Source organism: Natrarchaeobius oligotrophus (assembly GCF_003841465.1).
Taxonomy (GTDB): Archaea; Halobacteriota; Halobacteria; order Halobacteriales; family Natrialbaceae; genus Natrarchaeobius; species Natrarchaeobius oligotrophus.
Map to the genome: position 1 here is coordinate 54,147 of NZ_REFZ01000001.1, position 111,364 is coordinate 165,510.

Below are 111,364 nucleotides of genomic sequence, written 5' to 3' on the forward strand. Positions count from 1 at the left end.
GATTCCGGCCGAGGGCGAGCAGCTCCGGGTTCGAATCGATCCCCCCGAGTCGCGAGAGCTGACGTTCACGCCGGAGGTCGTCGCCGTCGAGGAGAACAGACGGCTGGCCTGGCTCGGCCGGCTGGCGGTTCCGTTCGCCCTCGACGGCTACCACGAGTTCCACCTCGTGCCGATCGACGACGGCGAGCGAACCAGACTGCTCCACCGGGAGACGTTCCGTGGCGCGCTGGTCTCACTGCTAGTCGACGAAGAGCGGATCGAGCGCGGGTTCGAGGCGATGAACCGGGCCGTCAAAGCGCGCGCCGAGCGGCGAATCGAAGCGCCGGAGTGAGCGGTATCGCGCCGTCGCTACCCGCCGACCGCAATCGACTCGACGCCCCCCGGCGCTCGCAACCGATCGACCGGTGACCGTCACACGAGCGGACGAATCTCCTCGAGCGAGTCGATCTCGTACGTCGGTTCCGGATCGGTCGGCGGCTCGGACTCGAGGCGGTGATCCCGGCGGACGAACGCGGCGTCGACCCCCGCCGCGTCGGCGGCAATCACGTCGACGGGACTGTCCCCGACGTACAGCGGGTTCGTCGCGCCGAGGTCGTCGATCGCGCGCTCGAGGTAGTACGGTTCGGGCTTCTTGCGTGCGATCCCCTCGAGCGACGGCTCGCGCCCGTACCAGACGTCGAACTCCGCGAGATCGCACTGCTCGAGGACGTTCGCGATCGTCTCGTGCTGGTTGTTGCTCACGACCCCCGTCGGAACCTCGAGCTCCTCGAGGATCGCAATGTCCTCGTACGGTCGCTTCCGGCCGGCAACGAGTTCCTCGAACTGGGCCGTCACTGCCGCGCGCTCGCGCGCTTCCCAGAGGGCTTCGGCGTCGACGCCGTGGTCCCGGGCGATTCGCCGGACGGAGTCGACGTCCGGACCGAGAAGCGTCCGAACCTGTTCGGCGGGCGGCTCCGCGACGCCGACCTCGCGGAAGGCATCGGTGATCGCCTCGAGTAGCACCTCGCGATCCGTCAGCGTCGTCAGCACGCCGTCGTTGTCGAAGACGACCGCGTCGTAGGTCGCACTCATTCGCGCTCGTCTCCGTCTCCGAACTCGAGCGATTTCGCCGTTTCGATCGACGGCGGAGAATCGGCATCCGATCGGGGACGGGGGCGACGCGCAATCGACAGAGACCCGGCCACCGCGCAATCCCAGCGCGGACGCCGGGCTGTCCATCGAACCCGGATGCGGAGGTTCAAGTACCGACGGGCGGCCAGAGCACGCGATGGACGACGATCCGTCCGGTCGCCGCTCGAGCACAGTCAGCCGGAGTTCGCCGCGGGGTGACGCCGATGGGCCATAGAGCGCTCGTCGCCTACCGGCGACCCGATCACCTCTACGACCTGCGCTACAGCCACTGGGGCGGCGAGAATCTCGCGCTCGCGACGGCGATCACCGCCGCCGACCCGCTCGCAGACGGCGCGGTCGATCCCGGCCTGCTGGCGGACTCGGTCTCGCGGGATCGGATTCTGACGGACTTTCTCGATCCGTGCGTTCACGAGGCGCTGTATCTCGTCCGGCCGCCAGCCGAGTACGCAGTGACCGCCTATCGCGTCTGCTGGCTGGAGTGGGGGGACGGCCGCGACGGTGGTCGCGGCGCGATCGTCGAGTGCCGTCCGGACGACGATCGAGACGTCGAAACGTGGTTTCGGGCGATCAAGACCACCCTCGGCGACGCGATCGAGATGGGCGTCCTCTCTCGACGGGCGGCCCGGGCCTACCTCGAGTCGCGGATCTGTGAGGACGGCGACGGGATCGTCTACACGTACGGCGACGCCTCCGGACGCGGATCGGCGTCCGCGCCGCGGCCGGACGCGTGGCTCGGGGACGACGACAGGTGAAATCCCCCTCGCCGAATCGCGCCGAACGAGCGGTCTCGTTCGACCTCAGGGGAACGGATCGCCGTCACTCGCTCCAACGCGCGTCCGCGAGCGTCCGCTGGACGACGTCGTTGCCGACCGCCTCAGCGAGCGTCTCGAAGCCGACGCGCTCGCTCCGATCGGTCGCGTTCGCGACCAGTCGCGAGACGATGAACTCCGGCGTCGATCGGCCGACGGTGTCGAACCGCGGCTGGTAGTCGACGAGCAACTCCAGGTCCGGGTTCAACCCCTCCGCGAAGATGCCGTCGACGCGCGCCTCCGGCGGCAGCGGCTCGAGGTCGTCCGCCAGGTGGGTGACGAACACCCCGAGCGCGTCGCGGTCGACCGAGAGGGTGACGAGTCCGTGCAGCAGGTCGGCCGCACTTCCCGGCTCCGTGATCGCCTCGAACTCGTCGACGAGCATCAGCGTCCGGCCGCCCGACGACAGCGGCGGCACGATCGACCGGAGCGTCGACTCGAGAACGCCGGCGTTGAAACTCGCGTGCCGGCGATGGAACACGAGCGAGTCGACCGGTGTCACCGCCGCGCGCTCGGCGGGCACCGGAAGCCCCATCGACGCGAGCAACACCACCTGACAGAGCGTCTCGAGCAGCGTCGTCTTGCCGCCGCTGTTGGCCCCGGTCAGCACGGCGACTCGCTCGTCGCCCGGGATCTCTACCTCGAGTCCTCCGTCGTCGGCCTCCACCTCGCTCGAGCCGTCGGCGGCCAGTTCGTGATCGCCGAGGGCGTACGTGATCGCCTGAACGGACTCGCTCTCGCGGGCGACGAGCGTGAGGTTCCGCGCGCCGACGACCGAGACGACCGCCGAATCGCCCTCGACGAACGTCGGGCGGGTGCAGTCGTACGACAGCGCAAACCGCGCGAGCGAGAGGTGTAACGCGGCGGCGTCGACCGCCTCGACGGCCCGATCGACGGTATCGCTCGACTCCTCGAGCGTCTCCTCGAGGTCGCGCGCGACCGTCTCTTCGCGTTCGTCGACCGCGGCCGTCAGATCGCTCCGCAGTCCCCGAAGGGTCCCGCCGACGAAGTCGGTCGCGTCCGCGGCGTCGGTCGGCATCGCGTCACGAACCTGATCGACCGTCACGGCCGTCTCCGAGAGCAGGCGATCCTCGAACGCCTCGCGGAACTGCCCGACGTCGCGAACGCCGTCGGAACGCAACTCCTCGATCAGCTCGAGGGCGTTCGCGTCCATGTCCTCGACGGCACCCAGGGCGTCCCGCAGCCGATCGAGTTCGTCGTCCGCCCCCTCGCGGACGCGGCCTCGGCCGTCGTCGAGGGCCGCGAGCGCCGTCGCCGCCCGCTCGAGTCGATCCCGCTCGAGGTCGGCGATCGCCGCGAACGGGCCGGTATCGACGCCGGCGTCGAGGAGTGCGATCGCGGTCTCGACGGCGGCGTGTTCGCTCTCGTCGCGCTCGTCGTAGCGGTCGTAGGCCTCGAGAACCGTCGTCCGATCGGGCTCGGAGAGGTCGCTCCAGGCGTCACGGGCGGCGAGAACGTCGTCGAGGCGATCTTCCATCGCCTCGCGCTCGGTGAGCGGCGTCAGGACGCGAATTCGGTCGGCCGCGCGCCGCGTCACCGCGTGCTCGACCGCCAGATCGAGCAGTTCCTTGTAGGCGGCCCGCGCGTCGCTCGTCGCGAGCGTCTCCATCCCGCCGTCGCCGGTCGCCCGCCGCAGAATCCGGGTCGCCCGGCCGCGCGGGAGTCCGGCGTCCGAAAGCGTCCGGACGTCGCCGCTCTCGATCGCCCGGATCGCTCGCTCCCGTCCCAGCTCCTCGACCAGCGCCTCCCGCGTCTTCGGGCCGACTCCCCAGTACTCCTCGAGTCGCATACCGTACGGTACGAGTCAACACTCTTGAACGCTGTGTCATCGCCACCGATCCGGCGCGTCGACGGCGTCGTCTCGTGGACGCCGCCACCGCGGCCGCCGGTCGGAGCCGGTATCGGCGCGGTCCGTGCTGGTATGCACGATCGTGGATAACGATCAACCTTCCTGACGGAGTTGAGAGCACAAACACGGGGATTTTTATCGACCGGGGGCCCTACGGACGACCATGACTGATGGGCGGGGCGAGACTCCCCGGCGAACAGGAATGACCGAAAAGTGCGGCGTCGTCGGCGTCTCACTGGCCGGTCGGGACGCGGCACGACCGTTGTACTACGCGCTCTACGCACTCCAGCACCGCGGCCAGGAGTCCGCGGGCATCGTCACCCACGACGGCTTCCAGCAACACGCCCACGTCGAGATGGGGCTCGTGGGCGAAATCTTCGACGAAGGTGATCTCGACGTGCTCAACGGCTCCGCCGGAATCGGCCACGTCCGCTATCCGACCGCCGGATCGGTCGACTCGAGCTGCGCCCAGCCGTTTTCCGTCTCGTTCAAGAGCGGATCGCTCGGCCTCAGCCACAACGGCAACCTCGTCAACGCAGACGAGATCCGCGACGAACTCGCAGCCGTGGGTCACGCCTTCACCAGCGACGGGGACACGGAAGTCATCGCCCACGACCTCGCGCGAAACCTCCTCGAGGAGGACCTCGTCCGCGCGGTCAAGCACACGATGACGCGGATCCACGGCTCGTACGCGCTGACGATCAGCCACGACGAGACCGTCCTCGGCGTCCGCGATCCCCAGGGAAATCGGCCGCTCTGTATCGGAACACTCGAGGACGGCTACATCCTCGCCTCGGAGTCGTCGGCGATCGACACGCTCGACGGCGAACTCGTCCGCGACGTCAGACCCGGCGAACTGGTCGTCCTCCGGAAAGACGGCCAGGGGTTCGACTCCTACCAGCTGATCGACCGCGAGCACACGGCACACTGCTTTTTCGAGCACGTCTACTTCGCCCGGCCCGACAGCGTGATCGACGGAACGCTCGTATACGAGGCCCGCAGGAACCTCGGCCGGAAGCTCTGGGCCGAAAGCGGCGTCGAAACCGACGTCGTGATGCCGGTCCCCGACTCCGGACGGGCGTTCGCCTCCGGCTACGCCGACGCGGCGACCGAGACGACCGCCGACGGCGAAACGCGGCCGGAGGCGGACGACGGCGTCGAGTTCGCGGAGGGGTTGATGAAAAACCGATACGTCGGTCGGACGTTCATCATGCCCACGCAGGACGAACGCGAGCGCGCGGTCCGGCTGAAGCTCAACCCGATCAAATCGACCGTCGAGGGGAAAACCGTCACCCTCATCGACGACTCGATCGTCCGGGGGACGACTTCGACACAGCTCGTCCAGCTGCTCAAAGACTGCGGCGCGACGGAGGTCCACATGCGAATCGGCGCACCGGAGATCGTCGCCCCCTGTTACATGGGGATCGACATGGCCACCCGCGAGGAGTTGATCGCCTCCGACAAGACCGTCGACGAGATTCGGGACGCCATCGACGCAGATAGCCTCGCATACCTCTCGACCGACTCCGTCGCCGACGTTCTCGGGAAAGAGCGCATCGACCTCTGTCTCGGCTGCGTCACCGGCCAGTATCCGTACGACATCGAGGGGGAAGAAAGCGACCGCGACGTCACCCGTCCCGACCTCGACGGTCGACAGTTGTACGCCGACGACTGAGACGGACCGCCTTCCGTCAGTTCCGGTGAGACCGCGGATGTCCGGCTGTCCCGGCGGAACGTCCGGACAGCAACCCGCACGATCGGCAGCTGTCCGACATCGAACGATCTGATCGTGTGGACGGCCGACGAGCCCGACGGCCCGATCCTCGGATCGTCTCGAGAGTCGGTGCCCTCGCGTCGCCGTCCCGGCCGTCCGACGCGACGTCATTTCGTGACCGGTTCGGATGCACGAAGTTAAGTAACAGGCACACTCAGGAGTAGTCATGAGTCTGGGACAGCGTGTCTCGAGCGACCACCAGCTCGCTCGACTCCTCCAGATCGGCGTCGTCCTCGAGGAGGTCGTCGAGTCACGCGCCGCCCACCACCTCGAGTCCCTTCCCGAGGACGAGCGGGAAGCCGTCGACGACGAGGTCAGAGCGTTGCTCGTCGAGGCGGCCGAGGAGTCGGCCGACCACCGCGAGCGACTGGAGGCGCTGATCGACGATCTCGACGCCGAGACCGTCGCCTACGAGGAGATCAACGCGTTAGTCGACGCACAGTACGGCCCCCCGGAGGACACCGACGGCGTCCTCTACGATCAGCTGTGTAACGAAGAGACCGCCTACAAATTCTACGACGATCTGATCGACGCGATCGAGGCCTCCGACGTCGAGTTCGCGCTCGAGCGCGATCGACTGCTCGAGACCCTGTACGACATCCGCGAGGAGGAAAAGGAGGGTGTCGAGGAGGTCACCGAAATCATGGAGGAACGGGCATGACCGGAGCACGGACGATCGAGCCCGACAGTCCCGGAGGATCCCGATGAATACGGCAGACCAGTATCTGAAGGCGATCTACCTCGCCCAGCGAATGGAGGAGGGGCCCGCGTCGACGGGAACGCTCGCGGAGCTTCTCGAGGTGAGCCCGGCGAGCGTCAACGAGATGATCGGAAAACTCGAGGGCCGGGGGCTCGTCGAACACGAGAAGTACAAAGGTGCGAGCCTCACCGACGAAGGTCTCGAGCGAGCCCACGACGCCCTCCAAACTTACTGCATCATCGAGCGGTTTCTCGCCAACGTCCTCGAGGTCGAGGAGTTTCGCGACGAGGCCCGAACCCTCGAGAGCGTCATCGACGACACGGTCGCAGACCGCCTGGATACCATCATCGACCGACCCGCCGAGTGTCCGGACTGCTTCGATCCCGAGCGCGATTGCTGCGAACGACTCGAGGTCTGCGGGCCGGCGAACTGAGGCGGTCCGTCGGAACGACTTACAACAGTTCGTCCGGAATCGCGTCGAGACGCCGGCATCCGGACGACGACGGGCGACGACTCCAGCGGTCGCCGCGGGCGTGGTCGCGGGCCGTCGGGCGTGGCGGGTTCTACTCCGCGAACGCGTCGGGAGACCAACGCGGAGAGACCGCGCTAGGGTGGCGGTCGATTCGGTGGGTGATCGCCGAACCGGACGTATCGACGGCCGACGAGCGCTGCGGCGAGTAACGCGGCGACGACGGCGACGCTCAGTTCGATCGGCAGCGTCCACGCGTCGCCGCGCCAGTCCGCTTCGAAGACCTCGGCGTAGTACTCGCCGGCCGCGTCGCCGTGGAGGACGATCAGCACCTCGCGGTTGTTCTCGAACGCGTTGTCGTTCCAGTTCGCGCTCCCGACGACGGCGACTTCCCGGTCGATCACCACGCCCTTCGCGTGGATCTTCTCGAACCGGTCGGTGTCGTCGACCAGCTTCGCCTCGAGCGGGAGCCCCTCGGCGGCCGCGGCGGCCTCGAGTTCGGCGGCGAGCGCCGCGTTGTCGTCCTCGTGGTACCAGGTCGAATCGAGCAGGATCCGAACGTCGACGCCGCGTCGGGCCGCTGCGACGCTCTCTTCGAGAACTCCGACGTCCGCGTCGACGCTGGCTTGCTTGACGAGAATCTCGTTTTCTGCCCGAGCGAGGAGATCCTCGAGTCGACGGTCCGCGTTGTCGGGCGCGACCAGCAGTTCGGCGGCGTCGACCGAAACCGTCCGGGGCGCGTGGTTCGTCTCGAACTCGGCTTCTCGCGGCCGGTCGGGTCCACCCTCGTCGACGAACGTCGCGTTCTCGCGAAACGCCGCGGACGGTTGCGTATCCCACCCCTCGAAGTCGGCACGGAAGACCGTCGCGAGTTCGGCCGCGAGCGCGGTGTCGTCGATCCGCACGCCCCATCCCCTGCTCGATTCGCCGCCGGTCCCCGAGGGTTTCCAGTTTTCGCTCGTCACCACGATGCGGTCGTCGGCGACGGCGTACTTCGCGTGGTGAAACCGGTAGCGCGCCCCCTCGCCGCCGATGGCGCGAACGTCGACGCCACCCGACTCGAGGGTCTCGAGTACGGGCTCGGTCGATTCGGAGGTGCCGCCGACGGGGCCGGATTCGAACAGCACCGCGACGTCGACGCCGCGATCGGCCGCCTCGACGAGCGCCGCGGCGACGGCGTCGGACGTGACGGTGTATCCCGCGAGCAGGAGGCGATCGTCCGCGCGCTCGATCGTCTCGAGGGGAATCTCGGGCGAGTCGGGCAGGACGAACGCCGTCGCGTCCCCGACGCCGGATCGGGTCGGCGGAAAGCACGTCCCGTCGCGGGGAACCCACGCGCCTCGGTCGCCCCCCGGTTCGTCGTCGGTTCGGTGCCATCGTTCGGCGACCGGCGCGCGATCGTAGGCGACGGCGTCGACGGTCCGACTGCCGTTTCTGAGCGAGAGTTCGTCTCCGTCGACGGCGAGCCGGACCGTTCCGTCGAGTTCGAGGACGGGATGGTCGGTTAGATCGGCGGCGACGTCGGGATCGGCGCTGACCGCGATGCGGCCGGAGACCGTTTCGTTCGGAAGCGCCGCGGTCGTGTGACCGTCGGTGATCGTCCAGTTCTCGAGGCTCGTCCCGTCCGGAACCGCGACGACGACGTACTCGCCGACGTTTCCGTGCGTCGTGGGGTTCGGATAGAGTTCGACGATTCGGGGCGATTCGCGTTCGTCCCCCGCGTTCCTCCCGTCGTCGGGGACGCAATCGGGTCCCGTAACGACGTCTCGGCTCGAGGATTGGTGATCGCTCGAGAACTGCTGTTCGACGCCGTCCCTCGGGTCGGAGTCGGGTCCGGAGGCCGCGGTGGCCCCCGCTCCGGCGACCAGGAGCGAAACCGCGAGCGCGACGACGAGTGCGATTCGGCCGGTGGCCATCGCTCCGTCTGGTCGCCCCACAGTACTTAAACGAACGGACCGCCGGAGCAGGGTCGAGGCCGTGGATCGCACGTCCCCTGCGTCGGCCGTGTTGCTGGCGTCGTCGAGTCGGCCGGGAGTTCGCGACGTCAGGTCAGCCCCTCGACCGCCGTCGATGACGGTCGATCGTCGCGACGTAGATTCCCGCGAGGACGACCAGACCGCCGACGACGGTGACGGCGTCGGGAACCTCGGCCAGCAGGACGAGCGCGAGGACGGTCGCGCCGACGGGTTCGCCGAGCCAGGAGACGCTGACGACGACCGACTCGAGGTGTTTCAGGACCCAGTTGACGACGGTGTGACCGAAGACGCCGGGACCGACGGCCATGGCGAGAAAGAGCAGCCACTCGCGGGCGGGGTAGGCGACGTACGCGTGGCCCTGCGCGCCGACGAGGACGAACAGCGACGCCGTACACGCGGCGTAGACGACGGTCACGTACGGAAACAGCGAAACGCGCTGACGAATCGAGCGGCCGGCGAGGACGTAGCCGGCGACGGTGACGGCTCCGAGCACGGCGAGTGCGTTGCCGTACGTCGTCGCGTCGGAAATCGGTGCCTGACCGGCGTCGCCCAGCGACATCGCGGCGGCGCCGGCGATCGCGATCGCGATGCCGACGACGGTCGCACGCGAGACGCGCTCCCCGAGGACGAGCGCGGCGCCGATCGCGACGAAGATCGGCTGGGTCTGGACCAGCGTGACGCTCGCGGCGACGCTCGTGTGATTCAAACTCTCGAACCACGCCGCGAAGTGGGCGGCCAGCGCGACGCCGGCGACGATCGCGAAGCCGAGATCGGTTCGCGAGAGGTGAGTGAACTCCTCCCGGTAGCGAAATAGAGCGATCGGAGCGACGATCGCGGTGGTGAACAGCACGCGGTAGAAGGCCGCGACGGAACTGGGAGCGTGGCTAAACCGAACGAGCACGGCGCTGGTGCTCGCGGCGAAGATGGCGAAGGCGAGCGCGACGTACGGAGTCGGAACCTCGAGATCCCACGCGTTCACGCCGTGGTCAACTCACTCGGGGGAGGAAACGCTTTCCGAACCGGTCGATCGGACGGACTCCTGTGAGTCGTCGCTGGCGGGACCGCGATCCGTCCGCGATCCCGCCGGTACATCGTCGCAATAGCCGTCTCACTCGTCGGGGAGCCGGTTCCCGCGGTAGATCGCGGCGACCTCGCGGTCGACGTCCTCGAGCGAGACGACGTCCTCTTCGGTTAGCTCCTCGGCTTCCCACTCGTCGAGGTAGGCGACGGCGTCGTCCCGATCCGCGAACGGACGGGGGTTGAGCCCCATCACCTCGCCGGTGACGGCGTCTTCGTCCGTAACGACCACGAAGTGCGCCTCGAACGCGTCGACGAGCGCTTCGGTTTCGAAGTCGGTCACCCAGGCGGCGGCGACCGGCGCATCCGTGGGCGGGACGGCGTAGTACGCGAACAGACAGCCCGGCGTGTCGAACGCCGCGCCCGTTCCGTCGTCGTGTGCGAGCTGGCACTGCCACTGCGGATAGTCGGCCGGCGTCATGTTACAGACGGGGCAGTGCTGGTCGTCCGTGAACTCGATCGGCTCGTCGCCGGGGTGTTCGAGCGACGTGGCGTACTGGTGTTCGCCGTCGTTTCCGTCGCCGGCGTGATCGTCGCCGCCGTCTTCACTCTCGGCACCCCCGTTTCCGAGACACCCCGCGACACCGACGCCGGTTCCCGCCGCGAGCGCGCCGAGAAACCTCCGCCGCGCGAACGGCTCCCGCTCGAGCCTGGTCATACGGGACGATACCGGTCCGACGACCAAAACGCCCGTGGTTCGGTCGTCGAACGGACCCGAACCCCCAGTCGTGGAACGCCCTCGACGCGGCGGCTCTCGGCCCGATCCGAATCACTCGAGGGCCGCCTTCGTCGCCCGGTGGCGCTCTCGGAACGTGACCTCGAAGCCGATTCGAGAGAACGGCGCGCTCGCGGGAGCCAGCGGTCCGAGCGGAAGGTCGTACTCGACGTGGTCGCGCAGAATCGTCCGGTCGCCGTCGGCGTAGAAGAGGTGCGTGTGCACCCAGCGATCGAACGGGCCGTGGATCATCTCGTCGCGAAAGTAAGCGCGTCCGTCCTCGCGCACGCGATCGGTGATCTCGGAGGTCCAGTACTGGCGCGGTCCGAGACCGAACGGTCGGGTCGACAGCGACAGTTCCGATCCGGTTTCGAGGACGTCCGGGTCCGTTCGCCCGTCGGGCCCTATCACCGATTCGACGCGAAGCCCCAGCCAGTCGGGCGTCAGCGTCTCGAGTCCGGAGACCCGAGAGTGAAACTGCCAGAGCTCCTCGAGCGGCGCGTCGACTGTCGTTCGGCGGTCGTACGACGGCATACGAGTTCGGACGACGGCCAGCGTGAAAATCCCGGCGTCCGCGTCCGTTTCGGGTCGGACGCCGAGGCGAGCGACGGAAGCGGGCGGACGAAGGTTACTTCAGCCGTTCCTGGAGGAACGACGGGTGTGCTGCGGTGACGCCGTCGATCTCGAGCAGTTCCTCGGAGATGAACTCGCCGAGGGCGTCCCCGTCGACCGCGCGAGCTTCGGCCATCAGCATGTGGTCGCCGCTGGAGCTGTACAGCGCCTCGATCTCCTCGAGTTCCTTCAACGCCTTCGTCGCTTCGACGTACCGTTCGCTCGCGACGTCGAGACCGACGAGCGCGATGGTCTGACTCGAGAGCTTCTTCGGATCGACGTCGGCCGAGTAGCCGACGATGACGCCGTCCTCCTCGAGCTGTTTGATGTACTTTCTGACCGTCGGCTTCGAGACGTTCGCCCGATCCGCGATCTCGGCGTACGAGGCCTGTGCGTCCTCTTCGAGAACCTCGAGAATGCGATCTTCCGTCGCCTGGGTACTCATGCGTGTTCGTTTTGCTCCGACGGGAAAATATCTTTTGTATACGAAAAGCTCGGAATCGTCACTCGAAACGACGTCTCGATCGGCGGACTTATTCGCCGGGTCGTCCCAGTTTCGGTGGAGATGGTCGATCCAAACCACGTCAGCGGCGCGGTCTGGTTTCTCTGTGGCGTTGCGATTCTCGGTCTGGGGTACCTGATCGGCGTTCGTGGCCGGGCCGACCTCCACGCGGAGTACGACGAGTCGGTCGACGAGGCGTACGCCTCCCGCTGGATCGGCGCGACTGCGCTGTTGATGGGCGTTCTGGTGATCGCGTACGCGATTCGCGAGATGGTGTACGGATTTCACCCGTACGCCCTCGGCGCGCTAGTCGTCACCCTGCTCGTCCTGAGCTACGTGACGAAGCTGTTCGCTCGCGGCGTCGGCTACCGGGGGTAGCACGCAGCCTGCGACCGATCGACGTACGAGCAGTCCGGCGATCGCGATCTCGAGCGGTACCGCTGCCCGACGGTCGCGGTCGTCGTCCGGAGTCGGCCGTTCGTTGCCGAACGATTCAGTCAAATATATATCATTACTCGGCCGTTACTCGTCAGTATGCCCCCACGCGCCGCCCGACGGTTCACCCTCCCCCTTCTCGTCGTCGCCATCGCCCTGCTCGTCGCCGGCTGCGTCGCGCTTCCCGGCGACGACGTCTCGAGCGACGACCTCGAGGATCGGTTCGAAACCGACGCGCCGCCGAGCGAGATTGCGGCGACGCTCGAGGTTCGCGAGGAGATAAACGGAGAATCGATCCAGCGCGAGGAGGCCGTCTGGCTCCGCGACGACGGCGCGAGTCGGATCGAGACGTCGGACGGAGCGGTCGTCGTCACCGACGGCGAGACCCGGTGGCAGTACGATCCCGAAACCGACGCCGTCCGAACGATCGAACTCGCGTCCGATCGACCGTCGTTTCTCGAGGGGCTGTACGCCCAGCAACGGCAGTACCTCGCCGACGATCGCTACGCCGTGACGGAACTCGAGGAAACGGCCCTCGACGGGCGGGACGTCTACCGGCTCGCGTTCGATCCGCCGGCAAACGAGACGGTCGACCGGTCGCTCGACGTCCTCGTCGGAGACACCGAGTACGTCGTTCCGCTCGAGACCACCGACCGAGAGGTCGACGATCGCGGAGTCGATCGCGTCGAGGTGTGGCTCGACCGGGAGACGCTGTTTCCGATCCGCCACGCCGTCGTCGGCGACGACCTCGAACTGGAGACCACGTACCGAAACCTCTCGGTCGAACCGGATCTCGACGACGAGCTGTTCGAGATCGATTCGGCCGTCGACGAGCACGCGGGGAACGAAAGCAGTGGCGGCGACGCCGGTGACGGAGGCGTCGGTGAGGACGCCCAGCAGGAGGGGGAGGGCGACGAAACGGGTACCGACGACGAATCCGGCGGTGAAGACGACCACGAGACCGAAGCGATCGTCCTCCCGACGATCGAACGCCACGAGACGGTCGACTCGGCGGCCGAACTCGTTCCGTTCGCGGTCGCAGAACCCGATCCTGACTCGCTCCCCGACGGCGTCGAACCTGACGGAATCAGCAGTTACGAGTTCCCAGACGAGAACCGGTCGCAGGTCTCGCTGTTCTACCGGAGCGACGAGGGGACGGTGTCGGTGACGACGAGCGACGGTTCGCGCGAGTTCGCGACCGACGGCGAACCCGTCGACGTCGGGGACGCCACCGGAACGATCGCGGAGACCGACGAGGGAACGGAACTCGAGTGGTCGTGCGACGGCCTGTACTACTCGATCTTCGTCGGCGATTCGTTCGCGGACGAAACGGCGATCGAGATCGCAGAGGGGCTCGTCGACGGCTGTCCGTAGGGCGATGCCGGCGCGAGAACGCGTCTAGTCCCGTTCGCTCTCCGAATCGTCGGACGCCTTCGCATCGTCTCCGGCGTCCGCGCCGGCATCTTCAGCGCCCTCCTCGTCCGCGTCGGGGCCTTCCGCCCCGTCGCCGTCGCCGGCTCGATCGGACGGCTCCGCGTCGTCGGGTTCGACGCGCAGGTGCGAAGCGTCCTCCGCCGGCTCCTCTTCCGGCTCGATCGCGTCGGTCTGTGCGGGCTGGGCCTGTTCGGGGTCGGGTCCCGTCGCCTCGCTCGCCTCGTCGGCGGTCGCCGTCTCGGAGACGTCGATCGAGACGGCGTCGTCGTCGGTGTTCCGCCGGGGATCCTGTGCGTCGTCGTCCTCCATTCCGGGTTTCGACCGCGGCTCCGACTCCTCCGTCGCCTCGGTGAACTCGGTTCGCGGCGCGCCCTCCGCGTTTGCTGACTCGTGGCGGTCTGACCGTTGTGCCGACGAGCGACTCGAGCGCCGTCGTCGCCGGCCGTACTCGATCAGCGCGCCGCCGGCGATGGCGGTTGGAATCGCCCGCCACCGTCCGCGAACCAGCGATCGGATCGCCGACAGGATCAACGCGCCGCCGACCGCGAGCGCCACCGTTCCGTCCGCCAGTTTCTCCGTCACCGTCTCCGGCGACAGCGACGCGTCGAACTCGTCAGTCGATTCGCTCTCCTCGAACGGAGACGCCGATCGGTCGTCGTACTCGTAGTGGTCTGTCATGGGATGTCCTCGAGCGATCGCACTCGGTGTCGATACGGCGGCCGGACTGTTGAAGCTTCGACCGGCACGTGAACACCCGGTCGCGTCGTTCGGTGACCGTCCGGTCGCTCGGCGACCATCGAACCCCGTCGGACGAATTGCGCTCCGTCGGATCCGGTGTAGCCGCGACGGTTCGCGCTGTCCCGATAGATCGGTCCGGCAATCCCCCTCAGTAGACCGCGTGCAACAGCAGGTAGACGACGATTCCGAGCGAGAACGAGACCAGCCACAGGGCGGCCGCGATCCGGCCGAGGCGAGCGTGGTTCGTCCGGGGCAGTTCGTCGACGGAGTAGGCCGCCGCGAGCAACAGCGCGTAGTAGAGCACGGGGATACAGACGACCGCGAGGAGAACGTGAACGACGAGCACCGGGATGTAGACGAACTGATACACCGGATCCGGGCCGGGAAACGGCTGCGGGCCGCCGGTCGCGACGAGCCGATAGAGGTACAACACGAGAAAGGTGGCGAACAGCCCGAACGACGCGAGCATCGCGATTCGGTGGCGACCGACGGCTCCGCGACGGATCGCCCGCCAGCCGACCGCGATGGTTCCGATCGCCGTCGCGCTGATGACGACGTTGACGTGCGGGATCAGCGCCAGCACCCACTCCGGGGCGGCCGGCACCGTCGACGGCGGAATTCGTCCGCCCGCGGCGGCGAACACCACCGCGAGCGAGACGACGCTCAGGACGGCGGCGAGCGGTCGAACGCGCTCTCGGGGAACGAACTCCATGGTACGTGGTTCGCTCGAGGCCGGAAAGCGGTTACTGTCCGCGACGGTGCCGTCGCTAGGGGAACGTGAGTACCGTCGAGAGCGGGAAACAGCGCCGTCGCTCCGGACTGTGGTTTCCGAAGGATTATGCGTGGGTGATGTCCACGAAGGGAAATCACCTGCATCGTGTGTTCGCGGACGGTGCCGCGTATGCGATGCGTGGGACCGGATTCGAACCGGCGGACCCCTACGGGACAGCGCCCTCAACGCTGCGCCGTTGGCCTGGCTTGGCTACCCACGCCCGCTCTGGCTTTCTGCACTCGAACGTACCCAGCGCGGTTATAAAAGCCCTTTCCTTTGTGCTTGCGCCTGCGCCGAGGTCACACGCAACCGATCGAGCGGAGATTTGAAATGCGACAGTTGCCAAAAGATACCATGGCCAAGTATTCGACGGGTTCGTCCACCGGCGGCGGCGGGACGAACTGTGAACTCTGCGGTGCCGAGAGTGATTCGCTCAGACGCGCCACCGTCGCCGGTGCGGAACTCGAGGTCTGTCCCGACTGTGCGCCCCACGACGACGCACAGAAGCGGAGTCGGGATCGACGCGACTCGTCCGGCACCTCGACGAGCGACGACGAGCCCAGCCGCAAGAAGAAAGCCGCACAGAACGTGGCGAAGGCGAACCCCGTCTGGGACGGCGACTCCGAACACTGGGAGCGAGAGGGGACCAACTACGACGACGATCCGCTGCCGTACCTCGTCACAAACTACGGAGAGGCTCTCGTCGAGGCTCGCCAGGAAGCCGGCCTCCAGCGCGAGGAGCTGGCCGACGAACTCGGCGCTCGGGAGCAGGATCTCCTCGCGATCGAGCAGGGACGGGCGACGCAGGCGGGCGTCGGCGGCGGCCTGATCGACGCGCTCGAGGAGCGCCTCGACGTCTCGCTCTCGGAGTAGCCGTCCGAACGGCGAGCAGACTTTTAGCACCTGGCGACGGAGTGAGACCGATGAGTGGGCAACTGGCGGCGGCGGAACCGTACGCCACGCGATTCGAAAGCGAAGTGACGGCGATCGACGGGCGGCGCGTCTGGCTCGAGCGGAGTTACTTCTACGGCGAGAGCGGCGGCCAGCCCGCCGACCGCGGCACCGTCGGCGACGTCGACGTCGAGGACGTCCAGCTCGTCGACGGCGAGCCGGTTCACGTGCTGGCCGAGGAGCCCTCGTTCAAAAGCGGTCACCGTGTTCTCTGTTCGGTCGACTGGTCGTTCCGGATGTACTGCATGCGAGCCCACACCGCGAGTCACGTTCTCTACGGAGCGGCCCGGCGGCTACTCGACGACCTCGGATACGGGGGATTCGACATCGGCGAGTCGAAGGTCCGCGTCGACCTCGAGACGTCGACCGCGGTCGACGACGAGGTGCTGATCGAGCTGAACGAGCTGGTGAACCGCTCCGTCTGGGAGTCGCGTCCCGTCTCCTGGGACGACGTTCCGGTCGCCGAAGCGCGCGAGCGCGACGAGATCGCCTTCAACGACGCCACCGAAGACGCCGCGTTCGAGAGCGGACGGGTCCGGATCGTGACGGTCGGTGCCGAAGACGACGGCGACAGCGCAACGACGATTCGTCGGTTCGCGGACGGCGGCACCGTGAGTACCCCCTGGGACGTCGCGGCCTGTGGCGGGACGCACGTTCGAAACACCCGGGAGATCGGCCCGGTGACGGTTCTCGGGCGGTCGAACCCCGGCGAGGGATCGACCCGGATCGAGCTCGCGGTGGGTCCGCAAGCGATCGATCGTCGGACGGCCGAAAAGCGCGCCGTCTTCGACGCGAAGCGAACGCTCGGAGCCCCGATCGAAGACGTCCCGGGGGAACTCGAGCGCCTCGCCGCCGACCGCGACGACCTCGAGGATCGACTTCGGGCGAGCGAGCGCGCGCTCGTCGACGCACAGCTCGCGAGCGCCGATTCGTTCGACAGGGGCGGAACGCGGTGGCTGGTGGCGACGGTCGACGACGTCGATACCGAGGTGATCGGCGACGCGGTCGGCGGTCGCCTCACCGACGCCGGGGACGATCGAGGTTCGAACTCGTCCGCCGACGTCGTCGTCGCGGTCGGCGGCGACGAGTCGACGTTCGCAGTCGTGGGCTCGGCGGGCTCGCCGCCGGCGACGGACGTCCTCGACGAACTGACGTCCGCGTTCGGCGGCGGCGGCGGCGGATCGGACCGGTTGGCTCGAGGCGGTGGCTTCGACGCCGAGCCGGCGGAACTGCGGGCGGCGCTCGAGTGAGGCCCACTCGGGCGGCGCTCGCCGGCCGCTTCACACGGCGCTCGTGTCCTCGAGCCTGAAAAATGGAGTCGGGAGTGAAACAGGCATGACCCCGACGACAGTCACCGGTAGCGTTCGGAAATTACTAAGTCTTTCCGTCGGTCGTCACCGATCGTCGACGTCCGACGCGTTCGCCCGTCGGAACAGCGCCTGTACGTTCTCCGGCTGGAAGTCGGCGGAGTCGACGTCCCCTTCGGTCTCGAGCGTCCGGGTGAGGTAGGTCACGCTGTTTATCAGCCCGAGGTGGGAGAACGCCTGCGGGAAGTTTCCGAGCAGCTGGCCGGTTTCGGGATCGACTTTCTCCGTGTAGAGGCCGAGCGGGCTCGCGTACTCGAGGACGTTCTCGAAGTACTCGCGGGCTCGCTCGACGCGGTTCGAGAGGACGAGCGCGTCGACCAGCCAGAACGAACAGAGCAGAAACGCCTTCTGCTCGTCGCGGCGGACGTCGGTGTCGACGAACCGAACGACGAGCCCGTCGTCGGTCGTCAGCCGGTCGATGACCGCGTCGATCGTCGACTGCACCCGGTCGTCGTCCGGCGGGAGGAACTCGTAAATCGGGAGCAACAGCGCGGTCGCATCGAGCGCGTCGTCGCCGTCGAAGTACTGGACGAAGCAGTCGGCGGACTCGCTGTAGCCGCGCGTTTCGATCGCGTCCCGGACCGCCGACCGGCTCTCCTTCCAGCGCGCGAGCGGCGCGCGGAGGTCGCCGGTTTCCGCGAGTTCGATCCCTCGATCGAGCGCGACCCAGCACAGCAGCTTGGAGTAGAGGAAGTGGCGATGTTCTCCTCGAAACTCCCAGATGCCGGCGTCACGTTCGTCCCAGTGATCGCAGACGTAGTCGACGATGGCACAGATCGACTGCCAGGTCTCGTCGTCCACGTCGACGTCCTCGCCGAACCGGATCGTCTCGTAGATCGCCTGAACGATCGTGCCGTAGACGTCCAGTTGCTTCTGCGTCGCAGCGCCGTTGCCGATTCTGACCGGACCGGTGCCGCGGTATCCTTCGAGGTGATCGAGAACGCGCTCGGTGATCTCGTCGCCGGCGTCGCCGTGGAGGCCGTACAGCGGCGTGATCTGCTCGGGATCGGTTTTGGCGACGTCGACGAACCAGTCGAAGTACTCCCGGCCCTCGCGCTCGTGGCCCGTGCTGTGAAGCGCCTGGACGGTGAACTTCGCATCGCGGATCCAGTTGTACCGGTAGTCCCAGGTTCGGTCCGAGCCGATCGCCTCGGGCATGGACGTGGTCGCGGCCGCCGGAATCGCCCCGGTGTCGTGGTGGATCAGCAGCTTCAGGACGAGCTCCGACCGGACGACCATCTCGTGCCAGCGTTCGGGAATCGACTCCGGACACTCCCTGCGACCACCCACCCACTCCCGCCAGTACCGTTTCGTCTCGTCGAGGACGCGGTCGTGATCGACCGACGGCGGCGTCGGATCGCCGTAGCTCGCGCGAATCCACCGTTGCTCGCCGGCCTCGATCGGAGCCGTCGCGGTGACGGTGGAGTCGGTTCGGTCGATCGAGAACTCGCAGTCGCCCGAAAGCACCAGCAGGTCGTCGATTCCGTCGGTTCGCTCGTCGTCCCGGCGGGCGAGGATTCCCTCGTCGGTTCGCTCGAACGTCGGCCGGATCCGGGCGTAATCGAACCGCGGCTCGAACGCGACGTCCAGTTCGACGCGACCCCTGTCGCACTCGAGTTTGCGATAGATCGCTCGCTGGAAGCGGCCGGCCTCGTCGTCGGGGGTCATCGGCATCAGATCGGTCACCGTCGCCTGGCCGCGAGCGGTCTCGAAGGTGGTCTCGAGGACGTTCGTGCGATCGACGTACCGGTGGCTCGACTCGTGGTCGGCCGCGGGCGAGACGGCGAAGCGACCGCCGCGGTTTGCGTCGAGGATCGCGGCGAAAACGCTCGGCGACTCGAGGTGGGGGAAACAACACCAGTCGATCGATCCCTGTCGGCTGACGAGCGCACAGCGGTCGTCGTTGCCGATGATGCCGTAGTCGCTGAGTGGCGGGTAGTCCATGCGTGTGAATCGACGGTCGAGCGATCCGCAACTGTCGATGGACCGGACGGTTCGTGCGGAACGGACAAGAAGCGTCGGCCGGCAGCGGCCGGGCGTCGCAGAGCGACTCGCGAACGCGACGATAGCACGCGGGTGTTTTATTGTGCTCGTCGGGGTGGGAACCCGCATGTCACCAGGTCCGAGACGGTTCTCCCGGCGGGAGTTCGCTTCCGTCGGCGTCGGCCTCCTCGCAGGTATCGCGAGCGCGCGACCGTCGACCGCGACCGGCGGGCAACGAACGGTCGAGGGCGTCGGCTCGAGCGACCAGGGCGACGCGTTCGAAGACCGCCCGTACGCGGACGTCTACGACGACACCATCGACGACGTGGTGCTCGTCACGGTGGGGGGAATCGACGACGCGCCCGGCGGGATCGGATCGGGGTTCGTCGTCGACGACTACGTCGTCACCAACGACCACGTGGTCGGCGACGCGGATCGCGTGGAGTGTCAGTTCAGGGACGAACAGTGGCGCACCGGGACGGTCGTGGGCACGGACGCCCACAGCGACCTCGCGGCGATCGAAATCGAGGACCTCCCCGAGATGGCGTCCGGTCTCTCGTTCGCGCGGGCGGAGCCGGAGATCGGCCAGGAGGTGCTCGCGCTCGGTAATCCCCTCGGACTCGACGCCTCGCTCAGCCAGGGGATCGTCAGCGGCACCGATCGATCGCTGCCGAGCCCGACCGGGTTCTCGATTCCCGCGGCGATTCAGACCGACGCGCCGGTCAATCCGGGAAACAGCGGCGGACCGCTGGTCACGCTCGAGGGCGAGGTCCTCGGCATCGTCTTCGCCGGGGCCGGTCAGACGATCGGCTTCGCCATCTCCGCGCTGCTCGCCGACCGCGTCGTTCCGGCGCTGATCGAAGACGGCGAGTACGACCACTCGTACGTCGGGGTGAGCGTCGATCCGGTCGGACCGCTGATCGCGGCGGCGAACGACCTCGAGGAGGCTCGCGGCGTCCTGATCACCGAGATCGTCCCCGGCTCGCCGGCCGACGGCGTCCTCGAGCCGGCGACGGCGACGACGACGATCGACGGGACGGACGTCGAGACCGGGGGCGACGTGCTCGTCGCCATCGACGGCCACGACATTCCCAACCAGGATCTGCTCTCGTCGACGCTCGCGCTCGAGACCTCCCCCGGCGAGACGATCGACGTCGACGTGATCCGCGACGGCGAGCGCGGAACGGTCGAACTGACGCTCGACGAACGGCCGGCCGTCGACGCCCCCTGAGCGGCGACGCGACCTCCGTCCGTGGATCGAGCGGTTCGAACCGTCCGCCCGCTCGCTTCGTCTCACCCCTCGTCAGTTTCCTCGGGCTCGAGTCAGTCCTCGTCGGTCTCTTCGGGCTCGAGGTCCGTCCCGTCCTGCCGGGGTGCGTTCTGGGTGCCGAGATCACCGTCGCCGTCGTCGACCTCGTCCGGATCGCGATCGACCCGCTCGAGTTCGTCCTCGATCTCGGCTTCACGTTCCGCCTCGCGCTCGTTTTCTCTGTCGCGGTCGTCTTCGGCCATAACGGGCGAAGTTCGCGCTCGAGGGGCTTGGCCGGCGGGCCGTCGAGTGCAACGTCGCGAGCGGCCGAGGGATTACTGGCACGTATGTTTCGTCCGCGCGCCGGCCGGACACGAAAGACAGATAAAAGACGCCGGGCTGTGAATAGACAGATATGGACGTTCCGTACGACCTCACCTCGTACGTGCGGGTGTTGAAAATGGCAACGACACCCACCACCGAGGAGTTCCTCCAGGTGTCGAAGATCGCCGGTGCAGGCATCCTGCTCGTCGGGTTCATCGGATTCATCATCGGCGGGATCATGCTGTTACTGACCGGTGGTTTCTGATGGGTATCTTCGCCGTCAAGACGACCGCCAGCCAGGAACAGACAGTCGCCGACATGATCATCAACCGCGAGGAGCCCGAGATCCACGCCGCGCTCGCGCCCGACTCGCTGACGTCGTACGTGATGGTCGAAGCCGAGGGGGACGCCGCCATCGAGCGCGTGCTCGAGGACATCCCCCACGCCCGCAGCATCGTTCCCGGCGAGTCAGACATCTCGGAGGTCGAACACTTCCTCTCGCCGAAGCCGGACGTCGAGGGCATCGCGGAGGGCGACATCGTCGAGCTCATCGCCGGACCGTTCAAAGGGGAGAAGGCCCAGGTCCAGCGCATCGACGAGGGCAAAGACCAGGTGACCGTCGAACTGTACGAGGCGACGGTTCCGATTCCGGTGACGGTGCGGGGCGACCAGATTCGCGTGCTTGACAGCGACGAGCGGTAATCGCGATCCGCGGACGGGCGCGTCGGCGACTACTTCGTCAACTCGTTTGCGATCAATTCCATGTCGGCGACCGACTCGATCTCCTCGATCAGTTCTTCGCGCTCGCGGACGTCCTCCGAATCAGCGCCGTAAGCGCGGACGTACTCCGCGCGGCTGTGTTCGTTGAACGCGTGGCGAATCGCCAGATATCCGTCGGGAACGATCGTCCCGCAGACTTTGCACTCGGGACGTTCGTGCTCGGTCGCCTGATGGATGACGGCCGATTCGACGTCTTCGAACACGGAGCCGCAGCCGTCGATTCCACATTCCCAGGCCATTTGTTGGTGGAATCGACCGGCCGACCTCTTGGTCTTTTCGCAGTACAGCAGAATTATTGACACGATTCGACCGTCGAGCTCGCGTCCGGTCCGCCCGCTAACTCGAGCCGGACAGTCCGGGAACGGCTCCGACCGACGAATCAGAATGCATAACTCGACCGTCTCGAAAGACGGTGTCGTGAGCGACGGAGGAGTCTCCCGGGTCGACTGTCACGTGAAGGTCCTCGACGACTCGGTCGTCGACAGGGCCCGGAGCGCAGGGTTCGACGCGATCGTCTACGCGCCCCACTTCACCCGGCTCCCGGACGTCCGTCGACGGGCCGAAGCCTACTCGAGCGACGAGCTGCTGGTCGTGCCGGCGCGAGAGGTGTTTACCGGCCCCTGGCACGATCGCAAGCACGTCCTCGCGCTCGGTCTCGAGGAGCCGGTTCCCGATTTCATCACGCTCGAGGCGGCGATGGCCGAGTTCGAGCGCCAGGACGCGGCCGTGCTCGTCCCCCATCCCGAGTTCGCGAGCGTGAGCCTCTCGGCGGACGACGTCCGGCAGTACGCCGAGTCGATCGACGCCCTCGAGATCTTCAACCCGAAACACCTCCCGTCGCACAACCGTCGAGCGCGCGAACTCGCGGACGAACTCGAGGTACCGCCGTTTGCCTCGTCGTACGCCCACCTCCCGCGGACCGTCGGCATCTCCCACACCGAGTTCGACGCCGACGTCGAAACCGAGGCCGACCTCCTCGAGGCGCTCAAAAACGGCGCTTCGCGGCGAGTCGTCCACCGGAACGGCCTCGAGCGCGCGATGACGACGGCGCTCGAACTGGCTCACCTCGGATACGAAAACACCTGGAAGAAAGCGGACCGACTCTTTCTGTCGGGTACCGAGCCGACCCACCCCCGACACATCGCCTACGACGGACGATTCGACGACGTCTCCGTCTACTGACGCGGGTTCTCGCTCCGTCGCCGACCCGCTACCGCTGGCCGCCGTCGAGCGGATCGTCGCTGTCCCGATCGAGACGCGAGAGCGTCCGCGACACCCGGTCCCAGTGAGTTCCGCGCCAGAAGTGCTGTCGGCAGTCCCGGCACCGATACACCTCGGTTTCGGCGGGATCCGGCGCGTACTCGGGCGTCGGTTCCGCGCCGTCGACGCCCTCGAGCCGACCGTTGCACCGCCCGCAGAACCGGGGACGGTCGGCGAGCGAGAGGTCGACGCCCGCGTCCGAAAGCTCCGCGAGCTGATCGACGGTCTCGCGGGACTCGAGCAGGATCGCGTCGGTGGCGCGGGTGGCGCGGGCGGCGAGGGCGACGTCGCGCGTGACGAGCGTTCGGCTTTCCGCGCGGGCGACCGCCAGCAGGTCGTCGTCGGCCTCGAGTCCACGGTCGCCGGCGTAGGCCGCGTCGTGGTTGCACATTCGCAGGTACGAGACGATCCCACCGCACATGAGGTCGACGAGCAGTCGCATCGATCTCCGTTACCGGCGGCGATCAGTGCAGGAACGCCCGGAGTTCGGTCAGTTCCCAGGTGTTGATCACGTCGTCGGCCTCGGCCCAGCCGCGGCGGGCCGTGTGAACGCCCCAGCGGACGTACTCGAGCGTCGACGGCTGGTGGGCGTCCGTGTTGACGGCGATCGGCGCGCCTTCCTCGAGTGCGGCCTGAACGGCGCTCCCCCAGAGGTCGAGTCGTCTCGGGTTGCTGTTTACCTCGAGTGCGGTGTCGTGTTCGGCCGCCGCTCGTCCGAGCGCCGACGCGTCGAACTCGAGGCCGGATCGTTCGTTCAGCAGTCGACCGCTCGGGTGGCCGAGGACGTCGACCGCCGGGTTCTCGATCGCACGGATCAGACGATCGGTGGCGGTTTCGGCGTCCTGATCGAGCGCGCTGTGCGTCGAGGCGACGATCACGTCGAGCGCGTCGATCACCTCGTCTCCCAGGTCGATCTCGCCTTCGGCGTCGACGTTGGCCTCGATGCCGGCGAACACGTCGATCCCGCTGGCCGCGTCGACCTCGCGGATCGCCTCGACCTGCTCCAGAATCTCGGTGTCCGAAAGTCCCATCCCGCCGACGATGCCGGGACCCTCGGCGTGGTCGGCGATCCCGAAGTAGTCGTATCCCCGGTCTTCGGCCGCCTCGACCATGGCCTCGATCGACGCGTTTCCGTCCGACCACTCGGTGTGACTGTGGAGGTCGCCCCGGACGTCCTCGCGCTCGAGCAGGTCGGGTAACTCGCCGGCTTCGGCGGCGGCGATCTCGCCGCGGTCCTCCCGGAGTTCCGGCGGGATCCACGACAGTCCGAGCGCATCGTACATGCTGGCTTCGGTGTCACCGGCGACTCGCTCGCCGACGCGCCGTCCGCCGTCGCCTGCGTCCTCGTCGGACCCCGAGGCACGCTGGGTCTCGCTTACGTCGAACGCGCCGTACTCGTTGAGCTTCATGTCGCGGTCGATGGCGTAGTTCCGCAGGCGGACGTTGTGGTCTTTGCTTCCAGTGAAGTACTGCAGGGCGGAGCCGAACTCGGCCGGTTGGACCACCCGAAGGTCGACGCGAATCTCGCCGACCCGAACGCTCGCTTTCTCCGGTCCCGACTCGATCTCGCCGTCGACGGAGTCCCACGCGACGAACGAGGAGACGACCGCTTCGGGATCGGCGGCGGCGACGAGGACGTCGACGTCCCCGATCGTGGCCCGAAAGCGCCGGATCGAACCAGCCACTTCACAGCGGTCGACGGCCTCGAGGGAGGCGAGAAACGCCAGGACGTCGTCGGCGAGCGGACGGGCTTCTCCGAGCAACTGCCGCTGGCCCACCTGTCGCGCGAACTCGACGTTGTCGAGGATGTTCTCCTCGGTTTTCGGGCCGAATCCCTTGATCTCCTGGATCTCGCCGGTTTCGGCCGCACGTTCGAGGTCGTCGAGCGTCCGGACGTCGAGTTCGCGGTAGAGCGTGCCGGCCGTCTTGGGGCCGACGCCTTCGACGCGGGTGATGTCCGCGATGTCGATCGGGAGGTCGGCGCGCAGTTCCGCCAGTTCTTCGATCTCGCCGGTTTCGACGTACTCGACGATCTTCGAGGAGATGGCGTCCCCGACGCCGTCGATCTCCTCGAGCACCTCGCGGTCGCCCTCGGCGACGCGGTCCGCGATCGGGGACGGGTGCGCGCGGATGTTGTCGGCCGCCCGGCGGTACGCCCGGGGTTTGTACTCGACGTCGTCGGCCTCGAGCAGGTCCGCGAACTCCTCGAAGCGAGCGGCGATCTCGGCGTTCGTCGCCATCAGCGACCCCTCCGCGTACTCGCGTCGTCGGCGCGGCCGAGCGCCTTCTTGAGAAACGACATCCAGCGCTTCGTGTCTGCGGCCTGCTGGGCCTGCTGTTCGCGCTCGAGGTCGGTCGGTCCGAGACCCTCCAGGGCGTTGAGCGCGCGATCGATCCCGATGATGCTCCGTGCGAGCTCTTCGCCCTCCTCGCGCGTGATCTCGCCCGTTTCGATTCGCTCGAGGCGATCGGTGCGCTCGCGGCGCAGGTTCCGTTTCGCCCGCTCGACGCGGTCGCGCTCGCCGGCCGGAACGGTCTCGCGGCGCTTGATCTCGAAGACGAACGTCCGGAGGTCGATCTCCTCGTCCTGGACGGTGATCGTCTCCGGGATGTCCGCGCCGACGGTGGCCCCCTCGCGTTCGACGCGCTCGAGCAGCTGTTTGCGCTCGTACTCTTGCACGTCTCCCCGTTCGGGACTGTCGGGCAAAAATGTAGTCACGATCGGACGATCGTCGATCGGTTCGCCGGACCGAGTTCGAGCGTGTCGCCGATCGGGAGAATCATCGAAACGAGTACTATCAACGCGTCTTCCGGTTCGTTGAAGCATTATATGGATCGCCATGGCCGATACTGGCAGATGACCGATCCGACCGCCGTCGTCCTCGCCGCCGGGGAGGGAAAACGACTCCGTCCGCTCACTCGCCATCGGCCCAAGCCCATGCTCTCGGCCGGCACGTGCCCGATCGTGGAGCACGCACTCGACGCCGTCATCGACGCCGGAATCACGTCGATCGTCGTCGTCGTGGGCTACAAGCGAACCGACGTTCAGTCGCATCTCGGCCCGACCTACCGCGACGTCCCGCTGACCTACGCCGTCCAGGAGAAACAGTTGGGGACGGGACACGCCGTGTTGGCCGCGCAGTCCCACGTCGACGGGCCGTTTCTCGTGGTCAACGGCGACCAGGTCATCGACCACCGGATCGTCCGCGACGTCCTCGAGGCGCACGCCTCGAGCGACGCCGTCGCGACGCTCGGATTGCTTCGCAGAGCCGACGTGAGCGACTACGGGGGCGTCCTGGTCGACGACGGGACCGTTACCGAGATCGTCGAGGGGCCCCGGGACGACCGCGACTACCGACTCAACGCCGGCGTGTACGCGTTCGAGACGGACGTTTTCGATGCGATCCGCCGGGCGAGGCCGCGGGCGGGTGAACAGCTGATCGTCGACGCGATCGAGCTCCTGATCGACGAGCGCGACGGGGTTCGCGGCGTCGAATCCGACGGATTCTGGGCGGATGCGACCTATCCCTGGGATCTCCTCGACGTGGCCGAGACGATCGTCGAGAACGGCGGACGAACGGATCGACCGGGAGACGAGCCGTCGATCTCGGTCCACGACTCCGCGGTGGTCAGGCCGCCGATCGTCGCGGCGACCGACTGCGAGGTCGGTCCGAACGCGGTCGTCGGACCGAACGTCACGCTCGGGACGAACGCGACGATCGGCTCGAACGCCGTCGTCGAGCGCTGCGTCGTCGATACGGACGTCCGCGTCGGCGCGAACGCGACGTTGATCGACTGCGTGATCGGGCGGGGCGTTCGAATCGGAGCCGGCACGGTCGTCCCCGGCGGGCCGGGCGACGTTCGGGTCGACGATCGAATCCACGAGGATCGACGGCTCGGCGCGCTCTTCGGCGACCGCGTCGAGGACCGCGGCGGAGTGCGGTACGTTCCGGGTGCGATCGTCGACGCGGACGCCGTCGTGCGTGCGGGCTCGGTCGTCAGCGGACGGAACACGTACGTACGGACGGTGGGTCGCTGATGTGCGGGATCATCGGGTACGCCAGTCCGGACGCCGAACCGGCCGGGGACGTGCTGCTCGACGGTCTCGAGCGCCTCGAGTACCGGGGCTACGACTCGGCCGGGCTGGCGGTCGCGAACTCGACGATCGAGGTGTACAAACGCGCCGGCGAACTGGCCTCGCTCGAGTCGACCCTCGACGGGACGGACCTCGTCGGCTCGGTCGGCATCGGTCACACGCGCTGGAGCACGCACGGGCCGCCGACCGACGAGAACGCACACCCCCACACCGACTGCGAAGGACGGGTGGCGGTGGTCCACAACGGAATCGTCACGAACGCCGAAGCGCTTCGCGCAGAACTCGTCGAAGCCGGCCACGTCTTCGAGAGCGACACCGACACCGAGGTCGTTCCCCACCTGCTCGAGGAGTTCCTCGATCGGGACCTGAGTCCGGAGGAAGCGTTCGAATGCACGCTCGAGCGGATCGAGGGCAGTTACGCGATCGCGGCGGTCGTCGCGGGCGCGGACGCCATCTACGCGACGCGGCGACACTCCCCGCTGGTGCTCGGCCTCGACGGAGAGACGACCTACCTCGCGAGCGACGTCCCCGCGTTCCTCGAACAGACCGACCGGGTGATCTACCTCGAGGACGAGCAGATCGTCCGGCTCGCACCGTCCGAGCTCGTCGTCAGGGACGGCGAGGGATCGGTCGTCGAACCGCCCGTCGAGACGATCGACTGGGACCCGGAGGACGTCGGCAAGAGCGGCTACGACCACTTCATGCTGAAGGAGATCTACGAGCAACCCCAGGCCGTCCGTCAGGCCACCCGAGGACGGGTGTCGGAGTTGGATGGCACGATCGAACTCACCGCGTTCCCGACGGCGATGCGAAACGAACTCGATCGCGTCCAGTTCGTCGGCTGCGGGACGTCGTACTACGCGACCCGGTACGGCGCGGCGCTGCTTCGCGAGCGCGGCGTTCCGGCGCAGGCGTTCGTCGCGAGCGAGTACGGGACGGAGCGGGTGCCGACGGAGGACGGGACCGTCGTCGTCGGGGTCACCCAGAGCGGCGAGACCGCCGACACGCTCGCCGCGCTCAGGGACGCAAACGGCGCAGGCGCGACGACGCTCGCGGTGACGAACGTCGTCGGTAGCTCCGCGGCTCGCGAGTGTGACGCCGCCGTCTACGTCCGCGCGGGGCCGGAGATCAGCGTCGCCGCCACGAAATCGTTCGCCAGCCAGCAGGTGACGCTCGCGACGATCGCGAGCGCGCTCGCGGACGGAACGGACCGGCCGTTTCTCGAGTCGATCCGGGATCTCCCCGCGCAGGTCCAGCGCGTGCTCGATCGCTCGAACGCGCGGGACGTCGCCGAGGAGCTCGTCGGCGCGGACGCCTACTTCTTCATCGGCCGCGGATACCAGCATCCGGTCGCCCTCGAGGGCGCGTTGAAGATGAAAGAGATCACCTACGAGCACGCCGAGGGGTTCCCCGCCGGCGAGTTGAAACACGGCCCGCTCGCGCTGGTGACCGATCGAACGCCGGTCGTCGCGCTGGTGACCGGCGGCGACGATCTCGTCGAGAAAACCCTCAGCAACGTCAGGGAGGTCGAAGCCAGGGGCGCGCCGGTCGTCGCCGTCACCGACGACCCCGACGGCGTCGACGGCGTCGCGGACCACGTCCTCGAGGTGCCGGAAACGCACCGATACCTGGTACCCGTCCTGACTAACGTCCAGCTCCAGTTGCTCGCGTACTGGACGGCGAACCTGCTCGATCGCCCGATCGACAAACCGCGAAATCTCGCGAAGAGCGTCACCGTCGAGTGATCGGATTTCGGACTCGAGGAAAACCGAGCGGCGATCGCGCTCTCGGCGGCCGGACGCTCCCCTCGTGGAGAGAACCCCAAACCCCTTAGCGACGCCGCACATACCCCCGGCCAATGGCCAAGTGCGACGCGTGTGGGAAAGACGAAAGCATGCCGTACAACTGCCGGCACTGCGGCGGGACCTACTGTGCCGAGCACCGGCTGCCGGAGAACCACGGCTGCTCGGGACTGAAGGACTGGGACGACCCGAACGGCGTCTTCGACAGCGGTTTCGACGACAGCGTCCAGACCGGCGGACGGTCCTCTTCCGGCGGATTGCTCGCGAAGCTCCCGATCGACACGGGGCCGGGCGGGCCGCTCGCGTACTTCCGCGGGAATATGACGTACACGATTTTGCTCATCATCTGGGTGACGTGGGCCGCCCAGATTCTCGCCTTGCTCGTCGGCGGCGGGGCGCTCCACCGATCGCTGTTCGTCCTGACGCCACAGAATCCGGAGTACGTCTGGACGTGGTTCACCTCGATCTTCGCTCACGCGCCGCCGCCGAATCTGTTTCACATCGTCTTCAACAGCATCGTGATATTCTTCTTCGGCCCGCTCGTCGAGCGCTACGTCGGGTCGAAGAAGTTCGCGATCCTCTTCGTCGTCAGCGGCGTGCTCGCCGGGCTCAGTCAGATCGGGATCCAGATCGCCCAGGGGTACGCGGCGATTCCCGGCATCGGTGGCGTCCTCGGCGCCAGCGGGGCCGCGCTCGCGATCATGGGCGTCATCACCGTGTTGAACCCGAGCCTCAAGGTCTACCTCTATTTCATCCTCCCCGTCCCGATCTGGCTGCTCACCGCGGGGACGGCCGTCATCAGCATCTTCTTCGTCGGCACCGGCGGCGGCGGAAACATCGCACACATGGCCCACCTCGTCGGTCTGGTGATCGGACTGGCCTACGGCGAGTACGTCAAACGGACGCAGAACGTGCGCGCCCCGAATCAGTTCCAGCTCGGCGGCGGTCCAGGCGGTCCCGGTGGCCCAGGCGGTCCGGGCGGTCCCGGCCGTCGTCGGTTCTAGGCCCCCTCGAGCGTCCATCGGTGCGACGGTCGGTCGATTCGCGTTTCTGCGCAACTCGAGCGCGCTCGGCGATGAACTGACCCGGGAGCGGACGGACTCGTTCGATTTTTCGGTGGAAGCGCTCTCGAGGAGCGCCGACGCGATCCGTCGACGGTTTCGAGGAGCGGTGACGCGAACTCCGAAGGGGTTTCTCGAGGCGATGCGGATGACTTCCACCTATACTTCTACTCTCGAAGTAATTTACTTCGATGTTCGAAGTAATGGGGAATCGGGCTCCCCGACCGTTCACGGAGACGCGACGGCTCAGTCGGATCGACCGCACTCGAGGTCGCCGCCGTCGAACGACCGTCGATTCCGGGCTCGACCGCCTCGACACCACACGACTGATTTTCGTCGCCCACCAATCGGCGCACGACCGATGACCCCGCCCCCACCGCCCCGCCCCGACCTCGCGCCCGACGCCGATCTCGAGCGCGAGGAGATGGAGACGATGCAGCGCGAGATCGCCGCCGCCGCGACGTTCGAAGACGACTTCTCGTTCGATCCCGACTCGCTCTCGAATCCGCTCGAGGCGTCCACGAGCGGAGCCGAACCGCCGGTCGTCGCGGGCGTCGACCAGTCGTTTCTCGTCGACGCCGAACCGGAGCGCGCACTGAGCGCCGTCGTCGCGATGCGGGCCGGCGAAGTCGTCGAGCGCGTCCACGCCGTGACGCCGCTGGAGATTCCCTACGTTCCCGGATTGCTCGCCTTCCGCGAGGGCGGGCCGATCCTCGCGGCGCTCGCCGAGCTGTCGGTCGAGCCCGACCTGCTGTTGTTCGACGGCAGCGGGCGCATCCACTTTCGTCAGGCGGGCATCGCCACGCACGTGGGGGTCGTCCGCGACGTCCCCTCGATCGGCGTCGCGAAGAGCCTGCTCTGTGGCCGGCCGCTCGAGGACACGGAGAATCTGCCGGTCGGAACTCGCGTTCCGATCGAGGCGAACGGCCGGGTCGACGCGCCCGCGGGGACGCTACTCGGCTACGCGGTCCAGACGCGTCAGTACGACTCGCCGGATCGCTCGATCAACCCGCTGTACGTCAGCCCCGGCCACCGCGTCGGTCCGGAGACGGCCGCCGACGCGGCCCTCTCGCTCGCGGCCGCCTACAAGCTGCCGGAGCCGGTTCGGCTGGCGGACGCCTACGCCGACGAGGCGAAGCGAGAGGTCGACTCGTGACAGGCGGCTCCCGATCCGTCCGCGAGATGGTCGCCGGCGTCTCCCTCGGTTCGACGAAACCGCCACGATCGTGACGCCGGTCGACAGGATGGAAACACTTAGGACGCTTCTTCAGATGATTGCAGGTGATGACCGCCCGAAAGATCGTTCTCGTCTGGTGTCTGCTCGCGGTCGTCGTCCTCCTCGCAGGCTGTAGCCTCGTCGGACCACCCTCCGCCGACGAGCCCCGCGAGAGTACCCAGCCGGGGGCGGAGGTCGATACCGATCCCGACCCGAACGACCCGGAGCCCGATCCGGCGGCGCTGTTCGAGGCGGCGTTCGTCCACGGCGACGACCTGATCGACGTCAGCGGCGTCAGGACGACGGAGATCTCGGACGGGGACGAAACGGCGACGGAGGTCGTCTCGGTCGCAGAGCGTCCGTACGTCGAGTACCGGAGCGAGATCCTCGAGTCGACGCGCACGGACCGCGACGGAGACGTCTACGTTTCGAACGCGACGTCGTCGTGGTGGTACGATCCGTCCGCGAACGCGGCTCGCTACTACCAGAGCGACGAGCCGTTCGAGAGCGACGACGTCCGGGCGGCGCGGGCCGAGCAGGCCGAACGCCAGCTCGCGCTCTACGACCTCGAGTACCGCGGCACGGAGACGGTCGCGGACCGCGAGACGCACGTCCTCGCCGTCGAGGCGAAAGACGAGGCGGTCGAGGACGGCATCTCGATCCTCGTCGGCGACACGGAGTTCGTCTACGCGCTCGAGACCGTCGATCCGACGGAGGAAGTCGTCGTCCTCGAACAGCGGCTGTGGATCGACGCGGAGTACGACTACCCCCTCAAGGAGGAGCTGCGATTCGAAGGGGAGGACGGCGAGCGCCACACGATGGTCGAGCGCTTCGACGAGGTGACGTTCAACGACGACCTCCCGGACGACGAGTTCGACTACGAGCCGCCGGAGAACGCGACGATCTCGGAGATCGAGTGAACGGTGACGGCGGTTCGTCTCCCGTTAGCTGGTCGGAACGGGTGAGTCCCGATCGGCCTCGAGTGCCAGCCCGCTCTCGAGCGTCCGGACGGGGTAGGGAATGTCGATTCCCTCCTCGTCGAAGCGCTCTTTGACGGCGGTGACGTACTCGCCTTTGATCCGGACGAAGTCGGCTCGCGAGGGATCTTCGATCCAGAACCGCGACTGGAGGCCGACGTCCGAGTCGCCGAGTTCGGTGAGCCGGACCGACGGCTCGGGATCGTCCGCGATGTCGGGGTGGCGCTCGGCCTCCTCGGCGATGATCTCGGTCGCCCGGTCGATGTCGTCGCCGTAGCCGATGCCGAAGACGAACTTCAGTCGGAGCCGGTCTGCGTCGACGGGGTTTTTGAGGACGTTCTCGGTTAGCTGCGAGTTCGGAACGGTCAGCAACTCGTTGTCGAACGTCCGAACGCGGGTCACCCGGAGGCTGATGTCCTCGACGACGCCCGCGTGGTCGTCCCACTCGATCCAGTCGCCGATCTTGAACGGGCCGTCGATGTAGATGAACACGCCGGCGACGAAGTTTCGGATGACGTTCTGCATCGCCAGCCCGACCGCGAGCGCCCCCGCGGCGGCGATGCCGGCCATCGAGACGAGGAAGTTGCCGAAGTCGGCGGCCCCGAACGCCACCGCGACGGCGACGAAGATCACGCCGAACTTCGCGACCTTCAACAGCGGCCTGCGGGCGTGGCGATCGAGGTCGCGGTGGTCGAACGCTCGGGTCAACAGCGGGATGACGAGCAGCCGGCCGATCAGGTAGACCACCGCGAACGCGACGACGAACAGGATCGCCCGCTCGAGCGCCGCGGCGGCGGCCGCGCTCCCCACGACTCCCTCGGCGAGGTCGGCGACGACGCCGCCGGTTTCCGGATCGGCGGCCTGCGCGATCGCAGGGCCGGCAGTCATCGATACAGGACGGCCGTGTGTCCGCGCGTATCCACGAGGTCGGCGTTCACTCGCTCGGCGAGATCGGCCGCCTTCTCCTCGGTCGGATCGCCCGCGCGGGCGGCGCGCAGGAACTTCACTTTCACGAGGTCCCTGTCCGAGAGCTGATCGTCGAGTTCGTCGACGACCGATTCGATGCCGCTCTTGCCGACCCAGACGGTGACGTCGAGGTCGTGTGCGCGTCGCTTGCGTTCCTGTCGGTCCATAGCCGCGAGTAAGGAAGCCTGGTGGTTTGAATCTTCGCGAAACGGAACGCGCGACCCTCGCGCGGACAGTGTCGAAGGCGACGGCCGAGTCACTCCTCGTACGGATACCTCGCGTGTGCGCCGCAGTCGCAGGTCACGACGACGTGACCGTCCTGGAGCCTGACGCGGGCGTTTGCGCCCGGTCGGAGGTACGCGTCACAGGAGTCGCAGGTGAAGCGCCGGAACGATCGCGGCAGGGACAGCCGATTTCGTTCGGCGATGCGACGCGCCAGGCGAACGTAGTACCGCGCGCGCTCGTCGTCGCCGTCCGCCGCCGCCGCTCGAGCCAGTTCCTCGAGGCGATCGATCCGTTCGGCGGCGACGTCCATACCAGGGATTTCGCCGGTCGACGTATTGATGTTGCGTTCTCTCCGGAACCGGTGCGTACATCCGTCTCACTCGCGACCCACGACGTGCATGAGCGAGGAGTTCACCGTCGAGGTTCCCGTCCAGTTTCGCGACCTCGACCCGCTGAATCACGTCAACCACGCCACGTACGCGAGCTACCTCGAGACGGCCCGCCTCGAGTACACCGAGTCGGTGCTCGAGGTTCCGCTCGACGAGCTTTCGTTCGTCGTCGCGAACCTCGAGATCGACTACCGACGGCCGCTCACCCTCGACGACGAGCCGGCCGTCGCGCTTTGGGTGTCGGAACTCGGGGAGTCGAGCTGTACGATGAGCTACGAGATTCGAGCCGACGGCGACGTCGCCGCGACGGCGGAGACAACCATGGTTCACCTGGATCGGGAGGCGAATCGTCCGACGCCGATACCCGAGGCCGTCCGCGAGCGGATTCGCGAGTACGAAGGACTCGATTCGCCGGAGTAGCGCAGGCGCGTCTCGAGGCGACGGAGTGGCAGGGTTTCGCCTCGAGGGCGGTCGAGACGACAGCGTACAGTTCCCGGGACGACAGCGTGTGGCTCGCGGAAGAACGCGTGCGGTTCGCGGGACAACGGGATCGGACGTCTTTCCTCGATTCGTCACTCGCCGCGGCGGTCGCCTTCCGCACCGCCGGGGAGTCGGCTGCCGGTCAGCCGAACGACGCCGAAGACGTGCGTCTCGTCGGCGACCGCCGCCGACCGCTCCCGGAGCCGTCGGTGGGCGGCGTCGATCTTCGCGTCGAGACGCAGGTGAGGCGCGTTCTCGTATCGGAGTTTCGTCGTGGGCGGCGTCGAGAGGACCACGATCGCCCGAAAGACGGCGTTGACCGGCGGCGCGTACCACGCGTCGCTTCGCGCGGCGTTCGCGAGCACGACGTGGCCGCCGGGACCGACCGCGTCGCACCAGTCGTCGACCGCGCCCGCCGGATCCTCGAGCATACCGACGACGAACGTCGCGAGGATCGCGTCGATCCCGTCCGTCGCGTCCGGGACTGCCACCCCGTTTTCGTCCGCCGCTCCGTCGCCGTCCGCCGACGCTCCGTCGAGCCCGATCGGCGGCCGCGTCGCGTCGCCGCGGACGACGTGGACGTTGTCGTAGGCGGCGGTCGCCTCGCGCGCCCGCTCGAGCACCGGCCCCGTGAAGTCGACCCCGACGACGGTTCCGTCGGAGCCGACGCGCTCGCGGAGATACGGGAGGTTCGCCCCGGTTCCACAGCCCATCTCGACGACGGTGTCGCCGGGCTCGAGCCGGCAGGCGGCCGCCGCCCGCCGCCGCAGGCGCGCAACGCCGGGGGTTCGACGAGCGATCACGTCGTAGAGGCCCGCCCAGCGGCCGTAGAACTCCCGGGCGTCCTCCGTCGACATCGACCGCAGCGTCTCGAGTTTCGACGTTCGATCCATCGTCGTCTCAGAGCAGCGTCCTGACGTCGTCCGCGACCGATTCCGCGTCCGTGCCGAGGACGTAGATCAGCGGTTCGATCCCCATCCCGCCGGTCTGGTAGAGCACCGTCGCCTCGGGCACCTCGTCGACGGCCGCGCCGACGCTCGAGACGACGTCGTCCGACTCGTCGAACTCGGCGGTCGTGTGTCCCATCTCGGTGAGTCGATCCAGTAACGTGGGACTGTAGGCGATGTTGACCGCCGCCGAGACGTCCGCGTCGTGTCGTCGCGCCGCGAGCAGGATCGTCGCGACGTGCTCCGAGACGCCGAACTCCGGATCGGCCGGCACCGTCGCTTTCCCCTTGACGTCGAAGATCCGACCCGGAACGCCGGCGACGTCGTCGACGTCCTCGGCGTCGGGCGTGCAGGCCACCAGGTTCGAGCCCACCGCCGGGATCAGCGCCGTGAAGCCGCTTGCGTTCTCGAGGATTCGCAGTCCGCGCCGGAGCGACGAGAGCACGCGCTCGCTCGTTCGAAGGTCGCTTTCGGGATCGTGTACGCGAAAGCTCGAGCCGTGATCCGCGAGTTCGGGGACCCCCTCCTCGTGGAGCTGTGCGAGCAGGTCGCCGCCGGTCTCGAGTTCGCGGATCAAGATCTCGATTTCGATCAGTGCGCGAACGGGCGTGACGTCGCCTGCGGCCAGTCCGTCCGCGAGCTCTGCGACCAACGTCTCGATGCGTTCGTCGCCCGCGATGCGATCGTTGACGGTCACGTCGCCGTGTGCGTACTTCGAGACGGCGCTCTGGCTGATTCCGAGGACGTCGGCGACTTCGCTCTGCGTGAGACCTCGCTCGCGAAGCTCCGCTGCGAGCATCGATCTGACGGTCGGCAGGAACTCATCGACGACGATCTCTTCGACGAATTGCATTCGTTATCCGGACGTACGGACTCGCGCCGGATAACTGTGCGCCCCCGGCCGGATACAGTGGTGACGTCGACCGTCTCATCCCGACTGCCGTCGGTCGGTTCCGGAGCGACCGCGAGCCGTCCAGCGGTCGATCGGAATAACGGCACGCCAGACCGTCTCGTACGGATTACTGTCCCGATGTACCGGTGCACCCGCCGCCCGGGTCGCAGGTGCGCCGGAACTGACGTACGGTAAACCGTCTCAGGCCGCCGGCTCGAGGTCGGCTCGCTCGGCTTCGGCCTGGACCAGGTACGCGCGGTCGTCGGCGTAGTCGGCGACGATCTCGAGGGCATCCCGGGTCCCGATCTGGTTGAGCGCCCAGGCGGCGCTGGCGCGGACTCGATCCTCGTCGTCGGTCTCGAGCAGGTCGGCGAGGGGGTCGATGGCGCGGGTGTCCCCGATCAGCCCGAGCGCTCGAGCGGCCCAGCTTCGGACGTCGGGATTGTTCTCGGCGAGCTGGTTGGCGATCGGCTGGACGGCCTCCTCCGCGCCGAGTTCTCCGAGCGCCCTGAACGCCGGCTTCTGGAGGTCGGGATTGGAATCGACGTAATCGAGCAGCGTGTCGACGACCTCCTCGTCGGCGATCCCGATCTTGCCCAGGACGGCCATCGCGTCGGTGTCCCGGCGGCCGGCCTGCTGGAGCATCGGATCGATCGCCTCCTCGGGCCCCATCCGCGTGAGCGCCTCGAGGCAGTGTTCCTCCATGAAGTCAGAATCGAGGCTCTCGTAGGCCAGCAGGATCATCTCGACGTTGCCGCGCTTTTCGTGGACCTTGAGCGCGTGCCACTCGGGCGGGAAGTCCTTGACGTGGTCGAGAACGTCGTAGAACCCCTCGCGTCGGAGCTGCTCGCGCACCTCGAGGTCGGTCCAGGCGGTCGCGTCGTCGACGTCTCCCTCGAGGTCGTCACAGCGCTCGAGCAGCGCCGCGATCGTCTCCGCGTCGTCGTCGGGATCGAGGGCTGCGTCCTCGACCGTCGCGGTGACCGCCTCGAGGGCCTCGGAGAGTCGTTCGGGGACGTTGCCCTCCTCGTCCGCCTTCTCGCCGAGTTCCGCGCCGCTTGCGGGCTCGAGGTCGTCGGCGGTCGAGACGTCGCTTCCGAGCAGGTCGTTTACGTCCGCGAGGAAGGAGTCGACCGCGTCGATCAGCTCCTCGTCGCCCTCGACGGTCCAGCGCGTTCCCGTGATCGTGCCCTCGACGCCGTCGATCTCTCCGACGACGTCCTCGGCGTACGGACCCCGTTGGTCTTCGAGGTCCGACTCGAGGTCCGAGAGGTCGTCCTCGAGTTCGTCGTAGGTCTCCTGAAGCTGCTCTTCCGGCGTCGGCTCGTCGTCTTCGTCCTCGTCGTCGTCCGTCTCCGGCGGATCCGGGATTTCGATGTCCTCGAGGTCCGCGCGGACGTCTTCGAGGTCGGCCTCGACGACGTCGAGGTCGTCCTCGGTTTCGGCCGCCTCGAGGTCGTCGGACCGGGACTCGACGTCGCCACGCACCGACTCGAGCCGGTCGCGGATCGACTCGAGATCGACCGACGCCGACCCCTCGGCATCGTCGCCGTCCGGCTCGTCACCGTTTGCGCCGTCTTCGCTCATGCTCTCACCCTCGCTGTGCGACGATGGCGACGCGTGACAGTGTCCATACGCTACGGTCGTGTCAGGATCGCCCTAAGCGTTTCCATGCACGTCCGTTTGCGCCGGCGCCGGCTCCTCGCGCCAGTAGAACCAGGGGCTGAGCGTCATGTAGGCCATTCCGAGTATCAGGAGTGCGAAGGGAAACGAGCGGTTGGCGAACTCGGGGACGAGCACCGCGAGGACGTGGACGACGCCCATGATCCCGGCGTCGCGGGCGAGCAGATCGGGGTACTCGATCCGCGAGACCATCAGGTAACAGAACGCGCCCGTGATCGCGAGCACGAGCCACGGGCCGGCGACGTCCGCGAGGATCGCCGCGCCGAGGATCGTCGCCGCGAGCGTCGTCTGGACGCCCTCGGTGTAGCTGCCGGTGACGTCGTAGGCCGTGTACATCCCGAGTCGCGTGACGGCCGTAGCGACGAACAGCGCACAGACCGCGACGACGAGGAGCAACTCGCTCGTCATCGCCTCGAAGCCGATTCCCAGACCGTCGGTGACGACGACGAACGCGAGGACGGCGGGGGCAACGGCGAACGAGGAGACGTCGGCGAGCGAGTCGAGGTAGGGACCGGCGTCGGTGCCGCCGTACCGGCGGGCGAGGATGCCGTCCAGCCCGTCGGCGACGGCGGCGAGCAGGATGAGTCGAGCCGCGAGGTCGATGTCGACGAACGCGACGACGCACGCGACGAACCCCAGGGCGGCGTTGGCGATCGTCACCGCGTCGGCGACCCCGAGCCGGCCGACGAACCGCGGGAGCATGTTCGCGGATTCGGCGGGCGGGTACCTTACGTGTTTTCGTTTCGCCACGACTCGGCGATCCCCCGGCCGTTTCCGAGCGATCGAGAACGAACCGGGGGGGTTATATTTCGACTACCCCAACTCGGCCCATGCACCGGCGCGTCTACCTCGCGGCCGTCGCCACCGCCGCCTCGAGCGGTCTGGCGGGGTGTACGTCCCTCCTCAGCGTCCTCGACGGCGAACCGTGTGGCGGCGACGACTGCGACATCGGCATGACGCGCACCGAGTTCGCCCCCGTCGAGTACGAGGCCAGCGTCGGCGACACCGTCGTCTGGAAGAACACGAGCGACGCGGACCACACCGTGACGGCTCTCGACGACGGCATCCCCGAGGAAGCCGAGTACTTCGCCACCGGCGACTACGAGGATCAGGCGACCGCCGTCGACGCCTGGCACGAGTACCGCGGCGGTCGCCTCGGCACCCGCGAGACGTTCGAACACACCTTCGAGGTCGCGGGGACCTACGACTACATCTGCGAACCCCACATTCGAGCCGGCATGGTCGGTACCGTCATCGTCACCGAGTGACGGCCGGCGTCGCCACCGAGCTACCCGGTACGCGTTTTCGGTTGATACATCGTATTCGACGGACTGAATTCTCGTTTTTCTCGACTGACGGTCCCTCGAGTGTACCACACCTCGACGTCGGATCGGCGTCGAGATCACGCGGTCGGCGCGTCCGTTCCGTCGCCAACCGGGATATCCGTGATTACCGACCGATGTCAGTTCGCGAGTGCTGCGTGTGGCTCACCCGTCTTTTCACGGCTGCTGGGCCGAAATATTCGGCCGAGACGGACAGACAGACTTTTCACCACCGGATGCTACCACCTAGTTGTATGAGCGACTTCGAGCAGTTCAGCCAGGTCGGTGAGGCCGACGTGACCCGCGCGATCGGACAGGAGTGGACCGAGGAGTTCATGGACTTCTCGGACTCGGACGTGATCGTCGTCGGCGGCGGCCCCTCGGGGCTGACGGCCGCGAAAGAACTCGCCGAACGCGGCGTGAAGGTGATGGTCGTCGAGAAGAACAACTACCTCGGCGGCGGCTTCTGGCTCGGTGGCTTCCTGATGAACAAGGTCACCGTGCGCGACCCGGCACAGCAGGTCCTCGAGGAACTGGACGTCTCCTACAAGCAGTCCCAGGACAGCGAAGGGCTGTACGTGGCCAACGGCCCGGAGGCCTGTTCCGGGCTCATCAAGGCCGCCTGCGACGCCGGCGCGAAGATGCAGAACATGACCGAGTTCACCGACATCGTCATCCGCGAGGACCACAGGGTCTCGGGGATCGTCATGAACTGGACGCCGGTCCACGCGCTCCCGCGTGAGATCACCTGCGTCGACCCGATCGCCGTCGAGGCCGACCTCGTCATCGACGCCACCGGCCACGACGCGATGGCGATCACCAAACTCGACGAGCGCGGCGTCCTCGACGCACCGGGCATTCAGGACGCAAAAGAGCGCGGGAAGGTCATGGACCAGACAGACGACGACACCTACGGCGCACCCGGTCACGACTCGCCCGGCCACGACTCCATGTGGGTCGGCAAGAGCGAGGACGCCGTCGTCGAGCACACCGGCCTCGTCCACGACGGCCTGATCGCCACCGGAATGGCGACCGCCACGACCTACGGCCTGCCGCGGATGGGCCCGACCTTCGGTGCCATGCTCGTCTCGGGCAAACGCGCCGCCCAGGTCGCCCTCGACGAACTCGAGGTCGACGCCGAGCCGGTCGAACTCACCTCCCGGGCCGCCCCGGCCGACGACTGAGACGGTCTGTTGTACCGGTTTGCCGGCGGGACCCCAGACGGACGCGGCCGCAACGGCATCGGCCGACGACGGTCCGTCCGACGCCGGCTCGAGCGAGTTCTCGCCATCCGAACCAGGGGGTCGAAATAGACCGATAGTGACATTTCGGTTCGACGGTAACGAGCGGTCGATGCAGACACATCGGACGAACGACCGATTCCGCTCGCCGTTTGTGGAGGTGAGCGGGATCGAATGATCCCCGCCGAGATCGACGTCGACAGAACCCTTCCCTCCGGTGGGGCGGTCAAACACGCCCTCGAGTCGTACGCCGAAGCCGCCGTCGGAACGGACGCCGAGATCACGCGCTTTCACCGGGTGTTCTACCCCGTCTTCCGCCTCGAGTACGAGTACGAGCGATCGGGACGACTCCCGTGGGGCGACGGAACCGCCCGCAGCGTGACCCTGCTCGACGGCCTGTGGGCCGACAACCACGCGGCGCTCCAGCAGTATCGAGCGGGGGCGGACGACCTCGAGACGGTGTCGCTCCGGGCGTACGACTTCGGTCGCGATCGGTCCGGGCCCGGTCGGTCCGTCCTGTTCGACTTCCAGGTGCCGACCCAGCGCGCGAAGCGGCTGCTTCCCGAGCGACTGGGCGAGATCGCGGAGTCCCGAGCGTTCGACGATCCGCCGTCGATCGCGTCGTCGTTTTCCGAGCGACTGGCCGAGACGTTCGACCTCCCGGCGGACCTCGAGCCGGACTCGTTCGGCGGCGTCGTCGACGTGACGCGGCTCTATCTTCCGTTTTGGGTCTGTGAGGTGTACCGGCCGGACGACCGCGACCTCATCGGCGTCGTTCGAGACGTCGAAGACGCACGCGGCGACGGCGAATCAGCCCACGACTGGCTCTCGGCGTTCCTGCGCGAGGACAAGGGTCGACTCTCGCGGTTCGCCCACACGGCGACCGGACGAGCCGCCCCCTCCGAACCGGTCCGGGACGGGGCCGGATCGAGCGACGGGAATGACGCGAGCGGCGACGGATCGACGGACTCGCCGGACGGTTCCGCGGACGGTCCGGCTGATTCGTCCGACCGCGTCGGGGACGGCCGGTCCGTTCCGAACCCGGACCAGGGGTCCCGATCCAGCGAGCCGGTTCAGCCCGACGGTGCCGAGCTCGAGGCGCGGACGCTCGTCGATCCGAGCCCGGACCGGTGTTTCGGCGACGTCGGCGGCATGGTCGAACTCGAGCGGACCCTCCGGCGGACGATCGTCGATCCCGTCCGCCGGCCGGAGGCGTTCCGGGAGTACGGACTCAATCCGGTCTCCGGCGTCCTCCTGTACGGCCCGCCGGGGTGTGGAAAGACCTACGTCGCGGGGGCGCTCGCCGGCGAACTCGACCGTTCCTTTCTCGAGGTGACGCCCGCGGACCTCTCGAGTAAGTACATGGGCAAACCCGCCGAGAACGTCCGGGACGTCTTCTCGATCGCGGAGGCGAACGCTCCCTGTCTGCTCTTTCTGGACGAGATCGACGCGATCGCGAGCGCCAGGGAGGACCGGTCGAGCACGAGCGAACGCGGCATGGTCAACCAGTTGCTGACCGAACTCGAGGACGTCTCCGAGGAGGTGCTCGTCCTCGCGGCGACGAACTTGCTCGAGGACGTCGACGACGCGATCGTTCGGACGGGCCGGTTCGACGAACGGATCGAGGTGCCGCCGCCGGATCCGCCCGCGCGCCGGGAGATCCTCGAGATCCACCTCCAGGGGCGGCCGGTGTGTGCGGACGTCGACCTCGAGCGCGTCGTCGAGCGGACGGCCGGCTACGCCGCCAGCGACCTCGAGTACGTCGCGACCGACGCGGCCCGTCGAGCGCTCGGCGACGGCGCGGAGATCGATACCGAGCACCTGCTGGCTTCGGTCTCCGAGACGGACTCGAGCGTGCCGGACTGGGCCGGCTCGGCCCTCGGAACCGCCAAGACGATCACCCAGCCCGACGGCGTCGAGTTGAGCGCGCGGTCGCTGATGACGCCGTCCGTCGACCGCGGGTTCGACGACGTCGGCGGGATGGACGGGCTGAAAGATCGGCTCCGGGAGAGGGTGATCGATCCGCTCGAGAACGCACAGCGGTACGCCGAGTACGGACTCGGCGTGACGACCGGCGTCGTGCTGTACGGTCCACCGGGGTGTGGAAAGACCTACGTCGCGGGGGCGCTCACCGGCGAACTCGACTGTTCCTTTCTCGAGGTGACGCCCGCGGATCTGACCAGCAAGTGGATGGGAAAGCCGGCTCAGAACGTCTCGGACCTGTTCGAGATCGCACGAGCGAACGCGCCGTGTCTGGTCTTCCTGGACGAGATCGACGGGATCGCGGGCTCGCGCGGCGAAAGAGAAGGGGCCAGCCAGCGCCAGATGGTCAACCAGCTGTTGACCGAACTCGACGGGCTGACGGACGAGGACGTCGTCGTGGTCGCGGCGACCAACCTGCTCGAGGACGTCGACGACGCGATCCTCCGATCCGGCCGATTCGACGAGCGAATCGAGGTGCCGCCGCCCGACGCCGCCGCACGACGCGAGATACTCGAGGTTCACCTTCGAGACCGGCCGGTCGCCGACGGGCTCCCGTGGGAGGCGGTCGTCGAGTACACCGACGGCTACGCGGCGAGCGACCTCGCGTTGCTCGCGGACAACGCCGCCCGCGCGGCGATGCGAGCCGGCGACCGCGTTCGCGAGCGCCACCTCCTCGAGGCGGTCTCCGAGACGGGGTCGAGCATCGACGGCTGAGACGGTCTGCTGGAACGATCCCTGCCGGTCCGTCTGAGGGCGCGGAAGACGCCGATTCGCGACGGGCTCGAGCATCGGTGGCCGCGACGCCAGGCGGGCGCACCGACCGAACGCCCGTCCGGACCGCCGGCCAACCGCAAAGGTTTCACCCGGTGGTACGACTAGGGAATACATGGTCGATCGAGTCGTTCTCTATCGGGCCCCCTCGGCCGTCGCCGACGTCGGCGAACTCGCGGACTGGCTGAGGCGGCGAATCGACGCAGACGTCGTCGTCCGCGACCGATTTCTCGAGGTCCACCGGAGCGACGACCTCCCCGAACGGTTCGCGCAGGCGCGCGTGACGTCGCCGTACGACCGCGACACGGGAAATACGATGCTCGGAACGATCCGCTACGAGGAGCGCGCGCTCGAGGATCCCGCGCGGGAGGGCGGCGTCCTCTACGACGGCGTGGTCGTCCAGCGGGCGCTCAACGCCGCGTTGCCGGCGGACGAACGCGGTCTCGAGACGCTGCACGTCGCCGTCCTGGACCGGGCGATCGGAACGTGGGGGGACCACGACGGCCGCTGGCACAAGCGGGTGAACGTTCTGGGCCAGCCGGCAATCGTCTCGGTTCCCGGCCTCTACGAGGCGCCCGCGAAACCCGAGTCGTACTACGAAGAAAAGCAACGCCACGCGCTGCTCTCGGGGGATACGCCGCCGCGGGAAGTCCTCGAGAACCAGGTCGAAGGCGAGTTCCTCGTCGAGGACGATCCGCGGACCACCGACGCGCTGAAGGGGTACGCGCTCCAGCCCTACCACTACCTCGAGACGGGCGAGGGGTTCTGCGATCGGGAGGGGTGTCGGCTGTTCAACGCGCACTACCACGAAGCGCTGATCGAAGCGCAGCTTCGCGATCCCTCCTTCTGCGAGCGACACGCCCGACTGTACGAGCCGTCGGCCGAATCAGGAGCGGCGAATGACGCGGAGTGACCGCGTTTTCGTTCGTGCGTACAACGCAATACTGTTATCCGAAAGCGGCGAACAGTCGATCGAACCTCGATGACTGGCTCCGTTTCGGACGGCTGCGATAGACCCCTCGTCGGTCGCAGAGCGGTGCTCGCGGCGACGACAGGGCTGACGGTCGGGACGAGCGGGTGCGTCCGTCGCGTCCGCAGCATCGTCAACCGGGACGGGATCGATCAGCTCTCGCTGACGATCACCACCGTTCCGGCCGACGGCGACAGGGAGAGCATTTTGCTCGCACGAGCCGTCCGAGCCGCGTTCGAAGACGCCGGAATGGACGTACGCATCGAGATGCGTTCTCAGGAGGAGTTCTTCCGATCGGTCCTCATCAACCACGACTTCGACGTCTACGTCGGCCAGCATCCCGGCGGCGTCGATCCGGACTACCTCTACGAGGCGCTCCACTCGCGCTACGTCGACGAGGCGGGCTGGCAGAACCCGTTCGGCTTCTCGAACCTGGCGTTCGACGACGTTCTCGAGGCCCAACGTGCGGCCGACGGGGACGACCGCGAGGAGGCGGTTGCAGACACTCTCGAGGCGCTGGCGGCCGAACAACCGTTCGTTCCGATCTGCGTCCCCGACGAGTACCGCCTCGCCAGGACCGACCGGTTCGACGGCTGGGACGACGCCTCGCTCGCGACCCGGACGGCTCTCCTCGGGCTCGAGCCGGTCGGAGACGACGCCGACGATCGGACGCTTCGCGTCGTCCACACCGACGCCCGCCCGGCCGAGAACCTCAATCCGCTGATGGTCGAGTACCGCGACCAGGGCGGGATCGCCGACCTCGTCTACGACTCGCTTGCGACGGAGACCGACGACGGTGACGTGACGCCCTGGCTCGCGACCGACTGGGAGTGGGACGACGGAACGATGACGGTCGATCTTCGCGAGGACTGTCAGTTCCACGACGGCGAGACGCTCACGGCCGAGGACGCGGCGTTCACCTATCGGTTTCTCGCGGACACGACGCTCGGCGGCGACGTCGCGGCGCCGTCGCCGCGCTATCGCGGCCGCGTCGCGTCGGTCGAGTCGGTCGACGACCTCGACGAGCACCGTCTCGAGCTGTCGTTCGAAACGGGAGCGCCGGCGGCGGAGCGAGCGCTGACGGTGCCGGTGTTACCGAAACACGTCTGGGAGGAGCGATCGGAGGTTCCGTCCGTTCCGGGCGTCCGCGTGGCCGGCGGAACGACGGAGGCGCTGGTGACCGACAACGTTCCGCCGATCGGGAGCGGCCCCTTCCGGTTTACCGAGTGGCAAGAACGCGACTACGTCGCATTCGAGCGCTTCGACGACCACTTCACGCTCGAGGACGGCGTCGACCGTCCCGAGCCGACCGTCGCCGCGCTTCGGGTGAGCATCGATCCGCGAAGCACGTCGGCCATCGAGCGCGTCGCCGACAACGACGCCGACGTTACGACGCTCCCACTCGAGAGCTACGTGGTCGACGACGTACTCGAGTCCTCGAGAGAGGACGTTCGGGTGCTCGAGACGCCGTCGTGGTCGTTCTATCACCTGGGATTCAACGCCCGGAAAGCGCCGTTCGGCAATCCGCGATTTCGGCGCGTCGTCGGCCGCCTCCTCGACAAGGAGTGGCTGGTCGAGGACGTCTTCGACGGACACGCCCGCCCCGTCGCGACGCCGGTGACGCCGGAGTGGGTCCCCGACGCGCTCGAGTGGAACGGCGAGGACCCCGCGGTGCCGTTTCTCGGCGAAGGCGGTCGACTGAACGAAACTGCCGTGAGAGATGCGTTCGAAGACGCGGGCTTTCGACACGACGGCGATCGACTCCGGGTGAGTCGCTGATGCTGGTCCGCGTGCTCACCCAGTTGCTCGTCGTCATCACGCTGTTGACGATCGTTTCGACCGCGGCGTTCGTCGGCCGGTACCGGCTGCGCGATACCCGCCTCGAGTGGCGGCGACGACTCCGGGCTGTGGCTCCGATAACCGTCCTGCTGGCGGTCGTCCTCCTGTTCAACAGCGTCGCCAGACAGGTCGTCCCGGAGCTTTCGTGGATACTCGACTGGAACCTCACCTGGGCGATCTACGATCTCGAGGGCCAGTTCATCGTCTGGCTGCAGTCACAGGCGACGCCGACGCTGACGGCGTACTTCTCGTTCATTTACATCTACGGCTACATCTTCTTGCTCGTCTTTCCCGTCGTCGCTTACTTCGCGCTCTCGAACACGAGACCGCTCAGGGAGCTGCTGGCGGCGTACACGCTGAACTACGCGCTCGGACTGGTGCTGTACGTCTTCATCGTCGCGTACGGCCCGCGAAACGTGATGCCCGAACTGGTCGAGGCGCTGCTGTACGATACGTATCCGCAGTATCAACACCTCACCCGGCAGGTCAACCGCAACACGAACGTCCTGCCGTCGCTTCACACCTCGCTCGCGGCGACCGTCACGTTCATGGCCTACCGGACGCGGGGCGTCTACCCCGGCTGGTTCCTGCTCGCTACCGTCCTCGGGATTTCGGTCGCCATCTCGACGATGTATCTCGGGATCCACTGGGCGATCGACGTACTCGCCGGGATCGCCCTCGCGTACGTCAGCGTCACGGCCGCGGCACGACTCGTCGGCCGGTGGTCGGCGTCGACGTGGCTCCGAAATCGCGTCTCGTCGATCCGAAAACGGTGAGCCGGGACGGGGGCGATGAGTACACGTTGAGAGCGCGATCACGTGGTGTCCCCATACGCAACCGCTCGCTCTCCAACCCGTTACAGTCCAGCTCTCTCACGGTCTCCTCGTCCCGTCTCGGTGGCGGCTCTCGAGCGGATCGACTCGACTGCCGTGAGCGACGCCGAGAACGCTCGTCGCATTCCACAACGCGACCAGAAGGGTACGAGGGCAGGAGCGCCCCTTCACCAGCGGACGATCGGAATGGTGGGTGACGAGGAAGTCGTCTCGTCCGGGCGGTCGCGCTGGCAACGACGATGTGCCCACTTCCCCGTCGTTCGTACGTTCACGTCCACTAACATAAATTTGTTGGATAGTTAAAATGATCGGTCGCGGTCGCCACTCGAGGGCGACCGAGAGAGACGCGATGAGTTGACGACACCGACCGACGACGGTCCTCGGCCAGCGAACTGTCGCCCGCGGCTGTCGAATCCGTTCCGTCCACGGAGGGATGGTACATCGTGTCGGCGGTGAGAACACAACGCGTCGACTCACTTTTTCGAAGGGTTCTGGCCGCAATATTTATTTTATTCTTTCTCGTTTGTTGGGTCGAATGGAAAGTAAATCGGGGAATATGGGGGTCGAACGAGCGACGTTCGCACAAACGCTGGACACGCTCAAGCGTGAGGGGAGTAATCTCTTGCTCGTCGGGAGCGGGACTGCGGACGCCCACACCGCGGCCTGTCACCGCCTGTGTGGCGAGTCCGCCGGCGCGTCACGATACAGGGTCGTCGTCACCGAGGACGCGAGTCAACGCGCCCACAACGACTGTCCAGCGAGCGAACCGACGGTGACGATCGAGTTTCCGGTCGACGACCGAACGACCGAAGGGGAGACGTCGGGCGACGAACGGACGTCGCTCGGTCGACTCGGACTCGAGATCATCGAGACGATCGACGAGTTCGACACGGACGCGGGCGGCCTCGAGCCGTCCGAACTGCGCGTGTGCGTCGATTCACTCGTGTCGCTGCTGCAGAACTACGACACCGAGGAGGTGTTCCGACTGTTACACGTCACGACCTCGCGGATCGATCAGAGCCGCGGGATGGGCCACTACCACCTGGCGGTGTCGCGCGACCACGAGGCCGTCTCGCTGCTCGAGCCGATGTTCGATGCGGTCGTCGAACTCCGGACCCGCGACGGCGTCCACGAACAGCAGTGGCACCTCCGGGATCGCGACGCGAAGACCGACTGGGTTCACCTGTAGCCGGCGCTGTCGGCGGGGAGCGAGCGTTTCCCTCGAAACGTCGAGCCCGAACCGAGGGCGTGAATCGATCGCGGTCGGCCGCCCGAGTCCCGGTCGACTCGACGCCGGGTTGTGCGAACGGCACCCGACGTTCTCCCCCGACGCGGGCGTCGTGACTGGCCATCCAAGCGCTTTTATCGCTTCCCTTCCCTCTGGACGGTGTGCGAATCGAGAACAGCTTCATCCCCGTTCGCGGCGTCGGAGAGGCCACCGAACGGCGGCTCTGGACGGAGGGTATCACTCACTGGGACGAGTTCGACGGGAGCGTCGTCGGCGACACCCTGGCCGATCGGATCGAGCGGTTCATCGAGGAGGGCAGAACCCACCTCGAGCGCGGCGACGTCTCCGTCTTCGCGGAACGACTGCCCGCCGCCAGTCGGTGGCGACTGTACGAGAACGTTCGCGACGACGCGTGTTTCCTCGACATCGAGACGACCGGCCTCGACGCGACGCGAAACGACGTCACGACGGTCACGCTCCACCGCGGCGGCGAGACGAAGACGTTCGTCAACGGCGACGACCTCACGGTCGAGCGCCTCGAGACGGAACTCGAGCGATCGGCGCTTCTGGTCACGTTCAACGGCCGACGGTTCGACGTTCCCTTCCTCGAGACCTGCTACGACCTCGACGTGACGGTTCCGCACCTCGACCTCATGTATCCCTGCAAGAAACTCGGTCTCGGCGGCGGGCTGAAGGCGATCGAACGCGAGCTGGGAATCGATCGCGGACTGCCCGATCTGAGCGGTCGGGACGCCGTCCGCCTCTGGCACCAGTACGAACGCGGCGACGACGATGCACTGGAGACGCTGATCGAGTACAATCGGGCGGACACGACGAACATGGAGCCGCTTCTCGAAACCGTAACTGAGCAGTTGCACGAGCAGGTGTTCGAGGCCGCCTGTCCCGATCGCTGAACGTCCCGGTCTGGAATCAGTGAACTCGACTGACGTTCGACAGCGACCGGCGATCGAAGGTCGGTACGGCCGTCGACCCGAACGGCAATCATACGGTGGTGCATCACACTCTCTTCGACATGAGCGACTACGACTACGAGGTACGCATCGACGTGCGACTTCGCGACGTCGACTTCATGGGTCACGTGAACAACGCCGTCTACGCGACGTATCTCGAGCAGGCGCGAGAAGCGTACTTCACCGACGTTCTCGACGTTTCGCTCGTCGACGTCGGAACCGTCCTCGTCAACCTCGAGATCGAGTACGCCAGACCGATCGAATCGGACGCGACCGTCACGGTCGCACTCGGCGTTGCGGAACTCGGAACCTCGAGCGTGCCGATCGAGTACGAGATCCGTGCGGACGGCGAACGGGCGGCCACCGCCCGGACGGTACAGGTGGTCGTCGACGACGAAACTGGAGAGTCGCGTCCGCTGCCGTCGGAGTGGCACTCTCGAATCGAAACACGGCGGTGATCGGTCCGCCGGTTCGACGAGCGGTCAGCCGTGATCCGGTAACTCTCGGATCTCGACGTCGCCGTCGCTCGAGACGACGACCAGATACCCACAGTAGGGAAACTCGACGTGACCGGTCGTTCGCGCCGTCCCGTTCGCTCGGGGCGCAAACAGCGAATCCAGTGCCTCGGGATTGATCGTTTCGTAGAGTGCGTCGTACTTCGGCGGTTCGATGTCGATCGGATCGACGCCTTCCCGTTCTGCGATCGCAGCGATGATCTCGAAGCTGAGTGACTGGTCCGAATCCGCCTGCGAACGATCGACTGAGAGTAGCATTAGCCGGACTCTTTCCGTTCCAGGATATAAATCCTCTGGCCTCAATCTGTGCTTGTAGTACAGGTGTGGCCCCCAGGCCACACAACTGTACATTAGTAGAATAGTTATGCTTCCAGAACGGTTTAATATTAGTACAGTCCCGCCATCCGAAACGGTTTTGAAAGAAACGTTCACTCGAGGGTACCTAAATTTGGACCGCCACAGCGATTTCACGCGAGTCACGCCGTCGGTTCGGAGCGATCGAACCCCGCGAGCCGGCCGCAAGCGAAGACCGGCGTCCGCACCGATTCGATCGGCTCGTTTTTCATGCGGGCCGCCGTAGTGACGATATGGCCGACACCGACGAGGAACTCGCCGAAGCCATTCGGGAGCTCGCACGAACGATCGACGAGCTCTCCCACGAACTCGAGTCGCCCCGGCGTCGTCCACCGCTTCGTCCGCCGACGCCGCGCGAACTGCTTTCGTTCACCGACGAGGTGGCGATTCCCGCGCTACTCGCCATGCTGAACTCGAGCGTGCGCGCGCTCGAGGCGTTTCAACGCGGTATCGAGATCGTCAGAACCGAGCGGGAGGTGAGAGATCGAACGTCCGACGCCGTCACCGTCTCGAGCGATCGGGCGAACGAACTCCGCCGGACGACGCTCTCGCGTCTGGACACCGTCCTGTCAGAACTGCAGCGCGCGACGTCCGAGGGGACGCTCCCCGCGGACGATCGGGCGCGATCGTTGCTCACCGACGCCCGCGAGCTTCGCGACGAGGTCGACGAACGGCTCACAGACGCGACCGACGAACTCGAAACGCGGGAGTCGTCGACGGGTGCAGTCGAGATCGACGTCGAGAGCGGACGCCCGGACGACGACGGCTCGAACGTCGACGTCGACGCCGAACTCGAGACGCTGAAGGATCGGTACGGACCCGACGATCCGGACGTCGCGGCCGACGAGTCCGACGGCGGCGACGCCGACGAAACCGCTACCGACGACGGAACCGGAGACGACGGCGGCGACGGAACCGGGACCGAGGAACCGTAGGCCGGCGCTAGATCGGCTCGAATCGGTACCCGTCCCAGTCCTGGCTCTCGGGCTCGCGGATGCCGGCACCGGGCTCGCGGAGCTCGTCGACGTGAACCGGCCGCACGGCCTCACCGGTTTCGATCTCGTCGGTGGTGACCTGCCCGATCGCACGAACCGTCTCGTCGCCGTCGCTCGAGCCGGCCTCACCGAGGTCGAACTCGACGATCGCGAGGGTGTTCGGCTCGCGGACTCCTGGCGGCGTTGCGGTGCTCTCCGTCCAGGTGATGACTTCGGCGGTGTGCTCGCTCAGGTCGATCGTCTCGACGGGTTCGGTTCCGCCCGGACCGCGCGGGTGTCCGGGGTAGCTGATCGATCCGTCCTCGTACCGGTAGGCTTCCATCGTCATCGTGCTGCCTCCATGATGGTCGTAATGACGCAGTTTCCGAAGCCGCCGACGTTACAGCAGAGCCCGACCTCCGCATCGACCTGTCGCGGCCCCGCTTCGCCGACGAGCTGTTCGTAGATCTCGACGCCCTGTGCGACGCCGCTGGCTCCGAGCGGATGTCCCTTCGATTTGAGCCCGCCGGAGGTGTTGATTGGGAACTCGCCGTCCCTGTCGGTCTTCCCGTCCTCGACGAGTTCCCAGGCCTCGCCCTGCTCGGCGAAGCCCAGTCCCTCCATCTGGAGGAACTCGAGAATCGTGAACATGTCGTGCAGTTCCGCGACGTCGACGTCCGAGGGCCCGTAACCGCTCATCTCGTAGGCCCCCTCGCCGCTCTCGACGACGCCACCCATGATCGTCGGATCGTCGCGCTCGTGGACGACGTGGGTGTCCGTCGCCCCGTCGATGCCCGCGATTACGACGTACTCGTCGGCGTACTCCCGCGCGACCGATTCCGGACAGAACAGAAGCGCCGCCGAACCGTCCGTGATCGGACAGAAGTCGTACAGTCGCAACGGATCGGCGACGATCGGCGACTCGAGGACCGTCTCGAGGTCGACTTCCTTCCGGAACTGGGCGTTGGGATTGTCGACGCCGTTTCTGTGGTTTTTGACGGCGACCTTGGCGAGACTCTCCCGGGGCGCGTCGAAGCGCTCGAGGTAGTGTCGCGCCGTCAGCCCGGCGAACGACGGCAACGTCACGCCGTGTTTGTACTCGGCGGGATGAGTCAGCGACGCGATGACGTCGGTCGCTTCGCCGGTCGTCCGGTGGGTCATCTTCTCGCCGCCGACCAGCAGCGTCAGCTCGCTCGCCCCGCTGGCGATCGACTGCCAGGCGGCGTAGATTCCCGCGCCGCCGCTGGAACTCGTCTGGTCGACGCGCTGTGTGTAGGCGGGCATCGCGTCGAGGTCGTGGACCAGCGCGTTCACGACGCCGGTTTGCCCTTCGAACTCGCCGCTCGCCATGTTCGAGACGTACAGGTGGTCGAGCTCGTCCGCATCGACGCCCGCATCCTCGAGACACGCGATTCCGGCCTCCGCGAGGAGCTCCCGGATCCAGCCCTCGCGTTGCCCGAACTGGGTCATCGACGCACCGATGATTGCAACACGTTCCATATCCTACGGGACTCGAGTCTACGATTTATATGGTTGGGTCTCAGCGGTGCGAGTCGACGTCCCATCGTTCGGGCTCCGCCGAACGATCTATATATCTGTCCACTATGTGAAAACTATGGGGGTAATTGCACAACTCGTTCTCTCGGAGAATCCGATCCTGTTCGAACGGACGTTCGAGCTCGAACCGGAGGTCGAGTTCCTCCTCGAGGACTACCACTACGTTGGAACGGAATCCGGCACCGTTTACTACGTCTTCTTCTGGTGGATGACGGGGGTATCAGAGACCGACTGTCAGGCTGCCCTGTCGGTGGATCCGACGATCGAGACTGCCCGATCGGTGACGTCGATCGACGACCGTCACCTGTATCGAATCGTCACGAAACCGTTCCCGCCGGAACAGCCGCTCGTCTTCCCGACCTGTCGGGAACTCGACGTCACGATCCTCGAAGCGAGACGGACCGCAGACGGACTCTACCTCGAGGCACGGTTTCCGTCGCGCGCCGTACTCCGAGAGTTCGAGACCGTCGGCCAGGAGATCACCCGAACCGTCGACGTCAACAGGATCTACGCGGAGGGCCATTCGCCAGCGGTTCGGTCCGATCCGCTGACCGAGAAACAGCGAGACGCGCTGTCGCTTGCGGTCTCGGAAGGCTACTTCGACGTACCCAGGCGAACGAACCTCACCGAACTAGCGGAGACCGTCGGCATCTCCCGACAGGCGTTCACGCGACGGCTCAACCGAGGCCTGCGGAACCTCCTCGAGGTGACGCTGGTGACGACGGAGTCCTAAGGCCCCGACAACGACGCCGGGATGGCCATCGAAAAAACGACGGGGGCTGTGCATATGCACCTGCACAGTTCACGGGCGTCTAGCTGGTACCCGTATTCAACAGGGACAGACAGTGGCGAATCCGTTCGACCTAGACGACCTTCTGATCGTACTGGCCGACGAACATCGACGCGAACTCCTGGCGCGTCTGGACGAACGGGAGACGTGGACCGTCGACGAACTGGCGCGAGCGCTCGCCGCGGCCGACGACGAAACGGGCCCGGTCTCGGATCACTCGGAATCGAGCGAGCGGGTCGAAATTCAGCTTCGCCACCAGCACCTTCCGAAGTTGCACGCCGCCGGACTTCTCGAGTACGACCGGCGAAGCGATACCGTCGTGAGACGGGAGCCGAGCGCGGAGCTTCGGCGGGTCATCGACGTCGTGGCGGACCTCCACGGATCGTTCGGCGACGAGACCGAAGAAGACTGATTCACTACGCGGAGTCTGCCGTCGTCGCCTCGGGAAGTTCGCTCGCGCGCGAGCGCGCCTGCGAGATGACGGCCGGTCGAGCTTCGAAGGAGACGAGAACGTCCTCGTCGCCGTAGGTCACGTCGTCGACGTTGGCGTTGTCGTGGATCCACGACACCAGGCTCATCGTTTCGTCGGTCATCGGGAGCATCAACCGTTCTCGCTCCCACTCCGGGAGCTCGCGGTCGATCCGCTCGAGCAACGCGTCGACGTTCGTTCCCTCTCGCGCGCTGACCGTGACCGGATCCGGTGCGAGCGACGAGAGGGCTTCGCGCTTTTCGGCGAGCTCGTCGTCGTCGACGCTGTCGATTTTGTTCAACACCGTGACGATCGGCGCTTCGTTGCGCTCGTAGAGGGTGTCGTGACAGGTGACCAGTTTCTCGTGGATCTCGTCGACGTCTTCGCTGACGTCGACGACGAGCAAGACGAGGTCTGCCCGGTAGACCGAATCCAGCGTCGATTTGAACGACTCGACGAGCCAGTGTGGGAGGTCGCTGATGAACCCGACGGTGTCTGTCACCAGCACGTCCCGCGGTTCGATGTTCGCACGCCTGGTCGTCGTCCCCAGCGTCGTAAACAGCCTGTCTTCGGACTCGGCGGTGGCCTCGAGATCTGGGTGGCGGTCGTCGTTCTCGTCGACGTCCAGATCGTCCGCGAGCCGCCGAAGCAGGGTCGACTTGCCCGCGTTCGTGTATCCCGCGAGCGCGACCAGATCGAACCCCGAGTCGCGCCGGCGCTCGCGGCGGTGTTCTTCCGTCTGCTCGATCTGCTCGAGTTCGTCCGTGATCCGGCTGATCTGGGCTTTGATGTCCCGTTCGCGACTCTCGTCGTACTCGCCAAGCCCCATGAATCCCGGGTGTTCGTCGCGTTTCGCGAGGCTCGTTTTCGCCTCCGCTCGCGGCAGTTCGTACCTGAGTTCGGCGAGTTCGACCTGTAACTGTGCCTTCCTGGTCTGGGCGCGCTGACCGAAGATCTCGAGGATCAGGGTAAACCGGTCGATCACCTCGACGCCCTCGGGAAGAAGCTGTCCGAGGTTGTACGTCTGGTAGGGGCCGAGTCGGTTGTCGAAGACGACGGTCGTCGCGTCGGTTTCCTCGACGAGCCCCGCGAGTTCCTCGGCTTTCCCCTCGCCGAACTGGAGCGCGGGATCGGCTCGTCGCGATTGCGTTACCTCGCCGACGACGGTGTACCCCGCCGCGGCGGCGAGGTCGCAAATTTCGCTCGTATCGGGCGTTCCGGAGTCGACGCGCTTTGCGATGATCGCTTTCATAGTGGTATCTGAACGTGACTCGAGCGCGTACGACCGCGACGCGTCGGCGAGCGACGGCGTCCATCGGCACGCGGCGGCGCGGCTGCTCGTCGCAGGTGTCCTCGATGGCGTTCTTCGAAGGCCAGCGCCCGGCGCCCCCGGGGCGAACCGTACCCGAACACGCTAGTGATGCCGGTCGAACACCTCCATTGTTTGGCCCGAAGTCATAGCCAACGGTACGCGTCGAATCGTCTTGAATCCCGTGCTCGGCACGACCGCTCCCCGCGGGTTACCGGGTTCGCAGGTCGTCTTTGTCCTTGACGATCTGCGTCTCCGCCTCCCCGCTCGAGTGTTCGTTGACGACCTCGTAGAAGTCATTTTGCATCCCCGCGGGAAACGTGACGGCGCCGATCCACGAGCCGTCGGGCTGCCACTCCTCGCGCTCTAGATCGCCGAACTGACGGATTTTCGCCTGCGCGCTTCCCGCGTACTCGGCGGGGACCTGGACGGCGATGGTCACCTCCTCGAATCGAATCGGGATGACGGGACGGAGCGCGTCGAGCGCGTCGTCGACCTGCGTCTGGACCGGCTCCATCGGGTCGACCGTGAAACCGGCCTCCTCGAGCGCGTTGTCGATTCGCTCGGGCGGGTGCGGGGCGTTGTCCATCTGCGGGTTGACGGCGTTGCGCGCGATCGTATCGATCAGCTGTTTGCGCTTTTGGGCTTGCATTTCGCGGCGCTGCTCGGCCGTGATCTGGATCTCTCCCTCTTTGATCACCGCCGGAATGATCTCGAGCGGATCGGTCGTCTCGAAGACCTTCTCGAGATCGTTCTCCGCCGGTCGATCGCCGCGCGAGGCGTCCTCGAAGACGTCCTCCGCGGCGATAACCTCCTCGAGGTCGCCGTCGAACTCGTCACGTTTGATCGAGAGCGCCGCGTCCGGGTCGACCAACACTTCGAAACGCGCCCCGTGTGACTCGAGCCGCGCCGTCACCGCCTCGTCGAGCGAGATCATACCCGGGAGTACCTGCGGCCGGGTAAAAGAGCTTTTGCCGTTGGTGCCCGACGGCGAGCGGCCGCGTTCGACCGCGGTGCCACCGCCGAAATCACGTGGCCTCGACGGGCCCGGACTCGATTACGTTGCTACTCGTCTTCGGCGGCTTCCTCGCCGTCGTCGAGGAGGTCATTTTCCTCGAGGTGACCGGCGATGCGATCCTGGTCGAACTGTTCGAACGACTCCGTCTCGGCGTCGACGGTCGCGAGTCCGACCTCGCTCGGGAGCAACGAACCGTCGTTGACCGACGCGAGCGCGTCGAGCGCGAGCGCGATGCCGCCGTCGAGGTCGGCTTCCGGCTCGTAGTTCTCTTCGAGGTAGTCCTGTAACTCACCTCTGTCGGCGCCGACGGCGAGGGCTTTCCACTCGTAGGGCGTCCCCGACGGGTCGGTTTCGAACAGCCGCGGCTCGCCGTTGTCGATGCCGCCGACGATGAGCGCGACGCCGAACGGTCGCGCACCGCCGACCTGGGTGTACTGCTGGATGTGGTCGGTGACGTTCTTGGTCAGCGTCTCGACGCCGATCGGCTCGCCGTAGCGCAGCTGGTTCACCTGCGACTGTCGGCGCGCGAAGTCGATCAGCTGGCGGGCGTCGGCGACGTGGCCGGCGCTGGCGATGCCGATGTGGTCGTCGGCCTTGTGAATCTTCTCGACGCTCGAGTCCTCGAGCAGCGGCGAGGGAACGCGTTTGTCGACGGCGAGAACGACGCCGTCGGCCGTTCGAACTCCGATACTTGCCGTGCCGCGTTTGACCGCCTCGCGGGCGTACTCGACCTGGTACAGTCGGCCGTCCGGCGAGAAGATCGTGATGCCTCGGTCGTACGCCTGCTGTTGGGCTTGTCCCTGCATAGTATCACGCTAAATCGTAATCGAGGTCTGTCGCACCCGCGAACGCCTCCTCGAGTCGCACGTCTGCAGATCCATCGCGTACGACGGCGACTCGCTCTTCGTTCCCGAACACGACGTTTCTCTCTTCCGTGACTTGCCCACGGCGTCCTAAATAGTTTTCTTCAGCGGCACGGATCGTGCCACTGATACCGCGGACCCAAATTCCCACGGAAGCGCCGTCGATCTCGTCGATACAGGCGATCGCTGCGCGTGCGCGATCCGTTTCTCCGTGGCGGACCCGGACGATCGCCTCGCCGGTCCCGTCGTCGAACGCGAACCTCACGACCGACAGGTCGGCGCGGGCGCTTCCCGGATCGCCCAGCAGATTCTGGCCGGCGTACCAGCACTCCCGTTGGAACGATCGCCTGTCGATCGAGCCGTCACCCCACGTCTCGAGTTCGACTGCGAGATAGCGCCACCGCGGTCGGAGGTGTTTCGGGAGGTGTTTCATTCGTCGGACGCGTCCTCGACGTCGGCGGTCGGCGTCCGCTCTGCGACGAGGACGCCGACCTGATCGTGGATTCGCTCGACCGCAGTCAGCGAGAAGCCGGCGTCGGTGAACGCGTCCGCCAGCAGACCGACGGTCGCCGGATCGTCGACGTCGGGCGAGTAGAAGGGCGCGTCCGGATCGGGCTCGTCGAAGAACATCACGTCACCGAGGACGAACGTTCGCGGCCCGAGGTCCGCGATGACGGCGATCGCCTCGCGTTTCGCCTCGTCGGAGAGGTGGTGCATCGCGAAGTTCGAGGTGACGACGTCCACGTCGCCGTCGTACTCGGGCTCCCGGAACGTCCCGTAGCCGAACTCCACGTTCTCGAGTCCCGCGTCGGCCGCCTTCGATCGGGCTTCGTCCATCATCCCCTCGCTGATGTCCCGGCCGATCACGCGTCCGGCGTCGGGTGCGAGCGCGAGCGCGATCGCTCCGGTTCCGGTTCCGATGTCGACGACGACGTCGTCGGGTTCGGGCGAGGCGTGTTCGACGACCAGCTCCGCGCTGCGGTGGTGCTCTTCGGTCTTTTCGTCGTCGTAGTCGGGGGCGTGATCGTCGAACCGATCCGCGTGTTCGTCAACGGTTTTCTTCATACCTGCCACGTTCGACCCCCGGCTCAATGAACGAATCGGACTGGACGCACCGGTTACGCTCCGCCAACATTCCCCACTCTTCCAGCCCCGCCTCGACGAACGACGCCGAGAGACCGATCGTCTCGCCGAGCGCGACGAGCTCCCGCGGCGCTCGCAACTCGAGGTGCGAACGCGGCGTTGCACTCACCACGTAGGGCGCGTCGTAGTAGTCGACGATCTCCTCGAGTTTGCCGAGGTCCTGGATGGCTCTGACCCGACGGCCGCCGTGATCGCGCAGGACCGACCCGAGGTCGAACTCGAGGCGGACGCCGTTGTCGATGGCGGCCTTCGCGACGACGTGGTTGACGTCGCCCTCGCGAGCCATCGGGCCCGCGAGCACGTCCACCTTGTCGTTCTCGACGGCGAACCGGTTGAGCGCGGTCGTTCCGCCCTCGACGGCGACGATCGTCTCGTCGGTCCGAAAGTTCCCGACGGCTCCGCTCGCCTGCTGGGGGTTTTCCGCGCGAATCTCCACGCCCGAAACCACGTCGATGCCGTACTCCTCGCCGATCCGATCGGCGTCGTACGACGCCCGCGCGCTCGAGTGGTTCCGGACGACCACGCCCTCGTAGCCGTAGTCGGCCGCCGTCTTCGCGAACCTGGCGACCGTGCTCTCTCCGTCGGGGTGGGCGTGGACGGCCTCGTACATACTCGAGTCCTCTCGCGGCGGTAACTTGGGGTTTGCGTCACGCGACGAAACGACGCCGAGTATCGCTACGGATCGACGGCGGTGCAGCCGGGAGTGCGTCTCGAGCGTTGCGATCGACTCGGGAAAGGCAGTCATTTCGAACCCAACTGCGATCGAACCCGGCGGGTGGGCGAGCGGGCCGATGACTGGACGGTCCGGCGTACCGATGTGTCGGGCGATCGCAGTGACCGTTCGGAGTGTACCGTAACTGACGGACACCGACCCGCTCGACGTGGAGTGACGCGAAACCCCACGGAACGAATGGAAGGCGTTCGACGACATTTTGCCGACGAACACCGAGACGGACGGCACGACGCCGTCGTCGCGGTCGACTGCAGCGCAAAAGGGTGTGGGGTCGTTAGTTCAGGATGGACTGTGCGACCGTCGCGAGCTGGCCGTTGTCGGCCTCGCGGAGGCGATCGTCGCCGATTTTCAGACGCAGGCGCGGACGGCCGACGTCGATCGGGACCTTCTCGGTGTCGATCAGGCCCATGTCCTCGAGCTTGGTCTTCGTCCGCGAGAACGTCGCCTTCGAGGCGATTCCGACGTCTTCGCCCCACTTGCTGATGTCGTACAGCAGCGCCTCGTTTTTCGCCGCGACCAGCAGCGAGATCGTGACTTCGTCGAGGCCGTCGCCGTCGCCGCGGGCGGTCTCGAGCGAGTTGAGAATCGCCGTGAAGTCGTCTTCCGCACCGGGACTGATCTCCTCCGAGAGGGTCTCACGAACGTCCGTGATCGGCGGCGTCCGGAGGTTGTACGAGCTGGCGTCCTCCCACCGTCCGGTGTAGGCGGCGTAGGTGTCCTCGACGAAACTTTCGTCGTCGGTGACGAGCCCGCCGACGCGATCGCCGGCGTGAACGACGGCGATGACGCGATCGTCGGTGATCAAAAGCGAGTTTTCGGGAGCCTCGTCGATCGTCCGGAGCGAGAGCGCGCCGTCCGAGATGAGGTCCGCGGCGTTCGAGGCGACGATGAAGTCGTCCATCACGTCTTTCAGCGTTCGCTCGTCGGCGAGCATGTTGACCGTCGGCAGCGAGCCGTCGAAGCCGATCGCGACGGAGACGAACTCCTCGATCGCGTCCCGCGACGGGTTGATCATGTAGACGTCACCGCTGGTTTCCTCGAGAACCGACTCGAGGATATCGTCAATCTGATGATTGAGTAAATTCGAGGTCATGCCTATACACAAGTAAACGAACCCATCTCACTTAATTTTGCTGGCCGTTTTCACAGCAGAACTTCTCGTCCGACGAGTAAGCGGTAATTTTTGTCCCAAAAGCTGTTGTTTCGTCGAAATTTATCCCACGCGATAGATGTGTTCGCCGGGTGTGCATCTTCACCACACATAAGTACAGTGCGATGACAGACAGACGATTGACAATAATTATATATTCGTGTTATTGTATTACAGTATCGTATGGGTGTCAGTTCCGATCGATTGCAGTGGGAGGTACTCGAACCTTCGTATGACCGTTGGGAATCGCCATCGGACATCGACCGCTGGGTTGGACGACGAACGATGCGCGCGAAACGAGTGAGTACGTACGGCGGTCCGTAGGCTCAGCCGTCGAACGCAGTGCTGAGATCTTTCGACCAGTAGACGTCGCCGTTGTAGATGACGGACGCCTCCGTTTCCTCGAGCAGCCACGCGAGTTCCGGACGCGAGAGGATGAAGTTCGATTCCCGCCCACAGAGGTACGCGAACTCGTTACGATCGGTGTGTGGGAAGTAGTACGAACCGGTAACTCGCGTCGAGTAACAGTCGAACGTGACGAGATACCGGTCGGCGGGACGGGTGGACGGATCGTCGTCCTCGAGTCGGTCGATCGTGATCGTCGTCGGCAGTCGGTGTTCGCCCTGCGTTAGCGAGTGAGTGCCGTCGCCGACGACGGCGTAGTCTTTGCCCATCATAATTCGTCTGCGCGCGAGACGCATCGCCCGCTCGATGCTGAATCCGTGTACGAGGAGCTTTGCGAACGTCGAGCCGACTTTGATCGCGTGGTCGTTCAACACTTTGGTGAACGTCACCGCGCCGGCGACGCTGCCCTTTTCGACGAGGGTCTGGCCCTCGTAGAACGAGCCGCAGGCGTTGAGAAAGAACGTCTGTACGTTGCACCGATCGAGAGACGACGCGGAGAGGAACCCGTCGGAACAGCGGAGTCCGTCGGTTTCGCAGTGGCCGATGTAGTGGACGAAGTCGTGTTCGGCTTCGAAGACGCGCGCGAGGTCGGCCGTTCCGAGCGACTCCTCGACGGTGACCCGTATCGGGAGTTCCTCCGAACGCTGGCGATAAATCTCGGCGACGCTGTCGTGTTCGCCGCTCATTTCGGGATCGTTCAACACTACGTAGATCGACGTCGCGTCGTTGACCCGTCCGACGTAATCGAGTCGATTGCGGTACGCTTCGGGAGCGGACTTGAAAACGTCGATCGGCACGCCCTCCGCGAGCCAGCCGTGAACGCGACCGTGTCTGAGTTCGGGTTTGACGATGTCGACCGACGCGACCTGGCCCGTACTCGATCGCCGGCTGTCGGCTACGCGGTTGCGGTCGCCCCGGTAGAAGTCGGCCAGCGAGCGTTCGACCAGTTCCCTGCCGTCGAGTGCGGACGTCCGGGGCGTGTAGATCAGGCTCAACCGATCGAGCAGGAACGGAAGCGTCTCGATGCAGTCGTACTCCGGCGTAACGTACGTCGAGAGGTGCCACTCCGGCAGTCGGTGTTCGATCGCCGCGTACGGCACGTCGAGGTAGGTCTCGAGTCGTCGCTGCGGATTTGTCTCGTACAGCGCCTCGGCGTCGAGGTCGAGCGCCTCGAGCAGGTGGGTCGACGAGAGGGTCGTTCCGTGCGGGCCCGCGTTGCGGACCAGACAGTCCAGAAAGAACGTCTTTCTGAGCAGCCGTTCGACGTCGGACTCGAGTCCCGGCATCGGATCGAACGTCGTTTGTACGCCCCGATCCGGCAAGACGAGTCTGGCTCGGTTCGGGTCGCGGTCGACGCCGGCCTCCTCGAGCGTTCGAACGGTGGCTTGGAGGTAGTACGCGAGCGGCGCGGTCACGTACAGCGTCTCGAGATTTCCCGGGACGAGCAGTTCGATCCCGGAATCGGATGCGTCGGCTCGAACCTGGTCGGGAATCTCGAGGTCGTCGCCCGACTCGAGCAGCGGCGGGTGGCCACGGAGAGTCGGGTACGTCCTGTCCGAACTCGACGTCTTGTGCGACGACGACAGGTGCGTGATCGCGGCCGCGACGTCCGCGGACGAGTCGGGGACGGTGATCACGCCGGCCGGCAGCTCGTGGCGGCTCCGAAACCCGACGACGACGCGGATCCGCTCGGGAAAGGAGACGACGACCGACTCGTAGCCTTCGGATCGTTCGATGGTCGCCGTTCCGGAAAACCGCAGATAGGTCTTGATGTCGGTGTCGACGTCGACGACGTACGTCCCCGGTGCGAGCGAGAGGGTTCCTCGGCGCGGGTCGAGTTCGTACTGTTCGTCGGACTCGAGCGAAAACGCGTAGACGACGGCGTGTGGAAATCGCAGTTCGCTCGCGGAGAGGGTGATCGTCTCGTCGACCGGACGAGGGAAGTCGGAGCCGGTTCCGACGACGCCGACGTCGTCACCGCGAACGACCAGTTCCACGTTGTCTCCGTCAGCGACGCGGAGTCCGTGCGCCCCTACCTCCCACTCTATCATTCGGTATACCGAATGTCTCCCGGAGCAGTTAGTTGTATCGGAATGTCACCTTCGGTCCGAGGCTGTATCGAATCGACCCGAACGCTAAAAATAATGGGCACTGGCTGTTACGATTGCTTTTTCGACTGAATATTCCACACTGAATGACTCTCAGCCAGATCTGTGATTGTTTCGGACCAGTTCTTAACCCGGTATATTTATATACGTTCTTCGGCTGGATCAACCGCTATTCAACGATCGTAGAAATTCATCGACTTCTGATATATCTCCATTTTATAATCTCATTATCGGTAAATTTATCGGCTCAATTGCCGGTATATGGTGGCCATCGAACGATTCGCTTGGTGATACTTATTCGATGAGTCTCGTCGAGCACACAGCTCGGCGATTCGCCCATCCCTTCGACCGCCGTGCGTCCGTCGTCATCGGCACCCGGTCGCACCCTCGAGCGCCTCGTCTCGAAGCCTGGTCCCTTCCTCGCTGTTGACGGTTAGCTCCGGCACCGACGTCGGATCGTTGTTCTCGTCGATGGCGACGTAGACGAAGTACGATTCGGTCGTCTTCTCGCGCTCTCTCGTCCGCAGATCCTCGCGCTCGGTGACCAGCCGAACGCGGACGCTCGAGGTGCCGGCGTCGTAGACGTACGCCGTGATGTAGGCGGTGTCGCCGACGGGTATCGGTCGCTCGAAGTTCATGCGGTCGACGCGGACGGTCACGCAGGTTTCCCCCGCGAATCGCATCGCCGACATCGCACCGACTTCGTCCATCCACTTCATGACGTTTCCGCCGTGGGCCACCTCCAGCATGTTCGCGTGATTGGGCTGGACCATCTCGCGGTTCTCGACTAGCGTCTCGATGAGCGCCGTCATCGGTCGTTCTTTCGGAACGAGCGTGATGAGTGTATCGCCGCTCGTCTCGGCCGTCACCTGGCTCGGACCGGAAGACGACGGCGGTCACCGGCGAGTTCGATACTGGTAAAAGTCGCGGCCGACTGTTTCCTCCAATGAGCGATGCAGGCGACGCCGACGTGCCGACACCACCGGAGACGCCGGAGCGCGAACAGGGGTCGGTTCAGGTCCTCGGGACGGCACACGTCTCCCAGGCCAGCGTCGACGACGTCCACGAAGCCGTCGACCGGGAACAGCCCGACGTCGTCGCCGTCGAGCTCGACGAGGGACGCTACCGCCAGATGCAGGGCGGGGCTCCCGACGACGTCGAGGCCGAGGACCTCCTCTCGGGTAACACCGTCTTCCAGTTTCTGGCCTACTGGATGCTCTCGTACGTCCAGTCGCGCCTCGGCGAAAAGTTCGACATCGAACCGGGTGCCGACATGCGGGCCGGAATCGAGGCTGCCGAACGAAACGGCAGCGGCGTCGCGCTCGTCGACCGCGACATTCAGGTGACGATCCAGCGATTCTGGCGTCGGCTATCGTTTTCGGAGAAGGTGAAGATGGTCGGCGGTCTCGCGCTCGGAATCACCGATCCTCGCACGATCGGACTCGCGATCGGCCTCGTCGTGACGACGCTCGTCGCGACCGTATTCTCCCTCTTTCTCGCACCCGTGTTCGGACTCGGTGGGACGTTCCAGCTCGGAATCACCGCGGCGGCGACCTATCAGTACGTCGGCGCGGTCGGAATCGGCGTCCTCGTCGGCGCCTTCCTCGGGTTGCTCTTTCTCCCCTCGCTCGAGTCCGCCGAGAGCTACACCGGCGGGTTGTTCAACGGATTCACGATACGCGTGCTTGCGGGCGTTGGGATCGGCGTCGCGGGCTGTCTCGCCCTCGTTGCGACCGGAACGTTCGCCGGCCCGCTCTCGGCGGGACGGTTCGAGACCGCCGGCGTCTACACGACCCGGGGAACCGTCGGCCTCCTGGTCGGATTGGGCGTCGGCGCGGTCGTCGGCGTCGTCCTCGGCGTCGTGCTCGACGCGCTGAGCGGCGACGTCGACGAGGTCGAAGAGATCGACATCGAAGAGATGACCGACGGCGACGTCGTCGCGGCCATGATGGAGGAGTTCCGCCAGTTCAGTCCGCGGGGTGCGAACGCCCTGATCGACGAACGGGACGCGTACATCGCCCACAACCTCCACGAACTGCGCGAGCAGGGGTACGACGTACTCGCGGTCGTCGGCGCGGGACACAAAGCCGGCATCGAACGGTACCTCGAGAATCCGGGCGAGCTTCCGGCGATGGAGTCGCTGACCGGCACCGCCTCGAGTCGGCGCTTCTCGCCGTTGAAGATCTTCGGCTACCTGGTTATGCTCGGCTTCCTCGGCTTTTTCTTCCTGTTGATCATGGCGGGCGTTCGAAACACCTTCCTGTTACAGCTCTTTGCGGCCTGGTTTCTGTTCAACGGCGTCTTCGCGTTCACGCTCGCCCGGCTGGCGGGCGCGCGCTGGTCGAGTGCGGGCGTCGGCGGCGCGGTAGCCTGGCTCACCAGCATCAACCCGCTGCTCGCTCCCGGTTGGTTCGTCGGCTACGTCGAACTCAAGTACCGGCCGGTGAACGTCCGGGATATCCAGACGCTCAACGAGATCGTCGGCGACACGACGCGGCCGGTCGAGGAGGCGATCGGGGACATGTTCGACGTGCCGCTGTTTCGGCTCATCATGATCGTCGCCCTCACGAACGTCGGCAGCATGATCGGAACGTTCCTCTTTCCGTTCGTCGTTCTGCCGTGGCTGGCACCGGAAATCGGCGGTGTCGACGCCCTGATGGGTGAACTCCTCCAGGGTGCCGAAAACAGCCTCGAGCTGATCCGCGAGGTGATCTCGTGAGCGTTCGCACCGGCCGTCGGTCGGAGCCGGAACTGCGCTTCAGCGACGTGGAACTGCGCGATCTCGCGATCGCCTGGATCGTCCTGAGCGTCGCGTTCGCGCTGTTGCTCGCCCCGATCCACCGCGGACTGGCGGACGTCGGAACGTTCGTCACGATGATCGCCCTGAGCTTCGTGACCGTCGGCGTCGCCTTCCTGTTGCACGAACTGGCCCACAAGGTTGTCGCCATCGAGTACGGACAGATCGCCGAGTTCCGCGCGGACTACCAGATGCTCTTTCTGGCGATCATGAGCGCGCTCGTCGGCTTTCTCTTTGCCGCGCCGGGAGCCGTCTACCACCGCGGCCGAATTACGGTGCGCGAGAACGGACATATCGCGCTCGCGGGCCCACTGACGAACCTCCTGCTCGCGCTGTTGTTTTTCCCGCTGTTGCTCTTCAGCGGGCAGTCCGGACTGGTTGGTTTCCTCGGCACGATCGGTCACATGGGCGTGTTGATTAACCTCTTTCTGGCCGCGTTCAACATGATCCCGTTCGGACCGCTCGACGGACGGACGGTCCTCGAGTGGAGCAAACCCGTATTCGGGGCCGCCTTCGGACTGAGCATCCTCCTGCTCGGTGGCTTTATCTGGGCGTTCGGTATCTGGCCCTGGTGACGGCTCTCGCCGGCGGACCGGTGGCCTTTTGCTCACCCCACGCGGTCGTTCGCACATGAGCGACTCACCGGACGACGCGACGGACGGGGCCGATCGGCTCACCTACGCCGACACCGGCGTCGACATCGAGGCCAGCGAGGACGCGACCGCCGCCTTACTCGAGGCGTTCGGCAGCGATCTCCGGACGGAGTACGCCGGTTTGCTCGACGTCGGCGACCGGTATCTCGCGCTCGCGACGGACGGCGTCGGAACCAAGCTGCTCGTCGCCGAAGCCGTCGACGACTTCTCGACGATCGGCATCGACTGCATCGCGATGAACGCGAACGATCTCGTCGCTGCGGGCGTCGACCCCATCGGCTTCGTCGACTACCTCGCGATCGACGAACCCGACGAGCGGCTGACGAACGAGATCGGCGAAGGACTCGCGATCGGGCTCGAGCAGGCCGACCTGACGATGCTCGGGGGCGAGACGGCGGTGATGCCCGAGGTCGTAAACGGGTTCGATCTGGCAGGAACCTGCGTCGGACTCGCCGGGAAAGACGAGATCTTCGCGGGCACAGCCCGGGTAGGCGACGCACTCGTCGGCTTTCCCTCCAACGGCATCCACTCGAACGGGTTGACGCTCGCCCGCGAGGCGGCCACGCGCGAACACGAGTACGACGACGAGTTCCCGCTCGATCCCGAGCGAACGATCGGCGAGGAACTGCTCCGGCCGACGCGGATCTACGCGGATCTGCTCGAGCCGATGCGCGACCACGGCGTCCGGGCGGCGGCACACGTCACCGGCGGCGGCTGGACGAACCTGCTCCGGATGGGCGAGTTCGAGTACGTCGTCGAGAATCCGCTGCCGGCCCAGCCGATCTTCGAATTCGTCCAGCAAACGGGCAACGTCACCGACGAAGAGATGCACCGGACGTTCAACATGGGCACCGGCTTCGTCGTCGCGCTCTCCGAGGAGCGGGCGGCCGGCCTCGTCGCCGAAACCGACGGCCAGATCATCGGTCGCGTCGAGGAGGGATCCTCGGTCGAGATACGCGGCCTCTCGATCCGGTGAACCGGTGCGACCGGATGGACCGTCGATCGCTCGTATCCGGGCTCACCGGTCGGATTCGCCCTCGTTCGTCGTCTCCGGCTCCGCGGCTGCACGGATCGCGTCGTACTCGTCGTCGCTGTAGGCGATGAACCGTACCTCCTCGAGCGACTCCGGCTCGTAACGATCGATCTCCTCGCCGATGATCGCGGCCCCCTCGGCGAGGTCGAACCCGGCGACGCCGCAGCCGAGCGCCGGAATTACGAGTGACGAACAGCCGCGGTCGTCGGCCGCCTCGAGGGCGTTGCGGGTCGCGTCTCGGATGCTCTCGGCCGTAGCGTTCCCGTCGCCGTAGTGTGGCATCGCTGCGGCGTGGACGACGTAGTCGGCGTCGAGGTCGTAGGCGTCGGTCACTGCGGCCTCGCCCAGCTCGATCGGTCCGCCCTCGGTGGCCTCCTCGTTGATCGCTTCACCCGCTTCCCGTCGGAGCGCACCGGCGACGCCCGATCCCATCCGAAGGCTCGTGCCGGCGGCGTTGACGAGCGCGTCGGCGGACTGTGCGGCGATGTCGCCCTGAACGACGTCGAACTCCATGAGTTACGGTACGATGGCCGCCGGTTTGAAAGTAACCTCGCCGGTGCACCGTCGTCGGATTTTGCCGGGACTTGCCGATTCGTAGAAACTTAGGCCCACCAAAACCTTTTTAGATTTAGGCCCGCCTAACACCTCGTAATGGACGCACCCGTTCGCAGGCAAGAATCGGACACCGACGAAGAACGCGAGGAGCCGGCATCGATCGTGACCAGCCACGAGACGAGCCCCGGAAAGCTCGTGTTCACCGAACGCGACAACACCGACGGCTGGATCGCGACCGACGTCGCGGTCGACCTCGAGCCCTGAGCCGGACCGTCACACCGAGGTACCGGTCCGACCGCGATACGTTCGGGTTGCGTCGGCACTGACAGCGGACCGGACGAGTCCGTCGAGTCGAAATCGCCCGGTTTCGATCCGGACGACTCGCCGACTCCGATCCCGAATCCGTTTTGATGCTCGAGTCCGCGTCTCGACCATGGATCGATCGCGACCCGCGCTGGCGAAGGGATGTCTCGTGGCGGCGGGGTTCTTCCTCGGCACCGGCGTCGTCACCGGTCTGGTTCCGACGCCGCTGTTCGACCGGATGGTGTCTCGTTCCCTCCTCGATTACGCGTTCCTCTCGCTCACGTCGGTGCTCGCGGGCGTCTACGTCGTCCAGCGCTCGTCGCTCGCCGAGTGTTCGGGCGATCGCTGCGCGTACGGCGGCGGCGTCGCCGGATTTTTCGCCGTCGCCTGTCCCCACTGTAACGCGATTCTGGTGTCGCTGTTCAGCGCGACGTGGCTCGCGACGTACGTCGATCCGATCCGACCGGTAGTCGGTCTCGTCGCCGTCGCGCTGTTCGTCGGCGTAATTGCCAGTCGCCGGTCATCGTAATCGTCCACAGTCAGCGCGCCGCCGTCTTCAGCCAGCGCTTGCTGAGCCGTCTCCGGTCACGTCTGCGCGCTCGTTCACGATATCCGACGATCGAGCGCCGGTCAAAAAAGCGGTGTCCGTCGCGGCGTCGCAGTCGGGTTACTTCGTGGCCTTTTCGAGCACGAGCGTGTCGTCCTCGAGGTAGTGTTCGAAGTGGTGTGCGTCCTCCTCGAGGGTGACGAGAATCTCCCGAAGGATCTCGGCGGTCGCGTAGTCACCGAGGTTGTCGGCGAGTTCGATGCTGTCGCGCATCGACTCGATGATGTCGCCGTACATCTCGAGGTCGTGTTCGAACATCGTCCGGACGTCGTAGACGTCCTCTCCCTCGAACTCGACGGTTGCGCGTCGCTCCTGGTTCGTCGGTCCCGACACCGGAACGCCGCCGAGGGCCTGCGCGCGCTCTGCGATGACGTCTGCACCCTCCTCGACGTGTTCGTACGCCTCCTCGAGGAACTCGTGCAGGGGGAGGAACTCGGCACCTTCGACGACCCAGTGGTGCTTTTTGAGCTGGTGGTACAGCACGTACGAGTTCGCGAGCTCCGTGTTCAGCGCGTCGACGATCTGTTCTGCCTTCTCCTGGTCGAGTCGAAGTTCGTTCTCCTCGACGACGTCGGCCGATTGACGGACGGTCTTCTGGGTGCTCATCGTACGACAACAGTACAGTCGCATTCCACTTAAAGCTTCGGCCTACACAAAAGGATGTTTGCGGATTAGAAACTATTATTGCTGGTAAGCGAACTTCCAACGATCGGTCGGCGACGACCGCCCGGGGGCTCGCCACGAACGATCGGACGGATCCGAGAACCGCACTCGTCTCTCGCTACCGGCTTGCGCGGGTGTCAGGTGCCGTCCGTAGAGTGCGTCCATCAGAACTCGAACGAGTCGGACGCGACCACCGTCCTCGTCTCGCCGGCGACCGCGATCACCTGAACTCGACCGGACGCGCCGGCGTCGTACTCGAGAGTGGCCATCTCTCCGACGCTCGAGAGTTCGGCGTTCCGATCGTTGTCGTGGTCGTACACCTCGACGCGATCCGCGTTGCCCATCGCCGTCACCATCACGGCCACCTCGCGGGCCTCGGGATCGACGTCGATCGAGACGCCGGCCTGCGCTTCCTGACCGGGCTCGTCACGATCGCCGAAGAGGTTCTCGTACTCGAACTCGTCGATCGGGACGGCGGCGGTCGCCACCACTGCGTCGCCTTCGGGCACGCGGGAGACGTCGTCGAGTTCGTCGCCGAACTCCGTCTCGAAGTACTCCTCGACGTTCTCGACTTCGTCCGCCTCGGCGACCGCCGCGAGCGACGCGGCGTCTCCCTCGAGTGACCACGAGAGGCCGGCGACCTCGTCCCGCTCGGCGCGTTCCATCCACGAGAACGTGGCGTCGCCGAGGTGCTCGAACAGCAGCTCGAGTCGGTCGTCGGTCGCGGTCCGGCGATCGACTCCGTCCAGACCCGCGTCCAGAACGTCGCCGAGCGTCGGGCCGCCGCCCGTCGCCACGATCACCGTCTCGGACGAAACCGCGATCGACGGTTCCTCGCCCGCGTACACGTCGTAACCGTCGACGACGTCGTCCGGCTCCCGGTCCGCGAGTCGGTCGGGATCGCACTCGCCGGCGATCACCTGCGCGCCCTCGGCCGGTTCGGGACCGAACGCGAGGACGGACTCGAGCGCTGGATCGCCGTCGGTGAGTTCGTCGATCACGCTCGCCGCCGGCTCGCGCGGCCTCAACGGAATCTCCTCGAGGGTGTCCGCCCGGAGAGCGGACTCGTGCTGGCGGACGTCCGCCAGATCGGCGTACTCGACGAACAGCGGCGTCGCCGTCGCGGCGGGAGTCCACACCTCGAGCGGCGAGGTGGAGGGCTCCGCCGGCGACCCGTCCGACCCGCCGCCGGACTCGTCGTCGGAGCCGCCGTCGGTCGGTTCGGCGCCGTCGCCGAGACAGCCGGCGATCGACGCGCCGAGTGCCGCCCCCGCCCCGGCGAGGAGTCGTCGTCGTAAAAGACCAGTCATGATTCCGATGATTCGCCGGTTGTTATATAGCGGTGTCGGTACGGACGGATCCTGGCGGCGAGCGTGCAAGCCCACCGTCTACGGTCCGTCGCCGCGTTCGATGCGTATGACCCCCGACGTCGGAGCCGCCGTCTCGTCAGGGAAGACGGTCGTGGCCGGCATTCAGGAGAAGAACGTCCCGTTCATGGCCGCGAGCATCGCGTACCAGGCGTTCATCTCGCTCATTCCCCTGCTGGTGCTCGTGTTCTTTTTCGTCACGATCGTAGGCGACGAACAGTTCGCCGCGGAGGTCACCGCCGCGACCGAGGGGTTCCTCCCCCAGAGCGGACAGGTGATGGTCGAGAACGCGATCGAGGATTCGCCCGCGACGGCCGGCTCGACGCTCATCGGGCTCGTCGTCGTCGCGTGGGGTGCGCTGAAGCTGTTCCGAGGGCTCGACACCGCGTTCTCGGAGATCTACGACTCGAGCGGTGAGAACTCGTTTCTCGAGCAGCTTCGCGACGCCGCGATCGTCCTCGGCGGGATCGCCTTCGCGCTGGCGGCCGCCGGACTCGCGAGCGTCGCGTTCGCCCTGTTTCCCGACGTCCCGCTGATCGGCCTGGTGAACCCGATCGTCCTCGTCGTCGGCCTCACGCTCGCGTTCTACCCGATGTACTACTTCTTTCCCGACGTCGACGTCACCGCTCGGGAGGTCCTGCCGGGCGTCGTCGTCGCGGCGGTCGGCTGGACGGTCCTCCAGTCGCTCTTTCAGGTCTACGTCGCTGTCGCCGCCGGCTCGGAGGCGGCCGGTCCCGTCGGAGCGATCCTGCTGTTGTTGACGTGGCTGTACTTCGGCGGATTGATCCTGCTGGTGGGCGCGGTCGTCAACGCGACGAGGTCGGATCGACTCGCGGTCTCGGACGCGTCCCGACAATCGAAAGCCGGCGGCGACCGGTCGCCGTACGTCGACGGGGACCGCCTCGATCGAGAACGACTCGTGGATCGAATTTCGACCCTCGAGCGCGAGCGCGATCAGCTTCGAAACGACCGCGAGGCCCAGCGCCAGCGGCGATACCGGCTCGAGGACCGCGTCGACGCGCTCGAGGAGACGGTTCGGGAACTCGAAGCGACCAACGAGGGGCTTCGACGGACCGTGGAGGCTCGGCGGCGACCTCGCTGGAAGCGGACGGTCGACGCCACGCTGTCGCGCGTTCAGCGACTCCGAATCGGGCGGATCACGCGCGAGCAGTGACGGAGTGTGATCGGACGGCGGGGGTCCAGCCGAGAGCGGGAGTTCTTTGTCGATCGCTCGTCCACCACCGCTCGTGTCCCACCCCGTCCGAGCGGTCCGACGACGAGTTCGCGACCGGCACGGAGCGGTCGTCGACGGAGTCGGCGCCTGTGCGGACCGCGTGGCTGCCACCTGGACCGGCGACCGAACCGCAGACGGCGTCGCCGTCTCCGACCCGCTTCGCGAAAGCCTCGAGCGGGACGGACTGCTCGAGCGATTTCCGGACGTGCTCGCGGATCTCGTCGAGGCCGCCGGGTGTCGTCTTCGGGCGCGTCCCGTCCCCGCGCCGCCGTACGTCGTCGTGACCAGCCGCGGTCCGATGCTGCGAGCGACGATCGATCCCGGCCGGCTCGTGGTTCGATTCGATGTCTTCGAGGTCGCCCGCGGCGACGGGACGGTTCCGACTGCCACCTACCGACGGCGGAACGACGTTCGGGTCGTGGTCTCGCTCGAGTGAGCCCCGAACGTTCTTTCGTGTTCGGGTGAAAACGGTCGAATCGATGCACGCTCGCGCGACGGCTTTCGCGAATCAGGCCCGTGAACGCTACGAATTCGAACCGCAGATCGAGGAGTTTCCCGAGGGGACGAAGACGGCGGCGGCCGCCGCCGAGGCGGTCGGTTGCGACGTCGGCCAGATCGCCAGTTCGCTCGTCTTCGACGTCGACGGCTCGCTCGTCGTCTCGGTGACCAGCGGCGCGAACCGGGTCGACGAGCGCGCACTCGCCGAGCGCTTCGACGCCGACGCCGTCGAGATGGCCGGTCCGGAGCGGATCAAGACCGAACTCGGCTGGTCGATCGGCGGCGTTCCGCCGTTCTGTCACGACCGATCCGTCCCCGTCCTCGTCGACGAGTCGCTGCTCGAGCACGACACCGTCTGGGCTGCGGCGGGAACGCCAGAGGCGGTGTTTCCGATCGATCCGGAAACGCTGGTGACGTTCGCGGACGGCGAGCCGGCGTCGATCGCCGACTGATCCTCGGACCGACCGCTGTCCGTTCGTTTCGGACCGACCGGTTTCGACCAGCGGTTGCCCCGGGACACAGGAGACCGGACGGGACGACGGCACGGGGCGTGTGACACTCGAGCGGCGCGACGCGCATCCAGATTTTACCATCGGCGGTGACGACGTTACCTCTCGTTATTAACATCGTCAGATTCATTACTAAACAATCGCAACGAGAGAACGGTGACTACTCATGACTGACAGACAGGGACTGACGTCCCGCCGATCGCTGCTCGCGACGACCGGCTCGCTCACTGCACTCGGTATCGCCGGCTGCGTCGGCGACGACAACGGTGACGGCGGTGACGACGACGATCACGATCACGGAGACGATCACGACGACGACCACGACCACGACGACGATCACGATCACGACGACGATCACGATCACGACGACGATCACGATCACGACGACGACCACGACCACGATCACGGCGACGTTCACGACGAGATTGGAATCGCCGAATTCGAGGTACTCGACCGCGATCACGACGAGGAGGTGCTGGTCTACATCCACGGCGACCACTGGCACGGCGATCCGCTCGAGGTCCCCCACGGCGACAACCTCTCGCTCGGCGCGTTCGTCGAGGACGAAGACGGCGACGAGGTCGAACTCGGCGACGACGGCTACGAGCTGTACGCCGAGGCGGCCGACGGCGTGAGCGTCGACGGCCACGGCGACCACGTCCACGTCCACGGCGAAGAGGAGGGCTTCACCGAGATCACCTTCCAGCTGCTCGACGACGGCGACGTCGCCTACGAGTCGCCGGAGCTCGAGGTCGCGGTCGACGACCACGACGACCACGATCACGGCCACGATCACGGCGAGGTCGAGGAGCTGAAGATCCTGGACCGGGCCGAGGACCCCCACGAGCAGGTCGCGGAGTTCCACGACGACCACTGGGACGGCGAACTCCCGCACGTGCACGTCGACGACAACGTCTCGCTGGGCGCGGAGTTCTACGACGACCACGGCGACGAGATCCCCATCGGCTCGAGCGAGGAGTACGAACTCGGCGTCCGCGTCGCCGACGACGCCGAGGAGGGCGTCGTCGAGATCGACGAGAACGACGACTTCCACGGCGACCACGTCCACATCCACGGCGTCGAAGAAGGCGAGACGGAGGTCGTCTTCATGCTCTGGCACGACGACCACGCAGACTGGGAGAGCGATCCGATCGCGATCGAGGTCGAAGACCACTAACCCGCGCGAGCTCGCTGGCCGAGCGGCCGGCGGTTTGCAACAGCACGGACGGAATCGCCATCTCGCCGTTACTTCTTCCACCAGAGCCTGCCGTTACTAGCGCCGCGAGGTGAAGCCACTATGAGTTAATAAACTATGGCCCCCACATAATAATACTTTTATTCGTCGACCCGTACTGTCTCGTATGAACCTCTCACGCCGTTCGATGCTGAAAGTCGGTGGCGCGTCGCTCGTCGGAAGCGCGGCCGCCGGCTGTTTGAGCGAGCCCGGCGGAGACGCCGGGAACGGCGACGCGACGCCGGAAGGATACGCCGCATTTTTCACGCTCTGGGACTGGGCGGAACAGATCACCGGCGACGCGATGTCGTTCGAAAACCCGATCGAGGCGGGCGAGATGGGCCACGGTTGGGAGCCGCCGGCCGACATCCAGCGTGACATCGCCGGAACGGACGTCTTCGTCTACCTCGACACCGCCGAGTTCTCGTGGGCCCAGGACGTCGCCTCCGATCTCGAGAGCGACACGGACGTCGCGCTGATCGACGGGATGGCCGGCCTCGAGGGCGACCTGCTCCCCATCGACCGGGGGGTGGACGACGACCGCGAGCCCGACGACGACCACGAGTTCGACCTCGACGACCTCTCGATCGCGGCGTTCGACGTGTACGACCGCCAGCGCGGCACCGAGGTCGCGTACTGGCACGGCGACCACTGGCACGGCAGCCTCCCGGACGTTCCACTCGACGGCTCCGCCGCCGTCGAGGGCGTCTTCGAAGACGGCGAGGGACGCGTCCTCCCGCTCGGCGAGAACGAACAGTTTCAGCTCGACGCCACGTTTCCCGACCTGGCGGAGGGCGACGTCGTCGAGATCGAGTCCCGCGGCGACCACGTCGTCTTCCACGGTCTGCGGGTCGACACGGATCGAGTCGTCTTCGAACTCGTCTCGGACGGCGAGGTCGTCTGGGACACCGGCGAAGACAACATGACGATCGAAGTCGTCGAGGAGATCGACGAGGACGACGCTCCGGACTTCTACGATCCGCACGTCTGGGTCGATCCCGTTCTCGCACAGGAGGTCGTCGAAACGATCGCCGACGGTCTCGCACGGATCGATCCGGACAACGCCGAGACCTACGAGGAGAACGCAGCCGCCTACGCGGATCGTCTGGCGGCGGTCGACGACCAGCTCGAAGAACTCGCCGCCGAGGCCGACCGCGACGTGGCCGTCCTCGCGGGCCACGACTCGTTCCAGTACATCGAACACCGGTACGGATTCGAGCTTCACACGCCGGTCGGTATCTCGCCGGACGCCGCCGAGACCGAGTCCGACATCGCCGAGACGATCGAGATCGTCGAGGAACACGACATCGAGACCATTCTCTACGACCCGTTCGAGACGCCGAACCCCGACGAGGTTCCGCAGATGGTCGAGCTACTGCTCGAGAACACGGACGCCACCGATTACGCGCCGCTCAGTCCGGCCGAGGGAACGACCAGCGAGTGGAACGAGCGGGGCTGGGGCTGGATCGAACAGATGGAAGAGCTGAATATTCCGTCGCTGCGAAACGCCCTGGGAGCAGCGCAATGATCCCGTCGAACCGGAAGCGGCTGCGAGATCGCCGACGTCCGTTCCTCCGCCATCGTGGCTCCGGCGAATCGCCGGCGATCGCCCCTCGAGTCGGCGAACGCCTTCGAAACGGATCGACGATCGGAGGCGGACCGCGAGTCGAGGCGACGCCTCGAGCCGACACAACGCGATCGCCTCGAGCCTTCCCACGCCGAGCGCTTCGAACCGAAGTGGAAGAACTAAGCCCGCCGGGGTCCCAAACTGGAGTGAGTTCACAGTGACCGCCGTCGTCGACGTCCGAAACGTATCGTTTTCCTACGGAGAGCAACCGGCACTCGAGGACGTCTCGCTGACCGTCGAGTCGGGGGACTTCCTCGGGCTGATCGGCCCGAACGGATCGGGGAAGACGACGCTGTTGCACGTCATGCTCGGACTGACTCGCCCGGACGCCGGCTCGGTCGAACTGTTCGGCCAGCCGGTCGACGCCTTCGACCAGGGTGAACGGATCGGCTACGTCTCCCAGAAGGCGACCAGTCAGGATAGCACGATGCCGGTCACCGTCCGCGAGTGCGTCAGGATGGGCCGGTTCGCTCACGTCGGTCACTCGCGGCTCGACGACGAGGACCGCGAAATCGCCGAGGACGCCCTCGAGACGGTGGGGATCTCGGACCTCGCCGATCGACGCATCAACCAACTCTCGGGCGGCCAGCGTCAGCGGGCGTACATCGCACGCGCGCTCGCCTCCGAGGCCGACCTCCTTGCGCTCGACGAGCCGACCGTCGGCGTCGACGCCGAATCGCGGGACGCGTTCTACCGGCTGCTCGATTCGCTCAACGAGTCGGGCATCACCATCATCCTCATCGAACACGACATCGGCGTCGTCACCGACCGCGCCAACCGCATCGCCTGCATCAACACGAAGCTGTACCACCACGGCGACACCGACTCGTTCGTCGAGAGCGACGCCCTGAGCGAAGCCTACGGCACGACCGGGACCGTCGTCCACCACCACCACTGATGAGTCGGTCAGACGAACGCGCCGCGGAGTCGACCGCCGTCGCCGAGAGTGCGCGGTATCGACGCGAATCGGTCGACCTTCGGCGAACGCTCGAGGTGGTCGGCGTCTCGCTCGTCGGCGTCCTCGGCGCGCTGATGATCGGGTTCGTCGCCCTCGACTGGATCCGCCACTATCCCTACGCGGGAACGGTTCCGGGCCTCGAGACGCTGTACGCCGTTACGCAAATCGATCCGGCGGCCGGCGTCCTCTTCGAGCAGGTGCTGATCGCCGGCATGTGGGTCGATCACTTCCTCGGGACGAACGTCTTCCAGCACGCGTTCATGTGGCGGTCGATCGCCACCGGCGTTCTCGTCGGCATCGTCGCGCCGCTGGTCGGAACGTACCTCGTCCACCGGCAGATGGCGCTGATCGGGGAGACGCTCGCACACACCGCGTTCGCCGGGGTCGCGATCGGCCTGCTCGTCACCGCCGTGATCGGGTTCGACGGCTCGCTGTTGTTCGTCGCCCTGGTCGTGAGCATCCTCGGCGCGCTCGCGGTACAGTGGCTATCCGAGCGGACGAGCACGTTCGGCGACGTGCCGATCGCGATCATGCTCGCCGGGAGTTTCGCGGTCGGCACGCTGCTGATCAGCTGGGGGCGCGGGTTCATGTCGGTCGCGATCGACATCGAAGGGTTCCTGTTCGGGAGCCTCGCCGTCGTCACCGCCGACGGCGCGCGGATGATGGCCGTTCTCAGCGTCGCGGTCGTCGCGATCGTCGCCTACACGTACAAACAGCTGCTGTTCATCACGTTCGACGAGCAGGCGGCTCGCGTCGCACAGCTCAACGTCTCGGGGTACAACACCCTGCTCGTCGTCATGACAGCCGTCGTGGTCGTCGGCGCGATGCAGGTCCTTGGCGTGATCCTCGTCGCCGGCATGCTCGTGATCCCCGTCGCTGCCGCCTCGCAGGTCGCGAGGAGCTTTCGCGAGACGCTGTACCTCTCGATCCTGATCGGCCAGGCGTCGATCCTCGGCGGCTTCGCGTTCGCGATCGGGCTGAGCCTCCCCTCGGGCGGATCGATCATCGTCGTCGCCATCCTGTTCTACCTGCTCTCGATCGCCCTCTCGATCCTCTCCGATCGCTCGAGCGCCGCCATCTCGATGCACTGAGCGCGGGATTCGAGGACGAACGTCGCCGGTCAACGTCGTCCCCGACCGTCAGGAACGTGGGACGGGTTTAACCCGTTTCAGGGTGACGTGCGCAACGATGGGACGGGTAACCGATCTCTTCGAACCCGAGACCGTCGGCGTGATCGGGGCGACCGACCGCGAGGGAGCGGTCGGTCGGGCTATCCTCGAGAACCTGCGCGAGGAGTTCGCCGGCGAACTGGTCGCGATCAATCCCTCGCGCGACGAGGTGCTCGGGCTCGAGTGTCACACAGACGTGGCGAGCGCGCCGCCGGTCGACCTCGCGGTCGTCGTCGTTCCGCCGTCGGCCGTCCTCGAGACGGTCCGCGAACTCGGCGAAGCGGGGACGGAACACGTCGTCGTCGTGACGGCGGGCTTTTCCGAGACGGGGAGCGAAGGCGCGCGACGGGAGCGGGAGCTTCGCGACGTCGCCGCGGCGTACGACCTCAACGTCGTCGGCCCGAACAGCCTCGGCGTCATGTCGACGGACGCCGGCCTGAACGCCACGTTCGGACCCGAGAGCGCGCTCGAGGGATCGATCTCGTTTATGAGCCAGTCCGGGGCGTTCATCACCGCCGTCCTCGACTGGGCGAACGAACAGGGGATCGGCTTCCAGGACGTCGTCTCCCTGGGGAACAAGACCGTCCTCGACGAGACCGACTTCGTCCGCGCCTGGGGCGACGATCCCGACACCGACGTCGTGATCGGCTACCTCGAGGACATCGAAAACGGCGACGAGTTCGTCGAGGTGGCCCGCGAGGTGACCGAGGAGACGCCGATCGTCCTCGTCAAGTCCGGCCGCACTGACGCGGGCGCGAAGGCGGCCTCCTCCCACACCGGCGCGATCGCCGGCAGCGAGCGCGCCTACGAGGCGGGCCTCGAGCAGGCCGGCGTCGTCCGAGCCACCTCGGTCCAGGAGCTGTTCGACTACGCCAGGGCGCTCTCGGGCGGCACCGAACCGGCGTCGGACGGCGTCGCCGTGGTGACCAACGCCGGCGGACCCGGCGTTCTGACGACCGACGCCATCGGCGACTCGACGCTCCGGATGGCGCAGTTCGACGACGGGACGATCGAGGCGCTGACCGACGCGATGCCCGCGGAGGCCAACGTCTACAATCCGATCGACGCCATCGGTGACGCGGACGTCGACCGGTTCGGCCGGGCGCTCGAGATCGCCCTCGCCGACCCCGACGTCGGCAGCGCGGTCGTCGTCAGCGCGCCGACGGCGGTCCTCGAGTACGACACGCTGGCCGAAACCGTCATCGAGAAACGCGAGGAGTTCGAGAAACCCGTCGTCACCTGCCTGATGGGTGGACGGCGGGCCCGCGCGGCCGAGGAGGTGCTACGGGAGTTCGCCATTCCCAACTACTTCGACCCCTCGCGAGCGGTCGCGGGACTCGACGCGCTCGCGCGCTATCGCGACGTTCGCGCCCGAACGGTCGACGATCCCGAGCGGTTCGACGTCGACCGCGACCGCGCTCGGGCGATCCTCTCGCGAGCGGACCGCCGGGACGACAACCGCCTGGGGGTCGAATCGATGGACCTGCTCGAGGCGTACGGCATTCCGACTCCAGCCGGCGAGGTCGTCGGCGACCCCGACCGGGCCCGCGAGGTCGCCCGCTCGATCGACGGCGACGTCGTCGTAAAGATCGTCAGCCCGGATATCTCGCACAAATCCGACATCGGCGGGGTTCGGGTCGGCGTCGGCGACGCCGACGTCTACGACGCCTACGAGGACGTCGTTTCCCGAGCGCGCAACTACCAGCCCGACGCGACCATCCTGGGCGTTCAGATCCAGGAGATGGTGAACCTCGAGGCGGCGACCGAGACGATCGTCGGAATGAACCGCGACCCGCAGTTCGGACCGCTGTTGCTGTTCGGTCTGGGCGGCATTTTCGTCGAGATCCTCGAGGATACTGCCGTTCGCGTCGCGCCGATCGGCGAGGGCGACGCCCGCGAGATGACCGACGAGATTCGGGCTGCACCGCTGTTGCGCGGCGCTCGCGGCCGTGAGCCCGCCGACGTCGATGCGGTCGTCGAGACGATCCAGCGACTCTCCCAGCTGGTGATCGACTTCCCCGCGATCCTCGAACTCGACGTCAACCCGCTCGTAGCCGGCCCCGAGGGCGTACAGGCGATCGACCTCAGACTCACCGTCGACACCGACGAGCTATGACAGACACTCACCCAGACACCGACACGGCGGAGACGAACGCAACCGACGATCGCACCCGGATCGAGACGGACGCCACCGCAACCGACGGCGGCGAGACGAGCCCGATACTCGTCGCGTCGCTCGAGGAGAGCACCGGCAAGACGGCGATCACCCTCGCACTGGCCGAACTCACCCGGGACGACGGCGACGACGTCGGCTACATGAAGCCGAAGGGAACGCGCCTCGAGAGTAACGTCGGCAAGACGCTCGACGAGGATCCGCTGCTGGCGCGCGAACTGCTCGACATCGAGGCCGAGTTACACGACCTCGAGCCCGTCGTTTACTCGCCGACGTTCATCGAACAGGCGATCCGCGGCCGGGAAGACCCCGCGGAACTCCGCGAGCGAGTGACGGAGGCGTACGGGACGCTAGCGAGCGATCGCGACCGCATGTTCGTCGAGGGTGGCGGCCGCTACGACGTCGGGGCAGTCGTCGAACTGACGGACCCTGACGTCGCGGCCGCGCTCGAGGCCAGGGTGATCCTCGTCGCGCCGTTCGCGATCCCCGCGGACGTCGACGACGTGCTCGTGGCCGCCGACGCCTTCGGCGATCGGCTCGCCGGCGTCGTCTTCAACGACGTTCCCGACGCCGCCTACGACCAGCTCGAAACCGACGTCGTCCCCTTCCTCGAGGGACGCGGCGTGGACGTCTACGGCGTGATCCCTCGCGAGCGAACGCTCTCGGGCGTGACCGTCGCCCAACTCGCGGCCGAACTGGGCGCGTCCCTGCTCGTCGAGGAGGGAACCGACGCCTACGTCGAACGGTTCTCGGTCGGCGCGATGGGGGCGGACAGCGCCCTGCGTCACTTCCGACGGACGAAAGACGCCGCGGTCATCACCGGCGGCGATCGAGCCGAGATCCACACCGCGGCGCTCGAGGCACCCGGCGTCCGCTGTCTCATCCTCACCGGCGGCCACCGGCCGTCGGGAGCGATCCTCGGTCAGGCTGCCGACGCCGGCGTCCCCATCCTCTCGGTTCGAACGGACACCTACGCCACCGTCGAACGCGCGGAGGACGTCGTTCGAAGCGGTCGCACGCGGGACGAGGAAACCGTCGATCGGATGCGTGAACTGCTGTCCGATCACGCCGACGTCGAATCGATACTCGAACCGTAGGGCGACCGTCGCTCGCCTGCCCCGACAGCGGTTCGCGATTCCGATCGAGCGTCGCGTCGGCCGGTCCGTTCGACCGCGGCCAGGACGGGACTTTCTCCCTGAAAACAATTAAGAGCCAGCCACACATGGGCCCTGACATGGACGACACTCCACAGGAGATCACCTCACTCGTCGGCCGCGAGGTCTACTCGAACAACGGCGTCTTCGTCGGCGAAGTCGAAGATCTGCAGCTGAATCTCAACGGGGAGGCAGTCACCGGACTGGCACTCGGTAACCTCAACGGCGAACTGTTCGCGGAGGAAGCTCGCACCGAACAGGGCGTCATCGTCCCCTACCGCTGGGTTCGCGCCGTCGGCGACGTCGTCCTGGTCAACGACGTCGTCGAACGGGTGCGTGATCCCGACGAAGAACACGACGAAGTGCTCGCGTGAGCCGTTAGCTCCCGTTCGATCCTTCCGAACCGTCGACGCCCATCGCGTCGAACAGCGTCCGCTTGACCGCTTCTTCGGTCAGTTCGAGGAGCGTATCCCGCGTATCCTCCGAGATCTCGATCCCGGTGAAGATCCCGAGCGGAATCTCGGCGCTGGCCTGCGTCGAGTGGCCCGCCGTCTCACCCATCTCGCCGTAGGCATCGTCTAACACCTTGCCGATGTTGATCCGGATGTCCTTCGAGCGGCCGGCGAGAAAGATCGTCTCCTCGGCGATGCCGAACACCGCGGTCGTGGTGACCCCCTCGAGGTTCAGCAGGTGGCTCGCGGCCTGGGTCAGCGCCTCGCGGTCGCGGACCAGTCCGGCGTTCGAGACGAGGTGGCTCCCCTGGACGTCCCGGTTGGTGATCGCCTCCGCGAGGACGTCGAGGGTTTCGGGGGACATCGACGGCGATTCGACCTGCTCGAGGGTGTCGTGGTTCGCGAACGGATAGAGGTAGGCGGCGGCGGTGAGGTCGGCGGGGGTGGTGTCGCGTTTGAAATCGAGCGTCTCCGCGCGGATGCCGTACAGCAACGCGGTGGCGACCTCCTCGGAGACGTTCATGTCGAACTCCTGGATGTACTTCGTCATGATCGTCGACGTCGAGGACATGTTCGGCCTGATGTCGACGAACTCGGGTTCGTAGTCGGCGTCGGGTTCGTGGTGGTCGATCACCGCGTCGACGGGCATGTCCATCTCGGTCGACGTCGCGTGATCGACGAGCGCGACGGTGTCGTAGACGGCGTGATCGTCGATCTCGTCCCACTGGATCAGGTCGATGCCGAGCAGGTTGACGAACGCGCGATTCTCCTGGTGACCGACGTCGCCGAGATAGATGATGTCCGACTCGACGCCGAGGTGGTCCGCGATCGCCTGCAGCGCGGCCGCGCTGGCGATCGAGTCCGGATCCGGGCTGTCCTGAGTGACGATCGCCAGCCGCGACGAGGTCTCCTCGAGCAGCTGGGCGAGCTTGCCGGCGTTGTACTCGAGTTCGCCGGACTCGAGCGCGCGCAGCGCGGACTCGGCGATCACCGACGACGGGTTGATGACGATGTCGGCGCCGAACTCCTCGAGTTCGTCCCCGGAGACCGGATCGCTCGCCCGCGCGACGACGAACTGATCGTCGTTTCGTTCCCGGATGTGCTCGACGGCGCGCTTGTTCGATTCGACGTCGGACGCGAGGATCAACACGACGTCGCGGTCGGCCACCAGTTCGGCGGCGTTCGGCTCGCGGATGTCGGCGGTCCGCGCGTCGAGATCCTGATCGCGAAGCGATTCGACGCGGCTCTCGTCCCGGTCGACGATCAGGACGTCCTTTCCTTGCTCGACGAGTTCCTCCGCGACCGCGTACCCCACGCTTCCGCACCCGAGAATCGCGTAGTTGGATATCGACGAGATCGTAACCCCCGTACTCATTAATCGTGTTCTCGGACCGGCCACACTTAACGCTCCCGAAGATTGGTACGTTCCGAAAATGTCGGTCGAAACCAGCGAACGACTCGAGATCTCGAGCGCGCGTGGCGCTGTCTCACACGCCGGCACCCAAGGGAAACGTATTTCACCGCCCGTCGAAAATTTCGACGTGAGGGCCGGTAGCTCAGTTAGGCAGAGCGTCTGACTCTTAATCAGACGGTCGCGTGTTCAAATCGCGCCCGGCCCGTGCAACGAACCGCCGAGTGGCAACGAGGCGGTGAGTGAACCGGCAGGCACGATTTGAACGCAGGGAGGTCGCGCGCAACGGAGTGAGCACGTCCGACCGTGTGTTCAAATCGCGCCCGGCCCGCTTTTGCGACGAACACTTTCGTGAGGAGCAAAGCGGCCAGAGCGATTTGAAGTAGACCAGAAAGGCGCAGCGAAGCGAGCATTTCTGTGCGTAGTTCACAATCGCGCCCGGCCCGTTTCGTACGGACTGTTGGAAGCCGTTAGCGGTGCACCTCCGGCCGACCTGCGGTTGCACCGGAAACCGTTACGACAGACCGCATCAGTTCGTCGTGGAACGCGGTGGTACTATTGAAATCGTCGTGGACCGTCTCCTATGACCCTCGAGGACGACCGTCGAGATCGCTCACACGCAGCGGGCGGCCATCGCGATAGTCCGCTCGACGAGGGCGACCAGGAGATCGGAGCCGAAGTCGCGGACGATCCCGAGACGCTCCTCACCGCCCTTCCGCACTACTACCGGGGCGAAGTAGCCCAGGTGAACAGCGCCCAGGACCGGATCGATCGAACGACGAACTGGGCGATCACCGTGATGGCTGCGCTTCTTTCCGTCGTGTTCTCGAGTCCGGAGATGCCCGCCTACTTGCTTCTGGTCGGCGTGTTCGTCCTCGGCATCTTCCTGTGGTACGAGGTCAGGCGGTACCGGTTTTACGATCTGTACCGGGCGCGCGTTCGGTTTTTCCAGGAGAACGTTTTCGCGAACGCGCTGGAGCCGGTGGGCGTCGAACATCCGCGGTGGCGCGAGGAGCTGAGCGACGACCTCCGGTTTCCGACGTTCAAGGTGAGTTCGTGGGAGGCGTTATCCCGACGAATTCGACGAATTTACGCGCTCCTGTTTGCAGTGCTGGGAATCGCCTGGATCGCCAAGGTGACGCTGTTCACTCCCGAGACGCAGTGGACGGAGGCGGCGGAACTGCCGGGCGTCCACGGTCTAGTTATCGCGACCGCGCTCGGTGCGTTCTATCTCGGTCTGTTCGCCGTCGCCGTCTGGCCTCACGATCGACGGGCGAAAGGGGAAATATACGGCGAGGAACCGGGTGACTGGAAAGAGGAGTAACGCGACTGATTCGCGCACACCGGCTCGATGGTGAGCCGCGGCCACCGTCGGATCACGACTCGTCGAGTTCCAACGCTCGAGTACGGTGTCGGTCCGATCGCGGGCCGAACGGCTCCGCTCACGACGGATCCGTTCGATCGGAGAGACGCCAGAGCGCACGATACAGCGCGTAGAGTTCGCAGTCGAACCGGTCGGCGAGCGAGCGACAGCGCTCGAGGTAGGTCTCGTAGTCGGCCGGCGTCGGCGGGTCGGGGTAGGGGTCGGCGAGTTCGCCGGCGTCCCGAAGCGCCGCCCACTCGCGCGGACCGACCGCGAGGTAGACGTCGGGATCCGCGAAGGTGAGAAACGCGGAGGCGACGGGAACGTCGACGGCCTCGAGCCGGGTCAGCGCATCCAGCGCCGCTCGAGCGTCGGTCGCCTCGAGTGCGTCGCCGATCGCGTCTCTGACGTCGTCGAAGTCGTTGGTCCGGAACGCTTCTTCGGCCTCCCGGCGCTTTTCGTCGGGGTAGTCGCCGAGAAAGCGGCGGTAGTACCACCTGACGATCCAGGCCGCGTCCCGCCGGCCGAACTCGCCCGACTCGAGGGCGGCGGGCAGCGTTTCGATCCCTTCCTGTTCGACGAGGAACAGCGGTTCTCGCTCCCGGTACTCTCGAGCGGTTGATTCGACGAGCGAACGCGAAAGTTCCATCGACGGCAATTCCACGCGACCGACCGTCAACCTTCCCACGGGACCGACGTCCGTCGCGTCGTCGACCCCCGCCGTCGAGATGCGACGGTCCTCGTCGTACCCGGCCGCTTCGTTCACCGCCGACTGACCGTCCCGTCGTCGAGGGAGTGTGTCAGTAAGACTCATGCACACGGGCGTCGTGGGTACGTCCGACGCGGTTCGACCGCCGAGGGTCACGAGTATGTCAGGAGAGCAACGCGAGCCGGTCAAGACGATCTGTCCGTACTGTGGCGTCGGGTGTGGAATCCAGGTCCAACAGGGCGAGGAGCCGGGCGACGTTCAGTTCAGACCGTGGGGAGACGCTCCGGTCAACGAGGGACGGATCTGTATCAAAGGTGGCGCGGCGACGGAGGTCGTCGATCACGAAGATCGGCTGACCGACCCCCTCATCAGGGAGGGCGGCGAGTTCCGCGAGGCGAGCTGGGAGGAGTGTTACGAGTACGTCGTCGACGAACTCGAGCGCATCCGCGAGGAGTACGGTCCGGACGCGATGGGCTTTTTCGGGTCGTCGAAGACGATGAACGAGGAGAACTACCTGCTGCAGAAGATCGCCCGGCGCTACGGAACGAACAACGTCGACAACTGCACGCGGATGTGTCACGCCTCGACGGTCTGGGCGCTGCGGACCAGCCTCGGTGCGGGTGCGATGACCAACAGCATGCGCGACCTCCGCGAGGAGGCGGACGTGTTCTGGATCCAGGGGGCGAACCCGGGCGAGCAACACCCGATCGCCAACAGCCAGTACTTCCGACAGGCGGTACTCGAGGGCGCGACGGTCGTCCAGGTCGATCCCCACGCGAACAAGACGACCCGATCGTTCGAGATCGACGACACCGACCGCCACCAGCACCTCCAGTTGAATCCCGGAACCGACATCCCGGTTTTGAACGCCGTCATCAAGACGATCCTCGAGAAACACGAAGACGAAGCGGGATGGATCGACGAGGCGTTCGTCGAGGAGCGAACCGAGGGCTTCGAACACCTGAAAGAGACGCTCGAGGACTTCGACAAGGAAGCGGCTGCCGAGGAGTGTGGCCTCTCGCTCGAGGAGATCGAACGCGCCGCCGAGACCTACGCGTCGGCGGACAACGCGGCGATTTTCACCGGCATGGGGATGAGCCAGCACCGCTGTGGCGTCGACAACGTCCAGAACGAGATCAACCTGGCGCTGATTACGGGCAACGTCGGTCGGCCGGGCACGGGCGTCAACCCGCTTCGCGGTCAGAACAACGTTCAGGGCACCTGTGACGTCGGCGCGATGCCGAACGTGTTACCTGGCTACCAGCCGGTCGACGACGACGAGGCCCGCGAGTCGGTCGAGGAGGTCTGGGGTTTCGATGTCCCGTCCGAGCCGGGACTGACCAACGTCGAGATCTCACACGAGTTCGGCAACTCCGTCCGGGGGCTGTACGTCGTGGGCGAGAATCCGGTCATGTCCGAACCCGACGCGAACCGCGTGGCAGAGCGGATTGGTGAACTCGAGTTTCTGGTGGTCCAGGACATCTTCATGACCGAAACGGCGGAGTACGCCGACGTGATCCTTCCGGCGACGACCTGGGCCGAACGCGGCGGCACCGTGACCAACACCGACCGGCGCGTCCAGCGGATGCGCGGCGTCGAGACGGTCCACGAGAACACGAAACACGACCTCGAGATCCTCTCGGCGGTCGGCAGCCGACTGTTCGACGACGACGGGTTCGCCTTCGACGATCCCGAGGAGGCCTTCGAGGAACTGCGGGAGGTGTGTCCGATCTACCACGGGATGACCTACGACGCGCTGGGCGAAGAGGGTCTGCACTGGCCGTGTTACGAACCCGGCGACGAGGGCGATCCCTACCTCTACGCCGAGACGTTCGACACCGACAGCGGACTCGCCCACATCGAGGGCGTCACGCACACGCCGCCGGCGGAGACGCCCGACGACGAGTACCCGCTGATCCTGACGACCGCCCGCCTCGAGGAACACTACAACACGGGGACGATGAGCAGGCGGTCGCCGACGCTCAACCGGCAGACGCCCGAGAACTTCGTCGACGTCCACCCCGCCGACGCGGAGCGGTACGGAATCGAAGACGGCGACGGGGTCACACTCACCTCTCGACGCGGCGAGATCGACGTCGTCGCGCAGGTAACCGACGCGACCAAAGAGGGCGTGGTCTGGACGACGCCGCACTTCGCCGCCGCGTCCGCGAACCGACTCACCAACGACGTCCTCGACGACCGGGCGAAGATTCCCGAGTACAAGGCCGCAGCGGCTGAAATCGAGGTCGCGCTCGAGACCGACGGAACGAAAGCGAAGTCGGCGACGGACGACGACTGATCCGGCGTCGCGAGCTCGGGGCCGGGATCGGTTCCGGGTTTTCTCGCGTCGTCTAGTCGAGAACAAGAGCTATCGACTTCGAATCCGAACGCTCGAACGTGAGTCGTCCCTCCTGGACGTCGATCTCGATCGGATCGGTCGTCGGCTTCGTCAACGTCGCCGTCGTGATCGCGCTCTACGCCAGCGGCGGCTATCCTGCACTCGAGTCCCCGACGGCCGTCGCCGCGCTCGTCGCGACGGGGTTCGTCCTCGGCTTCGTCGCGGCGTTCGTCTCCGCGTTCACGCGGCTGGTGACGCCGCTCGTCGGTCTGCTCGCCGTTCTCGTCGGGACCGCGTACGCGGAGGTGACGACGCCTCGTCCCGAGTGGAGCCAACTCGAGGGGTACGTGATTGTCGACGGACCGACGTACGTCTCGAGTTACGCGAACGCGTGGTACGTCTGGTTCTCGGTGCTTTTGATCGTCGGCGTCTTCGAGTTCGCGATCCGACGAGGGTACGGCGTCGGTGATCGGCGACTGCGGAACCTCCCGCAGTTACCGCTTTCCGGCCCGGCGCTCGTCGCGATCGTTCTCGGCGTCGCGTCGATCGTCGCCGCAGGGACCACCCTGTTGGTACTCCGTGCGGGAATCCGTCCGCCGGTCGCGTCCGTCGGCGTCTTCGTCGTCACCATCGCGGTCGCCGCCGTTCCGCTCGCGGCGGTGCTCACCAGAGGAATCGTCTCGCCGGTCGTCCTGTTCGCGCTCGTCCCGTACTTTCTGGTCGTCGAGGTGTTCGCCGCTACCGACAGCCCCGTCCACATTCTCCTGTTCGGTCCGTACGCGATCGTCCTCGCGATCGCCTGGGTGCTCGAGGGGGCGGCGCGGTCGAGGGTTCGGGGCTGGGACGGCGGTCGGTTCGCCGTCGGCGACGGAACGTAACGACGTGAGCACCTCATCCGGCAGAGTCCGACACCCTAAAGCGATCGGACTCTGTGGTTCGAGTATGGAGTACCACGAGGCGGCGGACTTCCTCTTCAATCTTCGGCGGTTCCGTCCAAAACCGGGGACGGAGTCGACCGCGCGGCTGCTCGCCCACCTCGAGGACCCCCACGACTCGATCGACTGCGTCCAGATCGCCGGCTCCAACGGGAAGGGGAGCACGGCCAGGATGGTCGAGCGGGCCCTCCGCGAGGACGGACTGTCGGTCGGACTCTACACTTCTCCACACCTGGAGGATCTGCGCGAACGCGTCCGCGTCGACGGCCGGAAGATTCCCCGGTCGGCCGTCCGCGAGTACGTCGAGGCCGTCCGCGAGTACGTGATCGAACGAGGTGCGGGCAGCGAGTCGCCCACCTTCTTCGAGACGATGACGGCGCTGGCGCTGTGGCACTTCGGCCGCGAGGACGTCGACGTCGCCGTCCTCGAGGTCGGGATCGGCGGCCGGTACGACGCGACGAGCGTCGTCGATCCGATCGCGAGCGCGGTCACGAGCGTCACCCTCGAGCACACGGGAATCATCGGCGACACGGAGGAGGCGATCGCCCGCGACAAAGCCCACGTCGCTCCCTCGGACGCGCCGCTGGTCACCGGCGTGACGGGATCGGCCCTCGAGGCGGTGTGCGAGGTCGCGGGCGAGGTCGTCACCGTCGGCACCGACGACGAGTCCGACGTCCGGGTCGACTACCGGGGTCGGACGAACCACACGGAGGCGGGGGTCTCGATTCGCGCCGACGGGTGGACTGTCGAGACGAACGTTCCGCTTCCCGGCAGACACCAGGCCGAAAACGCGGGGATCGCGGCCGTCCTCGCCCGACAGGTCGCCGACGTCTCCGAGCCGGCGCTCGAGCGCGGGCTCCGAAGCGCCCACTGGCCGGGCCGGTTCGAGGTCGTCGACACCGATCCGTTGATCGTCCTCGACGGAGCGCACAACCCCGGTGCCTGCGAGACGCTCGCTGAAACGCTCGAAACGTACGCCTACGACGACCTGCACGTCGTCTTCGGCGCGATGCACGACAAAGATCACCGCGAGATGGCCGCGGCGTTGCCGACGCCGGAGACGGTGATCGCGGCCGAACCGCCGCTCGACCGCGCCGAAGACCGGGACGTGCTCGCGCGGGTGTTCGAGGAGGCCGGCGCGACGGACGTTCGCACGAACGCCGACGTCTGCGACGCCCTCGAGATCGCGCTCACGGGGGCCGACGGCGACGACTGCGTGCTCGTCACCGGCTCGCTGTTTGCCGTCGCGGAGGCGCGCTCGCGCTGGACGAGCGCGGGGATTCCCAAGCGAATCCGCGACCTCGAGGACGCCCGCAACGCGCTCGCGGGTGCGGACGTCGACGAACGGGAAATTCGTCGGACCGACGCCGACGCGGTCCACCGGGTCGTGAAGACGAATCTGCGGGCTCGACAGGCCCGTCGGCTGCAGCGCGAACTGTTGCGTCTGGGTGGCGAGTGCTCGCTTTCGACGCGTACGCGGGACGACGAACGAATCGACGCCGTTCTCATGGGAACGCTCGCGCAGTTGCGTCGACTGACCGAGGCGCTCGAGGATCCGTCGTCCGACCGCGGGGACGGACTCCACGACGTCGCACGGGAGCTTCGCGCCGCGATCGAGATCGACGACGGGGGCCACTCGACGCGGTTCCCGTGGCGCGATCGAACGGCGGTGATGGGTATTCTCAACGTCACGCCCGACAGCTTCCACGACGGCGGCGCGTACGACGCCGTACCGGACGCCGTCGCCCGGGCCGAGGAGATGATCGAGGCGGGCGCGGACGTGATCGACGTCGGCGGCGAGTCGACCCGGCCCGGCGCCGATCCCGTCCCGATCGCCGAAGAGATCGACCGCGTCGTCCCTGTGATCGAACGACTCGAGGGGGCAGACGCCCTGCTCTCGGTCGACACCCGCAAAGCCGCGGTCGCCGACGCCGCCCTCGAGGCCGGCGCGGACGTCGTCAACGACGTCTCGGGGCTCGAGGATCCCGAGATGCGATTCGTCGTCGCGGACCACGACGCGGGGCTGATCCTGATGCACAGCATCGACGCGCCGGTCGTGCCGGATCGCGAGGTGAGCTACGACGACGTCGTCGAGGACGTCATCGATCAGCTCACGGAGCGGGTGTTGCTGGCCGAGAAGGCGGGTCTCGATCGGGAGCAGATCGTCGTCGATCCCGGCATCGGCTTCGGAAAGTCCGCTCGCGAGAACTTCGAACTGCTCGGTCGCGTCGACGAGTTTCGCGCGCTCGGTTGTCCGGTTCTCGTCGGCCACTCGCACAAGTCGATGTTCGGCCACGTGGGCTGTCGTGCGGACGAGCGCCTCGAGGCGACGGTCGCCGCCAGCGCGATCGCCGCCGACCGCGGGGCGGATATCGTCCGCGTCCACGACGTCCCCGAAAACGTCGCCGCCGTCCGGACGGCGCTCGCGGCTCGCGATCCGGACCGGTACGGCTGGGAGTCCTGACAGTTCTCGCGCGGTCACCTCGAATCGGTCGTCGTCGATTCGTACTGACTGCTGTCCGGTGGTTCCGGCGCGGCAGCGAGCCATCCGGCGGTCGCTCCGGTACATCGCGACAGCAGACCGCATCAGGCGGTGAACGGCGCAGTCGCTCGAGTACGAAATCGTTCGGTACGAAGTATGAGTGTGGAGGGCCACGGTTGCCCGGCGTTCCGACCGGGGGAATCCCGGTTGCCTTCTCCACCCCGCGACCCGTCGAGCGACAGGTGTCCGGCGGTCCACTGCTCGCTTCCGCGCCTGATGGGCTGTCGCCGGTTAACCACGATGGGTCGTCCCTGCGGACGGCCACCGTGGACCGCTGCCCCCGACGGACGAGGCTTCCACGTTGGCTCCCGGGGCCCCGGTCGGTCTGACCGGACGCCCGCGGCGTTCGGTCCCCGCTGATGACCATAGCGCGGGTTGTGAGCAGGGCCAAACTGCCCGACCTATCCGATCTATCGTAGACGGTTGGAACTTAAGGACCTTTCGTCTCCGCAAGACGCTTTCGGGTGAGAATCGGACGACGACTCGAGGGTCCGTCACCGATTCGCGTTCACCGGGCCCTTGAAGCGCCTGCCGTTCGCCCCGTCACCCTTGCACGGGCGATCGTCCGACAATTCCGGCCGCCGGGGCGGGTCGCGGACGTACCGGGAGGGAAAGCGACGATCCGTCTCACTCGAGGTCGCCGTGTTCTGCCTCGCCCGATTCGCCGCGCTCTTTCGCCGACAGCGGCACGGCGAGGACGACGAGCGTAACGTAGAAGACTGCGACTGCGGTGACGACGACGATTCCGCTCACGCCGGGTAATCCGGCGCTCTCGAGGAACGGTTCGTCGGGATTGAACGCCCAGACGTGAAACACCCAGCCGACCAGGACGCCGGTCATCAGCGGCAGATAGACCCGCCTGAGACGATGGCTGAACGCGCCGCGATAGCCGATCTTCGGCGACGGATCGCGGTAATCCTCGCTGAGGTCCGCCCGCCAAGTGTCGTGCTCGATACCCTCGGAGGGATCGAGCGCGTTCGCAAAGAGATTTTCCTGAAGGACCCGAACGCGCGATCGCCAGATGTCGTAATCGCGAAATCGGCGCGCTTCGATGAACAGGAAGACGGTCCCCATGATCGCGCCGGCGAGGATAACGGCGTGTGAGACTTCCCCCGAAAACGCGTAGGCGACGATCGCCGCCATCACCGTGACGGCCCAGTTGGTCGTCGTATCGAGACGGCTGCGCCACTCGACCGTTCGTTCCATCTCGCCTCTGTAGAGGTGTGCCGCGACGGAGCCGAGGCCGGTGCTCTGATCGACCATCTCCCGGCCGATCTCGCGTTCTTCGGGGGCCTCCGGATCGAACTCCGATTCCTCGCCCATACTCGTTCGTAGGGCGAGTACACGTATTTTCCTTGGCACCGTCAGAAAAACGCGACTGTCTACCCATCGAACCAGCGGCGGCGGGCGACGATCGTCACCGATCGTCAACACACATCAGTCCACACCCGATCACTCCGTTCGTCACTCGTGATCGTCGATACACGCATCACTCCGTTTGCCCCTCGTCTCCGAACCGTTCTCGGAACCGATCGAGCTGGTGATCGGTCCCCGCGACGAGCAACCGATCGTCCCCTCGAAAGGCCGTTCCGTCGACGTCGGTTTCCAGTTCCCCTCGGCGCTCGAGTGCGACGACGGTACAGCCCGATTCTCGACGGATCTCGGCCGCCGACAGTTCCTCACCGACGAGTTCGGGTGCGTCGACTTCGACGAGGTGCAATCGATCCTCGAGCGTCATGACCTCGTGTTCGAAGATCCGCATCGTGAGCATGCGTCCAGCCACGTTGGGCAAGGCGAGAACGTAATCCGCACCAGCGGTTCGGATCGCGTTCACGCTCGCTCCGGTGACCGCCCCGGCAATGATCTCGACGTCCGGGGCGATGGCTCGAGCGGCAAGCGTCGCGAGAATCGCGTCGTCGTCGGCTTCGAGCGCAACGATCACCGTCTCGGCCTCGTCGATCCCGGCCTCGAGTAGCGTCTTTTCGTCGGTCGAATCACCGACGACGTCGATTCCCTCTCCCGAGTCGGGGGCGACCGAAACGGTGTCGACGCCGTCTCGCTCGAGCGTTCCGCGTGCCGTCGTACCGACCAGCCCCCCACCGAGGACCACGACGGGGCCACTCGACATCCTGTATCGGACCCCCGGCGTTCCGATTCGTTCCGCGACCGCCTCGAGTTCCGCGTCGGTTCCGGCGACGAGCACCGACGTGTTCTCGTCGACCGTGACGCCCTCGGAAAGCGTCGTGACGAAGTCCCCTCGGACCCACGCACCGAGAACCGTCGCTCCGGTCCGCTCGAGCCGTCGGGAGGCGGCGATCGGTTCGCCGAAGAGATCCAAACCCGGTTCGACGGGAAACTCGTGGATGTCGAGGTCCGCGCCCAGTTCGACCGTCTCGAGATCGGGGCTGATGACGTCTCGAAGCCGATCGCCAAGCGCCTTGCCGAGTCTGTGTCTCGGCGAGAGCACCTCGTCGACGCCGGCGTACCGAAAGTATCTCGCGTCTTCGGGATCCGCGACGAGTGCGAGCACCGTCGCCTCGGGGTCGCGGGCTTCGATCGTGAGCGTCGTCCTGACGGTATCGCGTTCAGTCGCGTCGATGACGACGGCCAGCGCGTCGGCGAGACCGACTGCCTCGAGCGCGCTCTCGGAATCGGAATCGCCGTAGAGCACCCTGAACCCTTCCTCGTGGAGCGTCCGAGCGCGATCTTCGTCCCCTTCGAGGATCACGTACGGGGTCCCGCTGGCCTCGAGTTCGTCGACGAGGGTATCACAGAGGTTCGTGTAGCCGACGACGATCACGTGGTCCTCGAGGTGATCGATCTCCGTCGGCGGTGCAGGCTCGACGAGCGTCTCGAGCCACGGGACGACGAACTGCGGGATAGCGACGACGATGTAGGCGATCCCCGTCACCTGTATCAGCACTACCAGCGCGGTCATCCGGAGCGTCTCCCACGGAGCGTCCTGGCCGTATCCCGTGGTCGTCATCGACTGGACGACGATCTCGAGCGACTGATACCAGGTTCGAGACTCCCCCTCGTAGGTCGCCATACCCCACCGATACGCGAGCGTGTAGATGCCGATCAACAGGAACAGCGAACCCACGTACACCGCGAGACGCCGCGTCAGTTTCACCACGGCTGCTCACCCGCGATCCACCGGTGCTGTAGCCCGGTCGACCGTCGCGTCCCGGACATACGGACCCCGTCATCGTCCCGAACTATCGTTCTTGGCGGTTGGCCTGCCGTCCGGCGGTCGGTTTTCGTGTCTGGCGGATCGACGATCGCCCTTCGTGGTCGTTCGACCACGTTCGTCTTTGCACGTCTCTGCTGGACGACCAGCACAGATCGACCTGGACGAACCTGGTTCGTACTGGCTCGATCTACCGAGACAACCGCAGACTCCATCGTGCCGGAACCGACGGACGACAGCCCGTATCAGACACCTTTCTCGAGACCGCCGAGTTCGCCAGCAGTCGGGAAACGACCCGTTCTCCGACGCTCGAGTCGCCGACGCCGCTCCCGTGCTCGCTCGCGATCGCGTCGACCTCGTCGTCGACGGATCTGGGAAGTCGGAACCGGCGGTGGTACGTTTCTTCCGTCCGCGGCTCTCGCCGAAGTCCGCTCCGCCGAACTGTCCGAACAGGCGGGACGGCATTTCGAGGCCTCGTCTCCACGTGCTGGGCGTCGTCGGTCGAAGCACCATGTACCGTTCCAAGCGTCGACTGATGAGTGAAATCGGTCGACCGCCATCGATTTCATCCATCAGTTCAGGCTTGGACCGCCACACGGCTCTCACCTCGGTCCGTCTGGCGTTTGTTTGCGGTTCGTCGTACCCGCTTTCCACACGGTATACGATCCCCTCTGTCACGCCCGTACCGTCCGCGACCGATCGAGGAATCCGTACACCGGAAACCACCGTGGAAGGAAAAGGCCCATTAGTCGGACGCCCCATTCGGTTCGTATGGGACTAGGCAGCACGGCAAAGAAAATTCAGGGCCTCTCCGACCGCGCCGAGGCCATGTACAAGCAAGTCCAGCAACTCCAACAGCGCATCGTCGGGCTCGAAGAGGAGATGGACGACACCCACGACACGGTCAAGCGACTCGACCACCAGCTCTCCGAACAGCGCGCGCTGTTGCTCGCGATCGCCGAGAAACACGACATCGACGGCGAGGAGATCCTGGCCGAGGCGGCAATCGACGAGGCCGAACTCGACGGCGACGACGAAGCCGCCGACGAGTCGCCGATCGAGGACGCCGAACGCGACGCGGGTGAGTCGGCCGCGGAGTAGGCTCTGTCGGCGCTCGCTCGCCCGAGAGGCGGCGTTCGCGTCGACTCGTTTTCGACGGACGGCCGCGTCGCCCCAACAGCAAGACCTAACAGTAGTGGCAACATTTGCCAACACGATGACGACCCACGAGCGACCGTTAGACTCGGTGCTCGAGACGATCGGTCGAACGCCGCTGGTTCGCATCCAGAACGCGCCCGACGGCGTCAGGATCTACGCGAAACTCGAGTCGTTCAACCCGGGTGCGAGCGTGAAGGATCGGATCGGCCGGTACATGCTCGAGCGGATGCTCGAGCGGGGGGAGCTGTCCGCCGGCGGAACCGTGATCGAGCCGACCGCGGGCAACACGGGTATCGGTCTCGCCATCGCCGCCCAGCAGCTCGGACTCGATGCGATCTTCGTGGTTCCCGAACGGTTCAGCGTGGAAAAACAACAGCTGATGGCCGCACTCGACGCCGAGATCGTCAACACGCCCACCGACGCCGGAATGGGCGGTGCGATCGACCGCGCCCACGAACTCGCCGAGGAACTCGACGACGCTGTCGTCCCCCAGCAGTTTTCGAACCCGCTCAACACCGAAGCGCACTACGCGACCACCGCCCCCGAGATCTACGACGCCCTCGACGGCGAAGTCGGTGCGATCGTCGCCGGCTGTGGCACCGCGGGAACGCTCATGGGAGTCGCCCGCTACGCGCTCGAGCAGGAGGCGTCGACGCACGTCGGCGCGGTCGAACCCGAAGGATCGCTGTACGGCGAGTTCGTGGGTGAAAGCCGAACGGAAGGTGAGTACAAGATTGAGGGGATCGGAACGCACGATCCGAATACGAACGAACTGTTCGATCCCGACCTCGTCGACGCGGTCTACTCGATCTCCGATCGGGACGCACACGCCGAACTGACGCGTCTCGCCCGCGAGGAGGGACACCTCGTCGCCTCGAGCGCCGGCGCAGCGAGCGTCGCCGCCAACCGCGTCGCCGAACGGATCGCGAACGGCGACCTCGATGTACCCGCCGCGACGGTCGTCACGATCTTTCCCGACTCGAGCGAGCGCTACCTCTCGAAGGGTGTCTACCGATCGTTCGAGGAGTGGACGGGATAGAAAGCGAGCGACGACCGTCGCGTCCGGTCGTGGTCGGGTATCGCGTTACTCGTCCGGCGTGAGCGGCTCGATTGGCGACTCGGCGTTCTGTCGCGTCGACTCGAACGCGTCCGACGGCGAAGACGACCGCCCGAGCGTTCTGGCGTCGACGACTTCGAGGACGTCGTCGCGTTCGGCCTCCCAGACGCGAAGGACGAGATGGGCCTTGCAATGATACTCGACGAGCTCCATCCCAGTATTCCGGTTCCTGAGAACGAGTTGGCAGGTCCCGTCGTTCGAACAGCTCCCGAACCGGTCACACATGGGTACTGATACCACGTACATCTCTTGCGGGTAAGTCTCTGTCGGTGACCTGACCGAGCGGTGCTACACCCCCGCTCGCGCCCCCAACTACGCGACGAGTCGCCGATGATCGACTTTCATACACCGGTTCTGAACGACGATTCGACCGTCGCGCTCGGCCCGCGCCGCCGCGTCGTCGTCGCGAATCCCTTGCTGAGTCCAGATCACCCGAACGTCGTCACGCTCGAGAGCCTCGTCGACGACGTCGCCAACCTCTTCGCTCGGACGAAAGATACAGACGACGTCGACCTCCGCGTCGACTTCGGAGAGCGAGTCCGGCACAGATCGACCGAAAATCTCGTCGGCGAACGGGTTGACCGGGATCACGTCGTATCCCCGATCGTGAAGATAGGCCGGAACGTCGTGTGCCGCCTTGCCCGGCGTGCTCGAGCACCCGACGACGGCGACCGTCTCGAGCGAGAGGACGTCTCGAATCTCGGAGTCTGATTCGACTGCCATGGGCCGACGTACACACGCCGGCGTGAAATCTCCGGCGGTTACCAACAGTTGGTTTCGCCGACAGGTGCCGAACTCTCGATTCCGCGTTATCTTCACGATCAGGACGGGATTCCCGCCGTCGTGATCTCCGGTTCGTCTCCGTCGCCGTCGGTTACGTCGATGACCCCGTCGAACAGCTGTTTGAGCGTGTTCATCGTCTGGTCGTCGTGAGCGGTCGAGTCGATGATGTAGATCCCGAGTGCGTCCGCACTCTGGATCCGCCCCGTGAACACGTGTAAAAAGCGAAAGACCGTCTGCAGATCGGAGTACATGAGCAGCGTCGACACGGAGTGGAGAAGCACCCGGTTTTCGGTCACCCCGCGTGTCTCGTAAAACTCCTGGAGAAACTCCGAGAGCTTGATTCCGATTCCCGTCATGTCGATCGGCGAGGACGCGTACTTTACGCGAGGGTCGTCGTCGACGGTTCCGATCCCGCGCTGTTTCGTGACGCAGTCGACGACGCCGACGTCAGGCTCTCCCGTTTCGACAGCCCCTGAAAACTCCTCGAGTACCTTCTCCGCGCTGTCTTTGGTAGTCACGACGATCGAGCCGTCCCCCCTGCTCGCACCGCTGACGAGGATGTCGAACGCAATTTGTCGCTTTCCCGTCATCGGTGGACCCGCGATGAGGACGTTCGTTCCGGGATCGATCTCGGCGTCCGGAACGACATCTACGAGATCATACATGCGAAACACTCACTTCCGTCGACAGCGTGTTGCCAGCCACCGGTGGTACCGCTGTCTACGCTGCTGTCTGCTAAGAAAGTAGCGTATCCCGCATATAGTACTTTTGATTAGCTACCTGGTCAGTCGATTACGTCGTCGCCTGCGAACGACCAGCACGTGGAGACGAGACCTCGAGCGGCGTCTTCGAAACGCATCACGACCCCGGGCAGCATCTTCGAAACGATCGCGTTCTCCGGCGGCGCGTTCGTCGCCGCCGGTTCGCCGTTCAGCCGCCGACCCATACGGCGGCTCGGCCGACGATGAACGCGAGCGCCGCCAGAAACATGCCGTATTTGAGCAGAGACTGTCCAGCGGACGGGTCCTCGAAGCTCTCGTAGGCCGCATAGAGCATGATCACATCGGCTGGAATCACGACGAGCAGGTACGCGACGCCGAAGTACCCGAGTAGATACGGGATCGGGCTCGCGATCACCCCGACGACGAGCAAGCCCGCGGCGACCTCGAGCGCTCGCCGTTCGCCGATCGCGATCGGCAGCGTGTTCAGTCCCTCCTCGCGATCGCCGTCGATATCCTCGACGTCCTTGACGATCTCCCTCGTCACCGTCGCGATCGCGGCGAGCACGAAAAGAACGACCGCCGGGCCGACCTCGCCGACTGCGGCGGCACCGAAGAGGAACGTACTCCCGACGAGATACGCGACCAGCGCGTTGCCCAGCCCCGGCAGTCCCTTGAAAAACTCGGTGTACGCAACCAGCGCGATCAGGTTGACGACCGCGATCGCGACCGCAAGCGCCGGAAGCAAAAGCGCTAACCCGACCGCCGCGGCGAACAGAACGACGCTAAAGATCAGCGCCCCGCGCGGACTCACGGCCCCGCGCGGAATCGCCCTGTCGGGCCGGTTGATCCGATCGATCTCCCGGTCGAAGTAGTCGTTGATCGCGTTTCCGGCACCGACCGCCAGCCCCGTCGCCCCGACCGCCGCCGCGACCTCGAGCGGGAACGCGCCGACGCCCCCGGCGACGAACGCGCCGATGAACGTCAACACGCTCGCCGCGATCACGTTTACCGGCCGCGTCAACTCGAGCAATCCCCGGATCGTCTCCGACGCAGACATCGGACGGACCTGCTCAGCGCGGGCGGTTAAACCGTCCGATCCGTCACGCGACCGGTATCCGCCGTCCGGGCGCCGCTCCGGACTGAAATCCATCGTCCTTCGACGATCGAAGCCGTCGGTTCGAGAAACCGGTCGGAATCGACCGATCACGGCGCTTCGGTTACGACGGTCGCGCTTTCGAGACCGCTATCGCCACTCTTCGAGATCGCGGAGGGAGTCTCCGTCGATCGAGAGCCACTTACTCACCCGTTCGTCGCCGGATGCGTCGACGGGAACCGCCGTCCACACCTCCTCGTCGTCGGTGAGCAACTCGAGCTGTGCACCTCCAGCCTGGCCGTCTTCCGGAACGGGGGCCTCGTTCACCGTCATGATATACCCATCCTTCGCACCGCGCTCCAAAGACCCTTGCCCGTCATTTTCAGCCGGTGGGAACTGCCAGCGGTCGCTCGAGGAGAGCGGGCCGAATAGTGTGTTCACTGGTGGCTATATGGCTGAAAATCGAGTGACTTATACGGAGCCGACGGAAACGGAGAGGTGAGGGCGCTTAGCTCAGTCTGGACAGAGTGCTTGGCTTCGGACCAAGTTGTCGCGGGTTCAAATCCTGCAGCGCCCATCCTGCCGCGTGACGCTCAGGAGTCACACGACGGCGTCGACTTCCTTATAAAGAAGCCGTCCGCTTCGCGCGCGAGTCCATCACGTCGCGTGATGGGGGTCGCCTCCGTCATGGGATTCGTCGGAGCAAACCACTCCGTGCAGCAACATAATGCTGGCGCAACGTTCTACCGGAGAAGACGATATCGGACGACGATCACACGGATACCTGACGCGACGAGAAAGCGTTTACAGAGGTTCGCCAACCAGAGGGCAGAGTATGGACTGTTCCAACTGCGGGTACGAACTCACGATTTCGGAAGTTCGCGAAGCGGGCAACGAGTGCCCAAATTGCGGAGCGAATCCCGGTCGGGATGACCGACCCTAACTACTCCTGCCTCGATCAAACATCCAAGTTGGCGGTATCTCAACCCAAAGATCGAGTCTGTGACGAATCCTGGATGTTGAGATCGGTGCTTTACACTCTGCAGCTCTCGGTCACGTGGTGAACTAAGTCCCTTGTAGGCTCTGACGCGATAGAAATTGGCGATCTGAAATAGGTGGTTCTGGGCTCTGATTCGCACTCACAGTGCCGTGAGTCTCGAACCGATCGAACCGGAAACCGCGCTGGAATTGTACCTGGCCGACAGGGTGAACAACGTTGCCGAAGCCCTTATTGCATCTTGTGTGCAATTCGCTACTAAGGATGGCAACGAGAGAATCGAACTGGGATACCCCGCTCGATACTGGCGGTGAGGCGTTTGTACTCCTCGGAAACGCTCGCAAAGCATGGATATATACCTATATCCGTCACCATCCGGCGACGACAATTCAGGAGATTGTCGAGACGCTCGATCTCCCGCAGCGGACAGTCTACGAATACGTCGACGACCTTGAAGCCGCAGGCTTCATCGACCAGTCAAACGAGGGCCGACCGGCGGAGTATACGGCTCAGGAGATCGACCTCCAACTGGTAGAAGACGATACCAAACGGCGAATCACGCCGGAGTTGGTCGAGGCGATTGCCCGTCGAACGCGGGACGAGGACATCGATACGTACATCGATCGCCACGGATTGGACGGGCTCGCCGTTGCGATCGAATACGCGCAGGAATACGTCGACGGATCGGTTACACATCACATCATGGCTCGCGAGCAGGAGATCTCGCCCCTGGAGGCGGGTGTCATTCTGGATGCACTACGGCCGGTCGTTGAGGACTGATCGGTATGGAAAGCGACAGAGACGTCGTTTTCATCGATTCGTCGGTCCTCATTAGTTGTGGACGGCGGGAGAGCACACGCTTCCAAGCGCTGGCCCGTGAAGCCCGTCAGCGCGATACCGTCTTCCGCATCTCGCCACAGGTGTATGCCGAAGTGACCGGCGATCCAGCTTTCGAGGAGTATACCGCCGATGATGCAGCCGTCGACGAAGCACTCCAGGAGGGATGGATGAAGGTCACCGAAAGTCCATCCTATTCGATCTCGGAGGTTTCGAACGTGATGGATCAGGCGCGGAGCTTCATCGCGAGTGCCAGCGATCGAACAGAAGATGCCGTCGAAAAAGCGGATACGGAAATTGTGGGTCTGGCGCTCGAAATGCTTCTCAACGACACCGCTGATCGGATCACGATCGTAACGAACGATATTCCACTTGGCGAAGCGGCAGAATCGCTACTTCCACAATACGGGTTCGACACCGATCAGATCACCTGGCTTACCGGTGGGGAACTCGCTGGCGAACTCGCCGAAGACTTCGTTTCCGAATTCGATTGAGTTCTTCGATACTGTTGGTATCGATGACGATCCAGTCCTCGTCGAGAAACAGGGAGGGGCACGCCGCAGTATCCCGGGCAGAATCGATGACGGTGTCACGCCATGTCGGTCCGTCGACGAGTGCGACGAGACACATTTCCACGAGCGGATACGATCCACGCATCATGAGCAGGAGTGACGAGCGATGGCCACCCGTCACAGAAGCAACGATCAGCGACCTCGCCAGGTCTAGCTCCTACGATCGCGGCCAGTCCTACTACGAGCGCGGCGCAGTCGGTGAGATGGTTCGCCGCGGGAAGACGGTCCGTGCCGACGTCGAGGGGAGCCAGTACCAACCTTACACGGTCACGATCGAGTTCGACGATGCTGGCGTTGCGGGCACGGAGTGTACCTGTCCGTACGACCACGGTGGCATCTGCAAACACCGTGTGGCAGTCCTGCTGACGTGTCTTCGCGATCCCGAGCGTGTCGACGACAGGCCACCTGTCTCGGAATTGATCGAGGGAACGAGTCGTGAAAGCCTCGAGGAGTTGCTCATCGAGCTCGCCGAAAACCGCCCGGGGATTGCCGAGTGGATCGACCTCCGTCTCACGTCTGTAGATGCGACCGCTTCCGACACCACCGTCTCGGTGGATATCGAGTCTGTCCGCAAACGGGCGAACCACGCGTTGCCAAAGCCTGGTCAGCGAGGACACAGTGACGCCTATGCGGAGGCGGAGCGAATGGCGTCGGAACTCGACGAACTGATCGAGCAGGCACGGCAGGCACTGGACGCTGGCGACGGAGAGACGGCAGTGGAGATTCTCGAGGCAGTCACGGAAGTGCTCGCGACCAACCGCTGGCCCGGACTGCTCCCGCGCGACGTCACCAAACTCTACGAAACGTTGGCAGCGCTTGGCAAGACGTTCGCAGAAGCGATACTACTGGTCGAGTTGAGTGAGAGCGAACGCGAACAGTTGGAACAGCGTCTCACCGAGTGGGACGAGCAGATACGACACTTTACCGGTAGACCGACGCTTGCTGTCGGCGCTGACGCAGCACGGGATGGGTGGGACGACGACCGACTCCAGCAGGCCCTCGATGGCTCTCTCGCTGCGGGGGAGCTCGACATCGACGAACCGGAGTACGTCGATGGTCTCACCACGGTACGTCTCGCCGCTCTCGAACGGCAGGAACGCACTGACAAGTATCTCAATCTGGCCAAGGCAGCGGGCAAGACCCAACTATATACCGAGATGCTGGCGCGAAAGGGCGAGATACAGGCGGCTGTCGACTGCGCAATCGAGAACCTCTCGACTCCGCAGTCGCTGCTGGAAATTGCAAAGATACTGCGTGCCACTGGCAACTCGATGGCTGCACTGGACGTTGCCGAACACGGACTGGCTGTCGATGGCGTACGGAAAGACAGGCTTACAGAGTGGCTCCGGGATCGGGCTGCGAGTCTGGGCGAGGAGGATCTTGCGCTCCGGGCTGGGATCGTTGCCTTCGAAGAGAGCCCATCGCCGAGTACGTATGGGTCTGTGGAAGAACTCGCAGGCGACGAGTGGGAGTCCGTTCGAAGTGAACTCCTGGCGTCACTCCGCGAGCAGCATCCGACGTCGCAACAGGCAGCCGAAGTATTCCTCGAGGAAGACCTGTACGACGAAGCCATCGAAGTTGCTGACCGCTCCGGCAGATTCCGCGTGGTCGAGACTGTCGTCGAGAAGGTCACGGCACATCGTCCCCAGTGGGTGATCCGTACGTGCAAATCGAACGCCGAGCCGATCGTCGAGCAGGGGAAACACGACAGCTACGAGACGGCTGTCCGCTGGCTCAGATACGCGGGCGAAGCAGCCCAAGAAGCCGACGAACTCGACGAGTGGCACGAGTACGTCGAGACGATGCGTGAGAAACACTACCGGAAGTACAAGCTGCGACCCATGCTGGACGACCTGCTTGGCGAGTTTCGCTCTCCGGTCGATGGCGAGGTGAGTTCGGATGGCTGAGATGGGGGCTTCTGTCCCCACGCTTATCGTTCGAGCCAGTAGTGCCAGTCTTCGATGGCCTGCTCGGTGTCCGGACTGGGATCAACAGGTTCCAATTGCTCCAGTGGGACGCCGAGTTCTCGATCCATCCACTCGACCGTCACGAACAGCTGACTGAGAGTTGGTTCTGGTGATGACATTCCCACCACGTGCACCGTTTCGCCTTCCGTTAGCGGGGATTCCTCTCGTTCTTCGACACAGCGAGCTTCGAAGGGAAACTCGAGGAAATCGTCTATGTACGCATACCAGCCCATCGCCGCCTCCTCAGCACTATATGTATCGACGGTAATCCTCGTCTGGATACGCTCTTCGCGTTCTTCGTCCCGGTCTGGGCGTGTCATGGCTCGCCTCCCGCTCGGGTGTGGTACGCTTGCCCGGACTTGAACTCGGTCAACTCATCGATACGAGCCTCCAGATCCTCGATCTCCTGTCGGAGTTCCTCGGCCTCTTCTCCGCCCGTGGCCGCGAGTTGATCTTTCAGGCCCTGAAGGCGACTCTCCTTTCGTTCTTCGTCGACCTCGGCCTTGCGGACGTACTCGCGCTCTTCGGTCTCGTACACATCGCTCTCGGAGAGTTCGGTTACCTCGAGTGCGTCGTCGACCTTCTCGCGATCAACACCCAGTACGCGCTCGCGGTCGATCCCGGCTTCTTCGAGCGTTTCCAGGACTTCTTTATCGCCTTTCAGCGTCCGATTGCGCCTCGTGGTCCGCTGGACGGATCCGAACGGCCCGCTCACCGGTCGGTCGTGATGGAGTCGATTCAGCAGCACGTCGGCAACGTCTTGACGGAGGTCGTTTGCATTCCGCTGGACATCGGACAGTAAGGTGTAGAGGTTCACCAGGGCATCCGTCTCTATCTCCTCCAACACGTCGACTTCGTGTCGTTCGAGTGCGTCAACCAGCAATAGTGCGTCCGCATACACCTCGAGGTCGGGTTCGGTTCGTTCGTGCTCGTCGGACTCGGATGTCTCTGCGGTGTCGAGAAGCTGGCTGGTCGTCGCTTCCTCTTTCTCCTCGATCACACCTCGGTCTTCGTCGATCTCGAATCGCGGATGGAGGCTCAACACTGCCGGGAACGGATCGGCGTCTGCCGGAAGTCTATCGAGTTCGAAGTCTCCCGCCTCTTCGGTGATCCGACGATAGAGCGTTTCGAACTGATCGCGTTGAAGCGGTCGTGTCTCGTCGATTTCACGGTCGAGGAACTCGATGACGACCCGCTGTTCCTGAACGTCAGTAACGCGAAATCGGTCGTGGGACAGCGGCGTAATCAACGTGGCCCCTTCCGGGAGAGCGTCGAGTTCCTCGAGAAGCGTGTGCCACGAGACGCTGAACGGTGCCATACGGTAACGCTTGGAAGGAAGGCTACTAAACCGTGGGGAACAGATCGACTCCATCGATATCCCAGCTCTTGTGTTCGTCTTCGGTGTGAAACATTTCTCCAAACTGTAACTGTGTCGACTGACGTGGATTCAAGAGGAACCTCCACGAACTCTCGGTATGGTCGATGATTCGGATTCCGAAACGACGCCTTCGTTTCTCTCGTCGCTTCCAGATCAGCCGATCACGGATGACGTCGTAAAGCAGATCGGCGAAAGCGACCACCCGAAAATTCACGGTGCAATGGGTTTTCCCGGCTCGACACCGGGCTCGATCGAAGCATTCCTCCTGAATATGGAAGAGGCGACTCACGTGCTCGTGTTCGACTCGTCCGAGGGACGATGGCGGGTCTACGAGTCGTTCGATAACACCGACATGGCTCATCAAGAAATGATCGACCATGCCACCGAGATTGCCAACGACTGGTTCGCAGAGAGTCTTGCCGGCCGTGTTGCGCGTGCAGAAGACGCCGATTCAGAGCTATGAAGGTACGCTACTACGCAGACGCGGAGATACGAGAGATGCACAACCACGCGATACGTCTGTTAACGCAGCTTCATGACGAACACGGCATCACCGTCGAGATTGATCGGATCGACGAACAGCACGATCCGATCACTGACTTCCCCGATGAAGTGCGGCGTCTACCACCTGAAGAGGTCTACGAGCGCGATTTCAAGCGTAATCGTGCCCTGAATGCGGTCATCGAACAGACGCCGTCGGAAGCCTTCAAACACTACGGAACGCTCGACATCGCCGGGAACGTCGCCGTCGTCGATGAGGAGGGAACCGTTCAGTGGGCTTCGACACTTCCGGGATATGCGGACGGATATGGCCCGGGTGCCGAATCACAGACAGCAATGGACTTTCTCGAAGATATCGCTACGTCGCCAAGTACCCGTATCTGTATCGAGTGTCTACACCTGTTGGACGGCGATGAGAACTTCTGTCCGAACTGTGGTAACGGTCTTCCGTAGGTGGGGTGGCCGTCTCAGTACGCATGATTATTCTCGAAAGCAACAACACTGCGTTCTCGAGGCCATATTTCGTACCCTACGACTTCGCAGTCTTTCGGTTTTGTTTTTCAAAATCTGCGATGGGTGCTGCTGCGTATCGAGAAGCGTTGAAGCAAGGGTGGATCGGAGAGCCACGGTGAGTTTCGGTGGTGAAGCGCTCGCACGGTGCGACGCTGCGAGGGCAGCCGTGGTACCGTGAGTTCCGAGAAGGCGTCCTGATGTTTGTTATTTACAACGTCGAGCGCGCCTCTCCGCCACTACGATTCCGACGCCGCACCCCCTACTCGACGAGACACGCAGCATATCTCAGACTCTTCGAACTTCGTCGGAGAATCCGACGCAAACCCGGACGAGAAGCCCGGAAAGAAATCGATCGAACTGTTCTCCGACTCACCAACAATGTCCTTCACAAGATCGAATGTGGCAATCCTGTCTACATACTGAAAAGCTGGACACAGCGAACGGCTTCTCGGATAGATGGTCGCTGGATCACGATACGATTATACTCGTTGGGTAAATACAGATCAGACTACGGTACTCGATATGGCCGATTTCCATTATCTTGCAAATACGCACGTTCCCGCACCATTCGATACGATCGGCATCGAAAACCCGTGGGTTATCGTCGGGGTTGTTCTCGTCGCATCGTACATCGTCGCCTCTCTCGTTGAATGGGGTGGTAAAGAACTTCTGCATCGATCGGACTCCTCATCGACAACTTCGTTCAACCGAATGTTTTTCGAGGTGATCCACACGCCCCTCTATCTCTCGATCGGACTGCTGGGTGTGTATCTGAGTCTGGTCGTCCTCGATTTCGTCGAATCCAGTTTCTACTTCGTCGGAGCGCTTCTCACGGCATTCGTCGTTCTCTGGGCCTGGGCGGCACTTCGTCTCGGCAATCGGTGGATCGAGTATGCGCATTCGAGTGAGAACAACTACAAGTTTGCGCCGGTTTTCAAAAACGCCTGGAAGATCGTAACGGTCATCGGGAGCGGATTACTCTTGGTCTCGATCTGGGATCTCGAGATCACGCCGTTTCTCGCGTCCGCGGGCATTCTCGGCATTGTAATCGGCCTCGCAGCACAGGAAACCATTTCGAACCTGATCGGCGGTGTTTCGCTCTACTTCGATGACACCTACGAGGTGGGCGATGTGATTCTTCTTGATGACGACGGACTTCGTGGAGCGGTCGTCGATATCGGTATTCGAAGTACGACGGTGCTCACACGTGATAACGTGACGGTCACCGTTCCGAACTCGGTATTGAACTCGTCACAGGTGATAAATCAGTCGACCCCGCAACGCCGGACGCGGATGCGGATTCCGATCACTGCCGAGTACGGAACTGACTACCGGAAAGTCGAACAGATCCTCCTCGATGTTTGTGACGACGTTTCACTGATCCACGATTCACCGCCACCGCAAGTGCTTTTCAGTGAATTTGGCGACTCGGCGCTGGTGTTCGAACTTCGGGCGTTCGTTGTTCATCCACTGAAGGAAAAAAGCGCTATCGATCGGGTCAATCGAAGGGTGTACGATGAATTTAGCGATGCAGGGATCGGCATCCCGTTCCCACAGCGTGAGTTGAGCTTTCACGAGTCGGAGATCGATCCGAATTCCTCCGAGAGTACCATCAACAAACCGAACATAGATTCTGCGAATTACGGCGGTCAGTCGCACAACGACGATGGTCACTGAGTAGCGCATCGTGACGTAAACGGTCATCCGCTGTCCAGTGTGAAAGTCGTACCAGTTCGACGATCGGTTCGAACTCCTCGACCTCCCCGACGGCGAGGAGCGCGCTCAGGGAACATATCCGATTTCCTCGGGTATCACTGAGCTGAACGACCGGTGGCTCGTCCGAGTCGAACGCGTCGAGTTCGTCGCGGCGTCCACTCACACCGCGGTCTCGCGACCCGTCCGTTCGTTTCTCTCGTCGATCGTCACTCTCGTCCACCGCCGTCTTCGCCGCCGGACCAATCATCCAGCGTCGCTTGCATCCCGTCGACGTCGCCAACGAGGGCTTCATCTGGCTACCGACGGCCTCGTATTTCTCGTGTGCCATCGTGAGCCACAGGTACGCTGATTCCTCTCCCGGTCCGGTGCCCACTTCTACGTGCGGTGATCCGTTCGTCTCGCCCCGGACGAACTGGTCGAACCAGGGGTACTCCCCGAGGGAATCCTCGATGCGTCCCAGAATATCGCGGGTCTTTCGTTCGATTTCCTCGCCAGAGTCGCCGACACAGCGTTCGTTACGGAGCAGTTCGACGTCGCCGACGGTCAACGGTGTCGAGACTCGCTCGACGAGCGTCCTCTCGGTCCTGCTCCTGTGTTCCCGTGTGAGTATTCGATTGCGACTCATATACTGGTGTTCGGGCCGCCACGTGGGTGATTTTGAAACAACGGTGAACCGTTACGTACCCCCAATGGTGCGGAGACGAGACCCGTTTCGTCGCCAAAAAGTGGACGAGCGTATCTCGTCTTCGTATTCGACATCGTTCTCGACGAAGTCCAACGCGCCCAGGCGTCGGTAGTTGATCAACCGCGATGACGAACTCGAGCGCCTGGGGAACGGTACGAGAGCGAAAGTGCGAACGCGCTGTCGTCTGTGTGGGGAAGTCCTGGCCGATTTCGAAATCCATTCGAGGCCGCGACGGCGTCGTTGGCGACCTGGCTACAGAGGCGGCCGCGAACCCTCAGTTCGAGCTTCCCCCGTGCTTTCGGGCGGACGTCGATCCACCAATCAATCAGTCGGGAGAATCCGCCTGTGGGTTTCCAGCAGCTGTTCTACCCCGATAACGACCGCAACGAGGACCACCCCGAGAACCACGAGGCCGAGCGAGCCGATTCCGGTGGTGGAAAGTATCCCGACCTGAACCCCTGGCGCCCAGCTCAACACGGTGAACGCGAGTTCCAGACCCAGGAGTCCGCCGACGATCGCGATCAGCCCGTGTCCGCCGACCACCGTCAGTCGAGAGCGATCGATCTCGGAAACTCGAGGTGGTTTCTCGCTCCGTCGATAGACGCCGTCCCACATCGATCCCGCACGTTCGGTCCCTCGGGTGTGTGCACGCCAGCCAACTCCGTCCGCATCAGCGTCCGTGGGTGACTGTGTCGTCTGCGTTCGAGAGCGGGTCGTCGACGGTCTAGTGGCGTCGGATTGTCCACCATCCACTCCCGCTTCGTCGTACCGTGCTCGCTGTTTCGGGTCGCTGAGGACGTCGTAGGCCTCCTTGACCCGCATAAACAGCTGTGCAGCGTTCGGATGATCCGATTGGTCAGGATGCGTTTGCTTGACTTTCGTTCGATACGCCGTTTCGATCTCGTCCTGTGAGGCGTCTTCGGTGACTCCGAGAATCTCGTAATAGTTCATGCGTCGAACACCCTGGCGTGGCGCGCTTCGTGGCACTCGCGACACAGCGTGCGCAGATTCTCGGGATCGTCGCTCCCGCCAACGCTCCGTGGCGTCTGATGGTCGACGTGTAACTCGGCGTCACCGTTTGGACCGCCACCGACGCCGCAGTTCCGACAGTAGTACCCGTCACGTTGGCGCACTACGCTCGCCCGAATCCCCCAGTCGTCGGGAAGCGGTGGGGTCTGCTGTCGAATATCCTCCGACACGGGCGCTCGACCGGGCAGAAACGGAAAGATTTGCGTCGCCGTCGGCCACATCGACGCGCGCAGATACAGCGCTCGCCGCGCTCGGTTTCCGAAAAATTTGAGCTTCCGAAGCTCGTGGAGCATCACCTTTCCGCGCCCCATCGGGCTCAAATGCTGAAACCGATACGCAAAGCGCAACGCGTTGAGAATCGCGATATAGAACAACAGCGGAATCGCCGCGCCCCAGACGATCGATCTCAACCCGATCTGAGCGGGTTTGCTGAGTCCGGTGGTTCGAGGGGTCGGAGCCAGATCGGCTTCCAGTGGCCGACTCGCCATGTCGCCACCGTCGAGTACGTCGATAGCCGTTTCGACCAACGCGCTGTCGACGTCACACGAGTCCAGCACCGCTTCCGCGTCGGGTCTCTCCAGGAAGTCGACGAGACTTTCCCTGATCGCCTCTCTCGGGGTCACCAGATCGGGCCGTAACACCGCAATCCTCGAGACGGCTCCGGCCGCCATTCCCCGCTCTTTTTCGAGGTCGCTCTCCCGAAGCAGTTCGTGGAGCAGTTCGGTCGTGTGTCCGAACTCCTGTGGATACCAGCGAGCGAGATTGTACACGACTGCGAGTGCACCACCGCGAACGGCCTCCGATTCGTCGTCCAGCCGCGAGACGATTCCCGGCGTTTGTTCCCGAAGTTGAAGCGGATAGGACGCCGACATCTTGATCATAACGTCCAACGCGCCGTAGCGAACGCGAGAATCGTCGTGGACTACCCACTTGCGTAATCGGTCGCGGTGTTTGAGCCCGGACGAGGGGTCGCGTTCGACCTCCCGTTGAATTTGCTCGATCGTCGAACGGAGGTTTTTCGTCGAACTCATCTGTGTGTTCTGGGTGTTGCTAACTGTAAACGATTCTGGCCAAACCCCTCTTTCGTGTCGTATTTGAAATGGATTTGTCAGATAACCGTCCCGCCCGATCTGTCTCGTTTACTCGCCGTGTGTCGCCGTCGAATTTGCCACTTCCGTCCGATCTATTCGATTGCTCGAGCGTCGAATCGGGCCGGTAATTCCCACACACTTCCAAAATCAGACACGAACTGCGAGCGCCACGGCGTTACATCATGGTTCGAACAGTTTACGAGCTCGGGGCGTATGCTCCGCCACGGGCCAACGCTCGGTCACGCTGTTGACGCTCGCGTTCGGTGGATGGATAGCCGCTGGTATCGCACACACGGCGTCTCCGAGCGGATGACGACGAACGCACGAGGCGGGTTTTCCGCGCATTTCTGTGAGATGAAGCCGACGCCCCGTTGTCCGTCACCGCGTGAAATACCGCGAGAGGTTTTATGTAACTCAGCGGTGTAGGACCGTCGTCTGGAGTTCCGCTCGACAGGTGACGACGATGTGTGCACGTACCCAGGCGGCCGAAACCGGATCGGAGAAGCAGACAGCGACGATCAGGTTGGACGGCCTCACCAAACGGTACGGGGAAATCATTGCGAACGACGACGTATCGTTCGAGGTGCGTCCCGGCGAAATCTTCGGCTATCTCGGTCCGAACGGAGCCGGAAAGACGACGACGATCCGCCTGTTGCTCGGGCTCATCAAACCGACGTCAGGGAGTGCAGAGGTACTCGGCGCTGACGTCCGCGACAGACGGGCGCTGACCGAAGCCAAAGCCGAGGTCGGATACCTCCCGGACGAACTCGGCTTCGAGGAGCGTCTCACCGGTCGACAGGTTCTGGACTACTTCGCCCGAATGCGCGGGGACGAACGGCGCGAGGAACTCCTGGATCTGTTTCGGCCGCCACTCGACCGGCCGGTCGAGACGTACTCGTCGGGCAACCGCCGGATGCTCGGGATCGTCCAGGCGTTCATGCACGATCCGGAACTGGTCATCATGGACGAACCGACCTCGGGACTGGATCCGCTCAAACAGGACCGGATGCACGCGTTTGTAGCGGAGGAACGCGACGCCGGAAAGACGATCTTCTTCTCCTCGCACGTCCTCAGCGAGGTCCAGCACGTCTGCGACCGCGTCGGTATCGTCCGCGAGGGGAAACTGGTCGCCCTCGAGAACATCGACGACCTGCTCGAGCGGGGCGGCAAGCGCGTTCGGGTGCAGTTTCCCGAGCCGGTCGACGAGGACCGCTTCGGTACGAGCGAGATGATCGACGTCGAAACCGTCGACAGGACCGTTCGGTTCACCTACACCGGCGAGCCCGCCACGCTACTGGAACACCTCGTTCAGTTTCGAATCGAGGACGTCGACGTCGGCGATCCGAAACTCGATGACATCTTCAAACACTACTACGGAGACGACGGCGACGCGGAGGCGGGATGACCGCCGTCCTGCGAAACGAGTCGGAGAGGCTCGTTCGAGGGTCGGTCGTACTGACCGGAGTGCTCGTCGTGCTCGTGGCGTTTCTCTTCGTCGTGTTCCCAAGCATTCAGCGAGAAGC

110 protein-coding genes, 3 tRNA genes, 1 other RNA gene and 1 pseudogene (2 of these 115 only partly in view) are annotated in these 111,364 nt (G+C 65.4%); 62 read left to right on the forward strand and 53 right to left on the reverse strand.

Translation table 11 applies throughout. The features are described 5' to 3' along the window. Positions 1-331, forward strand: the 3' portion of a protein-coding gene (locus EA472_RS00315) for an SRPBCC domain-containing protein (RefSeq protein ID WP_124189530.1). It extends 116 nt beyond the left edge of the window; the window shows 331 of its 447 coding nt (coding positions 117-447); its start codon lies off the left edge, out of view; its stop codon occupies positions 329-331. 80 nt (positions 332-411) lie between these two features. Here EA472_RS00315 and EA472_RS00320 read toward each other — a convergent pair whose 3' ends face one another. Continuing rightward, positions 412-1,071: an HAD family hydrolase gene (locus EA472_RS00320; RefSeq protein ID WP_124189531.1), complete on the reverse strand. Its 660-nt coding sequence runs from the start codon at positions 1,069-1,071 to the stop codon at positions 412-414. 263 nt (positions 1,072-1,334) lie between these two features. Between EA472_RS00320 and EA472_RS00325 the strand changes: the two genes are divergently transcribed. Beyond that, entirely contained in the window at positions 1,335-1,883 is a 549-nt protein-coding gene (locus EA472_RS00325) for a DUF6735 family protein (RefSeq protein WP_124189532.1), read from the forward strand. Positions 1,884-1,947: 64 nt separating this feature from the next. Here EA472_RS00325 and EA472_RS00330 read toward each other — a convergent pair whose 3' ends face one another. Continuing rightward, entirely contained in the window at positions 1,948-3,750 is a 1,803-nt protein-coding gene (locus tag EA472_RS00330) for a MutS-related protein (RefSeq protein WP_124189533.1), read from the reverse strand. A 262-nt stretch (positions 3,751-4,012) separates the two neighbouring features. Between EA472_RS00330 and purF the strand changes: the two genes are divergently transcribed. The 3 genes from purF to EA472_RS00345 all read left to right on the forward strand — a co-directional run bounded on the left by purF (position 4,013) and on the right by EA472_RS00345 (position 6,717). Further along, entirely contained in the window at positions 4,013-5,485 is a 1,473-nt protein-coding gene (gene purF, locus EA472_RS00335) for an amidophosphoribosyltransferase (RefSeq protein ID WP_124189976.1), read from the forward strand. Positions 5,486-5,750: 265 nt separating this feature from the next. Next, positions 5,751-6,245, forward strand: a complete 495-nt coding sequence (locus tag EA472_RS00340; protein ID WP_124189534.1) for a ferritin-like domain-containing protein — start codon at positions 5,751-5,753, stop codon at positions 6,243-6,245. 43 nt (positions 6,246-6,288) lie between these two features. Then, positions 6,289-6,717, forward strand: coding sequence for a metal-dependent transcriptional regulator (locus tag EA472_RS00345; protein ID WP_124189535.1), 429 nt, complete (start codon positions 6,289-6,291; stop codon positions 6,715-6,717). Between the two features lie 173 nt (positions 6,718-6,890). On the opposite strand, the gene EA472_RS00350 is transcribed toward EA472_RS00345, so the two are convergent. From EA472_RS00350 to lrpA1, 5 genes are all read right to left on the reverse strand, one after another. Next, on the reverse strand, positions 6,891-8,669 hold the full coding sequence (locus EA472_RS00350) for a phospholipase D-like domain-containing protein (RefSeq protein ID WP_124189536.1): 1,779 nt from the start codon (positions 8,667-8,669) through the stop codon (positions 6,891-6,893). A gap of 133 nt (positions 8,670-8,802) precedes the next feature. Beyond that, positions 8,803-9,708, reverse strand: a complete 906-nt coding sequence (locus EA472_RS00355) for a DMT family transporter (RefSeq protein WP_124189537.1) — start codon at positions 9,706-9,708, stop codon at positions 8,803-8,805. Between the two features lie 129 nt (positions 9,709-9,837). After that, a complete protein-coding gene (locus EA472_RS00360; protein WP_124189538.1) occupies positions 9,838-10,464 on the reverse strand; it encodes a nitrous oxide reductase accessory protein NosL in 627 nt (208 codons plus the stop codon). A 111-nt stretch (positions 10,465-10,575) separates the two neighbouring features. Continuing rightward, entirely contained in the window at positions 10,576-11,055 is a 480-nt protein-coding gene (locus EA472_RS00365; protein WP_124189539.1) for an SRPBCC family protein, read from the reverse strand. Between the two features lie 94 nt (positions 11,056-11,149). Then, positions 11,150-11,578, reverse strand: coding sequence for an HTH-type transcriptional regulator LrpA1 (lrpA1, locus tag EA472_RS00370; protein ID WP_124189540.1), 429 nt, complete (start codon positions 11,576-11,578; stop codon positions 11,150-11,152). 120 nt (positions 11,579-11,698) lie between these two features. On the opposite strand from lrpA1, the gene EA472_RS00375 reads away from it, so the two are divergent. Together EA472_RS00375 and EA472_RS00380 are read left to right on the forward strand one after the other, a co-directional pair. Continuing rightward, entirely contained in the window at positions 11,699-12,013 is a 315-nt protein-coding gene (locus EA472_RS00375; RefSeq protein WP_124189541.1) for a hypothetical protein, read from the forward strand. A gap of 156 nt (positions 12,014-12,169) precedes the next feature. Continuing rightward, positions 12,170-13,444: a LolA family protein gene (locus EA472_RS00380; protein ID WP_124189542.1), complete on the forward strand. Its 1,275-nt coding sequence runs from the start codon at positions 12,170-12,172 to the stop codon at positions 13,442-13,444. Between the two features lie 24 nt (positions 13,445-13,468). Here the strand turns inward: EA472_RS00380 and EA472_RS00385 are convergent, their stop codons facing one another. From EA472_RS00385 to EA472_RS00395, 3 genes are all read right to left on the reverse strand, one after another. Next, on the reverse strand, positions 13,469-14,182 hold the full coding sequence (locus EA472_RS00385) for a hypothetical protein (protein ID WP_124189543.1): 714 nt from the start codon (positions 14,180-14,182) through the stop codon (positions 13,469-13,471). Positions 14,183-14,390: 208 nt separating this feature from the next. After that, on the reverse strand, positions 14,391-14,954 hold the full coding sequence (locus EA472_RS00390; RefSeq protein ID WP_124189544.1) for a DUF420 domain-containing protein: 564 nt from the start codon (positions 14,952-14,954) through the stop codon (positions 14,391-14,393). 195 nt (positions 14,955-15,149) lie between these two features. Then, positions 15,150-15,234: transfer RNA gene (locus EA472_RS00395), tRNA-Leu, on the reverse strand. A 134-nt stretch (positions 15,235-15,368) separates the two neighbouring features. Here EA472_RS00395 and EA472_RS00400 point away from each other — a divergent pair. Together EA472_RS00400 and EA472_RS00405 are read left to right on the forward strand one after the other, a co-directional pair. After that, entirely contained in the window at positions 15,369-15,887 is a 519-nt protein-coding gene (locus EA472_RS00400) for a helix-turn-helix domain-containing protein (RefSeq protein ID WP_243637738.1), read from the forward strand. A gap of 50 nt (positions 15,888-15,937) precedes the next feature. Then, a complete protein-coding gene (locus EA472_RS00405) occupies positions 15,938-17,215 on the forward strand; it encodes an alanyl-tRNA editing protein (protein ID WP_124189546.1) in 1,278 nt (425 codons plus the stop codon). Positions 17,216-17,359: 144 nt separating this feature from the next. On the opposite strand, the gene EA472_RS00410 is transcribed toward EA472_RS00405, so the two are convergent. Beyond that, a complete protein-coding gene (locus tag EA472_RS00410; RefSeq protein ID WP_124189547.1) occupies positions 17,360-19,276 on the reverse strand; it encodes a glycoside hydrolase family 15 protein in 1,917 nt (638 codons plus the stop codon). A gap of 166 nt (positions 19,277-19,442) precedes the next feature. Between EA472_RS00410 and EA472_RS00415 the strand changes: the two genes are divergently transcribed. Continuing rightward, positions 19,443-20,546: a S1C family serine protease gene (locus tag EA472_RS00415; RefSeq protein WP_124189548.1), complete on the forward strand. Its 1,104-nt coding sequence runs from the start codon at positions 19,443-19,445 to the stop codon at positions 20,544-20,546. 92 nt (positions 20,547-20,638) lie between these two features. On the opposite strand, the gene EA472_RS00420 is transcribed toward EA472_RS00415, so the two are convergent. After that, a complete protein-coding gene (locus EA472_RS00420) occupies positions 20,639-20,827 on the reverse strand; it encodes a hypothetical protein (protein ID WP_124189549.1) in 189 nt (62 codons plus the stop codon). Positions 20,828-20,979: 152 nt separating this feature from the next. Between EA472_RS00420 and EA472_RS00425 the strand changes: the two genes are divergently transcribed. Further along, the gene (locus EA472_RS00425; protein ID WP_124189550.1) at positions 20,980-21,153 is read left to right on the forward strand and encodes a protein translocase SEC61 complex subunit gamma; all 174 of its coding nucleotides are present in this window, start codon (positions 20,980-20,982) and stop codon (positions 21,151-21,153) included. After that, complete coding sequence (locus EA472_RS00430; RefSeq protein WP_124189551.1) at positions 21,153-21,590, forward strand: transcription elongation factor Spt5; 438 nt, start codon at positions 21,153-21,155, stop codon at positions 21,588-21,590. Before EA472_RS00425 ends, EA472_RS00430 begins: the two co-directional genes overlap by 1 nt. Before the next feature lie 29 nt (positions 21,591-21,619). On the opposite strand, the gene EA472_RS00435 is transcribed toward EA472_RS00430, so the two are convergent. Continuing rightward, complete coding sequence (locus tag EA472_RS00435) at positions 21,620-21,907, reverse strand: DUF7565 family protein (protein WP_124189552.1); 288 nt, start codon at positions 21,905-21,907, stop codon at positions 21,620-21,622. A 145-nt stretch (positions 21,908-22,052) separates the two neighbouring features. Between EA472_RS00435 and EA472_RS00440 the strand changes: the two genes are divergently transcribed. Then, entirely contained in the window at positions 22,053-22,850 is a 798-nt protein-coding gene (locus tag EA472_RS00440; RefSeq protein WP_124189553.1) for a PHP-associated domain-containing protein, read from the forward strand. Positions 22,851-22,878: 28 nt separating this feature from the next. Here the strand turns inward: EA472_RS00440 and EA472_RS00445 are convergent, their stop codons facing one another. Genes EA472_RS00445 through EA472_RS00455 form a run of 3 tightly spaced genes read right to left on the reverse strand, consistent with a single transcriptional unit; the run spans position 22,879 to position 25,608 of the window. Further along, the gene (locus tag EA472_RS00445) at positions 22,879-23,370 is read right to left on the reverse strand and encodes a Mut7-C RNAse domain-containing protein (protein ID WP_124189554.1); all 492 of its coding nucleotides are present in this window, start codon (positions 23,368-23,370) and stop codon (positions 22,879-22,881) included. A 22-nt stretch (positions 23,371-23,392) separates the two neighbouring features. Beyond that, a complete protein-coding gene (polX, locus tag EA472_RS00450) occupies positions 23,393-25,168 on the reverse strand; it encodes a DNA polymerase/3'-5' exonuclease PolX (protein WP_124189555.1) in 1,776 nt (591 codons plus the stop codon). Further along, positions 25,168-25,608, reverse strand: a complete 441-nt coding sequence (locus tag EA472_RS00455) for a DUF5788 family protein (RefSeq protein WP_124189556.1) — start codon at positions 25,606-25,608, stop codon at positions 25,168-25,170. Before EA472_RS00455 ends, polX begins: the two co-directional genes overlap by 1 nt. Positions 25,609-25,785: 177 nt before the next feature. Here EA472_RS00455 and EA472_RS00460 point away from each other — a divergent pair, with 177 nt between their 5' ends. From EA472_RS00460 to EA472_RS00480, 5 genes are all read left to right on the forward strand, one after another. After that, entirely contained in the window at positions 25,786-26,967 is a 1,182-nt protein-coding gene (locus EA472_RS00460) for a sugar phosphate nucleotidyltransferase (protein WP_124189557.1), read from the forward strand. Next, positions 26,967-28,769 (forward strand): glutamine--fructose-6-phosphate transaminase (isomerizing), encoded by a 1,803-nt coding sequence (glmS, locus tag EA472_RS00465; RefSeq protein ID WP_124189558.1) that lies wholly within the window; start codon positions 26,967-26,969, stop codon positions 28,767-28,769. Before EA472_RS00460 ends, glmS begins: the two co-directional genes overlap by 1 nt. 113 nt (positions 28,770-28,882) lie before the next feature. Continuing rightward, positions 28,883-29,830 carry a rhomboid family intramembrane serine protease gene (locus EA472_RS00470; protein WP_124189559.1) on the forward strand — a complete coding sequence of 316 codons (948 nt, stop codon included), beginning with the start codon at positions 28,883-28,885 and terminating at the stop codon, positions 29,828-29,830. Between the two features lie 418 nt (positions 29,831-30,248). Continuing rightward, a complete protein-coding gene (locus EA472_RS00475; RefSeq protein WP_124189560.1) occupies positions 30,249-31,043 on the forward strand; it encodes an endonuclease V in 795 nt (264 codons plus the stop codon). 128 nt (positions 31,044-31,171) lie between these two features. Beyond that, positions 31,172-32,023, forward strand: a complete 852-nt coding sequence (locus EA472_RS00480; RefSeq protein WP_124189561.1) for a LolA family protein — start codon at positions 31,172-31,174, stop codon at positions 32,021-32,023. A 24-nt stretch (positions 32,024-32,047) separates the two neighbouring features. Here the strand turns inward: EA472_RS00480 and EA472_RS00485 are convergent, their stop codons facing one another. The 3 genes from EA472_RS00485 to EA472_RS00495 form a co-directional block, all read right to left on the reverse strand. Next, positions 32,048-32,968, reverse strand: a complete 921-nt coding sequence (locus tag EA472_RS00485) for a mechanosensitive ion channel family protein (protein ID WP_124189562.1) — start codon at positions 32,966-32,968, stop codon at positions 32,048-32,050. After that, positions 32,965-33,213: a YhbY family RNA-binding protein gene (locus EA472_RS00490; protein ID WP_124189563.1), complete on the reverse strand. Its 249-nt coding sequence runs from the start codon at positions 33,211-33,213 to the stop codon at positions 32,965-32,967. Before EA472_RS00490 ends, EA472_RS00485 begins: the two co-directional genes overlap by 4 nt. Before the next feature lie 89 nt (positions 33,214-33,302). Beyond that, complete coding sequence (locus EA472_RS00495) at positions 33,303-33,581, reverse strand: ribonuclease P protein component 4 (protein WP_124189564.1); 279 nt, start codon at positions 33,579-33,581, stop codon at positions 33,303-33,305. Between the two features lie 88 nt (positions 33,582-33,669). On the opposite strand from EA472_RS00495, the gene EA472_RS00500 reads away from it, so the two are divergent. Then, on the forward strand, positions 33,670-34,080 hold the full coding sequence (locus EA472_RS00500; RefSeq protein WP_124189565.1) for an acyl-CoA thioesterase: 411 nt from the start codon (positions 33,670-33,672) through the stop codon (positions 34,078-34,080). Between the two features lie 152 nt (positions 34,081-34,232). On the opposite strand, the gene EA472_RS00505 is transcribed toward EA472_RS00500, so the two are convergent. From EA472_RS00505 to EA472_RS00520, 4 genes are all read right to left on the reverse strand, one after another. Next, positions 34,233-35,033 carry a class I SAM-dependent methyltransferase gene (locus tag EA472_RS00505; protein WP_394341334.1) on the reverse strand — a complete coding sequence of 267 codons (801 nt, stop codon included), beginning with the start codon at positions 35,031-35,033 and terminating at the stop codon, positions 34,233-34,235. Between the two features lie 7 nt (positions 35,034-35,040). After that, the gene (locus tag EA472_RS00510) at positions 35,041-35,940 is read right to left on the reverse strand and encodes a thiamine-phosphate synthase family protein (protein WP_124189566.1); all 900 of its coding nucleotides are present in this window, start codon (positions 35,938-35,940) and stop codon (positions 35,041-35,043) included. A gap of 240 nt (positions 35,941-36,180) precedes the next feature. After that, complete coding sequence (locus EA472_RS00515) at positions 36,181-37,566, reverse strand: HEAT repeat domain-containing protein (RefSeq protein ID WP_124189567.1); 1,386 nt, start codon at positions 37,564-37,566, stop codon at positions 36,181-36,183. Between the two features lie 72 nt (positions 37,567-37,638). Beyond that, positions 37,639-38,364, reverse strand: coding sequence for a protein sorting system archaetidylserine synthase (locus tag EA472_RS00520; RefSeq protein ID WP_124189568.1), 726 nt, complete (start codon positions 38,362-38,364; stop codon positions 37,639-37,641). A gap of 128 nt (positions 38,365-38,492) precedes the next feature. Between EA472_RS00520 and EA472_RS00525 the strand changes: the two genes are divergently transcribed. The 9 genes from EA472_RS00525 (at position 38,493) to EA472_RS00565 (ending at position 49,278) form a co-directional block, all read left to right on the forward strand. After that, the gene (locus tag EA472_RS00525) at positions 38,493-38,930 is read left to right on the forward strand and encodes a cupredoxin domain-containing protein (protein WP_124189569.1); all 438 of its coding nucleotides are present in this window, start codon (positions 38,493-38,495) and stop codon (positions 38,928-38,930) included. 308 nt (positions 38,931-39,238) lie between these two features. Continuing rightward, on the forward strand, positions 39,239-40,168 hold the full coding sequence (locus EA472_RS00530) for a sulfide-dependent adenosine diphosphate thiazole synthase (protein WP_124189570.1): 930 nt from the start codon (positions 39,239-39,241) through the stop codon (positions 40,166-40,168). Between the two features lie 231 nt (positions 40,169-40,399). After that, positions 40,400-42,922: an AAA family ATPase gene (locus EA472_RS00535; RefSeq protein WP_124189571.1), complete on the forward strand. Its 2,523-nt coding sequence runs from the start codon at positions 40,400-40,402 to the stop codon at positions 42,920-42,922. Positions 42,923-43,094: 172 nt separating this feature from the next. Beyond that, the gene (locus tag EA472_RS00540; RefSeq protein WP_124189572.1) at positions 43,095-43,892 is read left to right on the forward strand and encodes a DUF7001 family protein; all 798 of its coding nucleotides are present in this window, start codon (positions 43,095-43,097) and stop codon (positions 43,890-43,892) included. Positions 43,893-43,961: 69 nt separating this feature from the next. Then, positions 43,962-45,728: an ABC transporter substrate-binding protein gene (locus tag EA472_RS00545; RefSeq protein ID WP_124189573.1), complete on the forward strand. Its 1,767-nt coding sequence runs from the start codon at positions 43,962-43,964 to the stop codon at positions 45,726-45,728. Further along, entirely contained in the window at positions 45,728-46,564 is an 837-nt protein-coding gene (locus EA472_RS00550) for a phosphatase PAP2 family protein (RefSeq protein WP_124189574.1), read from the forward strand. Before EA472_RS00545 ends, EA472_RS00550 begins: the two co-directional genes overlap by 1 nt. Before the next feature lie 592 nt (positions 46,565-47,156). Beyond that, positions 47,157-47,810 carry a DUF7504 family protein gene (locus EA472_RS00555; RefSeq protein ID WP_124189575.1) on the forward strand — a complete coding sequence of 218 codons (654 nt, stop codon included), beginning with the start codon at positions 47,157-47,159 and terminating at the stop codon, positions 47,808-47,810. Positions 47,811-48,010: 200 nt separating this feature from the next. After that, positions 48,011-48,763, forward strand: coding sequence for a ribonuclease H-like domain-containing protein (locus EA472_RS00560; RefSeq protein WP_124189576.1), 753 nt, complete (start codon positions 48,011-48,013; stop codon positions 48,761-48,763). A gap of 119 nt (positions 48,764-48,882) precedes the next feature. Then, positions 48,883-49,278 carry an acyl-CoA thioesterase gene (locus EA472_RS00565; protein WP_124189577.1) on the forward strand — a complete coding sequence of 132 codons (396 nt, stop codon included), beginning with the start codon at positions 48,883-48,885 and terminating at the stop codon, positions 49,276-49,278. Positions 49,279-49,302: 24 nt separating this feature from the next. On the opposite strand, the gene EA472_RS00570 is transcribed toward EA472_RS00565, so the two are convergent. Further along, the gene (locus EA472_RS00570; protein ID WP_124189578.1) at positions 49,303-49,593 is read right to left on the reverse strand and encodes a HalOD1 output domain-containing protein; all 291 of its coding nucleotides are present in this window, start codon (positions 49,591-49,593) and stop codon (positions 49,303-49,305) included. A 329-nt stretch (positions 49,594-49,922) separates the two neighbouring features. Between EA472_RS00570 and EA472_RS00575 the strand changes: the two genes are divergently transcribed. Continuing rightward, positions 49,923-50,624 (forward strand): DUF7547 family protein, encoded by a 702-nt coding sequence (locus EA472_RS00575; RefSeq protein ID WP_124189579.1) that lies wholly within the window; start codon positions 49,923-49,925, stop codon positions 50,622-50,624. Positions 50,625-50,631: 7 nt separating this feature from the next. On the opposite strand, the gene EA472_RS00580 is transcribed toward EA472_RS00575, so the two are convergent. Both EA472_RS00580 and EA472_RS00585 read right to left on the reverse strand, forming a co-directional pair. Continuing rightward, complete coding sequence (locus EA472_RS00580; protein WP_124189580.1) at positions 50,632-51,012, reverse strand: nucleic acid-binding protein; 381 nt, start codon at positions 51,010-51,012, stop codon at positions 50,632-50,634. Continuing rightward, complete coding sequence (locus tag EA472_RS00585) at positions 51,009-52,163, reverse strand: thiolase family protein (RefSeq protein WP_124189581.1); 1,155 nt, start codon at positions 52,161-52,163, stop codon at positions 51,009-51,011. Before EA472_RS00585 ends, EA472_RS00580 begins: the two co-directional genes overlap by 4 nt. Positions 52,164-52,278: 115 nt before the next feature. Here EA472_RS00585 and EA472_RS00590 point away from each other — a divergent pair, with 115 nt between their 5' ends. After that, a complete protein-coding gene (locus EA472_RS00590; RefSeq protein WP_207891102.1) occupies positions 52,279-52,953 on the forward strand; it encodes a helix-turn-helix domain-containing protein in 675 nt (224 codons plus the stop codon). Positions 52,954-53,065: 112 nt separating this feature from the next. After that, positions 53,066-53,422, forward strand: coding sequence for a DUF7344 domain-containing protein (locus EA472_RS00595; protein WP_124189582.1), 357 nt, complete (start codon positions 53,066-53,068; stop codon positions 53,420-53,422). A 4-nt stretch (positions 53,423-53,426) separates the two neighbouring features. On the opposite strand, the gene hflX is transcribed toward EA472_RS00595, so the two are convergent. The 9 genes from hflX to EA472_RS00640 form a co-directional block, all read right to left on the reverse strand. Further along, complete coding sequence (gene hflX / locus EA472_RS00600) at positions 53,427-54,731, reverse strand: GTPase HflX (RefSeq protein ID WP_124189583.1); 1,305 nt, start codon at positions 54,729-54,731, stop codon at positions 53,427-53,429. Between the two features lie 268 nt (positions 54,732-54,999). Further along, positions 55,000-55,725, reverse strand: a complete 726-nt coding sequence (locus EA472_RS00605; protein ID WP_124189584.1) for a ribosome assembly factor SBDS — start codon at positions 55,723-55,725, stop codon at positions 55,000-55,002. A 128-nt stretch (positions 55,726-55,853) separates the two neighbouring features. Continuing rightward, entirely contained in the window at positions 55,854-56,612 is a 759-nt protein-coding gene (gene psmA, locus EA472_RS00610; RefSeq protein WP_124189585.1) for an archaeal proteasome endopeptidase complex subunit alpha, read from the reverse strand. A 4-nt stretch (positions 56,613-56,616) separates the two neighbouring features. After that, positions 56,617-57,102, reverse strand: coding sequence for an Rpp14/Pop5 family protein (locus tag EA472_RS00615; RefSeq protein WP_124189586.1), 486 nt, complete (start codon positions 57,100-57,102; stop codon positions 56,617-56,619). Then, complete coding sequence (locus EA472_RS00620; RefSeq protein ID WP_124189587.1) at positions 57,099-57,734, reverse strand: class I SAM-dependent methyltransferase; 636 nt, start codon at positions 57,732-57,734, stop codon at positions 57,099-57,101. Before EA472_RS00620 ends, EA472_RS00615 begins: the two co-directional genes overlap by 4 nt. Beyond that, complete coding sequence (locus EA472_RS00625) at positions 57,718-58,422, reverse strand: RNase P subunit p30 family protein (protein ID WP_124189588.1); 705 nt, start codon at positions 58,420-58,422, stop codon at positions 57,718-57,720. Before EA472_RS00625 ends, EA472_RS00620 begins: the two co-directional genes overlap by 17 nt. A gap of 397 nt (positions 58,423-58,819) precedes the next feature. Continuing rightward, positions 58,820-59,638 carry a transcriptional regulator TbsP gene (gene tbsP / locus EA472_RS00630; RefSeq protein ID WP_124189589.1) on the reverse strand — a complete coding sequence of 273 codons (819 nt, stop codon included), beginning with the start codon at positions 59,636-59,638 and terminating at the stop codon, positions 58,820-58,822. Between the two features lie 383 nt (positions 59,639-60,021). Then, the gene (locus tag EA472_RS00635) at positions 60,022-62,151 is read right to left on the reverse strand and encodes a hypothetical protein (RefSeq protein WP_124189590.1); all 2,130 of its coding nucleotides are present in this window, start codon (positions 62,149-62,151) and stop codon (positions 60,022-60,024) included. A 422-nt stretch (positions 62,152-62,573) separates the two neighbouring features. Next, positions 62,574-63,020, reverse strand: a complete 447-nt coding sequence (locus EA472_RS00640; protein ID WP_124189591.1) for an acyl-CoA thioesterase — start codon at positions 63,018-63,020, stop codon at positions 62,574-62,576. Positions 63,021-63,154: 134 nt separating this feature from the next. Between EA472_RS00640 and EA472_RS00645 the strand changes: the two genes are divergently transcribed. Genes EA472_RS00645 through purM form a run of 3 tightly spaced genes read left to right on the forward strand, consistent with a single transcriptional unit; the run spans position 63,155 to position 66,634 of the window. Continuing rightward, positions 63,155-64,927, forward strand: coding sequence for a TraB/GumN family protein (locus EA472_RS00645; RefSeq protein ID WP_124189592.1), 1,773 nt, complete (start codon positions 63,155-63,157; stop codon positions 64,925-64,927). Continuing rightward, positions 64,924-65,580 (forward strand): metalloprotease, encoded by a 657-nt coding sequence (locus EA472_RS00650; protein ID WP_124189593.1) that lies wholly within the window; start codon positions 64,924-64,926, stop codon positions 65,578-65,580. Before EA472_RS00645 ends, EA472_RS00650 begins: the two co-directional genes overlap by 4 nt. 55 nt (positions 65,581-65,635) lie before the next feature. Further along, entirely contained in the window at positions 65,636-66,634 is a 999-nt protein-coding gene (gene purM / locus EA472_RS00655; RefSeq protein ID WP_124189594.1) for a phosphoribosylformylglycinamidine cyclo-ligase, read from the forward strand. 42 nt (positions 66,635-66,676) lie between these two features. Here the strand turns inward: purM and EA472_RS00660 are convergent, their stop codons facing one another. Then, complete coding sequence (locus EA472_RS00660; protein ID WP_124189595.1) at positions 66,677-67,204, reverse strand: macro domain-containing protein; 528 nt, start codon at positions 67,202-67,204, stop codon at positions 66,677-66,679. Between the two features lie 138 nt (positions 67,205-67,342). On the opposite strand from EA472_RS00660, the gene EA472_RS22285 reads away from it, so the two are divergent. Both EA472_RS22285 and EA472_RS00665 read left to right on the forward strand, forming a co-directional pair. After that, positions 67,343-67,510, forward strand: coding sequence for a DUF7331 family protein (locus EA472_RS22285; RefSeq protein ID WP_165874780.1), 168 nt, complete (start codon positions 67,343-67,345; stop codon positions 67,508-67,510). 169 nt (positions 67,511-67,679) lie between these two features. Beyond that, positions 67,680-68,078 (forward strand): hypothetical protein, encoded by a 399-nt coding sequence (locus EA472_RS00665; protein WP_124189596.1) that lies wholly within the window; start codon positions 67,680-67,682, stop codon positions 68,076-68,078. A 138-nt stretch (positions 68,079-68,216) separates the two neighbouring features. Here the strand turns inward: EA472_RS00665 and dpsA are convergent, their stop codons facing one another. After that, entirely contained in the window at positions 68,217-68,762 is a 546-nt protein-coding gene (dpsA, locus tag EA472_RS00670) for a DNA starvation/stationary phase protection protein DpsA (RefSeq protein WP_124189597.1), read from the reverse strand. A 221-nt stretch (positions 68,763-68,983) separates the two neighbouring features. Continuing rightward, a complete protein-coding gene (locus EA472_RS00675) occupies positions 68,984-70,129 on the reverse strand; it encodes a hypothetical protein (protein ID WP_124189598.1) in 1,146 nt (381 codons plus the stop codon). 106 nt (positions 70,130-70,235) lie between these two features. Here EA472_RS00675 and EA472_RS00680 point away from each other — a divergent pair, with 106 nt between their 5' ends. The 10 genes from EA472_RS00680 to EA472_RS00725 all read left to right on the forward strand — a co-directional run bounded on the left by EA472_RS00680 (position 70,236) and on the right by EA472_RS00725 (position 81,116). Beyond that, positions 70,236-71,360, forward strand: a complete 1,125-nt coding sequence (locus EA472_RS00680; protein WP_124189599.1) for a YhjD/YihY/BrkB family envelope integrity protein — start codon at positions 70,236-70,238, stop codon at positions 71,358-71,360. A 73-nt stretch (positions 71,361-71,433) separates the two neighbouring features. After that, positions 71,434-71,856, forward strand: coding sequence for a hypothetical protein (locus EA472_RS00685; RefSeq protein ID WP_124189600.1), 423 nt, complete (start codon positions 71,434-71,436; stop codon positions 71,854-71,856). Positions 71,857-71,899: 43 nt separating this feature from the next. Next, the gene (locus tag EA472_RS00690; RefSeq protein WP_124189601.1) at positions 71,900-72,370 is read left to right on the forward strand and encodes a YbaK/EbsC family protein; all 471 of its coding nucleotides are present in this window, start codon (positions 71,900-71,902) and stop codon (positions 72,368-72,370) included. 223 nt (positions 72,371-72,593) lie between these two features. Continuing rightward, the gene (locus EA472_RS00695) at positions 72,594-73,604 is read left to right on the forward strand and encodes a hypothetical protein (protein WP_124189602.1); all 1,011 of its coding nucleotides are present in this window, start codon (positions 72,594-72,596) and stop codon (positions 73,602-73,604) included. A 184-nt stretch (positions 73,605-73,788) separates the two neighbouring features. Beyond that, positions 73,789-75,189 (forward strand): metal ABC transporter solute-binding protein, Zn/Mn family, encoded by a 1,401-nt coding sequence (locus tag EA472_RS00700; RefSeq protein ID WP_124189603.1) that lies wholly within the window; start codon positions 73,789-73,791, stop codon positions 75,187-75,189. A gap of 256 nt (positions 75,190-75,445) precedes the next feature. Continuing rightward, positions 75,446-76,186, forward strand: coding sequence for a metal ABC transporter ATP-binding protein (locus EA472_RS00705; RefSeq protein ID WP_124189604.1), 741 nt, complete (start codon positions 75,446-75,448; stop codon positions 76,184-76,186). Beyond that, positions 76,186-77,337, forward strand: a complete 1,152-nt coding sequence (locus EA472_RS00710) for a metal ABC transporter permease (protein WP_124189605.1) — start codon at positions 76,186-76,188, stop codon at positions 77,335-77,337. The genes EA472_RS00705 and EA472_RS00710 overlap by 1 nt, the downstream gene beginning before the upstream one ends. A gap of 97 nt (positions 77,338-77,434) precedes the next feature. Next, the gene (locus tag EA472_RS00715; protein ID WP_124189606.1) at positions 77,435-79,531 is read left to right on the forward strand and encodes an acetate--CoA ligase family protein; all 2,097 of its coding nucleotides are present in this window, start codon (positions 77,435-77,437) and stop codon (positions 79,529-79,531) included. After that, complete coding sequence (locus EA472_RS00720) at positions 79,528-80,685, forward strand: phosphotransacetylase family protein (RefSeq protein WP_124189607.1); 1,158 nt, start codon at positions 79,528-79,530, stop codon at positions 80,683-80,685. The genes EA472_RS00715 and EA472_RS00720 overlap by 4 nt, the downstream gene beginning before the upstream one ends. A 137-nt stretch (positions 80,686-80,822) precedes the next feature. Continuing rightward, positions 80,823-81,116 (forward strand): PRC-barrel domain-containing protein, encoded by a 294-nt coding sequence (locus EA472_RS00725; protein ID WP_124189608.1) that lies wholly within the window; start codon positions 80,823-80,825, stop codon positions 81,114-81,116. A gap of 4 nt (positions 81,117-81,120) precedes the next feature. Here the strand turns inward: EA472_RS00725 and EA472_RS00730 are convergent, their stop codons facing one another. Further along, positions 81,121-82,569, reverse strand: a complete 1,449-nt coding sequence (locus EA472_RS00730; protein ID WP_124189609.1) for a DHH family phosphoesterase — start codon at positions 82,567-82,569, stop codon at positions 81,121-81,123. Between the two features lie 170 nt (positions 82,570-82,739). Here EA472_RS00730 and EA472_RS00735 point away from each other — a divergent pair. Then, positions 82,740-82,813: transfer RNA gene (locus tag EA472_RS00735), tRNA-Lys, on the forward strand. Positions 82,814-83,188: 375 nt separating this feature from the next. Further along, positions 83,189-83,929: a DUF2270 domain-containing protein gene (locus EA472_RS00740; protein WP_124189610.1), complete on the forward strand. Its 741-nt coding sequence runs from the start codon at positions 83,189-83,191 to the stop codon at positions 83,927-83,929. A 118-nt stretch (positions 83,930-84,047) separates the two neighbouring features. Here EA472_RS00740 and EA472_RS00745 read toward each other — a convergent pair whose 3' ends face one another. Further along, on the reverse strand, positions 84,048-84,617 hold the full coding sequence (locus EA472_RS00745; protein ID WP_124189979.1) for a hypothetical protein: 570 nt from the start codon (positions 84,615-84,617) through the stop codon (positions 84,048-84,050). 220 nt (positions 84,618-84,837) lie between these two features. Here EA472_RS00745 and fdhF point away from each other — a divergent pair, with 220 nt between their 5' ends. The 3 genes from fdhF (at position 84,838) to folP (ending at position 90,414) form a co-directional block, all read left to right on the forward strand. Further along, a complete protein-coding gene (gene fdhF / locus EA472_RS00750) occupies positions 84,838-86,976 on the forward strand; it encodes a formate dehydrogenase subunit alpha (protein ID WP_124189611.1) in 2,139 nt (712 codons plus the stop codon). Positions 86,977-87,074: 98 nt separating this feature from the next. Beyond that, positions 87,075-87,893 carry a hypothetical protein gene (locus tag EA472_RS00755; RefSeq protein WP_207891103.1) on the forward strand — a complete coding sequence of 273 codons (819 nt, stop codon included), beginning with the start codon at positions 87,075-87,077 and terminating at the stop codon, positions 87,891-87,893. A gap of 64 nt (positions 87,894-87,957) precedes the next feature. Further along, positions 87,958-90,414 (forward strand): dihydropteroate synthase, encoded by a 2,457-nt coding sequence (gene folP, locus EA472_RS00760; RefSeq protein WP_124189613.1) that lies wholly within the window; start codon positions 87,958-87,960, stop codon positions 90,412-90,414. Positions 90,415-90,591: 177 nt separating this feature from the next. On the opposite strand, the gene ffs is transcribed toward folP, so the two are convergent. From ffs to EA472_RS00775, 3 genes are all read right to left on the reverse strand, one after another. After that, positions 90,592-90,904, reverse strand: an RNA gene (ffs, locus tag EA472_RS00765) — signal recognition particle sRNA. Positions 90,905-91,119: 215 nt separating this feature from the next. Beyond that, the gene (locus EA472_RS00770) at positions 91,120-91,815 is read right to left on the reverse strand and encodes a DUF2270 domain-containing protein (protein ID WP_124189614.1); all 696 of its coding nucleotides are present in this window, start codon (positions 91,813-91,815) and stop codon (positions 91,120-91,122) included. A gap of 166 nt (positions 91,816-91,981) precedes the next feature. Next, a complete protein-coding gene (locus EA472_RS00775; protein WP_343205496.1) occupies positions 91,982-93,625 on the reverse strand; it encodes a potassium channel family protein in 1,644 nt (547 codons plus the stop codon). Positions 93,626-94,453: 828 nt separating this feature from the next. On the opposite strand from EA472_RS00775, the gene EA472_RS00780 reads away from it, so the two are divergent. Next, positions 94,454-94,783, forward strand: coding sequence for a DUF5798 family protein (locus EA472_RS00780; protein WP_124189616.1), 330 nt, complete (start codon positions 94,454-94,456; stop codon positions 94,781-94,783). Between the two features lie 115 nt (positions 94,784-94,898). Beyond that, positions 94,899-95,879, forward strand: coding sequence for a PLP-dependent cysteine synthase family protein (locus tag EA472_RS00785; RefSeq protein WP_124189617.1), 981 nt, complete (start codon positions 94,899-94,901; stop codon positions 95,877-95,879). A gap of 117 nt (positions 95,880-95,996) precedes the next feature. Here the strand turns inward: EA472_RS00785 and EA472_RS00790 are convergent. The 6 genes and pseudogenes from EA472_RS00790 to EA472_RS00810 all read right to left on the reverse strand — a co-directional run. Next, a pseudogene (locus EA472_RS00790) lies at positions 95,997-96,182 on the reverse strand (hypothetical protein); the annotation flags it as partial. Between the two features lie 87 nt (positions 96,183-96,269). Continuing rightward, the gene (locus EA472_RS00795; RefSeq protein WP_124189619.1) at positions 96,270-96,680 is read right to left on the reverse strand and encodes a CoA-binding protein; all 411 of its coding nucleotides are present in this window, start codon (positions 96,678-96,680) and stop codon (positions 96,270-96,272) included. A gap of 98 nt (positions 96,681-96,778) precedes the next feature. After that, positions 96,779-97,405: an RAD55 family ATPase gene (locus EA472_RS00800; RefSeq protein ID WP_124189620.1), complete on the reverse strand. Its 627-nt coding sequence runs from the start codon at positions 97,403-97,405 to the stop codon at positions 96,779-96,781. Between the two features lie 119 nt (positions 97,406-97,524). Continuing rightward, positions 97,525-97,686, reverse strand: a complete 162-nt coding sequence (locus tag EA472_RS22290) for a hypothetical protein (RefSeq protein ID WP_165874781.1) — start codon at positions 97,684-97,686, stop codon at positions 97,525-97,527. After that, complete coding sequence (locus EA472_RS00805; protein ID WP_124189621.1) at positions 97,671-98,519, reverse strand: geranylgeranylglycerol-phosphate geranylgeranyltransferase; 849 nt, start codon at positions 98,517-98,519, stop codon at positions 97,671-97,673. Before EA472_RS00805 ends, EA472_RS22290 begins: the two co-directional genes overlap by 16 nt. Positions 98,520-98,705: 186 nt before the next feature. Then, entirely contained in the window at positions 98,706-98,888 is a 183-nt protein-coding gene (locus EA472_RS00810; protein WP_124189622.1) for a DUF7511 domain-containing protein, read from the reverse strand. Positions 98,889-99,057: 169 nt separating this feature from the next. Here EA472_RS00810 and EA472_RS00815 point away from each other — a divergent pair. From EA472_RS00815 to EA472_RS00830, 4 genes are all read left to right on the forward strand, one after another. After that, positions 99,058-99,132, forward strand: a tRNA-Arg gene (locus EA472_RS00815). A 684-nt stretch (positions 99,133-99,816) separates the two neighbouring features. Further along, positions 99,817-100,332 (forward strand): DUF7437 domain-containing protein, encoded by a 516-nt coding sequence (locus tag EA472_RS00820; RefSeq protein ID WP_124189623.1) that lies wholly within the window; start codon positions 99,817-99,819, stop codon positions 100,330-100,332. A 5-nt stretch (positions 100,333-100,337) separates the two neighbouring features. After that, entirely contained in the window at positions 100,338-100,883 is a 546-nt protein-coding gene (locus tag EA472_RS00825) for a hypothetical protein (protein WP_124189624.1), read from the forward strand. A gap of 164 nt (positions 100,884-101,047) precedes the next feature. Continuing rightward, on the forward strand, positions 101,048-102,868 hold the full coding sequence (locus EA472_RS00830) for an SWIM zinc finger family protein (protein ID WP_165874782.1): 1,821 nt from the start codon (positions 101,048-101,050) through the stop codon (positions 102,866-102,868). Between the two features lie 23 nt (positions 102,869-102,891). On the opposite strand, the gene EA472_RS00835 is transcribed toward EA472_RS00830, so the two are convergent. Together EA472_RS00835 and EA472_RS00840 are read right to left on the reverse strand one after the other, a co-directional pair. After that, on the reverse strand, positions 102,892-103,248 hold the full coding sequence (locus EA472_RS00835) for a calcium-binding protein (protein WP_124189625.1): 357 nt from the start codon (positions 103,246-103,248) through the stop codon (positions 102,892-102,894). Beyond that, positions 103,245-104,246: a hypothetical protein gene (locus EA472_RS00840; RefSeq protein WP_124189626.1), complete on the reverse strand. Its 1,002-nt coding sequence runs from the start codon at positions 104,244-104,246 to the stop codon at positions 103,245-103,247. The genes EA472_RS00835 and EA472_RS00840 overlap by 4 nt, the downstream gene beginning before the upstream one ends. A 157-nt stretch (positions 104,247-104,403) precedes the next feature. On the opposite strand from EA472_RS00840, the gene EA472_RS00845 reads away from it, so the two are divergent. From EA472_RS00845 to EA472_RS00855, 3 genes are all read left to right on the forward strand, one after another. Beyond that, positions 104,404-104,769, forward strand: coding sequence for a hypothetical protein (locus EA472_RS00845; RefSeq protein WP_124189627.1), 366 nt, complete (start codon positions 104,404-104,406; stop codon positions 104,767-104,769). Next, entirely contained in the window at positions 104,766-105,260 is a 495-nt protein-coding gene (locus EA472_RS00850; protein ID WP_124189628.1) for a zinc ribbon domain-containing protein, read from the forward strand. The genes EA472_RS00845 and EA472_RS00850 overlap by 4 nt, the downstream gene beginning before the upstream one ends. A gap of 582 nt (positions 105,261-105,842) precedes the next feature. Next, positions 105,843-106,997, forward strand: a complete 1,155-nt coding sequence (locus tag EA472_RS00855) for a mechanosensitive ion channel family protein (protein WP_243637739.1) — start codon at positions 105,843-105,845, stop codon at positions 106,995-106,997. 1,045 nt (positions 106,998-108,042) lie between these two features. On the opposite strand, the gene EA472_RS00860 is transcribed toward EA472_RS00855, so the two are convergent. Further along, the gene (locus EA472_RS00860; protein WP_124189630.1) at positions 108,043-108,672 is read right to left on the reverse strand and encodes a DnaJ domain-containing protein; all 630 of its coding nucleotides are present in this window, start codon (positions 108,670-108,672) and stop codon (positions 108,043-108,045) included. Next, positions 108,669-109,781 carry an HNH endonuclease gene (locus EA472_RS00865; protein ID WP_124189631.1) on the reverse strand — a complete coding sequence of 371 codons (1,113 nt, stop codon included), beginning with the start codon at positions 109,779-109,781 and terminating at the stop codon, positions 108,669-108,671. Before EA472_RS00865 ends, EA472_RS00860 begins: the two co-directional genes overlap by 4 nt. Positions 109,782-110,304: 523 nt before the next feature. Here EA472_RS00865 and EA472_RS00870 point away from each other — a divergent pair. Continuing rightward, positions 110,305-111,246, forward strand: coding sequence for an ABC transporter ATP-binding protein (locus EA472_RS00870; protein ID WP_124189632.1), 942 nt, complete (start codon positions 110,305-110,307; stop codon positions 111,244-111,246). Beyond that, a protein-coding gene (locus EA472_RS00875) for an ABC transporter permease (RefSeq protein WP_124189633.1) crosses the window boundary here: on the forward strand, positions 111,243-111,364 show its 5' end (the start). 661 nt of this gene lie beyond the right edge of the window; 122 of the gene's 783 nt are visible here — the first part of the coding sequence; its start codon is at positions 111,243-111,245; its stop codon lies off the right edge, out of view. The genes EA472_RS00870 and EA472_RS00875 overlap by 4 nt, the downstream gene beginning before the upstream one ends.

Excerpts from the sequence above, each read along its gene's own strand:
- EA472_RS00640 (WP_124189591.1), bottom strand. The coding sequence starts at position 63,020 with ATGACGGCGCTCATCGAGACGCTAGTCGAGAACCGCGAGATGGTCCAG.
- EA472_RS00680 (WP_124189599.1), top strand. The coding sequence starts at position 70,236 with ATGACCCCCGACGTCGGAGCCGCCGTCTCGTCAGGGAAGACGGTCGTG.
- EA472_RS00820 (WP_124189623.1), top strand. The coding sequence starts at position 99,817 with ATGGCAACGAGAGAATCGAACTGGGATACCCCGCTCGATACTGGCGGT.
- hflX (WP_124189583.1), bottom strand. The coding sequence starts at position 54,731 with ATGAAAGCGATCATCGCAAAGCGCGTCGACTCCGGAACGCCCGATACG.
- EA472_RS00515 (WP_124189567.1), bottom strand. The coding sequence starts at position 37,566 with ATGAGCGAAGACGGCGCAAACGGTGACGAGCCGGACGGCGACGATGCC.
- EA472_RS00490 (WP_124189563.1), bottom strand. The coding sequence starts at position 33,213 with ATGGACCGACAGGAACGCAAGCGACGCGCACACGACCTCGACGTCACC.
- EA472_RS00625 (WP_124189588.1), bottom strand. The coding sequence starts at position 58,422 with ATGTACGAGGCCGTCCACGCCCACCCCGACGGAGAGAGCACGGTCGCC.
- EA472_RS00835 (WP_124189625.1), bottom strand. The coding sequence starts at position 103,248 with ATGACACGCCCAGACCGGGACGAAGAACGCGAAGAGCGTATCCAGACG.
- EA472_RS00770 (WP_124189614.1), bottom strand. The coding sequence starts at position 91,815 with ATGGGCGAGGAATCGGAGTTCGATCCGGAGGCCCCCGAAGAACGCGAG.
- psmA (WP_124189585.1), bottom strand. The coding sequence starts at position 56,612 with ATGCAGGGACAAGCCCAACAGCAGGCGTACGACCGAGGCATCACGATC.
- EA472_RS00615 (WP_124189586.1), bottom strand. The coding sequence starts at position 57,102 with ATGAAACACCTCCCGAAACACCTCCGACCGCGGTGGCGCTATCTCGCA.
- EA472_RS00320 (WP_124189531.1), bottom strand. The coding sequence starts at position 1,071 with ATGAGTGCGACCTACGACGCGGTCGTCTTCGACAACGACGGCGTGCTG.
- EA472_RS00500 (WP_124189565.1), top strand. The coding sequence starts at position 33,670 with ATGAGCGAGGAGTTCACCGTCGAGGTTCCCGTCCAGTTTCGCGACCTC.
- EA472_RS00810 (WP_124189622.1), bottom strand. The coding sequence starts at position 98,888 with ATGACGGTGAACGAGGCCCCCGTTCCGGAAGACGGCCAGGCTGGAGGT.
- EA472_RS00545 (WP_124189573.1), top strand. The coding sequence starts at position 43,962 with ATGACTGGCTCCGTTTCGGACGGCTGCGATAGACCCCTCGTCGGTCGC.
- EA472_RS00495 (WP_124189564.1), bottom strand. The coding sequence starts at position 33,581 with ATGGACGTCGCCGCCGAACGGATCGATCGCCTCGAGGAACTGGCTCGA.
- EA472_RS00520 (WP_124189568.1), bottom strand. The coding sequence starts at position 38,364 with ATGCTCCCGCGGTTCGTCGGCCGGCTCGGGGTCGCCGACGCGGTGACG.
- EA472_RS00865 (WP_124189631.1), bottom strand. The coding sequence starts at position 109,781 with ATGAGTTCGACGAAAAACCTCCGTTCGACGATCGAGCAAATTCAACGG.
- EA472_RS00620 (WP_124189587.1), bottom strand. The coding sequence starts at position 57,734 with ATGAAGAAAACCGTTGACGAACACGCGGATCGGTTCGACGATCACGCC.
- EA472_RS00405 (WP_124189546.1), top strand. The coding sequence starts at position 15,938 with ATGAGTGGGCAACTGGCGGCGGCGGAACCGTACGCCACGCGATTCGAA.
- glmS (WP_124189558.1), top strand. The coding sequence starts at position 26,967 with ATGTGCGGGATCATCGGGTACGCCAGTCCGGACGCCGAACCGGCCGGG.
- EA472_RS00375 (WP_124189541.1), top strand. The coding sequence starts at position 11,699 with ATGGTCGATCCAAACCACGTCAGCGGCGCGGTCTGGTTTCTCTGTGGC.
- dpsA (WP_124189597.1), bottom strand. The coding sequence starts at position 68,762 with ATGAGCACCCAGAAGACCGTCCGTCAATCGGCCGACGTCGTCGAGGAG.
- EA472_RS00580 (WP_124189580.1), bottom strand. The coding sequence starts at position 51,012 with ATGACGATGGAAGCCTACCGGTACGAGGACGGATCGATCAGCTACCCC.
- EA472_RS00530 (WP_124189570.1), top strand. The coding sequence starts at position 39,239 with ATGAGCGACTTCGAGCAGTTCAGCCAGGTCGGTGAGGCCGACGTGACC.
- EA472_RS00420 (WP_124189549.1), bottom strand. The coding sequence starts at position 20,827 with ATGGCCGAAGACGACCGCGACAGAGAAAACGAGCGCGAGGCGGAACGT.
- EA472_RS00690 (WP_124189601.1), top strand. The coding sequence starts at position 71,900 with ATGCACGCTCGCGCGACGGCTTTCGCGAATCAGGCCCGTGAACGCTAC.
- EA472_RS00840 (WP_124189626.1), bottom strand. The coding sequence starts at position 104,246 with ATGGCACCGTTCAGCGTCTCGTGGCACACGCTTCTCGAGGAACTCGAC.
- EA472_RS22285 (WP_165874780.1), top strand. The coding sequence starts at position 67,343 with ATGGACGCACCCGTTCGCAGGCAAGAATCGGACACCGACGAAGAACGC.
- tbsP (WP_124189589.1), bottom strand. The coding sequence starts at position 59,638 with ATGACCTCGAATTTACTCAATCATCAGATTGACGATATCCTCGAGTCG.
- EA472_RS00555 (WP_124189575.1), top strand. The coding sequence starts at position 47,157 with ATGGAAAGTAAATCGGGGAATATGGGGGTCGAACGAGCGACGTTCGCA.
- EA472_RS00345 (WP_124189535.1), top strand. The coding sequence starts at position 6,289 with ATGAATACGGCAGACCAGTATCTGAAGGCGATCTACCTCGCCCAGCGA.
- EA472_RS00390 (WP_124189544.1), bottom strand. The coding sequence starts at position 14,954 with ATGGAGTTCGTTCCCCGAGAGCGCGTTCGACCGCTCGCCGCCGTCCTG.
- EA472_RS00585 (WP_124189581.1), bottom strand. The coding sequence starts at position 52,163 with ATGGAACGTGTTGCAATCATCGGTGCGTCGATGACCCAGTTCGGGCAA.
- EA472_RS22290 (WP_165874781.1), bottom strand. The coding sequence starts at position 97,686 with ATGGGTCGGCGGCTGAACGGCGAACCGGCGGCGACGAACGCGCCGCCG.
- EA472_RS00365 (WP_124189539.1), bottom strand. The coding sequence starts at position 11,055 with ATGCCGTCGTACGACCGCCGAACGACAGTCGACGCGCCGCTCGAGGAG.
- EA472_RS00380 (WP_124189542.1), top strand. The coding sequence starts at position 12,170 with ATGCCCCCACGCGCCGCCCGACGGTTCACCCTCCCCCTTCTCGTCGTC.
- EA472_RS00675 (WP_124189598.1), bottom strand. The coding sequence starts at position 70,129 with ATGACTGGTCTTTTACGACGACGACTCCTCGCCGGGGCGGGGGCGGCA.
- EA472_RS00575 (WP_124189579.1), top strand. The coding sequence starts at position 49,923 with ATGGCCGACACCGACGAGGAACTCGCCGAAGCCATTCGGGAGCTCGCA.
- EA472_RS00740 (WP_124189610.1), top strand. The coding sequence starts at position 83,189 with ATGACCCTCGAGGACGACCGTCGAGATCGCTCACACGCAGCGGGCGGC.
- purM (WP_124189594.1), top strand. The coding sequence starts at position 65,636 with ATGAGCGACTCACCGGACGACGCGACGGACGGGGCCGATCGGCTCACC.
- EA472_RS00850 (WP_124189628.1), top strand. The coding sequence starts at position 104,766 with ATGAAGGTACGCTACTACGCAGACGCGGAGATACGAGAGATGCACAAC.
- EA472_RS00730 (WP_124189609.1), bottom strand. The coding sequence starts at position 82,569 with ATGAGTACGGGGGTTACGATCTCGTCGATATCCAACTACGCGATTCTC.
- EA472_RS00475 (WP_124189560.1), top strand. The coding sequence starts at position 30,249 with ATGACCCCGCCCCCACCGCCCCGCCCCGACCTCGCGCCCGACGCCGAT.
- EA472_RS00325 (WP_124189532.1), top strand. The coding sequence starts at position 1,335 with ATGGGCCATAGAGCGCTCGTCGCCTACCGGCGACCCGATCACCTCTAC.
- EA472_RS00350 (WP_124189536.1), bottom strand. The coding sequence starts at position 8,669 with ATGGCCACCGGCCGAATCGCACTCGTCGTCGCGCTCGCGGTTTCGCTC.
- EA472_RS00605 (WP_124189584.1), bottom strand. The coding sequence starts at position 55,725 with ATGATCTCGCTCGACGAGGCGGTGACGGCGCGGCTCGAGTCACACGGG.
- EA472_RS00590 (WP_207891102.1), top strand. The coding sequence starts at position 52,279 with ATGGGGGTAATTGCACAACTCGTTCTCTCGGAGAATCCGATCCTGTTC.
- EA472_RS00340 (WP_124189534.1), top strand. The coding sequence starts at position 5,751 with ATGAGTCTGGGACAGCGTGTCTCGAGCGACCACCAGCTCGCTCGACTC.
- EA472_RS00830 (WP_165874782.1), top strand. The coding sequence starts at position 101,048 with ATGAGCAGGAGTGACGAGCGATGGCCACCCGTCACAGAAGCAACGATC.
- EA472_RS00665 (WP_124189596.1), top strand. The coding sequence starts at position 67,680 with ATGGATCGATCGCGACCCGCGCTGGCGAAGGGATGTCTCGTGGCGGCG.
- polX (WP_124189555.1), bottom strand. The coding sequence starts at position 25,168 with ATGGCGACGAACGCCGAGATCGCCGCTCGCTTCGAGGAGTTCGCGGAC.
- EA472_RS00550 (WP_124189574.1), top strand. The coding sequence starts at position 45,728 with ATGCTGGTCCGCGTGCTCACCCAGTTGCTCGTCGTCATCACGCTGTTG.
- EA472_RS00385 (WP_124189543.1), bottom strand. The coding sequence starts at position 14,182 with ATGACAGACCACTACGAGTACGACGACCGATCGGCGTCTCCGTTCGAG.
- EA472_RS00505 (WP_394341334.1), bottom strand. The coding sequence starts at position 35,033 with ATGGATCGAACGTCGAAACTCGAGACGCTGCGGTCGATGTCGACGGAG.
- purF (WP_124189976.1), top strand. The coding sequence starts at position 4,013 with ATGACCGAAAAGTGCGGCGTCGTCGGCGTCTCACTGGCCGGTCGGGAC.
- EA472_RS00845 (WP_124189627.1), top strand. The coding sequence starts at position 104,404 with ATGGTCGATGATTCGGATTCCGAAACGACGCCTTCGTTTCTCTCGTCG.
- EA472_RS00410 (WP_124189547.1), bottom strand. The coding sequence starts at position 19,276 with ATGGACTACCCGCCACTCAGCGACTACGGCATCATCGGCAACGACGAC.
- EA472_RS00400 (WP_243637738.1), top strand. The coding sequence starts at position 15,369 with ATGGCCAAGTATTCGACGGGTTCGTCCACCGGCGGCGGCGGGACGAAC.
- EA472_RS00635 (WP_124189590.1), bottom strand. The coding sequence starts at position 62,151 with ATGATAGAGTGGGAGGTAGGGGCGCACGGACTCCGCGTCGCTGACGGA.
- EA472_RS00415 (WP_124189548.1), top strand. The coding sequence starts at position 19,443 with ATGTCACCAGGTCCGAGACGGTTCTCCCGGCGGGAGTTCGCTTCCGTC.
- EA472_RS00855 (WP_243637739.1), top strand. The coding sequence starts at position 105,843 with ATGGCCGATTTCCATTATCTTGCAAATACGCACGTTCCCGCACCATTC.
- EA472_RS00425 (WP_124189550.1), top strand. The coding sequence starts at position 20,980 with ATGGACGTTCCGTACGACCTCACCTCGTACGTGCGGGTGTTGAAAATG.
- EA472_RS00430 (WP_124189551.1), top strand. The coding sequence starts at position 21,153 with ATGGGTATCTTCGCCGTCAAGACGACCGCCAGCCAGGAACAGACAGTC.
- EA472_RS00710 (WP_124189605.1), top strand. The coding sequence starts at position 76,186 with ATGAGTCGGTCAGACGAACGCGCCGCGGAGTCGACCGCCGTCGCCGAG.
- EA472_RS00745 (WP_124189979.1), bottom strand. The coding sequence starts at position 84,617 with ATGGAACTTTCGCGTTCGCTCGTCGAATCAACCGCTCGAGAGTACCGG.
- EA472_RS00660 (WP_124189595.1), bottom strand. The coding sequence starts at position 67,204 with ATGGAGTTCGACGTCGTTCAGGGCGACATCGCCGCACAGTCCGCCGAC.
- EA472_RS00825 (WP_124189624.1), top strand. The coding sequence starts at position 100,338 with ATGGAAAGCGACAGAGACGTCGTTTTCATCGATTCGTCGGTCCTCATT.
- EA472_RS00525 (WP_124189569.1), top strand. The coding sequence starts at position 38,493 with ATGCACCGGCGCGTCTACCTCGCGGCCGTCGCCACCGCCGCCTCGAGC.
- lrpA1 (WP_124189540.1), bottom strand. The coding sequence starts at position 11,578 with ATGAGTACCCAGGCGACGGAAGATCGCATTCTCGAGGTTCTCGAAGAG.
- EA472_RS00435 (WP_124189552.1), bottom strand. The coding sequence starts at position 21,907 with ATGGCCTGGGAATGTGGAATCGACGGCTGCGGCTCCGTGTTCGAAGAC.
- EA472_RS00540 (WP_124189572.1), top strand. The coding sequence starts at position 43,095 with ATGGTCGATCGAGTCGTTCTCTATCGGGCCCCCTCGGCCGTCGCCGAC.
- EA472_RS00510 (WP_124189566.1), bottom strand. The coding sequence starts at position 35,940 with ATGCAATTCGTCGAAGAGATCGTCGTCGATGAGTTCCTGCCGACCGTC.
- EA472_RS00695 (WP_124189602.1), top strand. The coding sequence starts at position 72,594 with ATGACTGACAGACAGGGACTGACGTCCCGCCGATCGCTGCTCGCGACG.
- EA472_RS00645 (WP_124189592.1), top strand. The coding sequence starts at position 63,155 with ATGAGCGATGCAGGCGACGCCGACGTGCCGACACCACCGGAGACGCCG.
- EA472_RS00565 (WP_124189577.1), top strand. The coding sequence starts at position 48,883 with ATGAGCGACTACGACTACGAGGTACGCATCGACGTGCGACTTCGCGAC.
- EA472_RS00445 (WP_124189554.1), bottom strand. The coding sequence starts at position 23,370 with ATGCGACTGCTCGTCGACCTCATGTGCGGTGGGATCGTCTCGTACCTG.
- EA472_RS00795 (WP_124189619.1), bottom strand. The coding sequence starts at position 96,680 with ATGGCAGTCGAATCAGACTCCGAGATTCGAGACGTCCTCTCGCTCGAG.
- EA472_RS00870 (WP_124189632.1), top strand. The coding sequence starts at position 110,305 with ATGTGTGCACGTACCCAGGCGGCCGAAACCGGATCGGAGAAGCAGACA.
- EA472_RS00485 (WP_124189562.1), bottom strand. The coding sequence starts at position 32,968 with ATGACTGCCGGCCCTGCGATCGCGCAGGCCGCCGATCCGGAAACCGGC.
- EA472_RS00700 (WP_124189603.1), top strand. The coding sequence starts at position 73,789 with ATGAACCTCTCACGCCGTTCGATGCTGAAAGTCGGTGGCGCGTCGCTC.
- EA472_RS00780 (WP_124189616.1), top strand. The coding sequence starts at position 94,454 with ATGGGACTAGGCAGCACGGCAAAGAAAATTCAGGGCCTCTCCGACCGC.
- EA472_RS00570 (WP_124189578.1), bottom strand. The coding sequence starts at position 49,593 with ATGCTACTCTCAGTCGATCGTTCGCAGGCGGATTCGGACCAGTCACTC.
- EA472_RS00330 (WP_124189533.1), bottom strand. The coding sequence starts at position 3,750 with ATGCGACTCGAGGAGTACTGGGGAGTCGGCCCGAAGACGCGGGAGGCG.
- EA472_RS00460 (WP_124189557.1), top strand. The coding sequence starts at position 25,786 with ATGACCGATCCGACCGCCGTCGTCCTCGCCGCCGGGGAGGGAAAACGA.
- EA472_RS00800 (WP_124189620.1), bottom strand. The coding sequence starts at position 97,405 with ATGTATGATCTCGTAGATGTCGTTCCGGACGCCGAGATCGATCCCGGA.
- folP (WP_124189613.1), top strand. The coding sequence starts at position 87,958 with ATGGAGTACCACGAGGCGGCGGACTTCCTCTTCAATCTTCGGCGGTTC.
- EA472_RS00715 (WP_124189606.1), top strand. The coding sequence starts at position 77,435 with ATGGGACGGGTAACCGATCTCTTCGAACCCGAGACCGTCGGCGTGATC.
- EA472_RS00470 (WP_124189559.1), top strand. The coding sequence starts at position 28,883 with ATGGCCAAGTGCGACGCGTGTGGGAAAGACGAAAGCATGCCGTACAAC.
- EA472_RS00860 (WP_124189630.1), bottom strand. The coding sequence starts at position 108,672 with ATGAACTATTACGAGATTCTCGGAGTCACCGAAGACGCCTCACAGGAC.
- EA472_RS00725 (WP_124189608.1), top strand. The coding sequence starts at position 80,823 with ATGGACGACACTCCACAGGAGATCACCTCACTCGTCGGCCGCGAGGTC.
- EA472_RS00785 (WP_124189617.1), top strand. The coding sequence starts at position 94,899 with ATGACGACCCACGAGCGACCGTTAGACTCGGTGCTCGAGACGATCGGT.
- EA472_RS00535 (WP_124189571.1), top strand. The coding sequence starts at position 40,400 with ATGATCCCCGCCGAGATCGACGTCGACAGAACCCTTCCCTCCGGTGGG.
- EA472_RS00440 (WP_124189553.1), top strand. The coding sequence starts at position 22,053 with ATGCATAACTCGACCGTCTCGAAAGACGGTGTCGTGAGCGACGGAGGA.
- EA472_RS00805 (WP_124189621.1), bottom strand. The coding sequence starts at position 98,519 with ATGTCTGCGTCGGAGACGATCCGGGGATTGCTCGAGTTGACGCGGCCG.
- EA472_RS00480 (WP_124189561.1), top strand. The coding sequence starts at position 31,172 with ATGACCGCCCGAAAGATCGTTCTCGTCTGGTGTCTGCTCGCGGTCGTC.
- EA472_RS00360 (WP_124189538.1), bottom strand. The coding sequence starts at position 10,464 with ATGACCAGGCTCGAGCGGGAGCCGTTCGCGCGGCGGAGGTTTCTCGGC.
- EA472_RS00720 (WP_124189607.1), top strand. The coding sequence starts at position 79,528 with ATGACAGACACTCACCCAGACACCGACACGGCGGAGACGAACGCAACC.
- fdhF (WP_124189611.1), top strand. The coding sequence starts at position 84,838 with ATGTCAGGAGAGCAACGCGAGCCGGTCAAGACGATCTGTCCGTACTGT.